This window comes from Sphingomonas sp. H160509, assembly GCF_024124765.2.
Classification (GTDB): domain Bacteria; phylum Pseudomonadota; class Alphaproteobacteria; order Sphingomonadales; family Sphingomonadaceae; genus Sphingomonas.
The window spans coordinates 1-115343 of record NZ_JAMXSR020000003.1 but is presented as its reverse complement, the minus strand read 5'-3'; the positions used below and the strand labels follow the sequence as shown (position 1 = coordinate 115343).

The window sequence follows — 115343 nt, the reverse complement described above, 5'->3', positions numbered from 1 at the left end:
TCACTGGGCTATGACGCTGGACTGCGCGTCAGCGAGCTGGTCGCCGTTACCGTCGCGCATATCGATCCGCACAGCGATGGCTCGGCGCTCCTGTTCATCCCGTCGTCCAAGACCGATCAAGAAGGGCAGGGGGCTTGGGGCTGGCTGTCAGCCGATACGATGCGCCGGGTCGGCGCCTGGCTGGTCGCGAGCGCCATCACCGAGGGGCCGGTCTTCCGCCGCGTCGGGGTCGATCGGCGCCGTCTGCGCGCCGCGGTTCCGCCGATGGCGTACGAAGCGATCCCGGGGCACACGCGGCACTGGCAGGAGAAGCTGAAGGGCAAGAAGGCCGAACCGGCGCGGACGGTCTATACCGTTGGTACGGCCTCACTGAGCCGGCAGGGCGTCAACGGGATCTATCGGCGGGTGGCGCTGAGTGCATTTGATCAGGGGGCTGGTCGAGATGCCGATCGCCAAAGTCGAGGAGGCCGCGCGCGCGTTGTCGAGCCATTCGCTGCGCGTTGGGCTGACGCAGGATCTGTTTGCCGCCGGCGAGGACGGCGTTGGCATTGCCCAGGCGCTCCGTTGGTCGTCGCCGTCGACGGCACTGCGCTATGGGCGGAAGCTTGCCGCCAGGAGCAATGTTGCGGCGCGTGTACTCTCTCGCATCAGGAGCTGAAGGCGAGGAACCGACGGCCGCATCGGCTTGGCAACGTAGTAACGCGATTGAACGCCTATGGTCGATTACGGCAGCAAGCGGTTTGAATATCGACTCTGTAATCAGCAATCGAGTTCTCGCCGGATTTTCCGATCGGATTCCGGAAACAGCATCCAAAACGGATGTTTTGATATACGGGTTTTATTTATGCTTTAAAGAATTATAAATCGGCGTTGTGATACGCTCTGTTTCCATGGGACTTTCTGAAACCGATCCATATCACGGAGGCGATGATACAGTAACCGTACTGCTTCATCTTCAGAACGTCATTCTGAAAATGATTGCCAAGGGCGCCGGACTCACACCAACGTGTACCACGCTGTGTGTAGAAGTAGAGCGGATCCTCCCTGACGTAATCTGTTCGGTTTTAACAGTCGATGTGGCAGGCCTGCTTCATCCGCTAGCTGGCCCGAGCCTTCCGGAAGTATACTCCCAAGCCTTGGATGGCTTGTCAGTCGGCCCATTAGCCGGCTCCTGCGGAACTGCTGCCTATCTAAAGACAGAAATTACCGTCGTTGATATCGAGACCGACGTCCGCTGGGCGCAGTTCAAACATCTCGCACTTCCCCACGGGCTCCGCGCCTGCTGGTCCAGTCCGATATGTGATACAGACGGTCGCGCGATCGCGACGTTTGCTTTTTATTATCGTAACCCCCGCGGACCGACGGCCTTCGAACGCGAGGTGGTGGCTAACTGCGTTAACCTCACGCAAATCGCTATCGAGCGACATGAGCGTGTCCTCGAGCACCAACGCCGCGCTTTTACCGACGCCTTGACCGGTTGCCCAAATCGGGCCGCTTACCATGCCGCACTATCCAAACTCGAAGGCGCTGCGGTGGGCAGTTGGGCGCTGTTCGTTCTGGATCTCGATAATCTCAAGGTCGTGAATGACACGTTCGGGCATCATGCGGGTGACGAGCTTCTTCAGATCGCCAGCGACAGGATCTCAGCAGCGGTGAGCCCCGGGCGAACGTTTCGCGTCGGGGGCGACGAGTTTGCAGTCATTCTCCAGGCTCCTGAAGCGCTTTGTAACCTGGCGAAAATCGCTAATGACGTTCTAGGCGCGCTTTCGGTTGCTGCCGACTGCGGCGGGCATAGCATCGTCCCTCGCGCTACCATCGGAGGTGCTACGTTTTCATCGGACGACGCGGGGGTTGGAAGTGTTCGGCAGAATGCCGACTTTGCCCTCTACCACGCCAAGGGAAACCGGTCGTGGTGGTTTTGTACGATACTGGGCAGGGCTCCGCTCGAACATGACGCGGCGCATGGGCGCAATCAGGGACCTCAGCGCGGCTTTGCGAGAGGACCGGATCGAGGCGCACTATCAGCCGATCTTCCGACTAGACACGCGCGAGATCGTAGGCCTGGAAGCGCTTTGCCGCATGCGCATCGGCGACAACCTGGTCTCGGCTGCCGCCTTTCATGAGGCGACTGCCGACGCCCAGGTTGCGACTTCGCTCACTGCCCGGATGATGGCGCTTGTCGCGGCTGACCTACGCCGATGGCTGGATTTGGGTATTCCGTTCCAACACGTCGGTATCAACGTCTCGTCTGCGGATTTAAGTGGCGGTGCCGTAGGACAGGTTCTCTCCGCAGCGCTCGAGCGCGAACAGGTCCCTCTCGATCACGTCATTCTCGAGGTAACCGAGACGGTGTACATGGGACGTGGCGACCAAGCGATCCAGCGCGCGATCAGGGCGTTACGCGCTGACGGTATACGTATCGCGCTGGACGATTTTGGAACGGGTTTCGCATCGCTGACGCACCTGCTCACCGTTCCCGTCGATGTCATCAAGATCGACAAACTGTTCGTTGACCACCTGGAACCCGACGGTGTCAGCGTAACCATCGTCGAAGGCCTTATCCGTACCGCGAAAAAGATGGGCATCAGGATCGTCGCCGAGGGGATAGAAACTGAAGAACAAGTCGAACAGCTTCGCGCAATCGGCTGTGCGTTAGGGCAGGGGTACATCTTCTCACCCGCAGCCAATCGCGATACTACGACCGCCCTTCTCCTTGAGCACGCGCAGGGCATCGCGCCCAAGGCGGTGAAAAACTAAGCGGCAGGGGATAGGATCCATCAGTCTAAGGTGCTGTACGTCACCGGCGACGGTGACGTTGAATGCCGGAAAGTATTGATTGTCGCAGCGGCGTATTGCCGCGGGTCAGCGGTTAATCCGATACGGCCGCGAACATTTCCTAGGCCAGGACTTTTGTGGTTGCCGCCCGTGATGCAAGAGGTTTCTGACCGTGTGGGTTAGTGATCGAATGCGGTCTTCTGTCAGGCCTTTTGAGACGGCATTCAAAGCCGCTGGCTGGTATGGCGATCCGCGAAGCAGATCCAAATTTCATTGGCGAGCTGTAGCACTCTGAGTCCTAAACTGGTTTTTCTAATCCAGATCTGTTCCATTGTTTTGCTCAATCGGGTCGTCGCCTTCTTACACTCCCGTTTATTCGGCCTCAGGCAGAACTTGCAGCATAACGTCATGCTGCTTCTGCCTATGCTGCAACTCGATAATCCTCATTTTTCGTCAGCATCGCCCACGACGTCCGTGCCATCTTGTTGGAAGGCGATCGCCACGAGCATTCGCAACTTCTGCGATATAATTCGTGCTCGGCTCGTCAAGCATTCCGGGATCTAGAAGAATTTGTATGTATCTAACGGAAGGCAATTAACTAACTCGAAAACCTTAACTGCGAAGCATGCTGGAACAAGGAGTTCCGGATGCGACCCGATGCAAAGGCACTATTATCAAGGTTGGGGCAGCGCGATTTTCAGTATCGCCAGTTTGCCGATCCAATTGCAGACGTTGAGCCGTGGCCGTTGTTCGCGGCATTGCTAGAGGACGAGCGTGTCGTCGGCCGAGCCGAACGCGCAAAGGAAGAAAGGGCATCTGCCGCAAATTTCCTGAGTGATTACGATGATATGTCGGGGCGCGGCGACCCTAGCCAACGTCAGGGCGGCAGCTTGCGCGCGTTCCTGTCCGGCCTTTCCGACGACAGTACGGAGCGCCGCTGATGCCGTTAATTCTGTGCCATTCACCCGTCGGCGGTGTTGGAACCACGTTCATGACCGCCCGTCTCGCGCTCGGCCTTGCAGCACGGGGGCACGACGTCTCCGCGATTGATTTTACACATGCCGACGCGTTGAAGCTGTTCTTCGGGATGCTCCCTGCGCAGGAAATCCCGGCGATGACCGATGCCACGACCGAAGGCATCGTCGTCGACGGCGTCGAATTGCTGTCGGGCTATGCCGCCGTCCAGAGCGGCGCGTTCGGGCGCCTGATGGCGCGGTCGGGCGCGTCGCCGTTCGATAGCGAGCGTATTGTGATCGCCGATGTCGCCTGTGCGGACCTCGCGCTGAAGACCAGCCTGTTGCCGCACGCCGCGCTGCACCTGTGCACGCTCGTGCCGCAACCGACATCGCTCGCGGCATTGGCGAAGGTCCAGCCGGGTACGCCGACGATCGACCTCGAACAGACCGTGTTCGTTCTCAACCAGGTCGACGACACGCGCAAATTGTCGCGCCATTCGCAGATATTCCTGCGCGCGTTGTTCGGCGATAATCTGATCGCGACTGTGCGCCGCGACGAGGCAGTGAACGAGGCGCTGGCATCGTTCCAGCCGATCGTGCGCTACGCCAAGCAGAGCGTGGTGCTGCCTGATCTCGAAGCCATGACCGACGCAATCCAGGCCCGTTGCGGCCTTACCGCCGTCTCGGAGCCGGCGGAATGACGCGCGGATCGGTCCGCAAGGCCTTTCGTGCCGATACGCTTGGCATCACAGTCGCCGCTCTGCTGACGCTGGTCGTCGTGACGGTGCCGCTGGATATGAAATCGCAGTGGATCTTTGCTAGCGTGTCGATCCTGGGCGCGATCGTGCTCGGGCGGTCGAAGTCGCGTCGTGGGACGCTGGTGCTCGCCCTGCTGTCGCTGGTCGTATCGACGCGTTATCTGTTCTGGCGGACCACCGCGACGCTCGAATTCGAAAGCGCGCTGGGCACGGTACTCGGCATGGGACTGTACCTCGCCGAACTTTATGCGTGGGTCATCCTCGCGCTCGGCGTGCTCCAGACTGCGTGGCCGCTCGATCGCCAGTCGGTCGAGCCGGAGGGCGAACCGCACGAATGGCCGACCGTCGACGTCTATATTCCGACCTACAATGAAAGCCTGGAGATCGTCCGGACGACCGTGCTCGCGGCGCTCGACATGGATTACCCGCGCGATCGCTATCACGTTTACCTGCTCGACGACGGTCGCCGGCCTGAATTCCGCGCGTTCGCGCGGTCTGTCGGCTGCGGCTACATCACGCGCGCCGATAACAACCATGCGAAGGCGGGCAATCTGAACGCCGCGATGTCGAACACCGAAGGCTCGCTGATCGCGATCTTCGACTGCGATCACGTCCCGACGCGCGCCTTCCTGCAGATGACGGTCGGCTGGTTCCAGCGCGACAAAAAACTCGCGCTCGTCCAGACGCCGCATCACTTCTATTCGCCCGATCCGGTCCAGCGTAACCTGGGCTCGGTCCGCGACCTGCCGGGCGAGGGCGACCTGTTCTACGGCGCGGTTCAGCGCGGCAACGATCTGTGGGACGCCGCTTTCTTCTGCGGGTCGTGCGCGATCATACGCCGCGCGGCGCTTGCCGACACCAATGGATTCGCGTTCGAGACCGTCACGGAGGATGCGCATACCGCGCTGCGCCTGCAACGCATGGGCTGGTCGACCGCGTATCTCGGCATCCGCCTGTCGGCCGGACTCGCGACCGAGCGGCTGGTGCTGCACATCGGGCAGCGTATCCGCTGGGCACGTGGGATGACGCAGATCCTGCGCATCGACAATCCGTTGTTCGGTCGTGGCCTGAGCTTGCAACAGCGGTTTTGCTACCTCAACGCGATGCTGCATTTCCAGTTTCCGCTGCCGCGCATCGCCTTTCTGACCAGCCCGCTCGCATATCTCATCCTCGGCGAGAACATCATTCATGCGTCTGCCGGGATGATCTTCGCCTATGCCGCAGCGCACCTCTATTGCGCGCAGGTATCGGGCGGTCGGTTGCAGGGCGGCGATCGCCGTCCGTTCTGGGGAGAAGTGTACGAGACTATCCTCGCGTTCCACCTCGTCAAGCCTACGCTGGTAACGCTGTTCCGCCCACATGGCGGCAAGTTCAATGTGACGGACAAGGGGTCGCTACTCGACAAGACGCATTTCGATACCGCCACCGCTAGACCTCACCTGATTTGCATCGGCCTGGTGCTGTTCGGCATCATGTTTGGCGTCGTCAAATACCTGTTCTTTGCGCATCTGTTCAACATCCAGGGCGATACGCTGGTGCTGAACACGGTATGGGCGGTCTTCAGCCTCGTCATCCTGCTTGCTGCCGTTTCGGTCGCACGCGAGACGCGGCAGGTCCGCGAGTACATCCGCATTCCCGTCCAGTTGCCGGCGACGCTCTATTTCAGCGACGGCCATGTCGTCGATGCGGAAACGATCGACCTTTCGATGGGCGGTCTTGCGATCACCGCGCCACCGGGCGTGACGCTCGCCGACCGCGAGGTCACCCACGTCGCGCTGCCGATGGGGGATGAAGTGCTCACCCTCCCAGTCGAAACGCAACTTATCGACAAGACCTTGGTCACCATGCGGTTTCTGGAACTCGACATGCTTCAATTACGTCAACTCGTACGCGCCGTCATGGGCCGCAACGATGCCTGGGAACCGGAAGCGCCACGGGCTCCGATCTCAACGCTGCGCTCGCTCCGCGACATTCTGGTCGTAGATCTCGTCACACTCAAACGCTTGCTCGGCCTAAACCGCGCAGAACGCCATCGCGAACGGATCCGGCTAAAGGCAGTAACCGCCGCGCTGGCCGCCGCCGCGTTGGTGATGAGCGTCGGCCTGCCGCAGCCGGTCGCCGCGCAGGCTCCAACCGTACCGGTGTCCGCACCCGAAGCACCGGGTGGTATCCGCCAGGAGCGCCTGACGCTACGCGACCTGCGTATCCGCAGCGCGATCCGGCTTGCCGGCACCCGCGGCGAGATCGCGATCCCGTTCGGGCTTCGCAGCAACGAGGTCGTCACGGCAGCCAACCTGACGCTCGCGCTCGCCTGGTCCCCTGCATTGCTGCCGGATCTGAGCCAGTTCGTCGTGATCCTGAACGGCGAGGTCGTCCGTACGGTTCGGCTCACCCCCCGACGGTGCCGGCGGTCAGCAGCTCACGATGGCGGTCAATCCCGCGCTGTTCCTGCCGGGCGACAACCAGCTCAACCTGCGCCTGATCGGTCACTACACCCGCGATTGCGAGGATCCGTTCCACAGCTCGCTCTGGGCGAACGTCAGCAATACGCGCTCGGCGCTCGACCTGACGATCCAGCGTCTCCCGCTCGGGCCGGATCTTGCACGGCTGCCGTCGCCATTCTTCGATCGCGCCGACAATCTGCCGCTCAACCTGCCGTTCGTGTTCGGTGCGGCGCCGTCGAATGGCGAACTTGAGGCCGCGGCCAGCGTCGCATCCTGGTTCGGACGGCTCGCCAGCTATCGCGGGTTCGCGTTCAAGCCGAGCTATGGCCGCATCCCGCGCGGCAACGCGATCGTCTTCCTGCGTCCCGGCATGCGCGTCGGCAGCTACGTTCCGACCATCGCCGGGCCATCGGCACAGGTGATCCGCAATCCGTTCGACGGTTTCGGCCAGCTGCTGCTGGTGATGGGCCGCGACGAACGCGAACTGAAGCTTGCCGCCGCCGCGCTCGCGACTGGGCGAGGCACGATCGGTGGCGCCGCGGCCTCGTTCGACGGCGTCCGCATCCCGACCTACGCGCGCTACGCCGCACCCCGCTGGCTCCGCTCGGACCGTGCCGTCAAACTGGGCGAGATCATGGACCCCCGCGCCCTGCAGGGCGTCGGCCTGCCACCGGGCCCGCTGACTGCCGCCTTCCGCACCGCACCCGACCTGTTCTTCTGGCCGCGGGGTGGCGCATCGCTCGACCTGCGCTATCGCTATCCGTCGGCGACGTGGCTCGACCGTCGGGCTTCGCGGCTCGATATCTCGATCAACAACCAGTATCTGCGGACGCTCCCGCTTGCCGGCGCGGCATGGTGGAAGGCGCTGATCGGCGGCCAGGACGGCGCATCGTCGAGCCAGGCTCGCGCAAAAGTCGAACTGCCGAACTATAATCTGTTCGGCCAGAACGAGCTGATCTTCGATTACAACCTGATCCTCGGCACCAAGAAGAAGTGCGAGGGCACGCTGCCCGAGAACGTCCATGTTGCGATTGACCCGGACAGCGCGATCGACCTGACGCACGCCTATCATGCGCAGCGGATGCCGAGCCTCGCGACGTTCGCGAACGCAGGCTATCCCTTCACGATCAGTCCCGACTTGGCCGAGACCGTCGTCGTCGTCCCCGCCTCGCCCGACCTTGGTATCGTCGAGGCGTTCCTGGCGATGATGGGCCGCTTCGGCGACTCGACCGGTGCCGCCACCACGGGGGTAACTGTCACGCAGGCAGCTGACGGCGACCGGCTTGAAGGGCATGACGTGCTGGTCATCGGTATCCCGCAGACCGCCGGCGCGTCCGCGTTGTTCGCCGGTGCGCCGGTGCGGATTGAGAACGGCAGACTGCGCGTGGTAGAACGCAATCCGATCGAGCGCGTCTTCGGGCTGATCTCTCCCTACGGTGATAGTGACGTGACCGAGACCAACGCGTTTCTTACGACCGCAGCGCGCTTCGAAGGTTTCGTCAGCTTCCGATCACCGTTTGATAGCGCACGTACGGTCGTTGCGATGCTCAGCACGGATCCAACCGACTTGCCAGAGCTTATCCAAGGTCTCGCAGAGCAGCGAATTAATGCGCAGGTGCAAGGCGATCTATCAGTAACCAATGGCGAGGGCATGCGCAGCTTTGCGGTCGGTCAGACTTACTGGTCCGGATCGCTGCCGGTATGGATGCGGATTGGCTGGTGGTTCAGCGAACGACCGCTGCTGATGGCGCTAAGCGGCTTGCTTATCGCGCTCCTGCTGGCAGGGCCTCTATATTTGCTGCTGTCGCGTCAGCAGCGGCGTCGCCTGGGTTCGGAGGACGCGGCATGATCCGCTTCACCACGCTAGCGCTATTAATGGCGGGCATAGCTTTGCCAGCGCTTGTCCAACCAGTGGCCGCGCAGGTCGCCGGTGTCGGTGCGCTCGTCCAGCAGGGACGGTATTGGCAATCGCGCGGTCGCATGGACTTGGCGCGGGTCGCCTATCGTCGTGCGCTCGCAATCGATCCGTCAAACGTTGAAGCTCGTCGTGCCTTGTCTGCATCAAGTGCCCCGGCCCCGGCACCTATTGCACGGCCCAGCAAGGGGCCAGCGCAGGTTCCGTCGAGCATGACCGGTGCCGAACCCGCGCCAGCAACTGCCTTGCGAGCGGTGCCGGCGACGGCCCCGGCACGCAGAGCAGTACCGACACCGTTGGACCGCGGTGGGGATTCACGCGCGGCGGGCTTCCGCTCGCTCGACCAAGGCAATCTCGTACAAGCGCAACGCCAATTCGAGGCGGCGCTTGCCAATAACCGTAACGATGCTGATGCGGCAGGGGGCCTTGGCATCGTCCGGTTGCGGCAGTCGCGCTTTGCTGAGTCGGCCAGCCTCCTGTTGCGCGCCTCGGCACGTGGCAATCGGTCGCGCTGGTCGGAGGCACTTGCGTCCGCGCAGTTCTATGCGGGGCTCGGCAACGCTCGCGCGCGTCTCGCAGGCGGTGATGTCGCCGGCGCACAGACCCAGGCCGAGGCGCTCGCGCGTACCGACGTCAAGGATCGCGGCCCTGCGCTGGCGCTGCTTGCTGACATCTATGAACGCCAAGGTCGCTACGCGGACTCGGCTGATCTTGCACGCCAGGCGGGTTCGGCAGGCGGCAGCGCGTCGCAGCTCGAAAGCCGCGTGGTACGCAACGACGCGTTGCAGGCAGCGACGCACGGCGATCCTGCAAAGGCAGATGCCCTGTTCCAGCGTGGGCTGCTGCTCGACCCAACGGACCCGTGGATCCGCTACGAATATGCGCGGTACATGATCGAGCAGGGCCGTGCCCCGGAAGCCGAGGCACTGATCCAGTCGATCCAGACAATCGGTACCGCCGACGCGTTGTATGCTGCAGCGATGCTCCACAACGAACGTAGTCGGCAGGTACAGGCAACGTCGTTGCTGTCGCGGTTGACCGAAGCGCAGAAGACGCCGGCGATACGTCGTTTCGAGGCGCAAATCGCGGTGGACTCTGCCGTTGCGCGGGCCAAGGCGATCGCGGCACAGGGCCGGGGCGGTGAGGCGATTACGACGTTGCGCCAGATCGGCTCGACCCCGACGTTAGGCGCTGCATCGCTCGCAGCGATTGCCGGAGGCCTGAATGATCTCGGCGATCAGGCTGGCGCCATTCCGCTAGCTGAGCGCGCGTTAGCCGCAAACCCTACAGCCGCAGCGGATTATGAGCCGATCGTTCGGGTGCTGGCGCAGACCGGGCAGGATGCTGCGGTTGCTAGCGTGATCGATCGTGCGCGGACGGCATCGGCTGGATCCGCTTCAGGTGCCCAGGCAATTGCGCGTCTCGAGGGAATCGCGGCATCATCGCAGGCGGACCGGATGCGTTTGACGGGCCAGAACGCACAGGCGTTCGACCTACTGCAACAGGCATGGACCGCGTCGCCGGGGAATGTCGATGTGCTGAGTGCGCTCGGCAGATTATACCAGTCGGGCAACATGTCCTCGCAGGCGGCGCAGACGTATCAGATGGTGCTCACGACAAATCCGCGGGACAAGGGCGCATTGATCGGCTTGATCGGCAGTGCTGGCGCCGGCGGCAATCACGACGTCGCCGCCGCCACCGTTAACCGCGCGCTTACTGCCTATCCAGACGATTACGAGATCTACGCGGCTGCCGGTCAGATGGAGCAAGCTCGCGGTGATCAGGGAGCGGCAAAACGCTATCTGCGTCGTGCCGAGGCAGCCTATGCCGCCCGCTCCGGCGCCGGTGCCGTGCTGAGCGGGACTAATCCGTTCGCCGCGGGCATGGGTTCGGGAAATCCCTTCCGCCAGGCGGAACAGGTGCCGGTCGTTGCGGCAAACCCGTTTGCATTGAGCGCTGGGCCGATCCCGACTTCCAAGCCCGGCCGCTCTTCGACGCCGATGGCCTTCACCGTGGCGCCCGGATACGGCGCAGGCTTGCCCGGTGTTTCGATACCAACTGGGTTTGCGCCAGGTAGCTATGCGTCCTCAAACAACGCGGTGCCGCAGGCCGGCGTTGCAGGCGGCGATGCCACGCTGATCCGCCTGCGCGACGATATCGCCCGGTTAAGCGACGACACCGGTCCGCGCGCGGAAATGAAGCTCGGCTTTCGCGAGCGCTCTGGCGAGACGGGCGTGAGCGAATTGCGTGAATTGTCGGGCACTGCAACGCTTTCCACGGGTGTCGCTGGTGGTCGCGTATCCGTGTCGGCGACACCGGTCGTGATCGATTCCGGCCGCCCAACCGGCTCCGCGCTTGCTCGGTTCGGCCGTAACGCCACGCCGGAGGCGCAAGGGATCGTCAACGCGTTACCTTCAGCTCTTGTCCAAGCCGATACCCAGCACGCCTCCGGCGTCGCTGTTTCGGCATCGTACGACAGCCCCGGCGTGCGGATCGAGGTCGGATCGACACCGATCGGGTTCCACAATACCGAAATGACGTGGGGCGTGACGGCTAAACCGAAAATTTCCCGGACGGTAACGGCGCAAGGCTGGGTGAAGCGCGAGCCAGTGACCGACAGCATTGTGTCCTACGCTAGCACGCGGGATCCCGTCACCGGCGCGCGCTGGGGTCAAGTCATGCGGACCGGAGGCGGAGCATCGCTCTCGTGGGACAGCGACGGGACGGGCGTCTATGCCGACGTGTCGGGTTATCGTTATGCCGGTGAAGCGGTTCGAAAGAACCGTGGTTACCAGGCGAATGCGGGTGGCTATCTGCCTGTTTACCGCGACGAGCGTTCGACGCTCACTGGCGGCCTCAACCTTAACTGGCAGGCGTTCGACAACAATCAGAACTACTTCACCTACGGTCATGGCGGCTATTTCAGCCCGCAGAGCTTCCTAAGCATGAGCGTACCGATCCGGTATGCGTACAATTCAAGGCGTTGGGAGGGGCGTTTCGGCGTTGCGCCAGGTTATCAAAGCTTCGAACAGGATCGAGCGCCAATCTATCCGACCGATCCTGACGCGCAGGCCGAACTTGACGCGTTGAAGGCGCGGAATTCTGATGTCCGCTCTTATTACGACAGCCTGAGCAACACCGGTTTTGCCTTCTCGGCGGACGGGTCATTGTTTTACCGTTTGAACCCGAACACCCGGATAGGCGCCTCGGCCAGTGCCAACACGTTCGGGACCTATGACGATTACCGATCGACTTTCGAATTGCGCCAGTCCTTGGGGGGCGCCAAATGAACGCAATGACTGAATGGTCCACCGACAACGCGACCGAAACCACTGCTGCATCCCTGTTGCTGGGCAACATCGTCGCCGAAGTCGGGGGCGGCGCCACCACCGCGCAGCGACGCGCGTTCTTCCGCGCGGTCGGCGCACGGATCGCAGGCGCGCATCCGGTCGGCGACGCGCAGGATATCGCTGCGCTCGCCGCCTCGATCAACCGGTTGTGGCGCGAGCACGACTGCGGCGAAGTACGGTTCGAACTGGCCGAGGACGGCCTGCTAATCACGCATACCGGCTTCGCCCGTCGGCTGGCACCGATTCTCGGCGGTGCAACCGAACAGACCCTGCGACCGTTGCTGGAGGGAGCGTATGACGCCTGGCTGCATACGCTCGGCAGTGGTGCCGATCTAACGACACGCACCCTGTGGTGGAGCGATACAGAGGTGCGACTGAAGCATGGACGTTGATCGTCGCCACGTCATGGTCGGGATGGCCGGTCTGGCCATCGCAGGGTGCAGTAACGCACGCACACTGGACGACCGAACACTTACCTCCGAGAACAGCTCAACGCAGAACCTCGCGGCAGTTGAGCCAACTACCCTACCGGCGACCGGCACAAACGGCGTGAGCTGGGCGACGTTCAAGCAGCGGTTCGTGGCGGACGACGGCCGGATCGTCGATAACGGCAATGGCGACGTCAGCCACAGCGAAGGCCAGAGCTATGGGCTGCTGTTGTCGCAGGCTGCCGGCGACCGCGTGGCGTTCGATAAGATCCTCGGCTGGACCGAAGCCAAGCTCGCCCGGCCGGATGTCCCGCTATACGTTTGGCGCTATGATCCGCGCTCGGCCAATCCTGTAGCCGATCGTAACAACGCGACCGATGGCGACCTGCTCATCGCCTATGCTTTGGCAGAAGCGACGAAACGATGGCACGAGCCACGCTATGCTGCGCGTTCCCGGGTGATCGTGGATGCGATTGCCACCCGCCTCGTGAAGACGGTCGGCGGCAGAATGATCTTGCTGCCAGGGTTGGACGGGTTCTCGACCGCCGCGCGAACGACGATTAACCCGTGCTATTATGTCTGGCCTGCGCTCGATCTATTCGTCAAGACAGGCAACGCGGCGGTCTGGCGACAGGTTATCACCGACGGCGAAGCCTTGATTGCGGCATCACAGTTCGGTGCGCACCGCTTGCCCACCGACTGGATCGACGTCTCGAACGTCGGAGCGGTCTCCCCGGCAGTAGATAAACCTCCGCGGTTCGGCTTCGACGCCATTCGCGTGCCGCTTTATGCCAACGTTTCAGGTCGCAATGCGCTGGTCGTGCCGATCAGAACCTTTTGGAGGCAGTTGCCGGTTGAACGAATACCCGCTTGGACCAACGTCATTACCGGCCAAGTTGCGGAATATCCATTGTCGACCGGCGGCCAAGCCGTCGTGAACCGCGTGCTTGGGACCCCATCAACGCATGTGCTTTCGACAGATTACTACGCTGCGGCACTGCAGTGCCTAGCTGAGGTTTTCGCTTGAGTGGTGGCGTCAATCGTATTTAACCCTACGGTTCCGGGTCCTCATCTTCCCCATCCTGCATCAGCTTTTGAGTTTAAGCTCGCGAACGATCCAGTTATTACGGGCTTGCCAATTGACCGAGAAATACACGTAAGCGAATTTGACGTTGAGGTGTGCGAATTAAACGCGGACTGCCCATTATTCAAATTTAACATGAGCTGTGGAGCACGAAAAGCAGGCCGGGGTATGACCGCGGTATCATAGCTTTATAAGCAGCAGGTTTCGAATCAGGCAGATACCGTCGGTAATTGCCTACTATTGTCGACACAGGCTGCACCTAACAATGGCCCGGCTTCCGTTTCAAGGAAGCCAGGCCCTTGGGTTATTCCGCTGCTGCTTCTTCCACCTCGCGCTTGCGCGGAGTCGGAGCGGACTTTGCGTCTGCCTGAGCTGCATTCGTCTGGCCAGGTTTGCGACCTAGGCCAATGCTCTTGGCCATCGTGCGACGCGCTTCTGAATAGGTAGGAGCAACCATGGGGTAATCAGCCTTCAGGCCATAACGCTCGCGATACTCCACTGGCGTCATGCCGTTAGTCGCGAGGTGACGGCGCAGCGTCTTGTACGGCTTGCCATCGATCATGCTGATGATGTGATCGGGGCTGGCGAGCGACTTACGAGCCGTCACCGCCGGAGTGTATTCTTGAGCAAGTGCCTCTGGCTCGGCAGCCGTCGCGTTTCCGCCAACCAGCACCGAAACAGTTTCGTACATTTTGTTCAGGAAGGCCGGAACGTAGTCAGCATTGGTACGCGTGTTGGGGTTGGCTAACCAAGCGATCGTTAATTCCGTGGCGAGTTCAACAGGGTTTAGGTCGAGGGCAGGATCGGACATAGAAGTCTCCATTTCTGGAAGCGCATCTAGGTAGTGGATTGGTATCTGGCAATCTCTGACGGCGTTTGAATGGCTCTTTGCGGCGCAGTGCCGTTTTCAACCGGATATGTATCGTATCACGTTGGCAGTTAGTGACGTGCTTCCCAATTTCAGGCCGCTGAAAATTCAGCTGTCGTATCCATATGCCCTTGGCGGGCGGTTCGTAAACTCGGCGAGTGCCAACCCGCCAACGCTGCTGTGCGGAGGCACGTTGTTTTCGTCCGTACGCCATGACTCGATGATCCCTTTGGCCGCAGCCTCGGGAACAGGTGCTCGTTGAGGCACTTGTCGCGCAAGCAGATGCTGCCGATCCTGGTCATGCTGGTGGCGGGCCATCTGACAGGCCGCTCGGGCGGGCAGCAAGGTGGCCTTGGCGGGATCCTTGGATCTGTACTCGGCAGCCTGGGTGGCGCTGGAGTCGCAGGCGCTGCGCCCGGGGGCGGTCTTGGCGGCGGACTGGGGAGCATTCTTGGTTCGGTCTTTGGCGAGCGACGATAGAGCCGTCTGGAGATAAGACCCTCCTGCTCGATCAAACCGGCGGATTTGAGGTCCACGAACATCTCGTCGCCACTGGGCTACGGCACGGCGATACCTTCGACGGTATGACTAGGGAGCGCATGTGATGCGGAGACGGGGAAACAAGCGAGCTGGTCCTGTGGCAATTGTCATCTTCGTGATGATCGTGGCACTCGTCGTCACGATCTGCTGGCTCGCCGCGCAGGGCTTTCAGAAGGAGCCGAATGGACCGCCGCGTGGTAGTCGAACGCTGCCAGCGCAAGCAGCGCGGCGGACCGTAACTTCGACGCCTCCCAACGCTACTCCTGCCCGATAACGGAGACGACGGTTAAATTGGCGGTCTGAGGTCGGGGGGGCGCCGCGTAGGGTGCGGTCCCCCCCAGATAGGCTGGTTTAGTTGCGCAGGCTGTCGGGAACGATACCGCCGTTATCGGCAAGCTTCTGCATCACTGCCTTATGAAGGGCGATGTTCTGCTCGGCCGAGCCGTCGGCTGCTGCATGGACGTTCAGTTCGCTAGCGAGTTCCTTGCGAGCCGTCAGACTGGAATCCAGGTCCAGCAGCTTCAGAAGATCGACGATCGAGCTCTGGTAGTTGCCCCCCGCCATCTTTCATCGATGCCATCTCGCTGAGGACCGCACCGACATCGACGGACTGCTGAGCCGCTGCTGGGGCGGGCTGGTCGGTAGCGGTCGGCGCGGCTTGCGGTGCAGCCTGCGGCGCCGCAGCAGGAGCCTGAGCCGGCGCAGCGGCTGGCGCGGCTTTGTGATGGAAAACCTTGTTCATGATCGTGCTGAAGATGCTCATAGCCGTGTCCCGATAAGGCCGGCAGCTGCGCCGGCAGACGGCTAGAACGAACGCGCTTCAGGATCGGTCCGGAGTTCGTTGCTCGTGCGGAACGGTCCTCAGGAGGCACGCGTTGAGCAGGCAGCGGTAATATGCGAGCAGATGGAGAGTATGATGAACTTTAAGACCCTGGCACTGGTGTCGGCAGCGGCCCTGTCATTGGCCGCATGCGGCAAGAAGGCCGACGATACGACTGCCGTCGATAACAGCACCTACGCCAACACGACCGCCACGGACGTGAATGCAGCCGGTTCCAATGATGCCATGGCAGCACCGGCCTCAGGTGGGCAGGCTTTCGTCAACATGGCGGCTGCAAGCGATGCGTTCGAGATCGAGACCTCGAAGCTGGCCGTAACCAACGGCGCATCTGCTGCGGTAAAGAAGTTCGCTGGCCAGATGATCACCGCACATGAGGGGTCGACTGCGAAGCTGAAGGCACTGACGGCAACGCTGTCGCCTGCTCTGACGCCCAACCCGGCGCTAAGTGCTGAGCAGCAGCAGAAGCTTGCCGATCTGAAGACCAAGCAAGGCACTGATTTCGACACCGCTTACGCGGCTGCCCAGGTCGCCGGGCATCAGCAGACGCTCGATACGCTCAAGGGATATGCTGCAACCGGCGACGTGCCCCAGCTGAAGACGTTTGCGTCGGGTCTGGCACCCACGGTCGCAGCGCATCTCAACATGGCGAAAGCGCTCAAGTCCTGAGGTAGCGTCCCAGACGATGAAGTATGAAGCCGAGAGGGACGCCAAGTGTGCCTCTCGGCTTTGCCCGTCCTGACGTCAGGAAGGATACAACGAAAAATGCTTCGTGCCGGGTCTCGACGTCACCGATACGCGAGCCCCGGCAGGAAGGTTTCCGCATGAGCAGCCCCGACAATATCGCCGGCTACAAGGATGTCGTGACCGGTAGCCGCGAAGCGCCCGCGGACAATCCAGGTGCGGCTCAGATCCGCTCGGCCTCGGCGCCGGAACTCAAGACGCTGGCCGGCGTGGCCGTTGGCACGCTCGTCATCGCCGCCCTGTATTTCGGTCAGGAGGTGCTCATCCCGATCACCCTGGCGGTGATGCTCTCCTTCGTTCTCTCACCGGTTGTCAACCTGCTGCAGCGTCTGCGTCTTTGGCGTGCACCTGCCGTGATCTTGACCGTCATCGCGGCTCTGGGTGTCTTGGGCCTGTTCGGCGCGCTCATCGGTAGTCAGGCGGCATCACTGACTGTGAACGCACCGCAATATGCCCGCACCATCGAAGCCAAGGTCCAAGGGGTTCAGGGGTTTGCGGTCGCACGCCTAGCCTCGATCACCAAGGAACTGGGGGGCTCGCGACCAACTACCCGGCCTCGTGCCGCGCCGGCAACGCTGGCAACACCGCCGGCTGTGACAGCGTCCGACCAGCGCCGACCTATTCCAGTGGAAGTCGTTCAAGGCAGCACGTCGCCGTTTGCGATAGCGCGTACGGTTCTCGAACCCATCCTGGGCCCGCTGGAAACAACGGTAATCGTTCTTATCGTGGCAATCTTCGTGCTGATGCAGAAGGAGGATCTGCGCGATCGCTTTATCCGAGTGTTCGGATCGAGCGACCTGCACCGCACGACGCGTGCTATCGATGACGCGGGTCAGCGCCTCAGCAAATATTTCCTTTCCCAGCTGGCTGTGAACACGTGCTTCGGCGTCGTTATAGGCCTTGGTCTATGGCTGATCGGCATACCATCGCCGGCCATGTGGGGCGTGATGGCGGGTCTGCTGCGCTTCGTACCCTATATCGGGCCGTTCCTGGCAGCAGTTGCTCCTGCGGCGCTCGGTGCGGCCGTGGATCCAGGCTGGGGCATGGCGCTGGAAGTCGTAGCGCTCTTCGTGATCATCGAGCCGCTCACAGGTTATGTGGTCGAACCACTGCTCTACGGCCACTCGACAGGCCTTTCGCCTGTATCCGTGATTGTATCAGCGATCTTCTGGACGTGGCTTTGGGGTCCGATCGGGCTGATCATGTCCACCCCGCTGACACTATGTCTGGTGGTCATGGGGCGTCACGTTAAGAGCCTGGAGTTCTTCGACGTACTGTTGGGCGACAGACCGGCGCTGACGCCTATCGAAAGCTTCTACCAGCGCATTCTGGCTCGGAACCCGGACGAGGCTTTGGCACAGGCTGAGATGCTTCTCGCTGACCGGTCTCTCACCGAATACTATGACGGGGTCGTGCTTGAAGGGTTGAAGCTGGCAGTCGAAGACGAAGCGCACGGGACAATCGACCGCGCTGGTGCGGCGCAGATGACCAAATCGATGATGTCCGTGATCGAGGACCTACAGCCAACGTCCGGGCCAACACCGTCTGACACCATGGCAAAGGCTCAAACGGTCGCCTGCGTTGCGGGGCACGGTCCGTTCGATGACGCTGTTACTGCTATGCTCACGCAGTTGCTGGGTCAGCAAGGGGTGCAAGCGACGCGTATTCCCAATACCGAAGTGTCCCGGGATGCGGTGCAGACGTTGGATCTAACCGGGATCGATGTGATCGCCATTTCTTATCTGGAGGTGACCGGTTCGCCAGCTCAGCTGCGTTACCTTGTCCGGCGCTTGCGTGCCCGAGCGCCAAACGCGCGCATTGTTGTCGGGCTATGGCCGCAGGGAGAAGCTACCCTTAGCGATACCGGGATCCAACAGGCCTTGGGTGCGGACCGTTATGTAAGCTCGTTGGCCGATGCGGTCACAGTGATAGTAGAACCAAGACCTTATCTAAAGGCAACCTGGTCGGCCTAACGGGGGCAAGGAACTTTATGCCCTGACCTCCAAAAGGATAGCTCACTCACGCGGGACGGCCAACGGTAAATCGAAGCACATGGTACCAAAGTGTGATTACGACCGAGGATCAGGTGTTACAAAGGTACGTAAAAAAGTATTGTGAACGATTAAGTTGATTTTGATAAAGCAAGATTACGATTGGAGCTCGCCAGAAAGTTTGTTTGAACTCCGGATCGTTCGGCTTTTATGAGAAAATCGGTATCTGTCAGGGTACGGTGATCGATCCACCACTTCGCGTCAGTTACAAGGGCACAGACCTGAAAGCCTTTTCCCTTTGTAACCGGCTCGGCAACGAATCTGCAAAGGCGGCTAGCTCGAAGGGTTGTTGCCCATGCGACTTGACGATCACTACCGGTTAGAAGGGGTAGGTTAAGGTGCGCTATGGCGGCGCCGTCACGAACCGCCGCTTCCGCCTGCTCGGTTTGTTTGGTTGCGGCGAAACAGGTGCGGCACTCGGTTGTCTCTAGCCAGCGCGCCTTTCGCTCCTGCTGGCTGGCGAAGCCAGAGAGATAATGAATCTGCTCATGCCCACAGGCATGCGTAATGATTTGTCCCATAACGGGATGATGCTCGGCAGACATTTTCAGGCAACCGGTATGAGTCAGGGTGAATCGGGCATGCGGCAAGCCGTTGGCCTATGGTACCTGCCAGTTGGTCGACCTCGGCGTTGCCACATTGTTTTGGCATCGCATGGTCGGGTTGCCGTCAAAGGCTGATATCCCGCCTCGCCATTTCAAGGAACGCCACATTGCCGATCGGCGTGCGAGGCTCGGCTTTGAAGATGTCGGCCAGATCAAGCAGGTCGTTGTCGGCAAGGCCTGTTATGGACGTCTCGATCTCGGCAAGGCGTTCAGCGGCGCGATCACCACGATTAGTGATCCGCTTCATTTTTGTCCTGAGCATGCACCCTCCTACCATGGGCATCCTGATGCGGGCACCCCCCAGGGAGATGGGACCGACTTGGCACCTACGCTTTTGCCGCATCGTCCGAGTAAAGGAACGAGACGAACAGATCGGTCGACGATCTCAAGTGCCGCGCGCTTGCCGCCAGGTCGCTGGCGCTGCCCCGTACCGACGCTGACAAGAGCGCGGCAGATCCCGCCGCTTCCGCCACGCCGTCGATCCGGGTGCCGATCTCGTCCGCCGCGCCGACCGCACGCGCTGCACCCGCATCTACCTCTTGTGCCGTGAAGCGCTGCTTGCCGACTGCGGTCGCGATCCCCGATGCCGCGACCGATACCTGGCCGATCGCGGTATTCACGCTGCGAAGCTTCTCGCCCGTATCCGCGACGCCCTCGCGAATCCCAGCGAGCAGCATGCTGATCCGGTCGCTCGCCCGCTTGGTGTCCGCCGACAGGACCTTCACTTCGCCCGCGACGACCGCGAACCCGCGTCCTGCGTCGCCCGCCCGCGCGGCCTCGATCGTTGCGTTCAGGGCGAGCAAATTGGTCTTGTTCGCCAGGTCACGGATATCGTCGAGAAAAACTTCGATCTGGACCGCATGATCCTCAAGCATCGCGACCGTCTGCACGCTGCGCTGCGCTTCTAGGCTCGCCACCACGGTCAACTCCGATTGCCGGTCGGCCGCGATCGCGATCGTCCGGATCGATCTCGGACAGGTCGCGGATCGACGACGAGACATGCGCAATGTCGCGTGCTGCTCGGCTTGCGCCCGATGCCGCTTCAACCGCATCTTGGGTCGCACCGCCGGTGACATCCTCGAGCCGCACTGCTGCATGCTCTAGTCGTTCGGTCGCCTGTCCGATGCTCTTCACCACAGACGTCACCGAATGGTCGAACTCGTTCGCCAGGACCACCAGCTCGCCGCGCCGCTCGCTTGCAATTCGCGCCGCCTGCTCCTCGCGCTGTTGGCGTTCGCGCGCCGCCACCGCCTCCGCGGCACGCGCCTGAAGCATTGCCTCCTCGGTCCGCCGCTGGCCGTCCTCCGCCACCTCGGTCAACTCGCGAGACCGCCGCAACGCCGCGCTCTGCGATTGGAACAGCCGCTCGAGCTGAATCGTCAGCACCGTCAATGCGCCGAATTGCAAGCCGACCGCCAAGACATGAAAGATCACCCGGCCTAGATTGCCCGTGCCGGTGAACACGAATTCCGGGGCCCACCATTCGAGGGCAAGATGATGGACCGCGGTCAGCGCCGTCGCCAGCGCAATCGGCCGCCAGTCCGCTAACATTACCAGCGCCGCCATGCCGACGAAGAAATACATGTGCGCATCCATCTGCCATGGATGTCCCTTAAGGAGAAAGACGAGCATCGCCGGTATCACCGCGGCAAGGGATCCCATCAGCGTCCGGACCTCGACATCGTAGCGCCCACGAAGCGCCATCGCGGTCGGACCTGCTGTGATGATGGTGCCGATGACCAGCAGCGGGACGCCTGCGCCCGCATCCAGTACGGCGTTACCTATCAGCAGCCCCACCAATGAGGTCCAGCCGATCAACGCCCACGCTTGGACAGCGCGACGCCGCAACCGGTCAAGCGGGTTGAGTCCGGGATCATCCCCGATTTTCCCAGTGGCCCCGAGCTTTCCTCCAAAATCCAACCAGGAGAATGTTGGCTTCAGCAGTGAAGTGGTTCGGTTCATGCGCGCTTTCCAGCACCGCTATCAACGCCGCACCCCGCTGGCGGAGCGGCCATGATGACGATATTCCACGCGACCCGGGGGCGATGCGGGCACGATCGCCAACGACGACCAGCGATCCTGGAAATGGCCCGGCTCCGAGCAATGCAGCACCGCCCGCCAGCGCACCCTGTACGGCTGCTCCGCCATCTTGACCAAGTGGCACCAACAGCATCGAACCCGATTCTGGCGGCCACACCGTCAACGCCACGAGCCCAAACGTTGCAGTAGCGATCTGCGCAGGGATCAACATCCGGCTTGGCAGGAATTTCATACGCTTACCTAGGCACCGCCTGGTTAATGCAAAGTAAGTTCGCCACCCATGATCGCCCCCCGATCTGGCTTCGACAAGATCCAAATTGGTGGCCCGAGCTGGGGGTATCGCGTAGTTTGATGATCACTGGACCAAGGATCTCGATCGATATTTTCCTGAGGGCATGGACACGCCCGGCATCGTCATGATCCCTGTGAGTGCAAAGGCGATCCGCTACTGGGATGGTAGCAACGAAAGCCCGCTCGCCGTCTGATTTGGCACTAAAAGTCGTACTACATCGGACTTCTGCGGCATTGTCGCGGAAGTTCTGAGTTTCGAATATTTCGAATGTCGCCACTGTTGCTACAGCGGCAGGTCACCACGCGGCGGACTGCGAGAGGCCTCTTTTGACGCGCTACGCCCGCTAAACATCTGCTAAAGAACGATCCTTTTGAGAAGACGGCCGGGAGCAATGTGCACAAAACAGCAACTTTCTAACCAAGCGGAGAGAAAATACAAAAGGCCGCCCCTTTCAGGACGGCCTTTCCATTGTCAGCCACTAATGGCCTGATCCTTAGAGCTGGACAGCCCCGCCAGCGGGGGTCGCACTCATCCGGTTTGCCGTTAGCGGCGTATAACAATGAGACATTCGACCACCTCCTTCCAGTTGTTGAACAGTGAAGCGGATATGGGTGCGCTCACCTAAGGTTCAAGGATCTCAGCAGGATAGCCTTTCGCTCGCGCCGGATTGTTGATGCGCGTTTGCGCAACGGTGCTCGCATCCGTGAAGCGCGTAGGGATTTTTGTTCGGTTGGGTTAGTGATCCCGCTCAACAGGAGCTAATTCAATGCGTTACGTAATTCGTAAAGACGGCGAGATGTCCACGCTGGGTGTTCACCGAAACAGCTTCGACGAGGCGCTCGCTACCGCCGCTGAAATAATCGCGATGCGCGATGACGAAAAGTCGATTGCCGTGGAAGACACGTGGGAAGATCGGACCATCGACGAAGCGGAAATAGCTTCTTTGATTGCCGCGAGATCGCCGGACGCGGCTGACAATGCGTAACGTAGTACATTCAAGCGCGGTCGTTGGGGGATACGAGTGAACGGTTACGTGGAATTTCACAGTCCTGAGGGCGATCCGATCGTCGTGAACGTCGATCGCGTGAACTTTGTACGCCGTTTCAGGGGCGGCAATGATGCAAGTGCCGTAAACTTTGAAAAGGGCAATTATGTCGTGGTCAAGGGGAACCTCGCGGCAGTGATGAAAATCCTACAGGATGGATAACTGTGTTCCTGGTAGGCTCTACCGTCACGGTTCATATGCCCAATCATGCCGCGTGAACCAGAATTGGGGTCAACCCTGCAGCTGACCATACTAGTATATCAAATATGCGGATTTCTACTCGGCATGCTGCTCACGCTCGTTGCTTGCAACAATCACAAGCGGCCCAATTCTTTCGACGCCAAGCCGGATGAGAACGTTTCCCCTCCCTACAATGGCGTGCCGCAGGCAGGGCAAAAAGAAATTACTGCCTGGGGTGGCCGGCCTTTAATTCTAAAGGCCGGCCTGAAATCACTCGGCGGTGTTGTCGGCTTTGCGCTTACGCGGTGCAGGCTTTGCCGCCTCTGCCTTGGCCTCATTCGTCTGACCGGGCTTGCGACCCAGCCCGATGCTCTTGGCCATGGTACGGCGCGCTTCCGAATAGGTAGGAGCGACCATGGGGTAATCAGCCTTCAGGCCATAACGCTCGCGATATTCCACTGGCGTCATGCCGTTAGTGGCGAGGTGACGACGCAGCGTCTTGTACGGCTTGCCATCGATCATGCTGATAATGTGATCGGGGCTGGCGAGGGACTTCCGGGCCGTTACCGCACCAACGTATTCCTTGGGCTCCTCCGCAGGGTTTTCTTCGGTCTGCGAACCGCCAACAAGCGACTGAACGCTGCTGTGCATCTGCGATAGAAATGCAGGAACGTCGTCGGCTGACGTACGGGTATTTGGATTGCTAAGCCAAGCGATCGTCAGCTCGGTAGCGAGTTCAACAGCGTTAGGCTGGTAGGTATCGTCAGACATTGAGTGCTCCATTTAACTGACAGACAAGTAGGATTCCCTTAATAATCGTACAACCTTTCAAAAAGTTATTCTGTGAGATCGCCTCATCAAATGAGACCGACTGCCTGACGATCAACAACGGCTGAGTGAACCCCCGATTCAGAAGTTACCGGAGATATACGCCAGAAAAGTGGTACCCTTTTAAATGTAATTGGATCCGGTTTGATCTCGTCAACTTCAACTCAACACCGATAGGCCCGTGGACTTCCCCGTCCTTTGCCGATCGCTATTCGTGCCTAACACACGTCGGCAATTGTTATCGGTTGGGCAACTTGGGTTCGGTGTGAACGCCCGTCTAGACCGCTTTTTTTAGGGGCTCCGGCAGCTTGCTATCGGGCAGGGTTCGCGGAGGTGGCCATGGATCATCTGCGCATTGAACGGCTTGGATACGAATGTGGCCTTTTCGGGCAAGTCACCCGCCTTCGGCCGGAGTTGGCCGCTGCCGATGACGATCTCCAGGGGTAATTCTCCGCGACGTGTGGGCAAGCGCGAACCCGTTAGTATCGCCCGGCATATCGACGTCTGAGAAGAGCAGGGTGATTGTGCGCGCGTACTCAGGGAGCATCGCGATCGCAGCATCGCCGTGATCCGCTTCATAGGTGTGAAAAACCCGCATCTTTAACAATGGCGCAAGCTAGCCGATCAGCAAATGCCAATCGCGACGGAGGCCGTATTGAACAGCAGGTGACTTTGTCTTTTAGAACTTCACCATGGAACATTAATGCTGATTGGCAACAATGAAAAAGGAAAGCGGACCAGCGGTTTTGGAGCTGATAACGTCAGATTTTGACCGTTACAGCCCGTCACTCGGACGAGCTTATTTGCCGTCTCACCAACGCAGCTGCTGTTGCATATTGAGCGGCTCTGCCTAAATGCAGTTTACGGTCTCTGTCATGAGTCGCTGCCGCAGCCTTAACTAATTCCTGCTCCGCCTGTACGTCGTATTTCGATGCCTCGCCATCGCTGACCATTGGTTTTCTCCCTAATACTGTAATTCGGGGAAATTAACCGCCCGCAGGTAGGCGGACATTGCCTGGTTGCCGTTATCACTAAGTGAGATTTCAATTCGGCGCCGGTCGACAGGATCCGCGACGCGGTTGATCAGGTTCAATTTATGAAGATGGTCAATCCAACGCTGCGACGTGGTCGCTGGAGCGTCCGAGAAGCTAACCAAGGTTTTGACGTTCATTGGCAGGCGCTCTTCTCGCGCGGCAAAGAGAGCTAGTAGCATATCCCAAGCCGGTTCCTGGAACAGCTCGGCTGGTAAAAAGTGGCGACGGATGCGTCGTTCGGTGAGTAGCGAATTTGCATACCTGGTAAGCGCCGTCTGACTGGGCTCCTCGTTCGACGCATCCGGCCGTCCCGCTCTAGAAACCCGATCATTGAACTCAGCTGCCACGGTTGATAGCGTCTCAGTCAAATCATTAATCAGACTCAATACGGTCTCATTTCTCATAGCCCCCCCTTCAGAGCATTCTATGAACGTCGAGTATTTAGCACGCTTTGTTATGCACATGTCGTGAACTTAAGCTACGATTTCAATACCGATTTTCAACGAAACACCTCACTTTGCCAGAGAAGCAAATCCGATAAACGATGCCTTAATGTGGCTGTCAGTTACGTTACGTACCTTTTCCTTTACATCCGCGAGTAGTTGCGGAACACTAAGGTTTGCCTGGAACCCGACACACGCCAAATCCCATCTTTTAAACGCCCGTTCATGAGTACAACCGTTAATCATGTAGACGATTTTGTCATGTCGACTATCCCGGGCGATGCGAGCCATGAGCAAAGTTACGGCAGAAGCCTCACCTTCGATCAGCTGAATGTATCTCACGCCATCAAATACCAGAAGGCCTGTAACACCCACAAGCTTGTTATGGGCAGCTGATGTTTGACAGAGCTGTTCTAATTGAACAAATGGGTCATTTGCCAGAGCACGGCTTGTGTATCCAATATGATGCATATCAATTTACGAAAAAATGCCTGAACAGGTCACTTCGAGATCCTCCTCGTTTCTTACCGTCATTGTCAGTGTTCAGGTTTAGAGAACTTGATTGACTTTATAAAAAAGGCAATTTTTTTTTTATTGATTCACCTCAAGTGATACGTAAGCAGTGTAGTCTTATTTGATTAATGTTGGTATTCTTGTAGCAGCAGCCGACCGGCCTCTAAGTTGAGAAAGCCGCCCGGACGGAAACGTATTGCTTAAGGGATACGCCGAGCAACTGACGGTAACGTGCCACTGGGGTGGGCAAGATGGGGTAAGGCGCTCATCCTCAAATTTAGCGCGCAGAACAGCCCCAAGTCACCAGAACGGCGCAAGAAGCTCTCGTGCAAACTGTCGGTCTGCTTTATCGGAATGGAAGGTCGAGTAGGAATCCCCAGATCAACGCCTTAAAAAGCACTGGCGTTGGATGCCGTTTTCTCAAATTCTGTTTCCAAATTTATTTTCTCAAAATAGCTTAAACGATACGGGAAAACGGGAATCCTTAGCCGATCGGTTTTGGCGACGGAACTATGTCCAATTACTAGGCCACGTGGACAAAGGTTGACGCGCGTCTGATCGGTTGATTCAAGGCTGTCTTTTGGAGGCGGCGTTGGGCGAGCGGATTGGGGTTTCGGATGATGAGTGGGCTCTGATTGGGCCCCTGCTGCCGTCGGGGCGAGGACGTGGCTGCCGACCCGCGGGAGACAACCGGCCCTATTTCGAAGGTATGGTGTGGATGGCGCGGACGGGCGCACAATGGCGGCATTTGCCGGATGAATATGGCAAGTGGAACAGTGTGTTCCGGCGGTATCGTCGCTGGGTCGTGACGGGCGTGTTCGGAGCCATGCTGGAGACCCTGGCCGCTGTCGTCGAGCGGGATGTCAGCGCCGACATGATCGACAGCGCCGTAGTCCGGGCGCACCACTGCGCCGTCGGGCTAAAAAAAGGGATCAAGAATTCGAAGGGCTCGGCCGTTCGCGAGGCGGCTTCACAACCAAGGCTCTCCTGAGCTCGTCGAAGGGCTGCACGCCCGCTGTGATGGTCAGGGGCGACCGCTATGTTTCGTCCTGACGCCGGGCCAGGCCCACGACGTGAAGGGCTTCCGACCCTCGTTCGGGATGCTGGCTGACCGGATCGAGGCCCTGCTTGCCGATAAGGGATATGACGCCGACGCCATCCGCGAGGAACTCGCCAAGGCGGATGTCGAGGCGGTCATTCCAACCAAAAGTAACCGCCGCATACCGATCCTGCATGATCGCGAGAAATACCGTTGGCGCAATCTCGTCAAGCGCTTGTTCAGCAAGCTCAAGAACTGGCGCCGTGTCGCAACGCGTTATGACAAGACAGCAGAGTCATATCTCGGCTTCGTCGCGCTTGCATCAGTTACGCTGTGGCTGCCCTTTGTCCACGTGGCCTAGCAGTTACGGGTTCACCTCGCCGACTTCATGGCAGCCTACAATTTTGCTCGTTGGTTCAAGACACTCGGTAGCCTTACGCCTTACGAATACATCGCCAAGATCTGGACGTCAGAGCCGGACAGGTTCATCGTCGATCCGATCCACCAAGTGCCGTGACTAAATACCTAGTGCGTCAAACAAGAACCACAGGTTCCTGCTGCTGCCGATGACGCTTTGAGGTTTATGATGGGTTGCCCACATGGACCTCTACGTCATGAGTTTCTGGGCTATCCCAATTGTGCTCTCGGTTCTCGCCTGGCGTCGGCGAGGTCGTGCACTGGGATAGTCGGTTCGGCGCCCCACGTTGCCCAAGTCTTCGCTTGCTGCGATTAATGTGGCCGGCATCCCGTCTTTCCTCAAATACGTCGCAACGGGCGGGCTGCGCCACGGCACGCGGTCCGCGTTGTAGACCATGCCCAGTACCTTCGCGCCGAGCGTCTTCGCCCCGCCCAAGATCGTACGGTTTTGTCGCGGGAGCTGCTTCAGGCTTGCCGAGTTTCTCCCGCGCACGGAAACCACGCTGACCCTAAGGCAATCGTCATGTCTGTTCCTTCCAATTTGAAGCTATATTCCATGTTGTACGTCTCTATAACGCCGGCAAAAGGAGCGCTTCGCTGCCGGTTGGCCCGCCTCGCGTTTGCTGTGGCGCTTGAGGCGGGCCGTTATTCTGATCTTAACTATATGCCGTCAGACCAGTCGTTGAGGCGTCGCCCTCACACCGGACGGTCCCTGCTCGCCGTAAAGCTCTCCACAGTCAGGGCGGGCAGGGGTTCGGGATCATCACGCGGGCCTTGAAGTTCGTTACTTGTCCGTCCACAGAACGTCTCGTTGGTCCCGTCGAATCGCACTCGATCCCAACCGGCCCGCTTTTGCCCCACGGTTTAGCGGGCCGTTATTCCGCTGGCTTGTCGGTCTCGACACGGAACACCGTACTGGCCTTCTGATGAAATGCTTAGCAATCTTGAAGGTGTCCTCGGTGAGCACTCTGAGGCCCGTACCGTATGTCGGAGCACTGAGCAGCTCAGCGTTGCAAGGTGATGATTGCTGCTGGCACTGCTACCGCCATGTCACTAACAGGTATGTCGAGGACCAGTGATGCTCTTGCCGAACAGACTGCACAGGCCCAATCAGAATCCCGGCGCAAAGCGGCTGGGCAGCACTGCGAACATGCCGGTCGCTTTGAACAGCTAGCTTAAGAGTGCCGGATCACCGGCCGCGACCTTGCGATCGTCGCGCACCTGGGATTTTTAAACGATTGGTGCGTCATACCTAGCGTTGTATCATGCATTCCACGGTTCAGTATTAAACCGTCTTTGAGCGCTCGGAACGGCGACAGGCGGGAGGGCGGCGAAGCGACACGGTTAGATGCCGCCTTAAACTTACCCATTAGTGTAAAACCTCGTGTTCTGAGAAGTAGCACTGGTCGGCATTGTAGCATCGACAACCCCGCTAATCCCGGGCCGGGGCGTCCTGTTTTTGAACAAAGGCATTGCAAAGCGAGCAACTTTTATCTCGACTTCGTCATCTGATTGCCTCAGATCGGTTCTATGTGATCGGTGTTTATCCGCATTAAAGGGACTGGTATGATTAATACTCTAGTTTTTTGCGTTGCCGTTATTTGGGGTGGATCATTAACGATTGCTGTCGCGCTATGGATTGTCGAGGCCATGCCCATCCGCATTGCTGATCCGAAGCGGCGGTCTAGTGACCGCGCACGATAGCTCGCAAATCTAACGCGGTTTGTTTAGCGTCCGCGATTAATGATCGCTACGCTCAAAGGAATGCGACTAGCTCCAGATGTCGTCGGTGATATGCAACACCAATTGCCTTGATCACATCGGCCGTCATGGGGTTGCAGACAGATGCCATGTCATCCTCAACTCTCGCACTCGCCGGTCACGATTGGCTATATGTTGGCCACATCTGCAGAACAAAATGTCTTGGAGATGGTCGAATACCTATGCCAAGAGTGTGATGTTGGTCGTGTAATCTTTCATGCGGTCTGGCTACCGCGGTTTACCGCTGAATCCGTTCCGCTGCGCCGACCCTCGTCTGTGTTCAGTAGGAGCAAGTGATGGCGGACGGTAATGACAAAAGATACGAAATGTTATGCTTATAGGCATTGCGATCTGACTTGTTTCATGGTCGCGCCGCTCGTCAAGTTCTACATCCGGGTGCAAGTCTGAAGTTGAGGAAAACCAAACCGGCCATCGACAGATTGGCAAGGATAAGCCAGTAATTTGGCAGAAGTGAACTGGAATTTTTTCTACGTCAATTACCTCGTAAGCAATGAATCCGGAACTTCAAGCTGTAGAATGGTTAACGACAGAGAGGCAGGGTTTGATAGGAAAACACATCTATTGTATATCGCGGATCCGTGTTAGGGGCGACTCGCCGGTAAACGTGGCGAACTAGTGTGGGTGTTCGAATTAGCCACGTTGTATGGAGGCCGCTTTGAGCGAGGCCCAGGACAACGCTGACGTCGACAAGATGCTGATGGAAGCGCTTTTCTTGCTTGAGCATCGGCAAGAACATCTAGCGGCCGCGCTTGTAGGCCAAGCGATCACATGGCTGCGATGGCAGGATGAGACAGGGCTAGAACTCAGACCTGACGGGAAACCGCATGCTTCACAATGAGCACACCTCGCTATACCGTTAGACTATTGCCACAGCATTCCTAATTAGGGATGGGGGGGCATACTACTGTGCTCATTGTCGTTAGCTTATGCGGGCTTAGGAGAATGTCGTACTTTATCGTTCCAAGCAGCCAGGGCCTATACCTGACCGGCCTGCGCTCTCAACGTATCGGTGACGATCCGATCAACTGTCGCTCCCGGTATGTCAGCGGGTACATGGGCGGTGCCGGACAAAAGGAGTCGTTTTAGGCCAGCGCGCTGACGCTGGCCCAAAAACGTTAGTTGCTGTCCGAGTTATCGTCGCCGTCGATCGCGAGATAAAGCGCACCGCCGACTGCGATTACTGCGGCTGCAACGATAATCAAACCGCCGTCAGCGACTTTGCTCTTTTTAGCGGTAGGTGTGCCTGTTCGAACTGCCTTCGATACCGAAAGGCTCGCTGCAAAGGGTGCGGGCGCAGCGCTCGCAGCAGCAGGTGCAGCGATCAGGGCCAAGCCGGCCGAGGCCATCGCGAGGGATTTGAGAAACATAAAATTCTCTAGTAGCTGCGACGTGGTTCGTCACACAGCCGGTTATGACATACCCGTTAATCAATCGTAAACGACCTAAAATCCGGATCTACGTTCCTGCTTATCCTCAATAGGATTGAGAGGGTGAGTTGGACGCCGACGAGCCAGGGCACGAAAAAGGCGACCGAAGCCGCCCAAGTGTACGATGCCGAAAAGGGGCTAACGACATGCGCGAATTAGGTTGGGTTGGCTGACCAATTTATTCAACCTAGCCATGGCCCGAACATAGAGGATTCTTTGTAACCGAGCGTTAATCGTTAGCAGGATGATCAACAAAAGTGGGTCGTACGAGATAAAGAGGAACGGCTTGCCGAACTTCGTGAGCAAGTCGAAAAGCTCCGTCCCCTCCAGATTAAGTCTTGAAGTCGCATCGCTTTGGAAGACGTAGGTCAACTGAGCACCTCCCGCAGATCGAGCTTCTAGCGCATCAGGGCAGCTGCCATTCGAATGCCGGAGCACTTTTCACTGGGCCTCCATTGCCCCGATAAGAATTGCAAGCCAATGGTGAGTTCATGCCCGCTTCTGACTTGGGTGTCCATGCGAACATCCCGGCAATTTTACCGCATCCGCCCACGCTTTGATTGTAATAATTCGACAGGCAAGGTCGTCCTAAACGCTAGACAGGTACAAATACTCCTTCTGTAGGACTCGCCCAAATCACTCATGCTTCCCACTTCGGCCTTTCCACATCAGGATCGAGCGCGTGGGAATCGTACACCGGTTGCGCCTGCCGGGGAGGCTCGCGCCGTGGAACGTCAGGGACCGGGTTGGGTAGGGTAGGGTAGGCAGCCCGACGCCGAACTGGCTTCAGATATGTGCAATTCCCGTGCATTGCTGAAAAACCGCTATCGCCTTGTCTTCCTTCCGCCACTTGTTGATCAGGAGCCCGCGCTCGGTTCTAGAGTAGCCCAGCTCCGTGCGGCGCGGTCGCTGAAGATTGCAACGCCGCTCTCGTTGAACAGGTTTCTGGCGTGAAGCGTAGGTCGGCGTCGTCACTCGGAGCGCAGAGCACGCCCTCTATGCGCCTGTTGTTCTTCGACTTATCCCCATTCGGAAGTCTAGGCCGGCAAGGGAGGTGGTCAGTTCGCACACGGCCCCTACATAGCCGTCTGCGATAGTTTGAAATTGGTAGGCTGAGTTTATGAGTGCGTTGAGCGAAGATTTACGCAACCGTGCAGCCGCTGACCGCGCAGCAGCGGAAGACGCGAAGCTGCCAAATAGGAAGGCTGCGCTTTTAGCGTCCGCCGCCAAACTTGATGAGCTCGCGGCTCACGCCGAGCGTGCAGAGCGCCTGAGTATCGGTCGTTCTTGATGACCGCATGGAACAGCGCATACCGCCTTAGTAGGCGTTGCAAGGAATTCTACTTCCTAAACGATCTACGAACTTGCAGGCCCTAAAGGAAGGCGTACGTTGCTCCAACGAGCCAATTACCTGACATCAGCGATGCCGTCGGCCGTTTAAAGCGTTCAGTTCAACTTGGAACAAAGGCGATTAGATTGACTAGGAAAACGGATTGGACGCGGACGGCATCGACACGGTCCTAAGCTTCGCGGCTGAATTACCGTGGAGCGACTGAGCGAGGCGAAGATGTCTGAACGTGAAGTATGGCTTAATGCCGGAGAAATCGTCAAGGCTCATGGTTATGCGGCTCCAAGAGCTGTGCTTTATTCTCTTGGCAATATACTTTCTGATCCCTGCGCCAGAAAAGACTAGCAACGTGTTGCAAAAGTTGTGAATCGGATCCTATTTGCTTGCCCGCGTAAGTCAGCTTTTTTATATACGATTTCGGGCTAAATTGTCGACCCTTAGCCGCGGCATTAAGATCGTCGGCTGGGAACCCCTGGAACCTCGCAAAAGAGAACAGTATCCTATCTATTGTCTCTTAACAACGAATGCATAAAGGGGAACCGTAGTCACCCGTATCTGACCTACCCGGGCGACTAGGTTGACGTGCCGCTACTCGCACTTAATGAGGCTTCCGAAGTCTGTGCGGACTGTAGAAGTGATGAGTTCGTGCATACGTGGTTTTGGTTTCCACGGTTCAACAACGCTAGCTTTAATGGCAGTAACTGGTATTTGGGGCGCACGCCGCCACCGGTTTCCTGGAATTGGGCAACGGATAGGGGCGGCGTACGAGCGTCAGGCGCGCGCCGTCCCGCTTTTCCTTGAAGATACGATTGCTCGAATCGGTTGATCGCGCATAAACCCTACGAATGGACGGGCCGACACTGAAGCCGAAGAGATAACAGACGCCGAATTGCTACGCGCCTATCAACAAACAACCGGACGAGCGAACGACATGATCGCCAACGCTCTGCCTGCTAAAATTGCGCGACGCGACCTTGACGTATGATAGGCAACCGCGACGTCTGGATGAATGCTAGGGCGTTTTTAGCTAAGCTTTACAACCTGACTGCAGTTTATATTATCGCGCGGCTGGCCGGCGATCCTCAGCGATGGTGTTGCGGTCGAGGATTGGCGCCGAATAGCTCAGGCGATCGACATGGTTATTGACGCCAAGCAACGGTGACGGCCCGCATCATCAAAAGTGTCGCGCTTGCTGCCAGGCTGTCGGAGGAGGCTCGGCTCGCTTTGCTGGCCGCGAAGTTCAATGGCTGCAGGTGGATGCTCTCGTCGCCTTCGTCCAAGGCTATCAATGAGCTACAGAGCCTAAAGCTAGCGCGGGAGTTCAGAGGTGAGGCACATGTCACCATATCAGGACTGAACGTTCGGGCGATCGTCATCCGATCAAGCTACCGTCAAAAGGCGGTGTCCCAATAGCTACCCGAGCGACGTAGCTGTTAAACGAGCGCTTTGAGCGATGCCGTTACGCTCTGGCTGCGGCCGATCTCTTTTCTGCGTCGCGTCTTCCAAGAACCTGATCAGCTGCCAGCGCTTGGGGCGACGCCCATAGGCAGCGAAGCGCCAAACGAATGGTGCCGACACGTCCAGCGCTGGTTTGATCAAGAGATGAGCACAGGATCTGTACCGCTAGATCAACGGTAATTGTAAGCGCGGTCTGAGGGGCCGCCTTGTAGGCGGAGCGTTCAACGGGTTGATGGCAGCTCTTTGAACGGGGCCGTGATGTCGGACGAGACTATCGAACCAGCTGCAGATGTAGCGAGTAGTCATACGACCGGTCGTATGAGTGGTCGTATCGAGATTGTCGGGCGGGTGTCGGGCCGGCGCCGCTGGACGGTCGAGGAGAAGCTGGCGATCCTGCGGGATGCGTTTGGGCCGGATGGGTCGGTCCGGGCGGCGGTCGAGCGTCACGAGGTCGGCAGCGGCGCGATCTACACCTGGCGGCGCCAGGCGATGTCGGGTGCACTGAGCGGAGTGCCGGCCCGGCCTCAGACCGCATTTGCCGAAGTCCAAATCAGCGAGCCGCCCATGATGCTGCCGGCGCCGCCCGTCGAGGCGCCAGCGGACGTCCGGACCGCGGGGCAGATCGGCATCGAGCTGCCTTCGGGTGTGCGACTGACCGTCGACGGCACGGTCGACGCCGAGGCGCTGTCGCGCGTGATCGGCGTGCTGACCCGATGATCCCGCAGCCGACATCGACGCGGATATTCCTGGCGTGCGGCGTCACCGACATGCGCAAGGGCTTCGATGGCCTGGCGGTATTGGTGCAGCAGGTGCTCCGGGAGAAACCATATTCCGGTGCGCTGTTCGCGTTCCGTGGCAAGCGCGGCGACCTGATCAAATTGCTGTGGTTCGACGGTCAGGGACTCTGCCTGTTTTCGAAGCGGATGGACCGGGGGCGTTTCGTCTGGCCGGTGACCGCGACAGGCACAGTGGCGCTGACATCGGCGCAGGTGTCGATGCTTCTGGAGGGCATCGACTGGCGCCGTCCAGAGCGGACATGGGCACCAACATTGGCCGGCTGAAAACATAGCTTTTCCGCCATTTTTGCTCGTGTGAGAGTGCGCGAACTGCTATGAAAATGAGGTGTCGCAAGCATCTCTTGCCCCATCTGATGCCGAGGCGCGGATCGCCGTGCTGGAGGCCTCGCTCGCCCGAGCCAATGCAGCACTTGCCGCCCGCGACCTGCTCATCGAGACACTGCGTGGACAGATCGCTCGGCTGCGGCGGATGCAGTTTGGCGCATCCTCCGAGAAGTTGACGCGCGAGATCGCCCAGCTCGAACTCACACTTGAGGAACTGGAAACCGAGAGCGCAGTCCCGGAGACCGGCGCGGTCTTGTCAGACACGCCCGTGCGGCCGGCACCAGTCCGTGCGTTGCCCGACCACCTGCCACGCGCGGAGGCCGTCCACGAACCCGCCTCCGGCGCCTGCACATGCCCGGACTGTGGCGGTGCGCTACGCCGTCTCGGGCAGGACGCCCATGAGATGCTCGACGTCCTGCCGGTGCACTGGCGCGTGGTGCGGAACGTCCGACCGAAATACAGCTGCCGGACGTGTGAGAAGATCGTCCAGGCAGCTGCCCCGGTGAAGGCAGTCGCACGCGGAAAGGCGACATTCGCAACGCTGGCCCATGTCGTCGTCTCGAAGTTCGAACATCACCTGCCGCTTTATCGGCAGTCCGAGATGATGGCGGCCCAAGGCTTGGACATCGACCGCTCGACGCTGGCGGGCTGGGTCGGTCATGCAGCCACGCTGCTTGACCCCATCGTCAGTCGCATCCGCGAGGAAGTGCTGAAAGGCGACAAGATCCACGCGGACGACACGCCAGTTCCGGTGCTCGACCCAGGCCGCGGACGCACCGCGACCGGGCGACTATGGGTCTATGCAGTCGATGACCGCGCCTCCGGTAACACGGCTCCGCCAGCGACATGGTATCGCTTCACGACCGACCGTACCGGTGCACATCCGCAAGCCCATCTCGCCGGATTTCGAGGCTTCCTCCAGGCCGACGCCTATGCCGGTTACGACGGGCTCTATCGAAGCGGCGTCACAGAAGTCGCGTGCTGGGCCCATTTCAGGCGCAAGGTGTTCGACCTGCACGAGCGGGTTGCCACGCCGCTGACCACCGAGATTCTTGAACGCATCGGTGCCTTGTACAGCATAGAGGCCGAGGTCCGCGGCAGGCCGCCTGACGTGCGGCTGGCGGCGCGGCAGAACCGGACGAAGCCGCTAGTCGATGCGCTGCGCGAGGCACTGGACGCAGCACTGCGCCGCCTGTCGCCAAAGTCCGACATGGCCAAGGCTATCGCCTATGGCACGAAGCGATGGCTCGCACTGTGTCGCTTCCTCGATGACGGGCGCCTGGAGATCGACAACAACATCGCCGCACGCGCGTTGCGCGGCGTTGCCGTCGGACGGCGAAACTGGCTGTTCGCTGGTTCGAAAACGGGCGGCGAGCGCGCCGCGGCGATCTACACCGTCATCCAGACCTGCAAGGCCAACGGCGTCGACCCGCAGGCCTACATCGCCGACGTCACTGGGAAGATCGCAGCTGATTGGCCAGCAGCGCGATGGGACGAGCTCATGCCCTGGAACTGGTCCGCGCAAACCGCAGAGCCGGTGGCGCAAGCCGCGTAATCTGCGGCCTGCCGGCCACGCTTACCGGTAATTCGCCTTTGCCGCTGTTTCCTTATCTGGAACGAAACGTGGACAAAATTACGATGATTCGCCATGGTTGTACGATGCCGGCTCTGTACGAGCGACGATGAGGGTGCGGTGACCGAGCACGTTGTACCGTACATGTGATAAAGTCGCATGGAATGGGTTGAGGGCCGGACGCTTTGAAATCAGGTAGGGACTACGTGTATGAACGCTTTTCGCGAAATGACGGTCGCGGGTTAGCAAGCTCTGCAAAGCGAGTGAGTCTCTTACAATAGTAATTTAAGTTTATGCCGAATCGGAAGGGATGACGTTCAATAGCGTCGTGATGGACCGTAGCCTGAGCGCGGCCGCTCGGTCATACTTCCTCGCTCTCCGTTTTGCTTTTGCGCCGCACCTCGAAGAGCGAGGAATTTCTTATTTCACAACTTGATAGCGTAAGCCATCAACGTGGCGAGTAACCGTGTTCGCTTTCAGACCAAGCGTCCTAACCCCCTTCAACCCCAGCGTGATCAGGCCATACTTCGAGCCGTCCGATAGCGATCGGTCGGCATGTTTGATTTGGGCGGTCGTAGCGGACACTGGGTAAGGCGGGTATTGGAGATGAATTACGACGTTGGTTGTAAAGGCACCGATGCGTTGTGCCTGATCAGAACTGCAGGTTGGCTACGCCTGCGGTGCTGCCCAGCGCCAAGTAAATGTAGTAGGTGTTTCCGCCATGCTCGACTTGACCATCGAACCTTTGGTGTTTGATCCCACGGTTTGATGGTGCGATCCTTTCGTTAGACTGGAAGGAAGCCGTATGGGACAGGTACGTCACGGGAGCGCCACGACCACGCACGCCGCCCGAGCAGCAATACAGCGATCGGAAGCTTCGCCCTCGACGCTAAGCCGGGAGCTTGGGATCAACCCGAAGACGGTGGCGAAGTGGCGTAAGCGAACGACGGTCCAGGACTTGAAGACCGGGCCGAAGGCCCCTCGCTCTACGACCTTGACCGAAGCCGAGGAGGCAGCGGTCGTCGCATTCCGGCGCCACACACTCCTGCCGCTCGACGATTGCCTCTATGCGTTGCAGCCGTCGTTGCCGCATCTGACACGCTCAGCGCTGCACCGCTGCCTGCAGCGTCATGGCATATCCCGTCTGCCGGACATTGAGGGGGACAAGCCGAAGCGACAGCGCTGCAAGCGCTACCCTATCGGTTTCTTCCACGTGGACATCGCTGAGGGGCAGGCCGCCGAGGGCAAGGCTTTCCTGAGCTCGTCGAAGGGCTCTACCTGTTCGTCGGCATCGACCGCATCAGCAAGTTCGCGGTCACTCAACTCGTCGACAAGGCTGATCGACGGACAGCGTGGGAGTTCCTGGAACACCTGCTGAAAGCCGTGCCCTACCGCATTCACACGATCCTGACCGACAACGGCATCCAGTTCGCCAAGCAACCATGCAACCGCAACATCGCCTGGTCGCCGCAGATGCGCTTTGACATGATCTGCGAAGCCAATGACATTGAGCACCGGCTTACCAAGCCGAACCATCCTTAGACCAACGGTCAGGTAAAGCGGATGAACCGCACGATTAATGAAGTGACCGTCAAACGCTTTCACTACGAAAGCCACGAGCAGTTACGGGTGCACCTCGCCGACTTCATGGCGACCTACAATTTCGCCCGTCCGCTCAAAACGCTCAGCGGCCTCACGCCTTACGAATACATCGCCAAAATCTGGACGGCAGAGCCGGATAGGTTCATCGTCGATCCGATCCACCAGATGCCGGGACTAAACACCTAAGCGCTTCTGGGACGTCGGTATCGACACGAAGGCCACCACGACGATGACAGGAACTGTCACGGTTGAGGACAGCCGAGTAAGTCTCAAGGTATGGGGGGCGCTGGTCGGCGATACGCTGGTGAGCCGCAACGCACGTGATGGCGACGTAGCGGCTTTGCAGTCGCCGGTGGCGACCGGTAACATCCATCTTCGGAAGCTGATTGTCTGGAACGAAGACCCTAACGGGCTGCTTGTTGGGTTCCAGGGTGACGGTGGCATTGTGCGGATTGATGACTGCGAGCTGCATGTTCCGCCGACCTATCGCGTCTCGTGGATCAAGCCGGGGGCGAAGAACACGAAGCTGATCCTGGGGCCGTCATGCGTGCAGCGCGGCAAGGTGGTGGTCGCGCCGGTAAAGGCTATTGCTCCGGCCGGGCGGCTCGTCGACGCCGGCCAACTGCTGCCGGACGGTTCAAAGTATGGCCTGATCACACTCGGCGCAAAATGGGCCGCAAAGATTAAGCTAAAGGCTAATACTGTCGTCCGTCACTTGGATGGGTTTCGATATGAAGTGGTGCGCTAACGATTAGGTTTTTACAAAATTCGTCATTGTCCCGATTCTGAACAAAGTCGGAAGCTGAAAATTACCACTTTCCGCATCGGCTGTATAAGGCTGCGTACGGGGGGATGTTATGCGCATAGTCAATACGCCAATGCCAAGGTTTCCGATAATCGCTGAGCTGGACGGCGTCAGGGCAATTGCAGTCCTGATCGTTTTCGTCAGCCATCTTGGACCACTTCATAACCTTGTTCCTGGTGGTCTTGGCGTAACAGTATTCTTTTTCCTTAGCGGTTACCTCATCACGTCGCTACTTCGAGTAGAGGCCGGAAATACCGGTAAGATTGACCTGATAGCCTTCTACGTGCGTCGTTCGTTCCGTATATTTCCGCCCCTGTACATAACCTTAGCATTGAGCGGTCTGCTTTTGTCGCTCGGGTTACTGACGGTCCAACGCCTGGATATTGGCAGCGTGCTGTCGCAAATCGGGTTTCTATCGAACTATGAGCGCCTCTGGGGGCCGCATGCCGGCCTCCCAGGTCCTCCACTCTGGTCGTTAGCAGTCGAAGAACACTTCTACCTAATATTCCCTTTCGTGTTCGGTCTTGCGCTAATGCGCCTGACCTCGCGCACTGCGGCAATCGCCTGTGCGGCTGCGTGCCTCATCCCCTTGTTGGCTCGCATTGGGCATTTGGCGGTCGGGCACGACATCACACTGAACTACTTTTTCAGCCATACGCGCGCTGACTCGATACTAGCCGGCTGCGCACTGGCATTATTTAAGAACCCTGCCCTCGACGTAAATGGCTGGCGACCCTCCATCTGGCAGTTTGGCTTGGGCATAGCGCTTATTCTCGGCGCTGCGCTGGTCCGAAATCCTATATTCGCCGAGGTGTTCCGGTACACCGCCCAAGGCGTTGGACTTTATATCGTGTTCGCCTTTATCCTGACGCCAAACCGCATCACGTCGCCGCTTTTGCTGATGCCTTGGCTTCGGTGGATTGGTCGGGTTTCCTACAGCGTATACCTGTTTCAGATCATCGCTATCAAACTTGCTGAAAGGTTTCTTCCCTAACCACAATTTTATTGGTATAGCGATCGTCGCTGCAGGCTTAACGCTGGCGTATGCTTGGATAATGAATGTTCGAGTAGAGAAGCCGCTATACAAGTTTAGGAAATCCCGCGAAACAACTAACGAAGGCAGTTTGGTGACGGCCGAGTTAGCCGGTGATCATCCGCTTCGCTAGGTGTTTAGTCCCGGCATCTGGTGGATCGGATTGACGATGAACCTATCCGGCTCTGACGTCCAGATTTTGGCGATGTATTCGTAGGGTGTGAGTCCGCTGAGCGTCTTGAGCCGGCGGGCAAAGTTATAGGCAGCCATGAAGTCAGCGAGGTGCGTCCGTAGCTGGTCATGGCTCTCGTAGTGGAAGCGTTTGACGGTCGCCTCCTTGATGGTGCGGTTCATCCGCTCGACCTGACCATTGGTCCAAGGGTGGTTCGGCTTGGTGAGCCGGTGCTCGATGTCGTTCGCTTCGCAGATCATATCGAAGCGCATCTGACGCGACCAGGCGGTGTTACGGTTGCGCGGCTGGTCGGCGAACTGGATGCCATTGTCGGTCAGGATCGTATGGATACGGTAAGGTACAGCTTTCAGCAGGTGTTCCAGGAACTCCCACGCCGTTCGCCGATCAGCCTTGTCGACCAACTGGGTGACGGCGAACTTGCTGGTGCGGTCGATGCCGACGAACAGGTAGAGCTTGCCTTCGGCGGTCTGCACCTCTGCAATATCCACGTGGAAGAAGCCGATCGGGTAGCGCTTGAAGCGCTGTCGCTTCGGCTTGTCCCCCTCGATGTCTGGCAGACGGGATATGCCATGACGCTGGAGGCAGCGGTGCAGCGCTGAGCGCGTCAGCTGCGGGATCGAGGGCTGCAACGCGTAGAGGCAATCGTCGAGCGGCAGTAATGTGTGACGCCGGAACGCGACGACGGCCGCCTCCTCAGCTTGGGTCAGGGTCGTTGAATGAGGGGCCTTCGGCCCGGTCTTTTGATCCTCGACCGTCGCCCGCTTACGCCACTTCGCTACCGTCTTAGGGTTGATCCCAAGCTCTCGGCTCAGCGCCGAGAGCGAAGCTTCCGATCGCTGTATTGCTGCTCTGACGGCGTGCGTGGTCGTGGCGCTCCCGTGACGTACCTGTCCCATACGGCTTCCTTCCATTCTAACGAAAGGATCGCACCATCAAACCGTGGGATCAAACACCTCAGACCCCGACTCATAATTCGAGTTTAGCGATACGGCGGGTCATTCGTCTTATGGACGAGACGAGCATCCAGGCTTCGGACGATGCGATGGAGGCTTCCCAATCCTTGGCGAGACGCCGGCATCGACTGAGCCACGCCAGGGTGCGTTCCACGCCCCGGCGCCGGGGCAGAACGACAAAGCCCGTCAGGTCGGATCGTCTGATGATTTCGATAGTCAGCCGATCAATGTGCGCGACCGCTGTTTCAAGCTTCTGGCCGGCATAGCCGCCATCGGCATACAGTCTGGTGAGCGTGGGATACGCGTCGCAGGATCGCTCAATCAGGTCGGGCGCCCCGTCGCGGTCCTGAACATCGGCCCCGTGCACCACGCCTTCGAGCATGTTGCCAAGCGTGTCGGTCACGATGTGGCGCTTGCGCCCCTTTAACTTCTTGCCGGCGTCGTATCCGCGAGGCCCACCCGCCTCGGTGGTCTTCACTGACTGGCTATCGATGATGCCTACGGTCGGCGCCGGCGTGCAACCCTCCGAAACTCGCGCCCACGCTACCAGCACCGCGTTGATGACATCGAGCAGGCCGCTGTCGCGCATGCGGTAGAAATGATACTGCACCGTCGTGAAGGGCGGGAAGTCCTTGGGCAGTTGCGCCCATTGGCACCCTGTCGTGGCGATATACTGGATCGCGTTCCACAGGGTCCGCGCCTTGTGCTTGCGCGGGCGTCCCACCCTGGAGGTTCGCCTCAATAATGGCCGGATAACTGCCCATTCCTCATCGGTGCAGTCGCTTGCATAGCGCAGCCCGCTTCCGTCATGCTCGCGCCGAGCGATTTCAGTCCAGCCCATGTGATCCTCGTGGTCTTCGCAACCCCCCGGTGAATCACAAGCTACTCAAATCGCTCAACTCAATTTTCAGTCGGGCTCCAAGACCTGTTGGAACGGCCCGTCGACGGACGGACAAGGGCGCCAGCGCGACGGTGACGGGGCGGATCTTCCGCAATAAAGCGATCTGTCAGGTTCGTGCTTTGACTCCAAGAACCCTGCCGCGTTCACGCTTTCAGTACGATTACGCCGCGTTTGTTGGGGTATCGCCTGTCCCAAAGCGGGGTACACCTTCGGTTGAAACCCGAAGAAAAGCGCCATTGCGGCGGAGGGAGTCTCCGCCGCAACGATGCAAAACACCTCAATTTTGGGAAGTGAGCCCGGTCAGTATTAACTTGCCGTGGTCCCATTCCAGTCTTGATCGGACAACAGGCGACTGGTTTCCTACGGCGCTGGCTTTGAGTCCGTTCTCCGTGCTTGCTGCTGTTGAAAATTTCGTAGGAAGCTGAACACAGTATTCGCCAACTAATCGGTAAAGAGTAGTCCGGCCAATACCTAATTGGGCCGCGGCAGCTTTTATATTATACCGGCTGTTTTCGAGTGCAATGATCAGCGCATTGCGCTTTGCGTTGGCGAGCGTGCCAGCGCGCCTCCACGATTGGTTCACATTATGTTTTGCTGAAGGATCACGCGATCCGTTTTGACCACCTTCACCCAACGTAGCGTAGATACCCGCCTTATCTAGATGAGCACAGCGGCGGTCGATATTGGTAGACAAAGCTGCGGCACCAAGTTCCGCAACTGTAAGCAGCTCATAGTATGCCGTTGGCTGTATATCACCCATATCGATTTATCCCCACTATGGCGACATAAGAGGTGAATGTATTAAGTAGATGGACCGCACAATTGCCTGACGCCGGACGGTTCACATCGAGTCGCCGTAAATACAAGTCAACTTTTAAGCCGAGTTTGCTCGGTATGCACTCAGTTTGGACACAATATCTTGAATTGTAAGAAATAAACTTTGGATGCTCATACTCGTCGCAAATAGGGTGAGAATTTTGCTCCGTCACCTGCTTAATGCTCTGCGTAGCGATAATTCATAGCTCGCCTTCCGAAGCCCGTCGAAAACGTCATCAGGACTTTGTAAGAAATTGCTTACCACTACCGCGGTAAGAAACACGCTCAAAGGCGGATCAACTCTGCTCTGGACCCAGGAAAGCCTAGAGCGGCGAAGGGGTTCTGCCCCTCCGTGACGTCAATACGGTCACCCTTCCCGCAGAGAAGAGTGACCGTATCGTCCAGCCAAGTCTTACGACCGTTATTGCCCTATTGGCTGAAAGCCAACATTGAGCGCGATCGCACGACTTGAGTCACTGAACCAAGCGTTTCGGCGGATGGCTTCTTTGCGCATCTTAGCCATGAGATCGACGGACTCGGCGTATGACTCCGCGAACAAAATGTTAGCCTCATATTGCTGATCAGATTTCAGATTGAGCGGCATTGGATGAAGAGTTCTTATTTGACTCACTGCTCGCGTAGCGGCGACGTCGAGCGATCGTTCACCCGACTTACGGTAAACCACGACATCAGTTGGAGCGCCAGTATCGCTACAGTGAAACCTTACCGACACTATTCCCGAAACCGATCTGCCAGAACCCATACGCGAGGGATAATGCAGGCCGTCCTCAATTTTTGCAGTGATGTTCTTGGACCATGCCGCAAGAGTAAGGGGGCTTCGCCACGACGGTAATATCCCGATCCCGTGCGTCTGCAGAAACGCCAATCAAGAGAAACGCTGTAAATGTAGCTAAATTTAGGATTTTTAACATCATGACCTCCTTTTGCAGGACGATCGGCCAAGTGTATTCCGCGCAGAATCTGCGGTTTTCGGCAGTAAGCATCATGGTCGAAGGAGAAACTGAAAGCTCTGCGGGGCTTCAATTTCTACAACTCGACTCTGCCTCAATGTGAAAAGAGTCAATAAGCCAAGTTAAGAAAATTTACGATTGTAAGTTTGTACCTAAATAAACGTTTTTTGGAAGGTACGACGCTAGGGTCAGTATCCATTGATGTTGAAGGCGCGATCTGATTCAGGCTCCGTGAGGAAACTGAGGATGAGCAATCTGTACTGGCTGACGAAGGAGCAGATGGCGCGCCTGCGGCCATATTTCCCAAAGAGCCATGGCAAGCCGCGAGTTGACGGCCGGCGGGTGTTGAGCGGCATCGTTTTCGTAAACCGCAATGGGCTGCGCTGGCGTGGTGCGCCCAGCGACTACGGCCCGCACAAGCCTGTCCTGAGCCTGCCGAAGGGACGCTTTACAATCGCTGGAAACGGTGGGGTGAGATGGGTGTGTTCCTCCGCATGATGGAGGGCTTGGCTGCCGCTGATGCCGACCCAAAGACCGTCATGATCGACGCGACGTATCTAAAGGCACGCCGCATGGCATCGAGCCTGCGGGTAAAAAGGGGATCTCGGGCGCCTGATTGGTCGCACCAAAGGCGGCATGAATACGAAGCTCCACGCCGTGACCGACGCAAACGGCCGTCCGCTCAGCTTCTCTATGGCCGCCGGACAGGTCAGCGACTACACCGGTGCGGCCGCATTGCTCGATGATCCGCCCAAGGCGCAATGGCTGCTCGGCGACCGCGGTTACGACGCCGATTGGTTCAGGGATGCTTTGCAGGTTAAGGGCATCCAGCCATGCATCCCAGGTCGGAGGTCTGGGCTTGAGCCCATCAAATACGACAAACGCCGCTACAGGCGCCGTAGCCGTATCGAGATCATGTTCGGACGGCTGAAGGACTGACGCCGCGTTGCGACCCGCTACGATAGGTGTCCGGCGGTCTTCTTGTCCGGCATCGCCCTCGCTGCCACCGTCATCTTCTTGCTTTGATCAAGGAGTCCTGACCCTAGCGGGGCGTAGCTTGGATTACAAACTGTGTTGTCCATCTGTCTGAAATGGATCATTCTTTTGAGCGGTAGGGTATCTCTGCTGGAGACGGCGCAGGTTACCCAGATGGCGGTCGCAGCAGCGCATTTTTCCGGCCCCACCATGGCTGCCTAGGGAGTACAGTTCCGCACTGGTGTGCAATTTTCCATGGGTTACTGAAGTCAAATGGTACCGATGAACCATCCCTCGGTTGGTGATTTTGAGCCGACCTTCGACCTCAATGACGGCCTTCACTTTTGTAAGCTCCTCAACAATGTCTGTTGCGGTTGAACAACTTGCCCAGCAGACGCCGTTAAATTCTGCGGCGAGCAAATAATCTTTTGCTCGTTGGGAAAGCTTGCCAGCTTCAACGGCTATCAGTGTAGGTAGCCTAGACAAAGTCTGTTCCCCGAGCCAACCGATTGGAAGTGCGTGAACGTTTTATGCGCCTAGTTTTTTCTAATAAGAAATGATCATTGAGGCGCAGTGGCGTGACACATCGGATTGTAAAGAAGTTTCGCCTTTGCAGATCGGGGTCTTTGACCGCCTCCAAAACTGGTAATTTTCAGAAATTCGTTTCAGGACTACGACGATGACGGCGCGGTGTGCGGTATCGCGTATACAGAGTAGGGGTATCGATACCGCTCTACCCTGCGGAAAGCCGCGGGGCGCGGCGGAGGATGTTTCCACCGCGACCGCCTCAGCTTAGACGCAATGTCCGCCGGCAGGGCTGTTGCGCTTTGCCGGTTAAGAAGCCGTAGATCCAAGCGCCTCTGAGGTTCGGGGCCAACTGGTCATCGTAAGGGCATTGCGCCACGCTGCCGTCAGCCGTCCGACTGGCATTCAGTCCGTCCTCAAAGCTGCGCTCCATCATCCGATCGATGCCCTTTGAGGTGAAGCGCACCCCGATTGTTCGTTCGCTGCTCATGATGGGCAAACCGATAAAGCAACCAACCTTAACAATTGTAAACCTGCATCATCGGAGGCCTAAAATGCTGACGAACGCTGCGGTGAAAGCCGTGCGGCCGCGTACAAGCTGTTCGACCAGGGCGGCCTGCACCTCTACGTGGCACCGACTGGCCGGAAGTCTTTCCGGATCAAGTTCCGCTTCGGCGGGAAGGAACTGCTGCTGACCATCGGCGCTGTTCCCGAAGTGTCGCTCGATGCTGCCCGGGCCCGGTGCGACCAGGTGCGCGTGCAGCTCGGCCGCGGCGAGGATCCTCGGACTTGTGAAATTGTACAAACCGGAAAGGCATGTCCTTTCGAGAACGTCGCGCGCCAGTGGCACGCGCACAGTGAATCGCCGTCCTCACCAACCGGTTCGATGAGTGAGACCCAGCTCAATATGAAGCTGCCGTCGTTGTGCCCCACGACGCTGACCTCGAAACCAGCATCCGACGGCGACGTGTTCACAGTGAACTCCGAACCTGCCAATATAGTCATCGCCGTCCCCCTGCGATCACAGGTCCGCGCCTATTTAAATATTAACTGGACGTATCGTGGTTAATTGTGCACTCGTATTGCGTAATTTTACAATCCGTTGCGTTGATAGCACTTTGCGTTGGGAGATGGCCGGCGTTAGGTGGAAGACAACGTATCGTGAGATGGATGTCGCGGCCCATCCAAGCTTGGCGCTCCGATGGTAGATTAATCGAAAATGACCGGTATGTTGCTCCTGATTAACAACGACAGGCGTATTGACGTTCTGTGATGGACCGGCGCCCGAGCCCGGCCGCTCGGTCATACTTCCTCGCTCTCTGTTTTGCTTGCGCCGCACCTCAGAGAGCGAGGACCTTTCTACTGCGCCACCTCTTAACGGAAGGCATCCAGAAGGCGGGCACCGTTCCTCGGTTTGATTAAGCGGGGCCACCCAGTTTGATACGAGGGTAGATAGGCCGTTTGCCTTGTCATCCGTCAGCAGTCGACCAGCGCTGACAACCCGCGCGTCACGGCTGGTGGCTCATTTCCGTGACGCAATAATGACCTTGCCATCCTTCGCACACGTCGTTCAAGGTCCAGATTGGTATTCGATCCCGCCTGACCTACGATACGTCATACGTTGCCGGTTCGCATAGGCTGTTCGCCGCCTGCTGCTTCACGCGTGCCGTATTTCGCCCGCGCAGCGAGAACCACGCTGGCTCTGATGCTGTCGCCATGTCTATTCCTTCCTATGGTGGGCCGAATTAAAGGCTGAACAGTTCAGGCCATGCTCTGAGCTCTTCAGCAGGTAAGGAGCCGGCCCGCCTTGCGTTTACACGGCGCTTGAGGCGGGCCGTTACCCCTTGAGATGACCCAAACGTGAAGGCACTTAAGAGACGTCGAGCGCGCCGCTAACGCGTTCGGTCGGCCCGCCTTTTGTACCCCGGGGGCGGGCCGTTATACTTGATCTAATCATGCACAATCAGACAGGTCCGTGAGGCGTCGCCCTCACACCGAGCGACGTCCTCTGCTCTCCGTAACGATACCCACAATGTGGGCGGGCAGGGGTTGGGTTTATTGAACCGGATCTTGATGCCCGTCACTTGTCCGTTCGCAAATGCAAGGTTGGTCCCGTCGAACCGCACTCAATCCCACCCGGCCCGCCCTTCCATCCGTTGGGGCGGGCCGTTACCTATGAGCTTGCGTGCGGAGCCAGGAGAACAAAACGGTTGATGCTGGCTCCCGCCCGAGTCATATTGGTGTCTCACGGAACAGGCGGGACGCTTTACTGTCTGTTAGGAAGGCGTCGCTATAGTGGTAATCGGGGCCCTTGCTTCCAGTGTGAGTACCTCAGCGCCCTGCCTGCTTCAGTCACACGGACAAGCGGGGCGCTTATCACCTTATCGGGGCCCTATCGCCGCCGAAGCCTGCCGTGCCGCTCTCGCCATTGTCAGATCATTGTACCAGCAATTCATGGGTCACTGCCCCTTCGGGCCATAGGTCGCGGTGGAAGAACAATTCAGGTTCTTCCATCGGTAACAAACCCACTATCTGTCCAGCAGCAGCCCAGCCCGTACCCTTAAGCAACGCGACCGCAGCGGCATTGTGCGCTCCCGTGGAAATAAAGATACGTCCTGCCAGCACGGTGTTCAGTGCGCCAATCAATCCTTGGGCGATCCCACGGCGCCGGTATCCGTCAGCAACAACGAGCTTATTGACGTAATCCTTACTTATACAGCCTCCGTGCTGCCAAGCCACATAGGCGACAACCATATCACCTATCTCAGCCACCAGCATCCGGCGCTCAACGATCTCAGCGATTCGATCACCGGGAAACGAGTCGAATGTCATGATCCGTGACAGATCATACGGTTCCGCAATCCGAGTGGTAATCATCGCTGCCCCTTGAGTGGATTGACGTGTCACCCCACCACATCAAATATAAGTAAGGCGCCGATTACTCGACTGGCGTTTTACGACCCCTTTAGACGTACCCATCGTAAGACAACGTGGACCGCCAGCGCAAGGAAGCCCGTAATGACATTTCGCACTTTCAAGCTTGCCCCCCGGATGGACGGGAAAGGAACAGCGCGCTGCTGTCCGCATCGTGGTGGACTGGGAGGCATCGGTCGCTGTTGCAAAATTTGGCACGTGTGCGGTAAAAGTCACGGATTGCACTGTGCGGGGTTGCCGTATCGAAACGAACTTAAGCGTTACAGTTGGCACATTCGTTCGGATAGCTATACCGAATTTCACGGATATTCAGGGTTGGGTAGCTTGGAGCAGCCCAGCGGCAATTGGCATCGACTTCGCGCATCCTTTGCCCAGCAAGGTTCTCGAGTATCTAATTGAGCAGAACGATCCGTTTTGAACGCTATAATAGTTAGGTCGCTATAATGAGCTGGCGTATCGCCTGTTCGTGCGATTACCGTTTCGTTTATCTCAACCATTTCGGGGTAGTACAGCGTGGAGACGTAGATATCGAGTATGCGTAAAGAGAGGGGGGCCACGCCCCACCCAAATCCGCCCACCCCGTGTGGGGCGTACAACTTATCCGATCTGAGAATCCTCCACCGACATGAATTATCTGAAGTCCGTCGCGTCCGGCTTTTAAATCATGCCGGTTTCACGAGCCTTTCGACAGTTTCAGCGTCAAGTCGGACGATGCTGATCGAACCACAGACGGCGTCGGCAAAGGGAAGGCTACTTGGGGGACGAATATGATAGCGCGGACCAATCTGCCGAGCGCAACCTTAAGAACCGTGACGGTGCCCGTGACGCCGGTACCGACGAAGCTGAGAACGGCCGCGATACCCGCCCGAAGCTGGCAGGCAAGCTTACATCGATAACAAAACCGGTGAAGTCCACGGCAGCAGATTGAATGCTGGCGGTGGCAGTTCCTGCGAGGCCATCGATCTTAATACGTCGCGGCGCGGCCCGGACGAATGACGAGGACAAACCCATAAAATTGTACGAACTGATAAAACTGATCAAAACCGCGCTATAAACATGGTTTAAGTTATGTTTTGGACGGTTGGTAGGGAGTCCACGATCGATTCTAGATCGGCCGGGTCGCTACCTAGTTGAACGCCCATGCTCCGTCAGCGCGATCGACCGATGAGTCCGAGGCGACCCTGTCTGTGGTAAAAGCTTATTGGTCATAGCCGGAAGCTTACGGTAGCAGCCAATCAAGTGGACGAGATCGCCTTTTTTAACCCGCAAGCTGGATGCCGCGCGGTGCGCCTTCAAATATGGCGCGTCGATTATGTTTGTCCTAGCCTCGGCATCATGGAAGACGGCTTATCGTTCATATCAGGGAAGGCACCCCGCTCGACCCTACTCTTCCTCCGGTAGTACAGCGTACTGTGTGGACCGTAAAGGCTCGGCCTGTTATGCTACCGCACTTCATTGGGTGGCGAAGACGATACCACTTAACGATTGTCCACCATACAGTTGGGATCTGCCGTGGTTCGGGAAAGAGCGGTTGCAGACGCGCCGTCACCTACCCTAAGCCAGTACAGGTTGCTCATCCTAGGTATCATTAAGTCGCCTGAATCAGATCGAGCCTGTCGTGCCAATGGCTCTTGACGTTTGCGTGACCTTTAAGAAGCGCTTGCGAAAATAGACAATTCATTGTATCTACCAAGCGTGGATAAGTTCTGGATCAAAAAGGTACATCAAGAGGCTAAGCCTCTTCGTGGAATTGCCATAAGCTTCGCGTACGTTTTACCTTTTTGGATCTTTATCGGATATCTCGTAATGCGGTTGGTTATCAATTGATAATCACATGTTCATTTCTTGATAAGTAAATCTTAACATTGTAACTCCTGACAGTCTTGGGGACTGGTGCGAATCGCTTCTGGGATTCCCACAACTGCTGGTCTGCGATTTATCTTATAGAGGTATGCGCATCGACCAGATGACTGGGGCTAATAGGTTTCAATCCGCCAGTTGAGCTAGTGCGACGATTGTGTGAATCAATAAAGGCTTAGCTGGTTGAGGGTTCGCAAAGGCCGTCAATCGAACCGGCACGGGGATGCGGTCGCATTGCGAAAGTCGCTAATTAGTTCAGCATCGGGCAGCGGTGGTCATCTGCATGTCGGACACTGGGCGATGGCATCGCGGTCAGGTGTGGGCGAGTGATGCTGACCACCTTTGCGACCGTACTCACCGTCAATCCCGCGGCAAGGAGATCGAGCGCAACAGGAGTCTTTTCAACGTGCGGCTCGGGACGCGGAACCTAAAATGGTGTCACTGACGCCACGTGTTGGCCCATATCAAATTTAAGATGCTCAACTTTTTACGATTGGCTGCCATGCCGTTGCCCATCCACATTCTTAAACGCCTCCGTGGCTTGTGAACCATCGAAGCCAAAGTCCGCTGTAGGATGCTCGACGCGCGCAGGAGGCGCGACAGGACCTGACAAGGTCGATCTCATGCGAGACGCGAGACGCGAGACACGGCACCGGTTGTGGTCGAAGTCTGGCATAGAAGAAATCTTGCCAATACCACGTTGGGTTAGCCGGTATTGTGTTGCTAGATCAGTGCGAGGTATCTGGAGATCAATAACACATCGCCGAACGTGCGTTGCGCAGTATCGTCGCTAGATAGCGGAACTGGCTGCTCGCAGATTAGAAGACGAGTGGTTCGCTAAGGTCATTGGAAAGATCACATCGGATTAAGCATCTGCGATAAGATCGCCTCATGCTGCGAAACTCATCTGTGCAAACCACAAAGCAAGCCTAATAAGCGACATAGTCCGCAGCCTGCCCGCCGTAATCAACAAAAAAACACTCTGGCAACAAAAAGTATAATTGATTGTCATAAATTATAAAGATTAGCAGTTGATTTCTAATCTATAGATTAACTATATCGGAAAAACATAGAAAATAACAGGTACAAGATACATCTATAGGCAGACATTGTAAAGAGTTAATTTCAAATTAAACATAGGGTAAACGAAAGTAGCGCCTACTATATTCCCCTGCGTCCATAAGAGCTTCTATACTTGGTACGCTTATAACTCGACCTAAATGCCCTATCAGGTTATCCGTTTGTAAGGCTTTAAGCATACGATTAACATGAACTGCAGTCATCCCGGTCGCATCGCCGATTTGCTCTTGGGTTAACCGTAACTCGTACCTCCCGTCGGCTGGATGCCGCTGCAAATTTATGCGGTCCAGGTATTCACAAAGAAAGTGCGCCAGTCTCGTTCGAGCACTACGTCGTCCTAAATTGAGCATCCATTCGCGAGCAGTTGAGGCCTCGATAAAAGCGCCTACTAATAGCGAATGGGCTACTGCAGGGCGCTCAGCCGCCAAACTTCTAATTGCCGACGCATCAAAAATGAAACTGAGCACTCCTCTACGGAACGTAGATCGTAATCAGAAAACTCAAGAAAAGCATTCTGAAAATTTAATACGTCGCCAGGACCGTGGAGCGATACGATTTGGCGATCACCTTGGCTCGTCAGTTTCTGCCGGACTGCGAAACCTTGAGTGAGTATCGCGCATCTGGAAACTGATTTACCTTCCCTCCCTAAAAAATCGCGCGGCGCAAAAGATCGTGAAATCATAGGAATTGATAAAATTGCGCGTTGATCATCCAGTGAAAGTTCACCTTGAGCGCTCAGCTGAAAAATCAAGGCTTCATGACTGTTTAGCAAATTAAGACCATCCGACGGAAAGGCTGCGGTTATGCGACAGTGTAGGCTCTAACATACATCAATATGAATCCGCAAACTAACTAATTGTTACTCTCGATTTTGCATCCGGCGACCATACCCTGGGAAACTGCCGAGCCAAGTGAACCGTACGGGAAAGGTGGCATTATACTCTACGTGCTACCGGAATAATAAAATATCGGTAATACTATTCGCTAGACTAAAATATGTGATACAGTTACACTGGTTAACAAGATCAGACCATATTGCGCTCGCGAGCATGAGGCTCGCATGAAGGCGGCGTAGTATGCCGAAAGCTTTCGGTAAGCGAAACAAACTCTACTGGGAGAAACCGAGCTGGTCTGAGATCGCTACGTTGCAGTAGGGAATCGGTGCCTAATCCCGGCTTCTCAAAACGTCCAGTCTTGAGGCTGATCACGCTGCAAATTGGTTGGCATGGCAATATGTACCGCTCCACATGCAAACGGCGTTGTTCGCGCGCAGATGTTTGGGACTGCCAACCAGCGCCGTTGGTTCGACTATCGATGGTTGGAGATCCCGATCAGCGTGAGCGCGAAGGCATCAACCTGGGGAAGGTGTGTCAATTGTACCGCAATGATCGGCTAGCAAAGCGCAGTCGCGAAGACCGCGAGCGCGCTGACGGCGCGAGTGCGCATGGCGATCCCTTAGCAACTAACCGGTGATGGTCGGCCTGACAACGCGCTCGGACTTATTGGCCTGCAGCTAGAGGTTCTATGGGCTGAATGAGCAATGCCCAATGTGTATCGTTGACACCTCGCTATCAAGCCAACTCGTTATCCACGAGCTAACGCCTTATCGCCCCCAGCTTGGGCATTTGAGTCAATGCTAAGACATGGACGGTCTAAAAATCCAGGCAGATCAACTGGTTATGGGAATACCCTGTTTTCCCAATTGGTCGCCAACTGATTAAATAGGGCACATTTTTGCCGGATTCCATGTGCAACATCACTCTGCGTTGGGTTGGCAGTGGTCGTGTAGGCCGATAGTAGAGTTATGATCTACAGGAGATAACATGACGATAAAACCGCTGCGCAAGGCCGTATTTCCGGTCGCTGGACTGGGTACGCGCTTTCTTCCGGCGACCAAGGCCATGCCGAAGGAAATGCTCACTGTCGTCGACAAGCCCCTGATTCAGTACGCCGTCGAGGAAGCGCTTGAGGCGGGGATCGAACAGATCATCTTTGTGACGGGCCGCAACAAGGGCGCGCTGGAGGATCATTTCGACATCTCGTACGAGCTCGAGGATACGATGCGGTCGCGCGGCAAGTCGCTGGATGCGATCAGCAATATCCGGATGAAGCCCGGTTCGCCGGTCTATGTCCGTCAGCAGGAGCCGCTTGGCTTGGGCCACGCGGTCTGGTGTGCCCGTGAAATCGTCGGCGACGAACCTTTCGCCGTCCTGCTCCCCGACGAGCTGATGGTTGGTAAGCCCGGCTTCATGAAGCAGATGGTCGAAGCGTATAATCAGGTCGGCGGTAACGTAATCGGCGCGCTCGAAGTGCCCGATTCGGAAACTGACAAATACGGCATCATCTCGCCAGGCGCGATCGACGGTCGGCTGACCGAAGTGACCGCGCTCATCGAAAAGCCCAAGCGTGGCACTGCGCCGTCGAACCTAATGATCCCGGGGCGCTACATCCTTCAGCCGGAAGTGATGCGGATCCTGGAAACTCAGCAAAAGGGTGCTGGTGGCGAAATCCAGCTGACCGACGCGATGGCGCAGCTGATCGGCAACCAGTCGTTTCACGGCTTCACCTTCGACGGCCAGCGCTATGACTGCGGCGACAAGGCTGGCTACATTCAGGCGAATCTTGCGATTGCGCTGGCGCGTGGTGATATCGGACCGGCAATAAGAGAGTTCGCTACCAGGTTGCTGCACGCCTGACTAATAGCTCAGCACTATGCGCTCTTTCCAGAACTTAAACATAGTCAGCCTCCTTGTCCGAGACAGGCTCGACGATCGTTAGGTGAGGGGGCGGCAAATGCCATTGTTCTAGTTGTTGGGCAAGGCGTGGTTACGACACCTCTATTGATGTGGCGTTACCAAAGTCGCATGCTGGACCCGTCTAAGTCGCAAGGTGTTCCACCTGGCCAAGTGGGTTCCGCCCTTCTCAAAGTGCGAGGCCCGTACACCGGACGTCGCGCCGGGTTACATCGGACTTGGGGTTAAGGAACATTAAGGACGGGGTAAGGCTGGATGGGAATTCAATCTAACGGGACTATAATACTAAAGGCTTAGACCATTATTCAGCTGCCTTAATAAAGCTAAATTTTATTATAGATATGTTCGCTTAGAGTTGAGTATAAAAATCTAGGAGGATTAGGTGCCAGATTTTGCCGCTCAGTGCGAACAGGCGTCAGCCGAGGGGACTGAAGCTGGTAACAAGAAAAGCGGTAGTTTGGACTGTTGTCCATATACCGAGGAGCGCGATCAAGTACTGCGGGCGTTATGGTAAAATGCTTTTGTTACTGACCGTGTCTAAGATATAACGTAAATATACGACGCGTCATAGCGCACTAAGGGTACCTATAGGCAGCCAAGTAGTCGACTTCAGCTTTGCTGCTGTTAGTAATTTATGGTGCTTTAGGGGGGGGCACTATCACTTACGTGATTTTCTCCCTTCACAGATTTATCCAGATGCCGACCTCGTTCCGGAACAGAGATACTAGCAACTTGTTTCTGCGAACTGGAGGGTGTCGCTCGATCTGAAACTGTTGGCCAACACCAATTTTATCTAAATTAAGCCGAGACATACGTACGACTAGGTGAGTCATCGCCTATTTCTTTGAAAATTCCTGCAGTTTAGAAAAGGCGAGCAAGCTACAAGCTCCGTTTCCGTGCATCTCCTAAGAAGACCACGGCTGCCTCGTCTTCCGTCAACGGAAGGCTTATCAGGCGCGCTTTCGGGGATGACGCTGCCCAGCTGCATACCGCGCTCGGGCTATATAGTAATTGCGTTCCTATCGTGCTGATTCTTCATCTTAGCTCGTAGCACGAATATCACGTTAAAGGGGCGCAGCATACCCTATGATTCTAATGCTCTTCGACTTATCATTATCAGGTAAAACGACGCGGAGCGCCAATTCCGTCAGGTTCCGATGTCAGCGTATCCGAGCTAAGGCTTCTTTTTTGTTCGAAATTCGGTAACGCGTCGAACGAGCGTTCCTTGGTAAGCCGCAAGGCCATTTACACCGGCGATCCGATACCTTGCATCCGCCTGCAACATCGCCGTAGCTTCATTGAATACTTTAGATGTCGCCGTGAGCGTCATGATAAAGTCCGGGGCATCTTTCCGCGTGAAAGTTAGCACTGCCTTGCTGCCAGCGATGAGGTACGTGCCTACTGCGTCCACCCTGCCGTTTGACGTTATACGACCGTCTTGCAACGTGAAAAACGAAGTAGCCGCTGGATCCAAGAGCTGCTCCTGTGCAAGGTAGAACCAGTCACTCTGCAACGCCGTTTCGGTTATGATCGCCATCGTGAATCCCTTTGGCGGACGATCTATAAACTAGCGAGTGAAAACGGAAGGCGTAGATTCGAGCAATCGACCAAGCATCTGAATTCAACGATGATGTTGCAGACCTGAACGTGTTCAGGTTCATTTGGAATACTCGCAATTTGCTCGACCAAGCTACTGGTTCCCCTCTAGGGTCTGCATTCCAAAAAGCGTATTGAAGAGCCTGCTATGAGCCGCTGGGTTGCCTCGTTATCGGTTGCGTTGCTAGTTCTAGCGCCGCCGACGGTTGCATCGGCAGCTAGTTTGCTCCGTTATGTTGGGGAGTGCGTCCCCTTCGCGCGCGCAGCGTCTGGCATAGAAATTTATGGCGACGCTTGGACTTGGTGGGAGAAGGCGGACGGTCGGTACCAACGCGGCCATGTCCCGCGTCAAGGTGCGGTAATTGTGTTCCCGAGAATAGCAAAGTTACCATTAGGGCACGTAGCGGTAGTCAGTCGAGTAGTAGAAAAACGAGTATTAATGTTGACCCATGCCAATTGGTCGCGGCAGAATGGAAAACGTGGACACACGGAGCAAGACGTAACGTTGTTCGACGTCTCTGACGAAAATAACTGGAGTAAAGTCAAGGTTTGGTATCGGGACGCCAATGGGCTTGGTGGTGGTATATACCCAGTGGCTGGTTTTATCTATGCGCGAAGGCCAGTCACAGGGCTTAGCGGCCCGCATCCGGACTACGTTGGTGCGCTCATCGACGCATATGTACCACTAGCACGGTGACGCGGATCGTTCCATATCGTTGGTCGGCTTAGTCTATTCAGGAAATATTTGCCGGACGATGGAGTTAACGAGTCCGTCTATACCGCGTCGTAAGCGTTAGCTATTAAACCAAGTAAACTATGGCAACAATACTTTTTTTTTCGCGTCCTAAGCGGCACCACTTTCATAATTCGCAGTATAGTGATGGGCCCACGGCATGAGGCACGCACTGCTCCGGCTTATGACGCAGACTGATTTGCGTCCAACTTTGTCATTTGCGCGTAGGCTCCGCGAATGTCTCCAACACTATGCCTCAGCGTGAGCAGGTTCGTTAATGATTGAAGTTTCTGGCGCGTAAGCAGACAGATCGACGCTGGAAAACTTCGTTAGCAATCTGCTGTTGGCAAAAAGCGTGCTACTCACCTTGATATACGATGAGGGACCGCGACTTCTGGGCGGTGAGAGACCGTTGCTGAGCATGGCCGGCTGAGCGCGGACTATCTATATTGATTATCCTATCAGTGCTCTCAGCGATCGTATTGCGGTTGAGTGCTGCGTCGTTACCGCTACGGTTGACGCGATAACTCTCGCCTAGCCTTAGTAGTAGTATAATGGATATCATTCAGTTCGAGAAAATGTATCCGACCCCATCGCATGCAGCGGAGGCTGAGCGATTTGAGCGGTTACCAGAGGCCGATCGAGCACGCTTCAAATATTTGATGCGCAGTCGAAGGCGCTCGGTAGACGCGTTGGCAAGCGCGACGAAATGGATTGACCAGGATTATCTTCAAGAAACCATAGACATGATTGATCGCATGTTGGGGGCCTTGGAACGCAGCACGAGCATATCCGGTAGGGCAGTCTACGCTGTCTAAACGTGTTCAGAATGTGCCCCCATTGCTGGAGCCGACGTACGACCCTGTTGAACGACGGCGTCACGCTCGTTGGCTGCGTCTGATCTCGTTATCTGCTGCGACCCGTCCCGAACTTACGAACGGCGATGGCTTCAGGCAGGGGGCTGGGCCTTCGCAGGCCAAGCGCACCACCTGTGGTCCGCGGTATTCGTCTGGCGCTGAACCAAGACGAGCACATCGTGCATTGGCGCGGGGCTGGCGATACGTATCGAGGACGTGTTCTTGCTTAATCGGTTGCGAATGTATGAAATGACCGCCTCATAAATTGCCGTGTCTTTCGGTCGGTTGCAAACGATCAGATATGCTAGGAGGGAATGCTCCAAAAATCACCCTTCGGCATCAGAATTATCCGAACTGCCATTCTTACTTATCACCAGTCGTGTTAGCTTGGTATCGCCGTCTGGTCAGTCCCGGGGGTGAGGCGTCGTAACCTCAGGTCATTGCAGCCGGTCGACAACGGATGTCGGCCGGGTGGCCGTCACGCATGTCCAAGGCTCGCCTAAAGGTGGCGGCGCCTTGTGCAATGCAGGGTTACGAACACCCGGCTCCACAGGCCGGGAACCGCCTCCAGACGACAGGAGGAGGTGCGTATGGTCTCAGTTTCTGCAGCCACGATCACAATGATCGTCACAGCTTTGCTAATCACGTCGCCCGGCGATGTGACGTCGGGGCCTGCAATCGCCGACTTCCTGACCATCATCGGCGGGAACACCGCAATGAAGACCAGCGGGTCGATGCCCTCCGATCCGTCTCCGCAGATTCATCCGCTGGTACGCGACGAGAGCGAGATCATCGGCTATCGTTTCTTTGCCGAGAAGCTTACCGCCAACGGCTCCGCCACTGCCGAACGGGTCAGGGGAGTGTTCGCGCGAGAATGCATCGCCAAGGGCGGTCGCATCGAGCCGGAGGACGGCGAGGTAGCTCGCAGCGTGCTGGACCGCAGACTGCCGCCACGGGGCAGTTTCAAGCATTTCTGGTCCGGAGTGTCGGCAGTGTGTGTCCGCAGCCCCTCCGAGGTCATGGGCGGCTTTGTTGCCATCACCTTCGACAATACCGAGCTGGCGACCAGGGGCGATATCGGTGCACGGTTGTTCAGCCGGAACTCGCTCATGCCCACCCGCACCGCCGTCTATGCCTATCGACCGGACCGCATTCGGTCGCCCGCGTCGTTCCAGGCGCAACAGGCCGCCCGGCGTGCCGATAATGTCGCTGAGCAGCGGACTCAAGAAGCGTTCCGCCGCGACCTTGCCGTCGGCACAGAAACCAACTGTGGCACCGTGATCCAGATCCGCGGACCGATGGTCGAGATCGCCGTGCCGCCGGTCCGGCTGACACCCAATGGCCAGTCAACCTTCTGATCGAAGCGCACCGTTCTGTCACTGCCCGGGATAGCCTCCTGCACCTACGGTCTTTGATTCCGCCCAATATCGCGTCGTCCCTATCATTTAAGGAGAAGCTTATGTCGCTGCCTGTACCCCCAACACGCCGGTTAGAATTGACCCTGCCGATCTGCCCTACCCATCCGCCGACCCCACAACTGATTATCGCCTATGGATGATCGGCAGCGACTGGAATGGACCGACGTCAGGTTATCCGATGCGTACGACCTCGGGAGAATGGATGATTCCGGTCATCGTCGATCTACCTTATGCAATGCTCGCCAGCCTTGAAGCGGAAGCGCAATCCCGGAAAATTGGCAACATCGTCCGGGCAGCATTGGTGAAGGCCGGACACGGTACAGCGGATGGCATTATCGGCATCAAATCCGACCGATATACGACTCACGAGGAGCAAAGAGAGCTCATCGCAGCGGCGCAATCGCGTTAGCGCAGGCCGCAATGATTTCGATCGGGATTGCGTCGAGCCAGGGCGTCATTTGAACGAGCCACGAACCAGTGAAACTGCTCCACTATATCGCCGTCCGTAGTGACCTCTTCAGCTGGCAGTGGCCGTGCCTTGGCCTATGGCAGCGGGCAGCGGGCAGCGGCATTTTCGATCGCCCTGATCGATGATCAGCCACGATTGGTTATATTGCTCGCGGTATCAGTGCTCGCGTTGGTGATGTTGATGATGGCATGGTTCGCGCTGGTAATCGCCCACCGGTTATGGTGCGATCGGCATCCCTACCGCTCGCAGCCGTCTAGGGCGAGAGTAGGCCAGCTGAACCCATGACCGACGACCTGCAGGACAGAACGCCGCAACCACCGGCAGCTGATGACGAACCTTCTTGTCGACGGTCCGGCGGGATCCTCGACGCCCTGAATATGGCAGGCGTCGAGGACGTTGAGATCGCGTTCGAGCGACTAGTCAGACACCCGCGGCCAGCGTCATTCGATTGATCGATTTTCGCTAACCCGAAGCCAGCAAACTGAAACCCCAATCGGCCGTCCTAGCAGCCGTATTTTAGGACCGTTTACACTTTAAACAGAACTGCAGCATGAGGATGTGCGATCCACGTCGCAGATCGCTCCATCGCACTGTACCGCGCTCTACAATGACGTGGCTATTCGGTCGGTGCCGGAAACTTCGTCGGCGGACCGAACGGCGCTGCTCATGTACGCCAACGGCATCGAGTTTTCGAACGACCGAGCCAGCTTCGACGGACCGTCCGATGCCATTCTTATCCCGCGATCATGTCGGGCAAACCATCTCGTGCGCTGCCGATCGGTGATGGTTTTAAGGCAGCCATAGCGTCAGATTGTTCGCTTGACCAAGCGGGTGTTGGCCAGTCGAATCGTACTCACGCCAGTGACAATAAATAGCTGGCAATTCCCTGCAATACTGCCGCCGCAGCCAGCTGGTTCTGGAGGTCGTCGTACCAACTGAAATTGCTCATCTGCTGGCCGGCTCTCACGCCGGCCGCAGCCCTACCGAAATCCTAAACGATATCGAGGTCACCCAAATAGACCACAGCCGACATCAGAATCTGCAAAGGGTGAGGCACACACCACGCTATGGATAGCAGGTTTGTGAAACATAAAAGATCAATATAAAACAACGGTGTATCAGCGTAGCGCCATGGCTACGGGGCCTCCTGAAGCTTGCATGGGACGTGCTACGGTGCCGCTACGCTACTACAATGGCTTTCCCGGGTCATTGCCGACGGTATCTGTCCGGGGTGTCGCACGCCCGGTATCGATTAGGTCGATACCTGCGTGCGAAGGTGCGATCCCGATGATGGTCGATGTCCACTTCGCCCCGCCCCTAGCGCAGCGACAACTTTGTTCAGACATTGCATTTTTGCCCGGAGGGCTGCGTCTGTTATAACCCTGGAGGCAGGGTAACCCACAGGCGCTTGCTGAACAGAAAGGCGAGCAGGGCGATACCGGACGCCGTTGCCGGACCATAACAGGCGAGGGGCGTCAGTGCCGGTGCGAACCACAGATCCACCGCAAGCCCAGCGATAGCCAGCAGGACGGTCGAGAGCGTCAGGCCGGCCACCACGTGCCGATTGCGCTGTCGCCTGGTCACGATACGGGATGTGGCTCTCAATCGTGCGTCCCATGCCTTGTTCTGTCGCTTCATCACGCCTTGCCTCTGGCTATCAAAAGAAGGGTCCGTCGCAGCCGCTTGCTGTTAGCGTCAAAGTCGGCCGGCTCGTCATCGAACAGGTCGCGGACGAACCCGGTAATCACCTTGTCTTCATACTCTATTCCGACTTGCACGCAGGCTGCGTTAACATCATCCACGATGCGGTCGAACCTAGCCCAGTCGGTCAGTCTGAACCGGGATCGCGGTACCAGATCCTCACCCCGGATAATCCATTCCGGATCGACGTCGTACAGGTCCCGCAGCTTGGGCAGGATTCCGATCGGAGGTTCGGCCGCGTTCTGCTCCCAGTTGATAAGCGCGCGCCGCGAACAGCCGAGCGCCTCGGCTAGGCGGTCAAGTGATAACCCGGCCTGCTGCCTAACAGCGCGGATGCGCTGTCCGATGGTAGAAGGTTCTTGCAACTTTTTGCTCTCTCTGTGCATAGTAATGCACTGTATGTGCCCGGACCAGATTATGCGGCCGCGGCGCGAGGTGCAATCCGGTGGCGGTATGTCCCCGGCGAGGGAACATATCGATGGGGCAAATAACCGCACGTATATCGGACGAACTGGAAACCGCGTTGAACCGCTGGGCAGCTGATGACGGACTGCAGCGTGCCGATCTTATCCGGAACATCCTGACCGAGGCAGCAGATGCGCGCCGCGAACGCAGGGCCATGTTCGACCGCCCCGCGCTTCCCACCCCGGCGGACCTACAGCACCTGACCGCGGAGGTTCGCAATCTGCTGGTCGAGCTCAACCGGGTGCTGCGCCAGAACGGCAAGCGTGACGCCGAGCTTGCTCAATCGGCGAAGGAGGATGCGATCGGGGTTAGCGAAGCCCGCACTGCCATCATCGTGCAGCTGACGGCTGAGATGCGCAGGCTCACCGACCTGCTTCTGGCCAGGATCGCGGACCTGCCCGCCGGGCAGGTCGCCGCGCTCACCGCGTCGCCGGTGATGACCGGGATCATAGCTGCGCTGAATCGCATCGAGGGAGTATCCTGGGCTCAAGGAGATCCGTACCCTGCAGGAGGCGCATACGATCGCGCTGCGCACGCTGAACGCGACCATCAAACAGTCTGTCGAAACCCCGAGAACTATCGTCCGGTTCCTGGTCTGGGACCGGGACTGGTCGCCACGCAAGGTCCTGGCCGGGCTGCTGCTGTTCTGGGCGGTCTGCGTGGCCAGCTATCACGGTGTGGCCCGAATGCTGCCGGTTTCCTGGCTGGCGGTCCGCTCCTCGGACCTGCAAACCGGTACCAGCAGCAAGGCAACCTGCGCCCTGCTTCGATATCGCTTCTCTACTAATGATTGCGATACCCGTTTCGATGGCGGTACGATGCGGGTTACGGTGGGGCAAAACATGCGCGCGGAGGCGCGGCGATGATCTCGATTGGTTCGGTCAGATCGCCGGGGGATGCCGCAAGCTACTACGCTCGCGACAACTATTACACTGCGGATCAGGCAGAAGGTGCCAGCGCTTGGGCAGGCGAGGGGGCAGCCGAGCTTGGTCTGTCGGGTCAGGTCGATGCAGAGCAGTTTGCAAAGGTGCTCGCCGGTGAACTGCCCAACGGCGTTATTCTCAACGCCAAGCGCGGCGAGCATCGGGCGGGTTGGGACGTCACTATGTCCGTGCCCAAGTCGGTGTCCATCCTGGCGCTGGTGGGGGGCGACCAGCGTCTGGTGGTCGCGGTGCGACAGGCAGCCGCAGCGACGCTCGCCTGGGCGGAAGCCAACATCGCAGAAGGAAGAGTCTGGAACAGCAAGGGACAGATGCCCGAGACGACTGGCCGCTTCGTCGCCGCCACCTTTCTCCACGACGTAAACCGGGTCGGTGAGCCGCAGCTCCACGTCCACAACGTCATCGCCAACGTGACCCGCACTGCAGACGGCAAATGGCGGGCGCTGCACGCGGACCAGCTGTACGAGCGACAGCACGTCATGGACGCGGTGTTCCTGTCCATGTTGCGCGGAAGGGTCGAGACGCTCGGCTTCGTCACCATCCCACGGCACGATGGCCGCAACGGCGCCTTTGAGATCGCCGGCGTATCACGCGAGGTGGTGGAAGCATTCTCCGTCCGCTCGGCCCAGATCGATGCATACATCAAGGAACGCGGGCTGGAGAACACGCCCCGGACGCGCCAATATGCGGCGCTGGCGACCCGCGATCCCAAATCACCCGATCTCGCGCCGGAGCAGCGCGCGGAAGGATGGCAGAGGCTGGCTGCGGAGAAGGGGGCTGGATCCGGCAGCGTTGGTGAAGGACGCACTGGCGGAGGCAGGGCGGGGGCATAATGTGTGGACGCGCGCGGTGCGCGGCGTGCGCGGGGTCGGGGAGCGAGGACTTGCCATCGCCGGCCGCATGGGGCTGACCCCGCGCGACGGCGATCCGCTGGTAACCGAGCGGTTGGGCCGGCTTGAGCCGCGGGCCTATGCCGCAGCGCAGGCGGTCGCGTCTGCGGTGCGTGATTTGGGCGAGCGCGAGGCGGCGTTCGAACAGCTGGAGCTTGTCCGCGAAAGTTTGTCGCGGGGTGGGCCGGTAATGGTCGGCGATGTCGAGGCCCGGCTAGCGCTGCTGCAGGAGAAAGGCCTGTTGCTGGGCAATCGCGTTCGCATGGTGACGACCCAGGGTGCGGTGCGGCTCGAACAGGCCTACCTTGCCACCGTCGAGGCAGGGAAGGAGCAGTCCGCGCCGATCGTCCCGCTTACCGATGCTGCTGTCCGCGCGCAGGAGGCGGCACGCGAGTTGGGGCTGCATCGGCTCAATCCGGGTCAAGAAACCGCGGCTGTGCTGATGCTTTCGTCCTCTGACCGGGTAGTGAACGTGCAGGGCGGGTCTGGCCGCGGCAAGTCCACCGCGATGGCACCGGTGACGGCGGTAGCAAAGGCGGAGGGCCGGGCGGTGATCGGGCTCGCCATCGCCAGCGTGAAGGCAAGCGAGTTCGGCCGCGACACAGGGGCGGAGGTGAGCACGGTCGCCCGCTTCTTGGCGCGCCATGCGCGCGTGATCGATGGCACGGCCCGACCGGAACAGCTCGCTCGTGTGAAAGCGGAGCTGACAGGCGCGATCATCATGGTCGAGGAAGCCGGACAGCTTGGCACGCGCGACATGGAGCGGATCGTGCGGCTCGCCAACATCGTCGATGCCGCGCGCGTCGTGCAGACCGGCGACACCCGTCAGCTGACCGCGATCGCAGCCGGCAAGCCGTTCGAGGCGAGCCAGCGCGCTGGTGTCGCCACGGCCCACATCACCGAGAACCTGCGCTCTAGGTCCGACCAGATGAAGGCGGTCACGGCCGCGCTCGACCGTCGTGACACCGCCGACGCGTTCGAGGTACTTCGGCCCGGCACGACCGAAGTACCAAGCAGCGAGGTAGCAGCCGTCGCCGCAGCGCGCTGGGCGGTACTGCCGAGGCAAGAGCGCGACGCTACGCTGTTGCTGACTGCGGGCCGCGCCATGCGGAGTGAGGCGAACCAGGCGGTGCAGGCCGAGCTGAAGGCGAGCGGCGAGATAGCCCCCACAGGCATGCCGTTCACCGTACTCGATCGGGTAAACGCCACCAGGGAAGGTGCGCGGTTGATGCGCGCCTACCGGCCCGGCCACGTGGTTGAGGTCCGCACCAACCTGCCGAGCCAAGGTCTGGTCCGCGGCGAGCGTGGGGTCGTTACCGGCGTGGAGGGCGACCAGATCCGGCTCACCATGGCTGACGGTGCCGAAAAGCTGTTCCGGCCCGCCCGGCTTGCGAAGAACCTCGACCGCGATGCAGTGTCAATCTTTGCGTCGAAGGAGGTCGAGCTGCACGCCGGCGACCGCATCCGCTGGAGCGACAACGAACGGACCCGCGGGCTCGACAACGGCGCGATGGCGCGGGTGGAGGAGGTAAGCCGGGGCAGGTTAGTGGTGTCCTCGCTCATCGACGGCACCGTGCACGAGATCGCGTCCGGCGATTGCATGGCTGAACGGCTGGATCTTGCCTACGCGATCAACGTTCATGTCGCGCAGGGGGTCACCACCGAACACGGTATTGTGGCGATGCGCTCGTCGGAGCGGAAGCTGCTGACCGAGCGGTCGTTTCTGGTCGCGCTCACTCGCGTAGCGGACAAGGTGGCTCTGGTGCTCGACGACGGGCGGAAGGTCGAGCGGCACGTCACCCGCAACACAGGCGACAAGACCTCGGCGCTCGATGTGGCCAAACCCGATGTGGTCAAACCGGTGCCGGAGAAACATCTTTCGCTTGACGCGCCGTCGGGCGGAAAGGAGCGGTCACGCGACTTCGGTCTGGATATGTAGGTGTAATTCGCCTTTCGCCGAACCGGGCCGTTCCGGCATTCCTTGCGCATGCACAGCCGGAGTTACCCACGCCGGCGCTCTGGACGTTCGTCATGACGGGAGATCGTTTGCCTCGTTTCTCACCCGAAGCGATCATGAGATGTTCCCGGCAGCCGTGTCCATCCCCTTCAGGTCGGCGAAAGCGATGTCCGCCGGGCAAGGTGCGGATGACACTTGATTGGAATTAAACCGGCTCAGGAGAGTAAAGGTCTACCTTTCTGCCAGCCTCGCAGATTGGGCATAACGGCCGCAGCATGTTGGCCTAGCAAGGCAACGTTGCCGATCAGGAAGGGCTGGGCATGTTTGAGTGCTTCGATTTAGGTGTCATCCCCCCCATGTCGGCATCTAGGGTCAGGAACGATAGAGGGACAACCGCTCGTCCCAAACTTTCCCAATGCGGGAATTTTATTGTTTCCCGTAACGGGAAATGCTAATCAATGAGTATGAGGATCATCGCCAGGAACAAGCTGATCGCGTTCTGGTCGAAGCACCCCACAACGGAAGCCTCTTTGAGGCACTGGCATGAGGTTGCCGGGGCGGCTGGTTGGCAAAGCTCCCTGGACGTCGTTGCCGATTTCTCGAAAGCAAAATCGCTTAACGGCGAACGGGTCCGGTTCGAGGTGGCTGGTGGTGATTATCGTATGGTGGTGGCGTTCGACTGGAAACGGTCGATTGCTTTCATCAAGTTCGTTGGGACGCATGCCGAGTACGATAAGATCGATGCCTTGACGGTGAGCCTGTTTTGACGATGCCTATTGGAGCTGGTGCGATGCACATTCGTCCTATCCGGACCGACGAAGACCATGAAACGGCGCTGCGAGAGATCGAGGCGCTGTGGGGAGCAGAGGAAGGCACCGATGCCGGCGATCGGCTCGACGTGCTCGCCACGTTGGTCGAAACCTATGAAAGCCGTCGCTGGCCTATCGAGCCACTTGATCCGGTGCGCGCGATTGAGGCGGCAATGGAGATGAACGGCTATACTCGTGCCGAACTGGCTACCCTGATTGGGCAGTCACGAGCGACCGAGATATTGAGCCGTCATCGTGCCCTCACACTCCCCATGATCCGTAAAATCGCCGGAGCATGGCATGTGCCGGAGAAGGTGCTGGTTCAAGACTATGCGCTAGCCAAGGCCTAAACCGGGACGGTTGGAGAAGACCCTATCTCGCCAAGGACTGGGAAGCCTCCATCGCATCGTCCGAAGCCTGGATGCTCGTCTCGTCCATAAGACGAATGACCCGCCGTATTGCTAAACTCGAATTATGAGTCGGGCTCTAAGTGATTTGCCCTTCGGACTGCCCGTTTGACCAAGAGGTGACGATGGCCGCCCGAACCGCGGCGACGTCGCGTGCAATTCCATTGGCGAAAGGCGCTACCAGGCTGCCTCGGCCACGTTCGATCCAGGGAACGAAATCCCGAGGAGGTCTACGACTGGCGCGCGGATCAACCTGAGCTGAGAGACGTGCCGGTCACAAATGAGTCCGCTTCCGTAACGCAATCGTCGGGCTTGTCGCGCGAGGATTCATTAAAGCGGCGACGGAGATCGCAGCATGACCGAGAACCTATGTGCCTTGGTGAGGGGGCAATCGAGGAAGCGATCTTACGCATGTTAGAAATGCTGATCAGCCGACCGCCGACTTCACGAAGACGGTCTGGGCGGAATCATCGTCATCGCTTAAGTCTCAGCATTTCTCGAGTTTTCAAACTTCGTGAACAACCACAAGGATAGCCCGACAATAAGTGATCCGCCCCAGATGGCCGCGATGAGATATAGAGCTGCTTTAAACATAATTGATGTCCTCTCCCTAGCGGGGGTAGGATAGCCAAAATCGCCATCACCTGAATGCGATAGCCATCGAGCGTTAATCAATTGAGGTAGGTCCATCGTGTAGGCTTGATTGTAAGAATCGAAGACGAGCCATTCTGAAAACTGATGCATGCCGGAACTGCCAGCGCCATCCATCGTCTCGATCTGGTGCTCAGCGGGGGGTTTTCGCCGGCATTGGTGCTGCCATGGCCGATTATTGGGGCAGCGTGGCCCGCGACGAGATAGGGCTCGCCGCATGATTATCGACATCCTCTGATCCAAGCGGGTGGGCGGACGGTATCAGCCGCTTTTGCCAAGCCCGGCGACTCCGCCCCCCTTGTTCTAATCGTTGAAGCTCACGCTCGACAGCCTCTCTCAACACATCGGCTTTTTTCTTGGTGCCGCGAACCGCATCCAGACGTCCGCTTGTTCCCTCCCTCACAAGGAACGCCAATTGTTCTTTGAATTCTTTCGACCGGGTCACGCGGGTCGATCTGGCCACTCCGGCACCGTTAGTCGAACTATGACCGGAAGCGTTGGATTCACCTCGACCAGATGGTCAGGGAGGAAAACGGAGTCGTAGAGGCGTTGTGGGCGGCCCCGAAGGACAGTCTGACCGCGTTACATGGTGAAGGATTAGCGGAGGTCTACGCTACTGATGCGGAGACCAACGCTAGGCATAATTATAATCTCGGCCAGCGTCGCTCACATCAAATAACAACGCGGAAAACATAGCCAAAAGACCGCCAATCGCAAGGTAAAATATCACCGCCAGTTTAGTATACTTACATATAGAAAGTTGAACTAATATTACATATAGTTGCCAAATTGCGCAGTGTGGTGCTTTTGGGCTATCGTGCTTCTCTGGTAACCAGATCAGTTATTATAAAACGTGTCGCCTTGTAGCTATTTTTGTCGTTATACCTATATTAAACTATAATCTAAACTTAGGAAATATCGAACATTTCAGCAAAAAACGTTCTGACCGATCGGGTGCTGTATTGTCGTTTCATTTCATGGCGAACCTCCTATTGCCCTGCGGCTGTGCCGTACCGTGGCGTCGAGCAAGCTACGGAAGCAGGTAGGGAAATCATGGCCTGATTCTGAAGGTTCGCCGATTGTGAGGATTACGCATCGAACTCCGGCCCTTCATCAGGATAGAGCGATTAGACCGAGTTTGGCGGATGTCGCGAAACCGACTGTTGTTGCCCCCAAAGGCCTGACAGGGCCTCGCAGGTTTGCGCGATGAACTCGCGGGGTGATCGATAGCGCAAAGCGCGGTGCGGATGCACCTCGTTATAGTGGGCGAACCAGCCAGGCAGTTGGTCGATGACGCTCTGCGCATTTGGCCTGGGGTTCACGCGGACATAATCGCGCTTGAGGGTGCGAACGAACGCCTCAGCCATGCCATTCGATTGAGGACTGCTGACCGGGGTCGTGCGCGGTATCAGCCCAATGCCCCGGGCGAACGTACGTGTGTTGCGAGCGGTGTAGCAGCTGCCGTTATCGGTGAGCCACTCGATCGGTTCGGGCACGCGGTTCACCTGGCCGTAGCGATGCTCGACCGTGGCGACCATCAGGTCCTGGACGTCCTCGGCGGTGATGCCGCCCGTCGTCGCCACATGTCCCATGGCTTCACGGTCGCAGCAGTCGAGCGCGAATGCGACACGCACCTTCTCGCCATTGTCGCAGGTGATCTCCAACCCGTCGGAACACCAGCGGGTGTTGCGGAGGTCGACGGCGACCCGGCCGTCGTGACGCCGTTCCTCGCGGTGTTCGCCGCCTCGCTGTAGGAGTAGCCCGTGCACCTTCATGACGCGGTAGACGCGTTTCCGGATTGGGCGCTTCGCGCCCGGTCTTCTCGGCCTCCCGGCGCAGCAGAGCATGAACGCGGCGATAGCCATAGGTTGGCAGATCGGCGACGAGCGCGCGGATGTCGTGGACCAGCTCAGCATCCGGCAGTGGTGGTCGTCCGCGTCGCCGGGGCGCTGGGCGATGGCGCATTGCGGACAGGTGTGGGCGAGCAATGCCGACCGCCTCGGCGACCGCGCTCACCGTCCATCCCGTGGCAACGAGGTCGAGCGCAACAGCAGTTTTTTTGGGCCTGCGGCCCGGGACACGGCCTCGCGGAGCAGCTCGTTCTCCATGGCCTTCTTGCCGAGCAGCCGGTGTAGTTCGCGCACCTGCGCCTCGAGCGCACGGTACTCGGACGCCGGCACCACTTCCTCGCCAGCTGCCGCGGCGGTCAGCGCACCCTGCGCCATCAGGCGCCGCCAGGTGAAGATCTGATTGCCGCCAATGCCGTGCCGGCGGGCGACGAGCGACACGCTCATCCCCGGTAGATACGTCTCCTCGACGATCCGGACCTTTTCCTCCGGTGTCCACCGCCTCCGGCGCTGAACACCGGAGAGAACCTCGCCATCGTTGTAACGCCTGGTCGTACCGTCAGTCATATGCCTCACTCTTATCTAAGAGCGAGGCCCTGTCAGGTCATTTAGGGGGCCACCTCACCGACTGACTTAGCCCCTAGGTCCGCACTAAACAGCGGCATGCGCCGTCTTTCCATAGCCGTTCTTTTGTTCGCAATCATCGGTTCGCTAGAAGCTTGCGATCGGAATCCAAAGGCGCCGGCATCCAAAAACGCTGCAGCCGTAGACCCTGTGGCGGTCGACCTGGATCGTTTGGAGGCGGGAATCCGGATGGCGGCAGCAAATAAGCGTATCGACGATCTCGAGCGCAAAGTCGGGGCCTTGGAGGCGACGCCTGAAACAATCAACCTCGACCTCCTGACACAGAGGGTGACGGCACTTGAGGTGAAGTCAGCCGGTGCTGAGGCGGTGGCGTCTCAGGCTGCGCCGGTTGCGAAGGCTGATCAGGCCGTTAGTGGTACGCCAAGACCGGGGAGCGAACCAAGCCGGTCACCAGCCGGAAAAGTTAAGTTGACCCTGCCCGAGTTGGAAAATCACCTGCGCCTTGCAACCCCTGCGGAAACGAAGGCATTCTTCGGACAGAAGTAAAACTTTGTTCGTAGTTCCAGACCCTCCCCATCAGGATAGAATGCGCGGGATCGCCCTGCCTTGACTAGAGAAACCTAGTTGCGCCCTGCGGTGCCGCGCGAGTTCCGCAACCGCTCGGCGTTGGCGGCGTTTGCCGCATCGATTGCCGTCCATTCCTCCCTGGAGTGGCATGTCCGCGTAGGGAACATAGAGCCCGTCGTGTCTTCGCTACGGCAGATCGTCTTGGGCGGTTTCACTTTGATCGGCGCTACGGCAGCACTCGTCTTATTTGAAGGTTCGTTTGTTTGAGCAAAGGCGGCGCTGAAAGAGATAAATAACGCGGCAAACATCAATGCTTTCATCGTAACTAACCTCTCATTGCTGCGTCAATGATACTGTCCTTACGGTGCCACACAAGCGGTGAAATCACGCGCCGAAATTGGGGCTTTCCGCGTATCTGATCGATCATGATGTCGACCTGGACGCGCAGTCGCTCCTGTTCGGCGCGTTCAAGACTTATCAGCGATCAGTCCTCGCGATAGAAGGCCTGACGAACCTCGACTTTGGGTCGTTGCGGGAGTTCGACGGATTCTCGAACGAGGAGAAGGCGACCGGCGACGCTGTCCGGGTGCTGATTACCGAGGCCGAAAATATTAGGTTGTAACGGCCGCAAATAGCGCTGTCCTACAAAGAACATATATGGAACATCGACGGTCGGATCAACAAGGAGAGTCGGACAATGACCGACATGATCGACGGCCCCATGCTTGTAGGTATCGCAGCGCTCATCACCAGCGTCGTCAACATCATCACCGCTGTCCGCGCGCGTGATCGGCGAGCAGACCGTTCGCGTGTGCGGACGATCCCGCGGCGTAGAGAGAGAAGAGAGAATCGCAGTTTAGGCGCATGATGCCCGAAAGCCCGAAGGAGACCGTTATGCGCTGCCGCGTCATTTCCCTTCTGCCTGTCCTAACAGGCCTGCCTCTTCTGGTGGGATGTGCGACAAACGCAATTCAGCTCAAAACCGCTGGGACGGTCCAGGCCCGAGGCCGGGAGGCAGTCCTCGCCACGACGGCCTATTTCGACGCGATAGAGCTGCGCCGTCGGGAGGCTGCTGCAGCGCTGGTCGCGAGTGATCCAAGCTGCCTGCCGGCCACCCCGCTCCGCATCCAGGTGCCTACGGCACCGACCGCACCGCCGGCACCTCTATGCCTTGCGAACGAGGCACCCGCCCCTGGCTATACGGCGTTCGAAATCGACATCGGGAGCAGTCCACGAGCGGTACTGGAACCACGTGTCGCACTGCTGGCCGCAATTGGTGGATACGCTGACGCGCTAGCGGCCATTCTCGACGCCCCCAAGACCGACGTATCGGCCGAAATCTCGGCGTTCGCCGATCAGGCCGACCGGCTGGCCCGGTTCACGAACTTTGTCGTCGGCACTGACCTGCCAAACGTCAACGCCGCTGTCGCCAGCGAACAAGGGCAGAGCGTCGTTGCGCTAATCACGTTTGCCAACGACCTCGCGCGTGAAGCGCGGCAAACCCGCAACGTGCGCGCATTGGTTGGCGAACGCGGCGCCGTCGTCGATCGCGCACTGGCATCGCTGTCTGTTCAGGTCACGGCCTGGGGCAGGGGGCGGCGCGCAACGCCGACGATCTCTACGGCAACGCGCTGTTCCGAACCTACCTTCGCAATCGCACCAGTCTGACGGCCGAACAGCGCGAGCAGCTTGCCGGCCGTGTTTTTGCCGCCCGCGAGGCCGCGAAGCAGGGACCCGTACGGGCGGCCGAGGTGGCAGACGCGATTGATCTCACGGCAAAAGCCCAGGCCGGGCTGCGGGATGCCTTGGCAGGTCGCTTATCGCCGCAGCAGCGCCGCGCAGCGGCTCGACTGAACATCGATCGTATCACGCGCGCGCTCGGACTCATCGCGTCGATCGCCAACCCTTCCTGAGGAGGATCCAATGACCACCTTTACCCAGGCTGTGGAGGCTGCAGACGCGCTCATCGATCAGCTTCAGGCATTGACCGAGAACCCCCGCTATCTCCCGCGCTTCTTCGATACGATATTCGGTCTACGCACGGCGCTCGGTAACGAACGCGATCGGTTCGCTTCGATGCAAAGCTCCGAGGCCCTGGACCGACCGGCATTCGCCACGATCCTGGATCGCTGCGAACAGGCGACGATGATCGGCGTCGCGCTTACACCCAGCGATGCGGAGGTGTCGCGGTACGCGGCAGCCGTACAGCGGGCGATCGCGGCATTTGCCAATGACGGCGTGGCGTCCTCGCGGTCAGCCCTGCGCGGCACGCTGCGGCTTCGACGATCATCAACGCCGTTGGTAAGACCTGGGCGCCGGCCTGACCCAACGCCCGAGCCATATTACACCAGCCTAGTGAAGCTATTCCCGGTTGAGGCAGTAACGCTTTACCCCCCTCGCCATTGGGATTGCTGGCACCGACATCGTCATCCGCTTGATCCTGATCGCCATCATCACGCTGTTCGTCATCGCGCTGCGCTGGTTCGGAACCCAGGAGGAAAGTGGGGGAGATGCCGATGTGCTGGCGATCGGCGTATCGGTCATTTCGTTCGAACTCTACGCCGCCTCGCTAGGCGGCTTTGGTTACCTCCCGGGCGGCCCGGCGCAGACCAGCCAGTTTCTCGCTTTCATCACCATCATGTGGGTCGCGCTCGTACCCTTCGCGCTTCGCCACTCCCGCCGCTAATCGATAAGGAGACACGATCATGTGCATGTCCACCCATCGGCATTCGCTTCACTGCATCCTGCCGCCCTACATCCTCTCCAAGATTGCCGAGAACGGCTCACCTGCTCTGCGCGCCATGGCAATGCACAGCCTGATGATCGACCCGACCATCCGGATCGTCCGGGCTAGCACGGCGGGGCCCGTCACCGGAGATCTCGCCCGACGGCGGTCGGCTGCGGGCAACCTCCTTGTGCCCAGTCCACTTCGAACGATCCGAGACGCTGGCGGCGAACCTGAAGCGCCTGGTTCTGTGGTCGTGCGGCATGAAGGGGGAGGGGCCGACCGGCGATATCGCGGTCGACGAGGCGTATGACGGTCTCGGTGCAACATTTGCGCTGTTCTGGGAGGCCTATCAGCGCAACTCGATCGACGATGCCGGGCTGCCGCTCGACGCCACGGTCCATTACGATCAGGACTACGACAACGCCTTCTGGGACGGCACGCAGATGGTGTTTGGCGATGGCGATGGCGAGCTTTTCAACCGCTTCACGATCGCGCTCGATGTCATTGGTCACGAGCTCACCCACGGCGTCACCGAGAAGGAGGCAGGGCTCGCCTACTTCAACCAGTCGGGCGCGCTTAACGAAAGCATCTCTGACGTGTTCGGCAGCTTGGTGAAGCAGAAGCTTCTCGGCCAGACCGCCGACCAGGCGGACTGGCTCATTGGTGCCGGACTGCTGACTTCGGCGGTCAAAGGCGTCGCGCTGCGGTCGATGAAGGAGCCCGGAACGGCCTATGACGATCCAGTCCTCGGCAAGGACCCACAGCCGGGCCACATGGACGATTTTGTCCGCACCAATCAGGACAATGGTGGGGTTCACATCAACTCCGGTATCCCGAACCGGGCCTTCTACCTGGCCGCGACGACGATCGGTGGAAACGCATGGGACCGCGCCGGTCGGATATGGTACAATGCGCTGCTGGACCCCAATACGCGGGCCAACACGGACTTCGCCGGCTTTGCCCGCGTCACCATCGACGTCGCGGGACGTTTGCACGGTACGGACAGTGCCGAGACGACAGCCGTCGCCGAAGCATGGACAACGGTTGGAGTGATCTGATGCAGATGGGCAAGGCTTGCGACGAGACCGTGACGGGCGAAGCCCGGGTACGGATCGAGGGAGGCCTCGCCCATTTTCCGGGGCTTGCGAAGGAACAGACCGTTTCGTTCGGCGACCTTGCAACGCCCGAGCGTCAGGAACTCACCAGCCTTGCCGATCAGGCTGACTTCTTCGGTTGCGAGCCTTCCACCGATATCGCGAAGCCCGATGCGCGCACGTATACGGTTGGCCTGACGATCGATGGACGAAGCCGGGAGATGCGGCTCGCCGAGCCGATCCGTGACCCCGCCATGGCGAAGCTTGTCTCTGTTGTCCGCCGCCTGAGCAAGCAGCACGCACCCACACGGTGACGGTCTAACCAAACCCTGAGGCTTACTGATCCTTTTCGGCGCGTTTGCGATCGGCCTTGCGCGCCAAGCTAACAGCCGCTTTTACTTGCGGTGCCGTATAAATGATCCCGTGGTGGACGGTTGTCGGCGATTGACGGTAGGCGATTGTCTAACAAGACGCCTTATCCCTAATCCCCGCTGGCTTAGCGATAGTCGCGGTACCCCTTGGATCGATGTTTAAGCACGGGTAATTTACTGGGGGCAGGGTAATCCACTATCAACGCCGCAACAGGCGGTCACGTGCCAGTCGCGGATCCTCGTACAGATCGCGTATGGCGCGAAGACGAAAGACGTTCCACCAGCGCTGCCAGCGATGTTCGACGGCGTCGTTGATCATGTGGCAGCGCTGACAGAGCGCCTGTAGATTGGTTGGTAGACTGTTGGTTGGGTCATGGTCGAGATGTGCGCAGGCTAGCACCACATAGGTTGTGCGAACTGAAGAGAGGTTGACGTTACTTTTCATCGATATTCGTTTGCCCTGATCCGATCGCCAGCATGATGTGGTGGCATCCCACCAGCGACCATCCCCTAAATGTGCAATCCGCTTCAGATGCGGTCGCGCGCACCGCTCACATCGCGCGCCAGCCCGCTTGAAGCGGATCGTGCCCGACAACTGTTCCCAGTCGATTGGGTATAGCCAACGGTTTTCATGTCGGATCGGCATGAAGATTCTATGATTCATTGGTTTTGAAAACGAAAGTAAATTCGTCCTGCTCTGTTCATGTCTTGTTGCACGCCCGTTCCGTCCGCTTGATTGTAGACCGGCGTCGAACGGGCTTGTATTCGACATTTTCGGCATTCGGTTTCCCCCGCCACCCATCCTCTATCGAAGGCTTGAATACGCCGAACAAAGTATGACGAGATAACCCACCGTGTTTGTCGATCCGGGGAAGATCAAATCAGAACCGCAACCTTGCACCTGTCGAGATGCTCTCCCGGTGATCGTCGCGGCCGGTCTGCGCCTCGACCGTTGAGAACAGTTCGACGCCAGTCGGCAGGCAATACGCGACTCCAGCCGACGCAGTACCGGCCAACTGAGCGCGTGGTGCACCCAGAGCGGTTAGCGTCAGCGGCGCGCCAACATAGCCAGCGATTGCATCTGCTCGCTTGCCATTGATCCGGGTCCGGGCGCCAAACCCAATATACGGTCGGAACACGGCATCGGACGTTTCGCTGCGTGCGAACGTTACGCCAGCATCGGTAAAGCCCGTTACATGACGATTACGGGCGACGGTCAGCGCGAACGGTCCGCCTGCCTCGCTCACCCGGTCGCGCGTGGTGCGGACGTAGGTGACGCCGACCTTGGGCGTCAGCGTCCAGTCGTTCGCCATTGCCAGCGCATAGCCGACCGACACGTCGCTCGCCCAGTTGTGCAGACCATAGCGCTCGGTCGCGCTGCTTGCCCCCGGCAGCGCGCGCGTTGTGCGCGCGTCGCTGCCATCATAAAGGGATCGATGCGCCAATTCGGATGTTGCTTGCGGCATAGCGGCCATGCACGCCGGCGACGACGCCGTCGATGCTAGTTGCTGCCCCAAGCGAGGCGATCCGCTGGCGGCTGTCGAGATAGCCAGCGAACGCACCGACCGACCAGTCGCGGTTGCCGATGCCGATCCCGCCGAGGAAGCCGTAGCCGCTGGTACGCGCCTTGGCGGTGCCTTCGTCGCGATCGGCGCCGAGCGTGTGCCACTGCGCGATCCCTTGCGCGAAGGTAAACACGCCGACGTCCTCGCGGTCAGAGGTCGCAAAGCCCGGCCCGCGTGCGACGTCGGTCAGGCTAAGCGTCTGGTCGACGCCCATCTGCGTCGCCGACGCATAGGCCTCAGGAGTCAGCTGCGCGAACGCCAACGGGTTCGACGCACCGCTGGCGGTCAGCAGCGACGGCAGTGCAGCGAACAGTGTGCTAGTCGCTGGCTGCACCTGGATCGCGGCATTGGTGTAAGCGACGCTGCGCGTGATCTGCGGGCTGAATGCCGGATCGCCAAGGAACTGGCTGAGCAGCTGAATGCGGTCGGCACGCTGCACGACGAAGCCGAACAGCGACGCGGTCTTATCGATCGTCGTATAGCTGCCGCTGATCCCGCCACTCGCGACGATCAGGTCGTACGAGGTCCCCGGCCGGATCGCACCGTCCGCGACGATGCGCAGCGTGGCGCCCGACGCGATCGAAAGCCCGCCGTCGATCACCAGCTTGTCGGCGATGGTCGGCGTAATCTCAAACAGCGACACCGATCCGCTCGCGAGCGAAACGTTGCCGGTTACCGTCATCGTGCCCGGCGATGCACCGGGGCTGAGCGTGCCGGCAACCGCGATGTTGCCGATCACCGAACCGGCCGACCCGAAGGTCGCACCCGAGCGCACCGCGATCTGCGCCGCACGGATCGTTGATCCAGCCAAGCCGACAAGTCGACCGCCCGACATGTCGACATTGCTTAGCGACGCATTGCCGGCGATCGTCGCATAGCCTGCGGTCATGCCGAACGCCTCGACGTTCGCGATGGAGCTGAATGCGACGGGTGCCGCGGCGCTGCCGCCCGATACCAGTATCGTGTCGGTGCCGTTTCCGCCGTCGACCGACCCCGCGAAAGCGCCCGCGATCGTAAAGCGGTTGTCGCCCGCCCCGAACTCGACCGGCGCCATCAGCGACGCACCAGAACCGACCGTCAGGTTGGCCGCAGCATTCACGTGCTCATAGCTCTGAGCGCCCGTCAACGTTAGCGTCCCGTTGCCCTCGCTGTTCAGGATCTCGAAGTCGCGCAGCATGTCGGTGCCGAGCGTGCGGTCGCCCGCCAGCTCGAGCGTTGCGGTGTCGGTCCCGGCCCCACCCGAGACGGTGCCGAGGAGCGTGCCGCCTGCCGCCAGGCGGAAGCCGTCATTGCCCGCCCCGAGATCGATCGCGCCGACGAGCGTACCCCCCGTAGCCACGGTGACGCTCTGCGCGGCATCGTCAAAGGTCAGCGCAGTGCCGGTGGTGCCGAGCGTTCCCGCCACGGTCAGCGCGCCGCCTGCAAGCGCGACGCGCTCGAAGCCCGTCGCGGTGCCCGCCAGCGTCACCGGTGCGTTCGCGGTGAAGCGCAACAGGTCGGTTCCTGCCCCACCCATGTAAAGCCCATTCGCGCGCATCGTACCGAGCGCCAGTTCGTCGTTGCCGGCATCGAGCGAGATCGTCGCGATATCGCCGTCGACCGCCAGCGTCTCGGCTGCGTCCGACCCGGTCACTGCGCCGACCGTAAAGCCAGCAAGCGCCAGATTGAGGCCGGTGCCCACGAGTGCGATCGACTGGAAGCCCTGGTCGAGCGTCAGCTCCAACGTGCCGTTGCCCTCGATACTCAGTCGCTCGAAATTGCTGCGCTGGCCGATGCTGCTCCGGTTGCTGGCGAGCATGACGGTATACAGGTCGTCGCCCACGCCGCCATCGACGCCACCCATGACAGAACTCCCGGCGCCCTCGACGAAAGCGGTCGTTGCCCGCACCCAGCAGGACGGCGCCGCGGATCGAACCGGTGTTGACGACGCGGTCGTCGCCCGCGCCCATATCGACGCTGCCGGTGATCGTGCCCGCGTTGGTCACGGTTTCGGCGCCCGCCACGCCGGTGATCGTTACCGCGCCGACGCTGCTCAGCACCTGCCCGGCCGCGACCGTCACGTTGCCGCCAGAAACTCCAATCGTGTCGAAGCGGAAGGTCCCCGAATAGGCGACATTGCCGCTGCCGACCTGCGTGAAGCGCTCGAAATTGACGAACTGGTCGCCATTCACTGCACCGCCTACGGTTGCATCGACGATCAGGCCGTCAGTGCCTTCGCCCGCATCAACGGTGCCGACCAGCACTGCATCGGCGTGCTGGAGAAAGCTGTCGTCGCCCGCGCCCAGCATGACATTACCTTCGATCCGGCCGCGGTTCTCGATTGCATCGTTGCCGCGACCGAGATCGACCGAACCGAAGATCGAACCGAAAAGATCGAACCGGTGTTGACGATGCGATCGTTCCCGCTGCCGATCGTCTGGATCGCGCCGGCCAGCATCGTGCCGCCAATATCGTTGGCCAGGAGGTCATCGGTCGCCAGCACGGTGCCGGTGCCGCCCCGGATCGTACCACTATTGGTAAGGTCGAGCCCGGTGCCCGAGACCAGCAGCGCGACCGCGGCCGTGCCGGTCGCCTCGATCGTGCCGCTGTTGACGATCGTCCCAGTCACGGCGTTGCCGGCATAGACCGACAGGCCCACGGCGGGATCGGTGTAGGTGATGTTCGTGCCGTACCAATATGGATAGGTACGGATGGTGCCGTCGCCGGTTGCTGCGATCGTGCCTATATTGGTGATCGCGTAGGTCGAGGCCGTCGGGCTGGCATTGTCCTGCATGGACAGCACGACCGCAGCACCGGACGTGCTGCCAGCGGTGATAGTGCCGCTGTTGGTTAGCGTGACCACGCTTGCGCCGCTCGGAGCATAATAGGGATAAGAGGATCGGTCGTTGACGTATATCGCCAGTGTCGGCCCATCGGTTGCGGTGATCATGCCGCTGTTGGCAATCACGAGCTTGGCGGGCGCAGCCTGCTCGATGAACGATGCCGAAACCGCTAGCCCGCCGATAATCGTGCCGCTGTTGGTGGCGGTGAGACCGTCTAGGCCATACCCGTCCAAGCTTGCGGCGAAAGAGCCGCTCGACGAGGCGATCGTACCGCTGTTGTCGAACGACAGCGTCCCCGACGAAATGCCCTGATACACCGCGTTGAACTGGAGCGATTCTGCACCGATCATGCCGTTGTTGGTGAAGGCGTACAGCGTGCCGTTCACGCCGCCCGAGATCGTACCCCCGGTTGACGAAGGCGGCTAGCCCGTTGGTCTGGGCCAGTCCGGCCGTCCCAAACGGAAGATAGGTCTTTGCGGCGCCGTCGACCGTCGCTTCGTTGACGATCGTGCCGTCACCTCTGAGATAGAGATCGTTCGTGACCCGATCCGCTGCGGTTAACGTCACGCGGGTGTCGGTGCCGAGCGCCTCGATATAACTGGCTTCGAAATTGACCGATACCTGCTGGCCCAGCGCAATGCTGTCGCTGGCCTTGCGCGACCAGCCGAAGATATCGAACCCATCACCGCCGTCGATCGTCCCGCTTACCCCCTGTCGCGGTGCCGGTTTGCAGGAACAGGTCGGAGTACGTCCCGAACGTCACGTTGCCGGCAACGGTGCCGCCATCGGCGACATAGACCGCGCTGCCATATGCATAGGGTAGCGTCCCCACATTGCCGACGATCGTGCCACGATTGATGATCGTTCCGCCGCTCGTCAGGTCGACCGCGGTCATCCCCTGAATCGTGCCGGACGCTTCGTTAGTTAATACGCTGCCATAGCCCAGCGTGACGGCGCTCGCCTTGCGGCTCTCAATCACGCCGCTGTTGATGATCTGCATGGCGCTGTAATAATAGCTGCCCTGCACGGCGGTGCCGTCCACCCGGATCGTGCCGCTGTTCGTCAGCGTGGTGAAGCCCGTCACGCCCGTTGCGTTCGCGTCGGCTGCGCTGGAGCCGGCCACATCGGTGATTGTACCGGCATTGACGACGGTGCGGGCGCCGCTGATCGCGGTGCCGCCTCCGCTCAGGGTGATCGCAAACTTGCTGATGCAGTCGATGCCGGCGAAGAGGTAGAGCCCTTTGACGAGCTCAGGAGAGCCTTGCCTTCGGCTGTCTGAATCTCGGCGATATCCATGTGAAGAAGCCGATCTGGTAGCGCTTTAAGCGCTGGCGCTTAAGCTTATCGCCCTCGATGTCCGGCAGACGGGAGATGCCGTGCCGCTGCAGGCAGCGGTGCAGCGCTGACGGTGTCAGATGCAGGATCGAGGGCTGCAACGCATAGAGGCAATCGTCGAGCGGCAGGAGTGTGTGGCGCCGGAATGCGGCGACCGCTGTCTCCTCGGCTTCGGTCAAGGTCGTGGAATGAGGGGCCTTCGGCCCGGTCTTCAAATCCTTAACCGTCGCTCGCTTACGCCACTTCGCCACCGTCTCCGGGTTGATTCCGAGCTCCTGGCTGAGCGTCGATAGCGAAGCTGCGATCGCTGTATTGCTGCTCTGACGGCGTGCGTGGTCGTGGCGCTCCCGTGACGTACCTGTCCCATATGGCTTCCTTCCATTCTAACGAAAGGATCGCACCATCAAACCGTGGGATCAAACACCTAGACAGATGTAAGGTCGAAAAATAATTATTAAAAATAGACAGTTCGATTTATAGATAATTAGTTTCCATTTACTGCATTCAATATAGCGCGTCCGTAATTAGTCTTTTTTAAATCGCTCTCCGGCATCTCGAGCCTCATCTTTCGTGATAAAGCCTTGGTAATATGCAATTTCTTCCAAGCAGGCGACCTGAATTCCTTGGCGATGCTGGATGGTGCGAACGAACTCAGACGCCTCGAGCAGGCTGTCGTGGGTACCGGTGTCGAGCCACGCATAGCCGCGGCCCATCTGTTCGACGAACAGGTCGCCGGCGTCCATGTAGAGGCGATTAAGATCGGTGATCTCGAGTTCGCCCCGCGTCGACGGCTTCAGGTCGCGGGCGAGCTGGACGACGCGGTTGTCGTAGAAATACAGACCGGTGACGGCGTGGTTTGACTTGGGTTTCTCGGGCTTTTCTTCGAGGCTGATGGCCTTGCCGCCTTCGCCGAACTCGACCACGCCGTAGCGCTCGGGATCCTCGACGCGGTAGCTGAACACCGTCGCGCCGCTCTTGCGCGCGACCGCGCTCGCCAGCAAGTCGGTCAGATGGGCGCCGAAGAAGATGTTGTCGCCGAGCACCAGCGCGACATTGTCGTCACCGATGAAGTCCGCGCCGATCGTGAACGCCTGCGCCAAACCCTCAGGGCGCGGTTGTTCAGCGTAAGAGATCGCCAGGCCGAATGCCGAACCGTCCTCGAACAGGCGACGGTAATTGTCGATATATTCGGGGCTGGAGATGATCAGGATGTCGCGGATGCCGGCGAGCATCAGCACCGACAGCGGATAATAGATCATCGGCTTGTCGTAGACCGGCAGCAGTTGCTTGTTCACAGCGAGCGTAGCCGGATGGAGCCGCGTGCCCGAGCCGCCTGCGAGAATGATGCCCTTCATTGGGAGATGTCCTTCTTGGAGGCCCCGAGCAGTTCGTCGAGGATGTTGCCGAGCGCGGTCTGCCACGCTGGCGGATGGATGCCGTAGTCGCGCGTGATCGCGTCATGGCTTAGGAGCGAATTGGCTGGGCGCGTCGCCGGTGTCGGATATTCGGCGGCGGTGATGCCCTGCACTTCGGCGCTGGCGCCGCCACGTGCAGCGCTCTGCGCGAAGATCTCGCGGGCAAAGCCTGCCCAGGTGACCGCGCCTGCGTTGCTGAAATGATAGGTGCCGGTGGGGGGCGGCGGGATCCTCGACGAGACGCATCGTGATCGTCGCGAGCGCGGCGGCGAGATCAGCTGCCGAGGTCGGGCTGCCATGCTGGTCGTCGACCACGCGCAAGCTCGGGTTGGTCGCGCCGACGCGCAGCATCGTCTTGATGAAGTTGTTGCCGTGCGCGCTGACCACCCAGGCGGTCCGGACGATCGCGTGGCGTGCGCCCGAGGTGCGGACGGCGAGCTCGCCCCCGAGCTTGGATGCGCCATAGACGCCGAGCGGTGCAACCGGATCGTTTACGTCCCAGGCGCCATCGCGCGCGCCGTCGAAGACGTAGTCTGTCGAGACCTGGACGATCGGGATACTGGCCTTCGCGCAAGCCTCCGCAAACGCCGCGGGGGCCATTGCGTTCACCGCCCAGGCGGTGACGATGTCGCTCTCGGCCTTGTCGACCGCGGTATAGGCGCCGGCCGAGATCACCGCGGCCCAGGACTTGGACGCGACCATTGCCGCGATCGCTGCAGTGTCGCGCAGATCGAGCTCGTCGATGTCGATCGCGGTGACCGCCCAGCCTTCTGGCCAGGCATAGCGCTTCAGCTCTGTGCCGAGCTGGCCGTTCCCGCCGGTGACGAGAATCTGTTTTACGTCGCTCATACCGAAAGCCCGCGGCGCTGATCGGCCTTGTGCTCGGCGACGATGGCCTGCCACCAGTCCTGGTTGTCGAGATACCAGGCGACGGTCTTCTCGATGCCGGTCTCGAACGTCTCGGCGGGCTCCCAGCCGAGCTCGTCCTTGATCCGGCTTGCGTCGATCGCATAGCGTTTGTCGTGGCCGGGCCGGTCGGCGACATAGGTGATCTGCGTCGCGTAGGATTGGCCATCGGCGCGCGGGCGCAACCGATCGAGGATCGTGCATACGGTCTTCACGACCTCGAGGTTCTGCTTCTCGTTGTTCCCGCCGACATTATAGGTCCGGCCGGGCTCGCCCTTTTCGAACACCGCATGCAGCGCGCGGACGTGATCCTCGACGAACAGCCAGTCGCGGACTTGATCACCCCTTGCCGTAGACTGGCAGGTCGGCGCCAGCGAGCGCCCTGACGATCATCAGCGGGATCAGCTTTTCCGGGAAGTGATACGGCCCGTAATTGTTCGAGCAGTTGGTGATCAGCACCGGCAGCCCGAACGTATGCCCCCACGCGCTGACGAGATGGTCCGAGCCCGCCTTCGACGCCGAATAGGGCGAGCGCGGATCGTACGGCGTGTCTTCGGTGAACAGCCCGGTATCGCCGAGCGAGCCATAGACTTCGTCGGTCGAAATATGATGGAAGCGGAACGCCGCCTTCGCGTCGTCGTCGAGCCCGAGCCAATAGGCGCGCGCTTCGCTCAGCATCGTGAAGGTGCCGACGACGTTGGTCTGCACGAACGCACCCGGGCCATCGATCGAGCGATCGACATGGCTCTCAGCCGCGAGATGCGTGACGATCTCGGGCTTGAACTCGGCGATCGCGGCCTTGACGACCTCCGCGTCGCAGATATCGCCCTGAACGAAGCGGTAGCGGTTCGAGCTCGCGACGCGTTCGACCGTCGACAGCGTGCCGGCATAGGTCAGCTTGTCGAAGTTGAGGACCTCATGCTGGGTGTTCTCGATCAGGTAACGGACCAGCGCCGAACCGATGAAACCGGCTCCGCCGGTAACGAAAATACGCATGGGTCTGTCCTTCAGACGAGCGGGCCGAGCGGGCGGCCGTCATAGGGGAATGGGCTGTCGAAATCGGCGAGCAGCGGCTGGACCGCATCCTTGGCCGACAGCTCGGGGACGGTGCCGGGCGGCATCGGCCAGTCGATGCCGCCCGTGCTGAAAGCGGGATCATCCCAGCGGATGCCGCCATCGCAATCGGGCGCATAGGTGTCGGAGCATTTGTACGTGACTTCGCAATCGGGCTCGAGCGTCAGGAAGCCGTGCGCGAAACCGATCGGGATGAAGAGCTGGTGGCCGTTCTCTGCGGAAAGCTCCGCGCTGACCCACCGCCCGTAGGTGGGCGAGCCCTTGCGCACGTCGACCGCAACGTCCCAGATGCGGCCGCGGATGCAGCGCACGAGCTTGTCCTGCCCGCGTGGCGGCGTCTGGAAGTGCAGCCCGCGCAAGGTGAACGCTGGCACCGAGAGCGAGTGATTGTCTTGAACGAATCGGCAGGTAATGCCGAGCTTCGCGAACGCCGGCTCGGAATGGACTTCGGTGAACCAGCCCCGGGCATCGCCGAAGCGGCGCGGGCGGATGAGTTGGACGGGCATCCCGGCTTCCTAGCGTGCCGGCCATTGATGAGCAACGATGGCGCTACTGCGTTACCTGAACGGCTTCGTTGCGGGGGGAGTGAAAGATATTTGTTCGCCATTGGCATTGTGTTAGCGAAAGCTCTCAATCTCACTCGATCTATAAGGCTATGTACATGCGGAACGATTGTCCATTCTGCCGAGTGCCAGCGCAATGGAAAACCCACATAGCACGTGAGATGATGTTCGGGTCGCGAAAGCAATTTGAGTATCGAGAATGCGATGCCTGCGCATCGGTCTGGCTTGCTCAAGATCTTACGTCAGAAGAACTGAGTGAATATTACGGAGAAGGATACTACTCTTATGAAAAGAAGAGTGACAGTGGTCTCCATCAGTGGATTTTGAACCGACGGGATCGAGCCGAACTGGGCGAATGGTCTCCGATCGGGAGGGTCATGGCCGCTCGCCGGCCGAACACGACGATCCGTATGATTGGCACTCTCGGCTTGTCGAAGAAAGCGCGCATCCTCGATGTCGGTTGCGGCGGGGGGCGTCTGCTGGATCGTTTGAAAGGGATCGGTTTCGCCCACCTCATGGGCGTCGATCCCTTCGTCGATGCGCATCAGACGTCGTTGGCTGGCGTTCCCATTAAGAAGGGCTATCTGGCCGATCTTCCCGACCAATTCGACCTCATCATGTTCCATCACGCATTGGAACATACGATTAATCCGATCGACGATCTGATCGCAGCGCGGAAGCATCTGGCGCCCGGTGGCAAGTGCTTGGTGCGGATCCCGACAGTGTCTTCGCATGCTTGGGAGCGTTACGGGGTCGATTGGGTGCAGTTGGATGCGCCGCGTCATACCGCTATCCCGTCACGCGCAGGCATGGCCAAGGCCGTCGCACTTGCCGGCTTCCGGCTGGCCGACACGATTGATGATTCGACGCCGTTCCAGTTCGAAGGCAGCGAGCGTTATCGTGCCGACGTACCGTTACTAAAGCATGATTTCCCAATCAGTCCGGAAGACCGGGCACGCTTTGTACGTGACAGCGCCAGCCTCAATGCGCAGGAGCGTGGTGATCAAGTAGGGTTTGTGCTAGCGTTATGATTGAAACAAAACAGTCGCGTGGCGGATATGGGGGGCGGTAAGATCCGGCCGAATAATGCACCCACCGGCATCGATCGCCAGGCAACCAGATTCTGGCTGCTGGTGGCGTTTCTGGTTTTCGTCTCGCTGACTGGCGGTGGATCGCGACCCGACATATCATCGTTGGTGATCCTGCGGCCGGTTGCGATCCTGCTTTGCGCCGGAGCGGGCTGGATGATCACGGCAGACGAGCTGCGGCAGCACCGGTTCGTGCTGGGCATGATAGCGGTGATCGTCGGCCTCACCGCTTTTCATCTCATACCCCTGCCACCGGCATTGTGGCATCTGCTGCCAGGCCGTGAGATCGTCACACAGATCGATCTGCACGCGGGACTGGGCCAGCCCTGGCGCCCGATCAGCCTGGCGCCGTCCGATACCCGCAATGCGTTGTTCAGCCTGTTCGTGCCGCTCGCGGCGCTGCTTGTGGGCGTTGGGCTCAGGCGGGTGCAGCTAGAGGGGCTCCTGTTGATCTTCATCGCGTTGGGGTGCATTTCGGGATTGCTCGGCCTGTTGCAGCTGCTGGGTCCCCAGCCGGGCCGCTATATCTTTACACGCACACTAATTACGGCGTCGCCACCGGGCTGTTCGCCAATCGAAACCATCAGGCGCTGTTCCTGGCAACGCTGTTTCCGATGCTGGCAACTTGGGTGACGATGCGCGCGGCAACGCCGCACGCGACCCGCGATGGCTATGCAGCCGTCGCCGTCGGGATCTTTCTGCTTCCGCTGCTACTGATCACGGGATCGCGCGCGGGGATGCTGGCGGGAGCAGTCGGGTTCCTGTCGATCCCGTTTCTGCTGCGCCTAGAACCCGGTCGGCAGCGCGGTCGCGATCAAGGTGGCAAGAGCATTGCGGTTCGCCGCGGACGATGGTCAATGCCGTCGCGGCGGGTGCTGCTCGCCGCTGGCCTGGCGGGCGCGATCGGGCTGGTGGCGCTGACGATCGGATTGTCGCGCGCTGCGGCGGTGAGCCGCTTGCTCGATATCGGGGCAGAGGATGAATTGCGCTTCAAAGTGTGGCCGGTAATATTTAAGACTATTCCGACCTATTTCCCGATTGGATCGGGCATTGGTTCGTTTGTGCCGGTGTTCCAGATTGTTGAGCCCGATCGGATCCTGCGCCCGACTTTCCTTAATCACGCACATAACGAATTGCTCGAGATCCTGCTGACCGCCGGGTTGCCGGGGGAGCGCTCGTTCTTGCCGGCGTGGTAGCCTGGCTCGTCGCTGCGCGACGTTGCATTTGCCGTGTCGATCAATGAATCGGGCGCGTTGTACGCGCGGCTCGGCGTGGTCGTGACCGGCCTGCTGGCGATAGGCAGCATCGGCGACTATCCCTTGCGCACGCCGTTTCTTGCTGCCCTGTTCGCGATTGCAGCACTTTGGGCTAGTAGCTTGAGACCTCGATCGGCTAGATAGCCGACCCAAGCGACAGTTACGATATCAGGTCTGCGCGACCAAAAACTATCTAAGGATTGGCGTTTTGAAACGGTTGGTACTAGCTTTGTGCATCGCGTTGGTTGGATGCGCAGGGAAGACAGAGCTCGGGGAGCAGCGCCGTCACGGTGGTGCCGGGAACAACGATGCCGACGCCGCTGCGCGCCGATTTGGTCAATGGTGAGCGCCCTTATTTCGTGGGACCGTTTGACAAATTGACGATCAGCGTCTTCGGCATAGAGGAGCTCAGCGCGAAGGAGGTCGAGGTTGATGCCAGCGGTCGCCTGTCCTTCCCGCTCGTCGGCGTGATTCAAGCCGGAGGCCGCACGCCTGACGAAGTGGCCGAGCTCATCAGCCAGCGGCTGCGCGGCCGGTACGTCCGCGATCCGCAGGTGACGGTCAATTTGCAGGAAACGGTGAGCCAGATGATCACCGTCGACGGCGAAGTCCGCGAACCTGGGCTCTATCCGGTCGTCGGCCGGATGACGTTGATGCGCGCGGTCGCCCGCGCCAAGGGACTAAGCGAGTTCGCCAAGATCGACGACGTTGTAGTCTTTCGTACGGTAGCGGGGCAGAAGTACGCGGCGCTCTACGATCTCAAGGAAGTTCGCCGTGGGGCCTATGACGATCCCGAACTCTTCGCCAACGACATCGTGGTGGTCGGCAATTCGTCTTCACGGCGCTTGCTGCGTGATCTGGCGTCGATCGCGCCGATCATCAGCGCGCCGTTAATTGTGGCGCTTCAGAATTAAGTAAGGCCGGCGCTTGCCGGGATGGTGATACAGACTATGCTTCAGCCGAACATGCTGGCGATGCGCGCCGGACCGACAGACGCCGCAGGCGGCAGCGTGACGACCACGCCGCTGCTCGTGCAGTATTGGCATATCGTCCAGCGGTTCAAATGGGTGATCATCGGCGTCATTTTCGGGACGCTCGTTCTCGGGCTGGTGGTGACGCTGCTGATGACGCCCCGCTATACCTCGACCACGCGGATCGAAATCAGTCGCGATCAGAAGAACATCACCAAGGTCGGTGGGCTCGAATCCCCCGGAATCGGGGCGCGATTTGGAGTTTTACCAGACGCAATATTCGCTTCTCCAGGCGCGATCGCTTAGCGAGCGTGTCGTCAAGCAACTCCGGCTCGACCGGGATGAAGCATTTTTCGCGGCTCATGGCGTCAATCCCGCCAGGCTGGGGGCGGATGCCGATTCGGGGGCGATCCGAGCGACGGCACGGACATCAGCCCGCCAGCGGGCGGCGGTCGACCTGTTGCTCGAGCATATCGCGATCGCGCCGATCCGGGGTTCGGCGCTAGTAGACATCAAGTACACCAGCAACGATCCCGCCATGTCTGCCAAAATCGCCAATGCCTGGGCACAGCAGTTTATGGCAGGCAGCATCGATCGCCGCTTTGCCTCGACGGTCGACGCCCGACGCTTTCTCGAAGGAAGGCTCAACGATCTTCGGACGCGACTGGAGCAGTCCGAGCGCGCCGCCGTCACTTACGCAAACAACAGCGGTATCGTGACTCTCAGTACCAGTCGGGGCGAGGACGGCCGTACCTCCACTGAGCGGACGCTCGCCGCGGCTGATCTAGAGGCGCTCAACACGGCGCTAACCCAAGCTACGGCGGATCGCATCGCCGCCGAGAGTCGTGCGAGCGGCGCGCCTGACAATTCTCCGAGCAGCCCTGCCCTTGCCCAACTTCGCCAGAAGCGTTCGGACATCGCGAGCGATTATGCCCGGCTAATGGTCCAGTTCGAGCCGGGTTATCCGTCCGCACGTGCTTTGGCGGCGCAGCTCAAGGTACTAGACGCTAGCATTGCGCGCGAGGAGGGCCGCGGCCTGAGCGGCCGGACGACCGAATATCGCGAGGCGCGGAGCAGGGAGGAGGCGTTGACGGAGCGGGTCAACGCGCTCAAGACGCAGCTCAGCCGGCAGCAGTCGGCCAGCATCCAATACAACATTTATCAGCGTGAGGCGGACACGAACCGCCAACTTTACGATGCGCTGCTGCAGCGCTATAAGGAAATCGGCGTCGCTGGCGTAGGCGCAAATAATATCGCAATCGTCGATCCCGCACGTCCGTCCGAACGGCCGTCGGCGCCAAACTTGCCGATGAACATGGTCATCGCGCTGTTAGGCGGAATCGTCCTCGCCAGTCTCGTTACCTTTTCGCTCAATCAGATCGACGAGGGCTTCCGCGATCCCGCCCAGGTGGGGCGCATGCTTGATGTGCCGTTCCTTGGCAGTGTCCCCGAAGTTGAGGGTGGCGATGCCCTCAAAGCTCTGTTGGACTTCAAGTCGGCGGTGTCGGAGGCGTATCTCAGCATCCGCTCCAATTTGGCTTTCTCCACTGACCATGGTGTACCACGTTCGCTTATGGTGACGAGTACGCGCCCGGGTGAAGGCAAGAGCACCACCAGCTTTGCGCTGGCGACCGTGCTCGCGCGGACTGGTCAGCGGGTGCTGCTGATTGATGCAGACATGCGCAACCCGTCGGGTCACCATTATGCGGGCGTATCGAACCATGCAGGACTCAGTAACCTGCTGGCGGGCGAGAATGATTGGGAAAAACTAATTGTTCATCCGGAAGGCTTTGCCTTCAGCGTCATGCCTGCCGGCCCGCAGCCGCCCAATGCGGCGGAGCTGCTCAGCAGCGATCGGATGAAGAACCTGATCAATCAGATGCTAGAGCATTTCACCAATATCGTGGTGGATTCGCCGCCGATCCTTGGTCTGGCCGATGCGCCGTTGCTTGCCCGCAGCGTGGAAGGCAGCATTATGGTGATCGAGGCCGAGGGAGTGGCCGCACGTGGCGTCAAGTCGGCACTGACCCGCCTGCAGGCGGTTCATGCGCATATTTTCGGTGTCGTAATGACCAAGCTGGAGGATCGTCACGCTGACGCCGGCTATGGCTATGGCTACGGCTACAGCTACGGCAACAAGCCGAGCGATTGACGTGACAGGAGTGGTAGGCCGAAGGCAGACGGGCGGTCGATCCCCGAGCCCGCGCGTTTGCGCACGATGATCCGGGGGTTTTCTGGAACATGATCGGTATGGTTGCCGTGGCGTTAACCATGCTGATCACGATCCCGTTGTTCCTCCGCTATTTCGGCGCGGAGCGTTACGGCATTTTGGCGACGATCTGGGTGTTCTTCGGCTATTTCTCGGTCTTGGATTTCGGAATGGGACCGGCATTGGTGAATTTCCTATCGCAGCCCGACCGCCAGGAAAGCGAAGCAGCGTCCAAGGTTTTTTGGACCGCGTTAATCGTCAATGCGGTGATCGGCGTGGCGGTTTCGGTTGTGCTGATCGTGGCGCTGCTGGCGTCCCAGGCGCTGGGCGCCTTCGCGCCGGGCGCGATCCGTGACGAACTGTTTCGCGCGTTGCCGTGGCTGCTGCTGATGTTGCCGGTATCGCTCGTCTATCCCATCCTCGTGGGGGCACTTGATGCACGCCGCCTATTTGGTATTGCCAATGCCAATCAGGTACTTGGTACTGTGATAGGGCAGGCGCTGCCGTTGCTTGCCATTTTGGTAGTTAAGCCGACGTTGACTGTTGCGATCGCGGGAACCGTGCTGGGGCGCGCGTTCTCGGCGACCGGCCTGCTATTCGTGTGCGTGCGCAAGCTGGAACTGACTCGCCCCTGCTTCGAGCGGCCGATCGTCACGACGTTGATGTCATTCGGCGGGTGGGTCGCGCTCAGCTCGGGGATCGGTCTGATACTGGATACGGCCGACCGGCTTGTTATCGCGGCGATGCTCGGAGGACCGTCTGCCGCTTGGTACACCATCTCCTACAATGTCGTGACGCGCGCTCGGGTGCTACCGCAAGCGATCGCGCGCACGTTGTATCCACAGGTGTCCGCCGATCCGGCGGGCGGCGCCAAGACGCTGACTGCGAGCGCCCGCATCATGGCGCTGCTGCTGATTCCGGTGCTGACGGCGGGCATGGTGCTGATTGATCCCTTGTGCGTGTTGTGGATCGGCGCCGAAGCTGCCGCGTCGGTCGTGCCTGTCGCGCGCATCATGATGCTCGGCATCTACGCCAATTGCATTGCCTACATTCCGCTGGTGCTGATGCAGGCGAGCGGCACCCCGAAACGGGTTGCCAAGATTCATTTGTGGGAAACGCCGGTATTTTTGGTCGTCATGTATCTGGCCGCACTGCATTTCGGCATCATCGGCGCGGCGCTGGCGTGGAGTGCGCGGCTGATGGCCGATACGATCATCCTTCTTTGGATGACTAAACTTCGCCGCATCCTGTTTCTGAATGTGCTGCTGCAGCCTCTGGTGATGATGGCGGGGCTGGCGATAGCGGTTCTGTTGCCGGGCGGATGGCCCATGAAGGCATCGGCCGTCGCGCTGCTGCTTATTGGATGGGCGGTGATCGACACGCTGATAGCGCGGCGCGCGGTGGCGGGGGTGTCATTGCTGACGATCGCCACCTGGGTGCACGCGCGCATGGGTGCGGGCCGGCCTCGGACTGCATCATGAGCAAGCTGGAAGGCCCCGCCGCGTCACGCCGCGCCATGCTCCATAGCCTAGCGGGCACGGCTGCCTCTCTCGCTGCGGCGCAGGCGATCGCCAGGCCCACGACTGGGAAAGTGGCTGGAGACGGAGCAGGTGCGTCAACACCGCGGCGCATTGTGTACCTCGATGAATTCCTCGATGAGGCGCAGCGGGCCGCAGCCGTCACAGATACGCCGCGGGATTGTACGGCAGCGTTTGAGCGTGCACTCGCCACCGGTTGCCCGGTCGAGATCGGAGCGGGGCATTATGCCGTTCATGCGCTCCGCTTACCCAACGGGTGCAGCCTGACGGGGCACCCCGGCGCAGTTATCCACCAGGCGCTGCCGGATCAGCCTGCCGTTCACTGCGTATCGGATGAACGCAGCGGCCAGCTTGCCGACATCCGCCTGTCGGGAATCACGTTCGTCGGACATCCTGCCGCACGCGCCGTAACGGTGCTGCTGGAAGCGCGGCGCGGCTACGCTATCTGGCGTTCTCGCTTCTCCTTCTTTGCGCGGAATTCGTTCCGCGCCCTCGAAGTGCAGGCGATCGACAATAACAACGTCTTCGAATGCGAGATCGACGTCGTTAGCGAAGGTAGCAGTGGCACTGCCGTGCTGGTGAACGGCGGTACATACAATCGCTATCATCTATTCCTGACCCGGACCCGTAGTTGGGCACTGGACGATTTATCTAACAATTCGATGATCCGCGTCGTTTCGGAAAACTGCGTCGTCTTCCGCGGCCAGATGAACCAGATTCAAGCGCATATCGAAGCGATCTCTGCAGACCGCGGTGCGGGCGAAACGGCGATCTCCGATCGCGGGTTCGGCAACAGCTTCATCGCGGCCACTGTCAACATGCCGGCGGGCGATCGCGGTAAGCTACGCTATGCTTTCGGGGCATTCCAGCGCAGCGTCTTCATCAATCCGCAGATCATCGGTGCGGGCGCGCCGGCGCATCCCTTCGCCCCGACGTCCAATTTTCCGTTTACGGTGATTGGGGGGCGTAGCCTGGCAGCGAACAAGATCGAGGCGACGTTTGACGGTGCCGATCCCGATCACGACCTACGTAATGTCACTTTCGTCGGGGATGTAAGCGACTTTACGACACAGGCAACGCACCCTTCCACAACGGTCGTCCAGCGCTTCGCGCCGGGCAATGACGAGACAATCCGTATCGCGGCCACGACACGAACGGTCATCATCGATGCAGCGCGGGTCTTGCCAGTGCTCACGATCGCCTTCCCCACCACGCTCAAGCCGCGCGATGGCTGGCGGCTGGTAATCGCGACTTCACATGCCATCACCGAGGTGAGGTGGCCGGCCGGCCCGCGCTTCTCGCGATTGCCGTCCGCACTGTCAGCCGAGGCGCGGATTGACATGACGTATCAGGGCGACGTTGACCGGTGGTTCGTTACCTGATGTCCCGCAAGGTTGCGCACTAGACGACGGGCAGCGCGCGTCGGTCCACGACCCTTGGTCCCTTGACCAGTTCGTTAGGGCCTACGTCCCGGTCGACGGCCGTGCCGGCGCCGACGACGGAACTTTCCCCCACGCTTGCGCAGATCAGTGATGCGCCAGCGCCAAGCCAGCTGCCGAAGCCGATGCGAACGGGCTTGGGGATGGTGGCACCGGTTCCCCGCCGGTTGCGGCCGGGCAGGATTTCGTGCGTGCCAGTGATGACATGGCAGAACGGCCCAACCGTCACTTCGTCGCCGATCTCGATCGGGGCAGATCCGTCCAGGAAACAATGCATCCCGATCATCGCGCCGGCACCAATTCGCACCAACGGCGAGCCGATGAAGACACCCTGCGCAATCACCGTGCCGTTGCCGATCTCGATGCTCAGGCGACGCAGCATCGCGACGCGCAGCCGCGACGTCCAGATCGACCACGATGTGACGTTCATAGCCAGTCGCCAGATGTGGAGCTTAATACTCATCAACCTATCTCTCCTGCATCGTCAGCAGGCGTTGAGTTACACCGCGGCGACGCCCATTGCCGTATAATATTGCCGGCCCACCGTGTCCCAAGTGTAGCACCGACGCGCGATCTCGCGCATCCGCGCGCCCTGCTGCGTATAATCGACCGAATCGAAACCTTCGAGGATCGTCGCTAGCTGGTCGGCCGTGGCGAAATAGGTGGCGAAATCCTGCGTGGTGTAGCGATTGTACGTGCAGTCGAAGGCGGCGACCGGCGTTCCGAAATGCATCATCTCCACCAATGCGGGATTGGTCCCCCGGCAGAATGACCATGAACGTAGAGCGCCGCTCCGGCGCGTAGATCGGAAAGAGCGTCTCGGTCGAACACCGGATCGGTGATCCGGATGCTCGGATGCCCAAGGTACCGGTCGCGCAGCGCGCGGCCGTAATTGGATCCGACCCAATTGCCGACGGCCACTAGATCGACCGTGCCGCTGCGATCGAACGCCTCGAGGATCATGTGGATATGGTTCTCGGGCTCGATCCGGCAGAGCATCAGCGCATAGGGGGCAGACTTGTTCTCCGCGGCGGTAGTACCTGATGCGTTATCGTCGGTGAGCAGCGCCACGGCATGGTCGCCGCCATAAGGAATCTCCGCCGCCTCGCGCCCATAGGTCGTGCGGACATGATCGACGATGCCGCGATTGTCGGCGACTACGACGTGCGCCGTGCGCACCGCCAGCCATTCGGAAAAGCGCAGGAAGCGCGCCGCGGCCCGCGACCATTTGGGCCGCTTCCATTCGAGCCCATCGATATTGACGATCAGACGCGCCCGCGAAATCAGGCGGACGAGCGGCAGGATGATCGCTCCGGATACGCCGAGCACCAAAATCACCTGTTCGCGCCGGCGGACCGCGTCGAGAATCGACAGGGCATCGTACAGGATACTGGATACACCGTTTGCGTCGAGCGGAACGTAGCGCAGCCGTGCGCCACCATAGTGATCCGGCTGCTCGCGATAGGTCTTCCCACTGCAATAGATGGTAAGGTCGCACGGCAGATCATGCGTGTCGCGATATGCCACCAGATTGGCAGCAAGCGTCTCGAAGCCGCCATAGCGCGCCGGCAGGCCCACGCAGCCGACGATCGAGGCGGCGATCCGGCCGGGTTGCAGCTTCGTCATGCCCGATCCTTTCCACGGGCGTCGGGTAGGGCGAGAAACAAGGCGTTCTCTTCGTAGAGCCGACGTTGCGCAACGCCGACTAGCCACGCAACCATCAGCGTCAGCCCATTGAGTTCGGTCTTGTTGTACAGCCCCGTGATGACGGCGGTCGCAAGCAGAATGGAGATAATCGTCCCACGCAACATGCGGTCTCCCGCTGCCATATTATCGTAAGAGGACTTGCCCAGCAGCCCGAACCTGACGACGGTGACGACATAGACCAGCGCACCGATCATGCCGTATTTGATCATCAGATAGTAAAAGCCGTTGTGGAGGATTGGCAGGGAATCGAATCGGCCCATCCTCGAAGGGAATTTCCTGGCCAAGGTCGATCGTCGCACCAAGGCCATACCCGAAGATCTTGCGTAGGATCGTGGCCTGATCGATCATCAGCTGGGCGTTATAGGCCTCGAACCCGCGCCAGTTGAGGATCATTTCGGTCGGATCGACGCTGTCGGTCAGCAGCATCTCGTCCAACGAGCGGCGCAGCTTGATCGCGACGGTAAGCTCGCCGCCATTGTATTCGGGCAGGAATTGCCAGAGCAGAGCGAGGATGGCGAGCACGACGGCACCACCGATGAGTGCCCTTCGCGTACGCGAAAACAGCCCGGCCCAAGCCAGAAACATCACGCCCAAAGTGATGATTGTGATCCGCGAATTGCTGGCCAAAACTGCGAGCACAATTAGCGCCAGGAGTACGATTGCCTGGCCGCGCGCGACGCCGGTCTGCGATCGCAGCCGATCGAGCAGCGGGACTACGGCAACCGTCGCGACCAGAGGGAGACGGGTGGCATCCTCGGAATCGAGCTCGCCCAGAGTGGCTCCGCTACGAAGCCACAATGCGATCGTGACCACCGCCATGATGCCGGCCAGCGAAATCAGGCCATCCATGGCGGGACGATCATCCACCGTGCGGATGCCTATTAAAAAGCCAAGCATCAGGCACAGGCACAGCTTGCCGGCATACCAGGCGTCCTTACCGATGATGTAGGTATCGTTGCCCTGCGACATCGCGATGCCCCAGACAAGCATGACTGCAAACGGTAGCGCGAGACGCAGTGCCGCACCATTCGCCACGCCCGGCGACACCAGCAGGAATACAACTAGAAGAGCGCCGAACAAGGCTGTCAGCGGTCCCGCTGGCAACACCCAGGTAATCGCGAGGACGAGCAGAAAGATCGTGGTGGGGCCAAGGCCGATCGCAGCCCTGTCGAACGGCGATTGCGGTAGATAGTGCGTCGCCATCAGCTGCGCTTTCCCAACTGGCGTACGGGCATCCCGCCCAGAATGCGTAGCGAGCCATGGTCACCGGGCGTCACCACGGCACCGGCCGCCACAATGTTGCTGGCGCCGATGACGCTGCCGTCAAGTACGGTCGCCTTGGCGCCGAACCAATTGTCGGCGCCGATAGCAATTCCCTTGCCGGCGACACCCTGCTGACGGATCGGTCGATCGAGATCGGCGACGACATGGGTTTCGGGGTGGATCGACACATAGGGGCCGAAGATGTTTTCATCGCCGATGACAAGCCCAAAACCGCCGCCGATGTTGCAGAAAGGGCCAAAGCTTACGTCGGTGCCGATCGTCACGCCAGGGCAGATGAACAGCGGGGAGCCCGAGCAGCGCATCACTGAATGATCACCCAGCGAAAAACGCGGGCCAAGCACTACGCGGTCGCAATAGCGCGCATCGAGCAGAGCGTTGGCGCCGATCTTCGTCCAGCCGCGGAATTCAATGTTGCCGATGCCGCGGATGCGCGCGCCGCGATCCATGACCACGCGGCGCGGCAGCCGCAGACGCAGCAGGAAATAGATCACGCCCCGCAGCAGCATGATCGCGATGCCGGCATAATAGCCGATCGGCATCTTTTGGTGCGTGGTCATCGCGATGTTCCATGGACGGCGATCGCGCGATCGTAAATGTCGCGCCAGAAGACGGTACGGCGTTCCCAGCCGTGGTCGATCGCGCAGAGGCGCGCACCGTCTGACAGACGCGTGAGGGCGGCGCGATCGTCGATCAGCCGGCCGATCGCGCTGGCGAACAATGCGCTCATCGCCTCGATGCCTTCCAGCGGGATCCGGATGCCGCACGCATCGCAGATGCTGTCATGCATTCCGCAATGATCGATCGCCATCGTCGGCACGCTGGCGCCCATGGCCTCCCACAACACGGTGGTGTTCGCTTCGGCAAGGCTGGTGAGCACGTGTAAATGAGCGTGGCCCAGCAGTGCCACCGCCTTGTCCCGCGGGACCTTGCCGTGCCAACGGATCGAACTATCGACACCGAGTGCCGCTGCCTCTTCCCGCGAACGCGTCATAAGCGGGCCGTCGCCGATGACGTCGAGCGTCCAGCGTGTGGGTGCGTTGAGGCGCGCGAGTGCCCGGAGCAGAATAGTGATTGCCTTGCGCGTTTCCAGTGTGCCGATCCACACTAGGCGCAGCGGCTCGTGCGATACTGCCTTCGGATCAGGCAGGGCCCGGTTGATCATAGGGGCGGAGTCGATGGCGTTTTCCGGCACGACGATGGCCTTGCGACCATAGATGCGCTCGATCGCTTGGGCGTTCTCGCTTGTGGCTGCTAGTAGCACGTCGGCCTTGAGAATGCCTTTGCGGACACGCGGGGCGCGGAATTGAACTTCGTTCACCGCGTTGCGCACGATGGTGCGAAGGCGCTCGCCGAGGCCAAGATCACCGAAGGCGATTACGGGCCGAGCCGCGATGCCCCCGATCGGGCCCCAGATATAAGGTTTGCCGAGTTTCCAGAGGTAGCCTGGCTCGCGAAAGCCGATCGGGCACAGGTAATGGACGACGTCGATTTGGCGTTCGGTGATGATTCGTCGCGCCGCGGCGAGCACGCCGAGATGCCAGTAGCGATAGGCCACGTAGAAGCTGAAGGGGACGTGCCCAGTGCGATTGAGATGGTTGGCGATACGCGCGCGCCGGTCGGGCATGACCGGGACAAAGGTAACACGGCCGCCAAAGGCATCGGCGGGAACCGCAGCCATTTCCCTCCACATCGCCCATGTGGTTTCCTGCCAGCCCGTACAGGACCACCAGATCATGATCGCGTGACATATGGCGCACGTAGTTCCAGCCCACCGCATATTCGGACCCGCGAACGGGCGAGATGCTGTAGGCCAGCACAAGGATCGTGCGGCGCGGTTTGTTATCCATCATATAGTTTACTCTGCGCGTCGCGCTGCCCGCAACTCGTCGATCAGCAGGACCACCCGTCGGCGTGCCCCGGCGGAGATCGGCGACAGCAGCAACTGGGTAAGTGCGCGGGTAACGAGAATGCCACGTTGGCCGGTGATCTGGGCATAGGTTAGCAGCCCGCGGGTTTCTTCGCGCAAGGTGGAATCGCGGCTGGTTTCCGAACCGAATGCCTCATGCAGGACGTGGATGCCCTCGAATAGCGTCGGCGTACCCGCGATGCGATGCAGGCGACGCGACAGCTCGGCTTCTTCGTGATACATGAAGAAGCGTTCGTCGAAGCCGCCCGCCGCGTCGAACAGGCCCTTGGCGACCACGAAGAACGAACCTACTGGATAGAGCCGATCGCACCATACGGCATTTGCCGGGCCAAAGGAACGATAGCGGCGTCGCAACTCGCCCCCACACAGTCTTGTGTTCGGGAAGTACGTCGAACGCATAAGATCCGCCGGTGCCGTCCTGCTGCATCACCGTGCCCCAGGTTCGCGCATCGGCCTGGCGATCGATGGCATCGAGCGGATCGACGAAAGCAAGGTCAGGATTGGCGAAAATCAACGTCTCCCCCGCTTGCACGTGCAGCGCCGGCATTGCACCCCGCCCCGAAGCCGCGGTTCTCCGCCTGAACGAAGACGACGGGAAATCCGGCGTTGCGCAGCGGATCGAGCAGCCCGTTCGTCTCGGGCTGGCCAGAATTTTCCACCACCACGAATTCGATCCGCGCGTCACCACGACCCGATCCGGACGCAAGGAAGCTTTCTACATACCGTTTGAGGTGACGTTCAGAGCAATGGCTGACGGTAACGATGGACAGCGTCATGCCAGCACACCGCGTTTCCTGAGAATGCCTATGAAGGACCGGGCGACTTCGGGCCAGCGATAGGCCGCCCGCGTCTCAGGCATCCGGATGGCCGCCTCTTCCCGCAAGGCTGGAAGGCGCGTTACCGCATCCTCCACCGCACCGACGAACGCCGCGCATGTTAGTCCTTCGAAGGCCACGCCGGCATAGCGCCCCCTCAATTCGGCGACAGCTGTGTTCGCCGCGACGACGCAGGGAACGCCGTGGGCGGCCGCCTCGATGACGGGAATGCCGAAGCCTTCGCATTCCGACGGGAACAGGAACAGATCCGTACCGGCGAACAAACTGTTGAGATCGGCGTTCGAGACATGGCTCAGGATTCTGATGTCAGTGCCGGGTACGAGATCCGTCGCGATCGTGGCGCGCACACTGTCGGCATAGGCACCGCGAGCGTCGCCGACGAAGATCAGCTCGACCGGGCGGCCACTGGCGGCAAGTGCATTGGCGGCTGCTACGCACCAATGCTGGCGCTTGCGCGTCTCGAAGCGCGAGACATACAGAAGGCGGATCGGCGTAGTGGCGTCGGGCGCGGGCCGTGCAGGCGCCGGGCCGGTCACCTCGACCGCATTCGGCAAAACGTCGATCCGATCGGTTGCGATGCCGAAATGATGGGCGATCCGGTTGCGCGAATAATCGGATACGGTAATTACGATGTCGCTGTGGCGTGCGGCCCAGCCGAACAGCAGCCGCCGGACCATACGGTAGCGCCACCCGAACAACGTCGGGAAATCCAGAAATAACACGTCATGGATGATCGAAACTGTCGGTACATGCGATCGGAAAGGGCGGACGTACTGGCTGACGACGGCATGGATGCCAGGTTCCTTCGTCAGTCGCGGAATGGCGCCGAAATTGCGTGCGAAGAAACCGCCCGACATCGCGCGAAACTGATGCTGAACGTCGACGAAGCGGGCGATGCTGGCCGGATCATGCGCGGCGCAAACGAGGTCCGCACGGTCGGGCTCCACGGTGCACGGAAGCGCATTAAGCAACCCCGCCAGGAACGTACTGGTTCCCTGTGGGCCGACATCAAAGGTGTGGCAATCAAACAGTAGCTTCATACGCGGCAGCCTTGTTCGATCAGCGTACAGGTGACAACGCCAGGTCGTGCAGTAGCACGCCGGCGTCGCTGCTGCCGTTGACGTTGTCGATTGCAAAACTTAGCCGAACGGCCCCGCAAATTGCCGGTACGGTCACCCGTGTGGCGCTGACGGCCTGCTGCGGGTTGACGGGAATTTCGGCGAGGGACGGGCTTGGCCGACCGGAGGAAGGCAGGCAGACGACACTCCAGTGCCCACCTGTCGCGGCGATGTCCTGCGGCGCGGCAGCGCCTGCAGTGAACCGATAGGTGCCTGGGGCGAGCACCAGCACGCGGAAGATCGCCAGCCCTGATCGTCCCGGTAGGATCGAGACCGCCACCTGGTTGTCTGCGGTCAGCTGAGCCTCGACACTGTCGTCTTCGGTCGTGCTCCATGTTAGCGGTTGCGCGGGTGTCCCCCCAGGTCGCGGGGGCGAAACCGGGCCGATCGATCCAGGCCGCATCGCCACCCGCCTCGCGCATCGCAACACGCCGCGCGAGGGCATAGCGGCCATTGTCAACCAGCCGCTTGGCAAGCGCCGCTTCATGCGCGCGCGCGCTGCCTAGTGCGCCCGGCCCATGATCCAGCGCGCCGAGCGTGGCGGCGAGGGCGTCGGGTACGTTGGAAGACTGCACGGCAAAGGCGAAGAACGAGTCGATCCATGGCCGCTGGCGCCGTGCAAGCGCCACGACCCCGTGCTGGATCGCCGGCTCCCCGAGGCCATTGGCGAGCAGGGGAAAGAGGACCGTACGCATGTCGGGGTAGATCGACAGCAAATGGTCGTAATGCAGCAGAGCCACATCGACTTGGCCGGCGTTGACGGCGATTTCGATCAGGGCCAGCTGCGTTAGCGCGTCGCGCCGGGACAGACGTTCGGCGAGCTGCAATGTCTCTTGAGACTGTTTTTGTGCGGAATCGGCTGATACCATGCGCACCATTGCAACACTCAGGGGGCGCGGCCAGAAGGGCAGCGCGCGCGCGCGCTGCCCAGCGATCCAGTGGCATTGGCGCTTTTGGCTGTGCCGCCAGAAGCGCCCGGAAATCCGCATTCAGCGCCGTGGCATTGGTGCCGTCGAGCCCAAGCGCTAAGTCCGGCCGTGTCCGGGCGACGCTTTGCACCAAGGCGTCACGCGTTGCATAGCCGGCGAGGATCAGGCCTACCAAGCCAATGGCGATGCGACGCACCCAGCCTGTCTTGCCAGCGGAAAGAAGGGTCACTTGGCGCCAAATCCTGTCATGACGATCAGCACGGTTCGCAGGATGATCTGGATATCCAGCCACAGCGAAAAATATTTAATGTAGTAGAAATCAAGATAAAGCTTGTCGCGAACGTCGGATATCTCCGCAACATGGCCTTGGTTGACCTGCGCCCATCCGGTCAGACCGGGTTTGATGATATGGCGATAGTGGTAGAAAGGAATTTCCTTCTCATACCATTTGGTAAGCAAATTTGCTTCTGGCCGGGGCCCGATGAAGCTCATGTTGCCCAACAGGATATTTAACAGCTGGGGGAGTTCGTCGATGCGATAGCGCCGCAACACCCGGCCAAGCCGAGTAATACGAGGATCGTCGTCCACCGTGATCGCCTTGCGGTGCAAGGTGGGTTCACCCGAAGGCGGCATGAGCTCCTCGGGGATCATCGTGCGAAGCTTGAATATCCGGAACGGACCGCCGCGCTGGCCGATCCGAATTTGGGTGAAGAAGATCGGACCCGGCGAGTCCAGTTTGATAGCGATCGCGACCACGGCCAGCAAGGGGGACAAGATTATAAGGCAGACCAATGCCGCGATTTGGTCGGCGAAGGATTTCAGGCGCAGATACAGATCGTTGGGGTTGAGCGAGCCCAACGTGTTTTCCGACAGATGATGGACTTCAACGCGTCCGGTGAGCAGCTCGTAGGCATCCGAGGTGTGATGGACTGGAACGCCCGCCAGTGCGAACTCCGCGATTCCGGCCGACCATGCGGCACTGTGATCGTGCCGCAGATCGACGACCACGCCGTTTACGTCCGACAAGTCGTCGTCCGGCGTTTCGAGCCTTTTCCAGACGACATGGCGCACAGCCGGTGCTCGCTCGGAGCGTCCACCGGGAACCAGGCCGAGGCGCAGTCGCTGCCGATCGACCACAACAATCTGGAACAGGGTGAAAAAGATCAAGGCGACGCCATAGCTCGTGGTCAGCTGGGGGCGGCTATAATCCAGTCGCAACATCAGCATGCCGACTGCCAGTGCGCCGTATGCGAACGTCAGGCTCATCGAAATATAACCGGAATAAGATCCTGGAAACAAATGTAGCTTGCGAAAGCCCACAAATCCCGCCGTAATGGCAGTGGCGCAACCAAGACCAGTAAGCAGCTGGATGTCGGCAACACGTCCACCATTGAGAAAAAACGCAAATCCCAACATTGGCGCTACCGCAGCAATAAGTATTCCCAATAAATACTGCGGAAATACGAATGTGCGGCGCGCCACATGCGGGAGCGTGTTATGAAAAACAATTGATGACATGCTAAATTCTATAATCCATTATGACGTTACTAAACGCTGTCACAATTGAATTTGTACTTACTGGTCATGATCTTGCGAAGCACTATAAACTGCCCTAAAATAACAAATTCTAAAGCGGGATTGATAAATCGATGATAATGGATTTTATCAATGGCTATTACACTGGTGCGCTTGGAATGCAACGGCGGATGGCAGCACATTCGAACCGTGCCCACCTGCTGGCCCAGATGTGCGATAGGCCCTCCGAAGGCAGTGAGGCCAAGTTTGAGAAACGCGGCGAACACTTCGCCGACGTTGCCGCGATCTGCGGAAGGGATGCTTTGCTCGCTTGTCATCGGGTGCGGTATAGCGGTCATGTTCCAGCGCATCACCCGCAGCACTGCCAGCCCGTGGACAATTTTGATCCGGTTGGCCGTCGGACTGGTTGTGTTCTTTCCTAAGGGCATTCAGAAACCGATCTTTTCTGACATTCTGGGGGCGGGGCGCTCTGCAAAGATCGGTTATCCCCTACTCGGAGCTGATGGGATCGTTCCTCGGCGTGGTGGAACTCGTATGCGGCGCGCTCATCATCGTCGGGCTGTTCACCTGGCTCGCTACCATTCCGCTGATCGTGACTATGATCGTAGCACTGATAGCGACCAAGCTCCTTATCCTACTGTGGCACGGGTTTGGCCCGTTCAGTCTCCCCGACTTCAAGCGCTACGGCTTTTGGAGCGCGCAGCTGAGAGCCGTGCCGACCTCGCCATGTTGCTCAGGCGCCTCTATCTATCCATTATCGGAAGTGGCCGTTGGTCGATCGATCGGCTGCTCGTCAAAGACGCAGCAGATGATCAGCAGGCAGATGGTCGTCGAGCCGATCCCGCTCGTGATCGAAATTCGTCCTCACCGCTCGCTCGCGGACTTCGGGCGCAAACTTGTTCGCTGTCTTGCTCGACATGGCTCCACCTTCTCAGGAGTTGGAGCCTACAACAAACCCGGGCGGTTCACTGCCGTTCCGTATGCGCTGCGAGTCCAGCGTGGTGCGATTTAGAGGCTTCTGAAATCATTAAGGCGGAAAAGAGGGGGTGGGTCTACCCTGATTGTTAGGGTCAGGACCCATTGATCTGAGCGGCTTGATCTGATTCAGGCTCCGTGAGGAGACCGAGGATGAGCGACCTGTACTGGCTGACCGACGAGCAGATGGCGCGGCTCGAACCGTATTTTCCCAAGAGCCACGGCAAGCCACGGGTTGATGACCGGCGAGTGTTGAGCGGCATCGTTTTCGTCAACCGCAACGGGCTACGATGGTGCGATGCCCCTCGGGAGTATGGCCCACACAAGACGCTCTACAACCGGTGGAAGCGATGGGGCGAAAGGGGCGTCTTCCTCCGCATAATGGAAGGACTGGCGGCCGCGAGCGCCACGCCGAAGACGATCATGATCGACGCGACCTATCTGAAGGCGCACCGCACGGCGTCCAGCCTGCGGGTAAAAAGGGGGCCTTGGGCGCCTCATCGGTCGCACCAAAGGCGGTATGAATACGAAGCTGCACGCCGTCACCGATGCAGAAGGCAGACCGCTCAGCTTCTTCATGACCGCGGGCCAGGTCAGCGACTACACCGGCGCTGCCGCGCTGCTTGATGATCTACCCAAGGCGCAGTGGATGCTGGGCGACCGCGGCTATGACGCAGACTGGTACAGGGACGCCCTTCAGGCAAAGGGCATAACGCCCTGCATTCCGGGGCGAAAATCCCGGATCATCCCCATCAAATATGACAAGCGCCGCTACCGAAGCCGGAGCCGTATCGAGATTATGTTCGGTCGTCTGAAGGACTGGCGCCGCATCGCTACCCGCTACGATCGATGCCCGACCGTCTTCTTTTCCGCTATCGCGCTCGCCGCCACCGTCATCTTCTGGCTCTAATCAATGAGTCGTGACCCTAAGTTGGCTAACTCAATTTAATGGTAAGTTTATGTATATAACACGGGTATTCGATCAATGTTGTTCATCTTCTTCGGTAGATAGGCTTTTAATCCTAACGCCTGGTACTCCAACGTATAAGCCGTTCTCCACTGTAGGCCTTGTTACTAACGTCGATGCACCAATTACGCATCCTTGGGCAACTGTCACTCCAGGTAGGACAGAGGCACCCATACCAATCCAACAACCCGATTCTATCGTAACACGCAGTCCGATAGTTCCGTCTTCGCTGATTCTTCTAATTTTAGAATTTCTATATTTATGCGTTCCCGTAAGTATGCGAACATAAGGACCAAGCCTGCAATAATCTTTTGATATGTATCTCGCCAGAGCCATCAAGAAAGCATCCAATATTAATTACAACATTCTCACCAATAGTAATCTTATTACTTCCAAAAAAACCATGGGGGCTACCATGGCGGTAGGAGCAATTCTAATACCCATTTTGCGTAGTAAAAAGCGCCGAAGTCTACTTCCTACCAACTGACTTTCTTGTAAGGAATTTATTATTTTGAATATTTTGTTATTCATAAGGTCGCCATATGTTAGTCCGAGAGAATGACAATTGCGTAATCGTTCGTCATAATACAAACTGAAAATCAAATAGGCAGTGGAAATTGCGTCGATTTAACCTGTATCTATTCACTTTTGGTAATCGGTCGGGTCATGGTCTCGGTCATAGAAGCAGAGCGGCCTTTGCGCGAAGTTTCGAACATCGCTATGTCCGATAAGTATCATTCTCGGACATAAGGGGTGGTGCGTTGAAATGCGACGTGGCAGACGATTCACGTGAACACCATCAAACTCCCAGGTCAGACCACCCTGAGTACAAATCATCATGTCGACATGAAGACAGGTATGCCTGTGCACGTCGATCAGCCGTCGCTACCCACAATTCTCAATGATAAAATTGAACGTGCGACAGCTTATGCAAAAGCCGCTCGTTCAAGTGCGACGCGACGCGCCTACGGGTCCGATTGGGCAATTTTCAAAGATTGGTGCGCGACGCATGGTTTAGCCTGGCTGCCGGCAAGTCCTGAGATCGTCGCTGTCTTTGCAAGCGACCAGGCGACCGCGGGTTTAAATCCGTCAACCATACATCGCCGTGTCGCGGCGATTGGCTATTATCATCGCGCCGGTGGGCATCCAGCGCCGACAGCGCTTCCGACGGCTGGACGTCTGGCCGAGGTCCTCGCCGGGATCCGTGCGGAACATGGCGGTGCCAAACGTCAGAAGCGGCCAGCGGATGCAACGGCGCTGCGTAACATGCTGATGACTGTAGAAGGCGAGGGACTGCGTGCTATTCGAGACCGTGCCATACTTGCAATCGGGATGGCAGCAGCCTTGCGGCGGTCTGAGATTGTTGCCCTCAGTGTCGAACATGTCGGCCTCGTGCCAGAGGGGCTGCGGCTTACGATTGCACATTCAAAAACAGATCAGGCGCGTCATGGCGCGGTTATTGCTATTCCCGAAGGGTCGCGAATCCGACCCAAGGCGCTGCTACTCGCTTGGATGGCGGCAGCAGGCCATAGCGACGGCTTTCTGTTCCGTCGGCTGTCACGATCAGATGCGCTGACCCCGAACGCTATGTCGGATCGGGCCATTGCGCGGCTTGTGCAGCACTATGCCGCCGCAGCGGGCTACGATCCGACGCAGTTCGCCGGCCATTCGCTGCGTGCCGGCTTCCTTACTGAAGGTGCAGCGCAAGGCGCAACGATTTTCAAGTTACAGGAAGTCAGTCGACATAGATCAGTCCAGGTTCTCTCCGACTATGTCCGCAATGCCGAGCTGTTCAAAAATCACGCAGGCGACCGATTCTTGTGAATATGGCTCTAACAATGTTGTGGTTACACTTAAGTTTCAATTAACACATCGTACTGAAATCAGCTCACGTGTGGAGACGAGCCATAGATATAATATTCAGCACCGTTCGATCCGATTTCCGTTGCAAGGAGGTACAGTCCTCCAATTCCCGGTAGTGAAACCTGTCCGCCATGGCCAGCTCCGACATCGCCAACGCTGCTGGGCAATTCACCCGAAAGGTCCAATAGCTTGTTCTTGCCGAAATTGATCCGGTCCGACGGATCGGCGTCTTGGCCGTTGTAAATCTCTGACGTCGTGACAAGTCTGTCGTCTGCGCCGAAATGCGAAATAGTGTCACCCCCGAGATTTAAGCCAAGGGCGGTATCGAACAGAAAAACATAGCTGCCTTTGGCTGCGTTGAATTTCTCGTTTGAGACTTTGCTGTCTACGATCTTGGCGGACGAGAACATTGTGCTCAGCTGGCGCACGGTGGCAGCGTCGGCGTAGACGAACATGTCGTCACCAGTTTTGCTGCCGAGAAAGCGAAGCTCACTGCTTGCCAAGTCAGGAAGCGCGGCAGACTTCCCCCGTGAGGAGATTTCGTTATAACGATCTAGATCAATTGTTATGTTTGATCCAAAAGTCTCAAAGCCTTCGAACAACTTGGTGTGGCTGATCAGCGTACTGCGCGATCCAAAATTCAGAAAGACGTCGTTACCCGTATTATTCGCACCAATAACAATCTGGTTGGCCCGTCCCTCCGCCAGATCGTAGCTGTCATTCGTGCCATTATTGTCCACATCAACTCGGTTACCTGACGTAAACAGAGTGCTGTTGTTCGCAAATCCCATATCACCCGCCTTTTACGTTGGCGAACAGGTCAGACGTATCTTTCGCTGCTTCCCGGTCGCTTTTCCAGCCTTGAAGGAGGCCGGCAGCGGAAGATACATTTATCTATCAAAGAGTGAAGAGATATTTAACCATTGTTGCCGCAGTTTATGGGAACCGGTTTGCCAGGCGAACAGAACTAGTATCGTCAGTCCCGTGCCGCGCGGGTGTGCTTCCAGAGCTTCCACCACGGATTGGGCGCCCAGAGATCAACGCCCCGTTCCGTCGCGGCGCGGGTCAGATCGCGCGTTAAGGACCGCAATTGACGATCATTGAGTGCAAGGTGAACCCGCATGAAGATACCGCGGTTGTAGTGCTCAGTATCGCCGGCCACCTGAAGCGTTAATATGATACCGTCCTTCGATGCGCAACGCTTCCAGCCGGCCAGTGCGCCTAGCATCTCTCGTGACATCTTTCCTCTCCATTCCTCAGATCCCTGACACCGATCCGGTCATCATGATTGTGTTGGATGGGGACGGTCACAAGTTATTATGAATAGGCGTATAATCACGCTTCGTAAACCGGCGTGCTACGTCGGTGCCGGGACTGGGGTCTAGCGGTTGGGTCCCCGGCGATCGAGGGTTGTGCCAGATAGTCGATTGACTGCACCGACGATCGATACTTAGCCTGTTTTATTATCATTGCCGACGCAGCGAGCGGACTGCATCTACGCCGTCTTGGCGTGCGCGCCGTACGGACGAAGATGTCGCCTTTTTGTGATGTCGGCAGCGGCGGCGCATTTGCCACGCGTGTTGCTGCGAGTTCGACCTTTAAGTGGTCGCCGGGATTAGCAACCGGCGCCAATGACGGCTCTGCAGGTACAGTTGGTGCAAGAGCCGTATCGCTCGGCACCGGGGCCGTTGTGACCGCGAACGCCCTCGGTATTGCCGGGTGCGACGGCATGGTTTTCCGCACCCGCAGCGCCTTGCGCGCGACGTCCGGAACTCTCGACAATGTCGTCGTCACCGAGTCCGTGTCCGTTGGGCCAGATGAAAGTATGGATGTGGTAGCCAATCGAGCTGGCGCTGGTCCGTCGATTGGTGCCACCGGCACCGGTAGCGTATGTCTGACGATCCGGGTGGGCCGCTCGATATGTTTCGAAGCTTGCAAGGCTGGCTGGCTCTGTCGCTCGGTCCGTGTCGCGGTGAACGCAACGAGAATAAGCACTGTCGTAATCGCTGCGAAAGCGGGAGCGAACCTCTTAAGCGATCGCGCTGCCTCGGGGCTAGTCCGACGCCCAGATATGTCGTTACCGGACAGGGCAAGAATAGCTGCCAAATCGGCGTCCAGACGCCTATCGCCAAAAGCAGCTACGATCGACATTAAATCGTTCCGGCCGCTGTTTGATCGCTTCCTGGCTTGCAAGCCAAGCCACGCTTATAATAGGTTTCGAACGCGGCATCGTCGGCTGCCGAAGTTGCCTTGGTAGTCGCCATCGTATTGAGCGTCCATGTTTCACCATTTTCGATGCCAAGCGCTGTCAACCGGCCGGTGCGATAGGCACCCGTGTCAATACCGATGCGGTTTGCGTGTATGACGGGGCCACTTTCGTTAATGGAATGGCCGTGAACGACGGTCATTCCATGCGATTCACGCGATGTCAGGAAATCGTCAGTGATCCACAGCAGATCGTCTTGTCGCTGTTTGCGCAGCGACACACCGGGTCTAATCCCAGCATGGACTAACAAATAGCCGCCATGCCGGTGATGTAAGGGTAATTCGTCCAGCCAATCGATTACTTCTACTCCAACGACGTCAGCCGAAATCCGTAAATTGTCCATCGTCGCAGGCCCTTCCACCACTGCCGGGTCTACGCCCCAGCTTCGCAAAGTTTCCCGCCCCCGAACGCAAGCCAGTTAGCATAAACGGTCAAATCGCCGCGCAACGCTTTGACCATCATCTCTTCATGATTGCCTTTCAGCACCACGAAGCGTCGGGTCGAGGCGGTCAGATTCATGCAGCCGCGCACCATCCGCGCCGAGTCCGGACCACGATCGATGATGTCGCCCAACAGAACCACCTGAGTCGTAACCGGCAGCCTTACGGCCTGATCGTGCTCAACAATGCTCATTAGTCTGCTGAACAGGTCCAACCGGCCATGAATATCTCCCACCGCGTAGATTCGCTGTACTGTCTTTTCGGGTTTCTTGTAAAAACGCACGATTGTTTCCCCTGTTCGCCGGACACTACCGTCCGACCCGATCCCCCAACCCGACCGACAGGGCCAATCCGGCAGATAGGCCGGCCGCACCGTTCGACAAGCCAGCGGTAGCAAAGCCTGTAAGTCGCAGCGGCATCGAGGGGACACGCGTCGATACGCCACCAAACAGTTCGTGCGAGTCCTGAACCAAGCGCGTCGCAGCCCGGGCGTAATGATAGGAAGCAACAAAAACGCTGTCACGTCCGAATGCGTACGAGGCTCCCGCAGATGCGGCTGGCCCGTTGCGCAGGCGATACAAAGTCGTGTCGCCAAGGAAGCGATACGTAAACGATGCAAATGGCGTGACCCGTCCGATCGGCAGTGAGACATCAGTACCCAGCGCGTAGTCATTTTCACCGCTCGACAGGCCACTTCCCTTCGTGGCGGTGTTGATCTTGGCGCGGCCCGACATCTGAACCTCAATTGGCGATGCAGCCGGTGCGATCGTGTAGGCAGCGCCAAGCGTTAGATCGCCGAAGCCATTCATCGTCCGTTTCTGTGCCGCTGTGTTTGGTGCTACCAAAACCGGTGTCGAATCGATCCCGGTGAAAATTGTCGAACGGCTGCGGATGCGCATCCACGGCAGCGATGCCGACAGCGTCCAGTCACCGGAACGCAAACGCGCGCCCAGGGCGGAACTCCAGATGGTTGTATCGGATCGGGTACCAAATTTTCCTCCGGCGTAGCTCGTGCCGAGCGACAGGTTGAAGACAGTGTCGCCATCCATCCGTTCCATCGCCTGCGGGACGCTGCTGGGCGATACTGTTGTTGTGGCACTGGAAGGTGAAATACTGCTGGCGGGATCGTAACTGACGGACTGCTTTGCGACGGGTAAATCCGGTTTTTCCTGGGCAACGGCCTGGCTTGCCATGCCAGCAGCAATCGTTGCACCGCATAACGTCGCCATCATTTCTTTCATACAACTCTCCTTATCGCAGGCTTTTTATGAAACACGGCAAATTACCTTATCTACGATAAGACCCGTTTGCCTTGGTCTTGCGACCTCAACCGCAATTGGCTGAAATCGTTGCGAACGCACTGGGCGTGTTGAATGATCATGAGCGGAGCCTGCTGAGTCGTGAGACCGATTTTTCGACTCGATCCACCACGATCGACAAAATCGGTTTAGAACGAAACATAAAAATTCCGTCATCACGCCGATAGATTACCGTCATGATGTTGACATGGGCGAGGATGGTGTCAGCATCGTTAACCATAAGCTAGGAGCAGCAGATACGTGCTGGGTTCGGTTATGATGTCCGGGTTGGTAATCGCCATATCTTCGGCAGGCGCGATGGCGCAAGCCATGCCGTCACCACTCTGGCGTGGTGTGTCGCGGATCGTCCTCAGCTGCTCGACCGGATTAGATGCCCGGTTGTGCGATGCCATTGTCAATGCCGCGCGCGTACATACAGCGATCCCGGTAGAACTTGCCTCCGGTGCAGCGCCAACCGATCGCGCTACCGTCATTCTTGCTATCACACCTGCCGATAACGGTCGCACCCTGGTCGCTTTGGCGCGCCGGGCGGTCGAGATCGACGAGGCCGAAGGACCCGCCCGCTACGCCGTCGCCTGGGACCCTACCGCACCCAGCGCGGCCTTGGACGATCTTCTAACCCGTATTCTGCCGCATCGGTCCGTAGGAGGCTGGCGGCTGAAATAAGATCTGCTCGAGCGTGGCGGCTGTAAATCCGCAGCGCTGGGTGAGGTACCATGACAACAGGGAGAATAAGCATGGACGGATCTTTCGACGCTGTAGGCACGTATGGCTGTGCTTGCGGATCGTGCGCGGCTGGTTTGACCCATCATCAAGACGATAACGGTCCTAACCCGGTTGCGGCATCGCTCGATCCCAAGGCGGGCAGCACGTTCGCCGACAAGCCGATCTGGAGCGCGACGCAAGTCGGGGAATATCTCAATAGAAGCGGTTATGATTGGTATACTAACAATTACGGTGAACTGAACGATGGCGTGCTCAACTATGGCTTTTGGCTAAACAAGGACGAGCTCGGCAATAGCTATTATGTCAATATTGCTGGTACTTCAGCATATAGTGAATATTTTGACTTCACTGCCTTCAATGCCGGCCAGACCGATCTTGCCCAGCGTTCCATAGGGCTGTGGGATGACCTCGTCGCGATTTCGTTCCAGCAGACTAAGTCGGGTTCGGCGGATATCACCTTCGGCAATACCGCGACCGGCGGTGCACAAGCATATGCCTATCTGCCGTTCGGCAATATCTACGATGCTGAAAGCCTGGCGGATGGATATGAAGATACCGGCCGATTGGGTGGTGACGTTTGGATCGATGGCGGCGTTGCGTCGAATTTCTCGCCACTGGTCGCTAGCTACTATGCGCAAACAACGATGGTGCACGAGATCGGTCATGCGATAGGCCTCAGCCATCCCGGCGATTATGATGCGCTCGACGACAATGACGGTGACGGCGAGCCCGATCCGATCACCTACGCCAACGATGCGTTCTATGCCCAGGATTCACGTCAATACAGCATCATGAGCTATTTCGACGCCTATGAGACGGGCGCGCAGCATATTGATTTCTCTCTGCTCAATTTTGCTTATGCGGCGACACCGCTGATCCACGATATCGTCGCGATTCAGAAGATCTATGGCGCGGATCAGACGACTCGGACCGGCAACACGGTTTATGGGTTCAACGCTACGGCCGGCAACGCGGTCTACGACTTTGCGGTCAACACGCGCCCAATCGTCGCGATCTGGGATGCTGGTGGCAATGATACGCTCGACTTCTCGGGCTGGAACACGCCCTCGGTTATCGATCTCAATCAAGGCGCCTTCTCGTCGGGTGGCGGGATTGAAGAATTCTTGACGCTAGAGCAAGTTAACGCAAACCGTGCTGCGCTGGGCTTCGCCCCCCGTACCGAAGCGACCTATGCGTTCTATGAAGACCTTAAGGACCAGCTCGGACTAAAGAACGGCCTGTTTACCGATAATATCTCGATTGCTTATGGTGCAACAATCGAAAACGCGATCGGTGGGGGGCGGCAGCGACCGCATCATCGGCAACGATGTCGCCAACGTGCTGACAGGCGGAGCGGGGCGCGACGTGTTCGAGTTGCATACCGGGGGAAGTCTGGATCAGACCGTGTCACCGACTGGCAGCGCGGCGACGTGCTCGCCACGACCAAGGCGATCGCTGACGGTAACGGTGATGGTATCATCACTTGGAGCGGATCGACGCTGTCGCTGGACACCAGCGATGGCGATCGTGTGCAACTCTCTGGTGCGCAGGGTAGCAGCGGACTGCGGTTGATGGGCAACGTTGACGGCGTCTTCTATTATGAGGATGCCCGCGTTCGTCCGATCGCATCGAGCGGCCAGAAGGTCTACGAAAGCGGCTTTGGCAACGACGTGTTGCGCGGTCGTTCGACTGCCAGCGCCACGGACGTGTTCTTCTTCGACACCGCCAACCCGGTCGCTGGCCTTGGCCGTGACACCGTCACGTTCACGCGTAACGATGTGCTCGTTACGACGACGAAACTGGCCGACCTCGACAATGACGGTAAGATCACGTTCGGTTCCGACAGCCGTCTGGATCTGACAGGTGCCGGCGGCAGCGTCGGGCTGACCGGTATCAACGCGTTGGAATATGATGGCGCCGTGACCAACAACGGTATCGAATATTACGTCTACAGCAATGTCGGCTCAGCGGTCGGTACGGGCGCAGTGCACTTCTGATGATCGTGATCAGGGCAGGGATTGAAGCCCCTGCCCTGATGTTTCGATCTATCTATTCTACCGGCGGCTTAGCTGCCGTAATAGCCCCGATACCAGTCTGCAAAACGCATCAGCCCCTCATCCAGCATCACTTTCGGCTGGTAACCCGTCAACGCACGCAGCTTTGACACGTCAGCATAGGTCGCCGTAACATCGCCTTGCTGCATCGGGCGCATGACCTTTTCCGCGGTACGGCCAAGCGCACGTTCCAGCGAATCGATCATCTCCATCAGGCCGACCGGATGGCTGTCCCCAATGTTGAGAACGCGATGCGCCCCCCCTCAGGAGGATGATCGAGCGAGGCGACGATCCCTTCGACTATATCGTCAATATAGGTGAAGTCGCGGGCCATCTTGCCTTCGCCGTAAACCTCAATCGCCTCGCCTCGCATGATCTTCTGCGTGAACGAGAAATAGGCCATGTCGGGACGGCCCCAGGGGCCATAGACAGTGAAGAATCGCAAGCCCGTCTGCGGCAGAGCGTAGAGCGTTGCATAAGACTGGCTCATTAACTCGCACGACCGCTTGGTGGCGGCGTAGAGCGACACAGGGCTGGTAGCCGGCTCATCCTCAGTAAATCCCGCCCCGCCCATCGGCTTGTCGCCATAAACTGAGCTGGACGACGCATAGACGAGGTGCTCGAACCCCGGCGCGTGGCGGCAGGCTTCCATCACCGATAGATGCCCGGCCAGATTGGAATGCTGATAGGCAAACGGATTTTCAATGCTGTAGCGCACCCCCGCCTGCGCAGCGAGATGCACGACGCGGACCACACCTTCCGCCTTGATCAACGCAGCGACCGCGGTGTTGTCGGCGATGTCCATCTTTTCGAAGCGAAAATTTGCCACGTCGTCGAACGTCGCGAGGCGAGCCGCTTTCAATGCCGGATCGTAGTAATCGTTGACGATGTCGATGCCGATCACCCGCTCGCCGCGGGCGAGCAGATGATGGGCGGTCGCATGGCCGACGAACCCTGCCACACCGGTGACGAGGACGGGGTCTGATCTGCTCATCGTCCGATACCCGTGTAGTTAAAGCCAGCGGCTTCGATATCCTTGGGGTTATAGACATTGCGCAGGTCGATCATGATCGGCGCGCTGAGCAACGATTTGACGCGGGCGAGGTCGAGTGCGCGATAGGCGTTCCATTCGGTCAGGATCGCGACCGCATCGGCGCCTTCGATCGCCTCATAAGGGCCATCGCGATAGTCAACGTTCTGAAGCACCAGCTTGGCCTGCTCAACGCCTTCGGGATCGTGCGCCTGCACCTTAGCGCCGGCATCCTGCAACGCCTGGATGACCGCAATCGCCGGGCTGTCGCGCATGTCGTCCGTGTTGGGCTTGAAAGTAAGACCGAGCACCGCGACCGTCTTGCCGCGCACGTCGCCCCCCATAGCCGCAATGATCTTGCGACCCATCGCGCGCTTGCGGTTGTCGTTGACTGCGACCACCGCTTCTACGATCCGCTGCGGCGCGTCGTAATCCTGGCTGGTCTTGAGCAACGCCAGAGTGTCTTTCGGGAAGCACGAGCCGCCATAGCCAGGACCGGCGTGGAGGAATTTTTTGCCGATCCGGTTGTCGAGGCCGATGCCGCGCGCGACGTCTTGCACGTCTGCACCGACTTTTTCGCAAAGATCCGCGATTTCGTTGATGAAGGTGATCTTGGTCGCGAGGAAGGCGTTGCCGGCATATTTGATCAACTCGGCGGTGCGACGGCCGGTCACGAGGATCGGTGCGGCATTGATCGAGAGTGGCCGATAGACCTGGCGCATTACCTCAGTCGCGCGCTCGTCCTCTGAACCGATGACAATGCGGTCGGGCCGCTTGAAATCGTCGATCGCGGCGCCTTCGCGCAGGAACTCGGGATTGGAAACGACGCCGAATTCGGCACCCGGATTGGCGGCGCGGATGATGCGCTCGACTTCGTCACCGGTGCCAACAGGCACAGTCGATTTCGTGACGACTACGGTATAGCCGTCGATTGCCCGGCCAATCTCCTCGGCTGCGGCATAGACGTAGGTAAGGTCGGCATGGCCATCGCCACGCCGCGACGGCGTACCGACGCCGATAAAGATTGCATCAGCGTTCTTGACGCCGTCGGTCAGGTCGGTGCCGAAGGTCAGCCGCCCTTCCCTGACGTTACGTGCAACCAAGTCGTCGAGGCCCGGCTCAAAGATTGGCATCTTGCCCTGATGCAACGCATCGATCTTGCGCTGGTCCTTGTCGATGCAAACGACTTCATGGCCAAAGTCGGCGAAACAGGCGCCCGATACTAGGCCGACATAGCCCGATCCGATCATGGTAATGCGCAAGATTGGTATCTCCTGAAAATAGCGACGTACCGTTTCGACGGTACCTAGATGAACCTGCCTCGCGATAATAGGACATTTGCCAATGCACGCACCAAGCGAGAACGGTGGTGTTAGAGATTTGGCTCCCGCCGCCTGAATGACGTTGATCGCATGGATGCTAGGAGAAAGGCAGGCTGCGAAGAGCGGTTGCGAACACAAGCCAGCCCATCAAGCTGGCGAGCGCTAATAGTGCTATTCGAGTCACGAACGGAAGTTGCGGCTGCGATATCTCGCCATCGTCGGCAATCGCTGATGCCCGCAGCGAGCGTAGTAACGGTATCGCTGGGCGATCGGGTAAAGGCGTCCTCGATTTGGGCCGAGGTTAAGCCTGGTTCAAAGATGCATCCATAAACCGTGTCGGCTCGCCGAACTATTCGCGCAGTGGCCCGCCCGGCGCCGGCAAGTCCGACATGGACGATCGTGTCGATTGGTATTGGAACGGTGCTTGAGAAGGCGAATCCGTTAGGAGAAAGATCCTCCACTCTCACATCATGCGGTGCGTCCGAAATGCGTAAGGTGCTAGGTTGCAGGATCGGGGGCGCGATCGTCTTCGCGTCGACAGGGAACGGCGTCCTGCGCCGATGCAGAATGCTGCATCGGTGGCTTAGGCAATCCACGCAACGGTACAGGCAAGGGCTATTATGAACAACACAGGTCCGGCAGCAGCCGAAACAAGGTGCATCCCCTGTCCCATTCGCGTTGGCTGCTCCGGCGGTAGAAGCCAAGCATCGAAGTCGATGCGGTCGCCAGGAAGGGCGTTACCATCCGGCGGCGGTGGATCCGGTAATCGGACAAGAGTTGAAGGGCGTGCCATAACGATTCCTATGCAGGAAGATCGTTAAATCACTGTGCCGCCTATTAGTTAAAATGGCATACACCCTATCACGATAGGGCATTACAAAGCTTATTCCTAAAAGGCGTTGCGGTGCACGACAACGCGAACGGTAGAAATGAGGATAGCAAAATCGCGTAATACCGACCAGCCAATAATATATTCGAGGTCGGCCTGAAGCCGCCGAGTGAGGTCACTCCGTTCGTGCGTCGCGCCACGGAAGCCGCGCACCTGAGCAAGACCTGTAATACCCGGCTTGAGAGCGTGACGGTGCCAATAACGCTCGTCAACTTCCCAAAAGAGCTGTTGCCCTGCAAGCGACCCAAGGGCGTGGGGTCGTGGCCCGACGATGCTCATCGATCCAAATAGAACATTGAGAAGCTGAGGAAGTTCATCGATGCTAGTCGCCCGGATGACGCGACCAACCCGCGTGATCCGAACATCGTCCCGTGATGCGGAAACTGTGCCGGATGCATCTGACTGCTCAACGCGCATTGAGCGGAATTTAAACACCTCGAATAGCGCGTTGCCGCGACCGACACGCTGTTGGCGGAAGAAGATCGGGCCACGACTGTCGCATTTTATAACAAGCGCCGTCAGCACGAAAATCGGTAGAAGGACCAAGAGGGGCCGGTATCGCGAACGCGAGATCAAAGCAGCGCTTGATAA

At 59.0% G+C, this 115343-nt stretch carries 101 protein-coding genes and 15 pseudogenes (1 of these 116 running past the window's edge); 60 read left to right on the top strand and 56 right to left on the bottom strand.

All coding sequences use genetic code 11. From position 1 onward, the window contains the following. From NHF48_RS22640 to NHF48_RS22600, 9 genes and pseudogenes are all read left to right on the top strand, one after another. Positions 1–658 (top strand): annotated as a pseudogene (locus NHF48_RS22640) (integrase) (it extends 579 nt beyond the left edge of the window). A 232-nt stretch (positions 659–890) separates the two neighbouring features. Next, a pseudogene (locus tag NHF48_RS22635) lies at positions 891–1844 on the top strand (diguanylate cyclase domain-containing protein); the annotation flags it as partial. Between the two features lie 106 nt (positions 1845–1950). After that, positions 1951–2757 (top strand): EAL domain-containing protein, encoded by an 807-nt coding sequence (locus NHF48_RS22630; RefSeq protein WP_253072700.1) that lies wholly within the window; start codon positions 1951–1953, stop codon positions 2755–2757. A gap of 665 nt (positions 2758–3422) precedes the next feature. Next, a complete protein-coding gene (locus tag NHF48_RS22625) occupies positions 3423–3716 on the top strand; it encodes a hypothetical protein (protein WP_253072699.1) in 294 nt (97 codons plus the stop codon). Then, complete coding sequence (locus tag NHF48_RS22620; RefSeq protein ID WP_056484269.1) at positions 3716–4432, top strand: cellulose synthase operon protein YhjQ/BcsQ; 717 nt, start codon at positions 3716–3718, stop codon at positions 4430–4432. Before NHF48_RS22625 ends, NHF48_RS22620 begins: the two co-directional genes overlap by 1 nt. After that, positions 4429–8782, top strand: a pseudogene (bcsA, locus tag NHF48_RS22615) (UDP-forming cellulose synthase catalytic subunit). The gene NHF48_RS22620 and the pseudogene bcsA overlap by 4 nt, the downstream one beginning before the upstream one ends. After that, the gene (locus NHF48_RS22610) at positions 8779–12138 is read left to right on the top strand and encodes a cellulose biosynthesis protein BcsC (protein ID WP_253072698.1); all 3360 of its coding nucleotides are present in this window, start codon (positions 8779–8781) and stop codon (positions 12136–12138) included. Before bcsA ends, NHF48_RS22610 begins: the two are co-directional and overlap by 4 nt. Positions 12139–12143: 5 nt before the next feature. Next, positions 12144–12590, top strand: a complete 447-nt coding sequence (gene bcsD / locus NHF48_RS22605) for a cellulose biosynthesis protein BcsD (RefSeq protein ID WP_263817083.1) — start codon at positions 12144–12146, stop codon at positions 12588–12590. A 22-nt stretch (positions 12591–12612) separates the two neighbouring features. After that, entirely contained in the window at positions 12613–13653 is a 1041-nt protein-coding gene (locus NHF48_RS22600) for a glycosyl hydrolase family 8 (protein ID WP_263817082.1), read from the top strand. Positions 13654–14014: 361 nt separating this feature from the next. On the opposite strand, the gene NHF48_RS22595 is transcribed toward NHF48_RS22600, so the two are convergent. Then, positions 14015–14521 carry a MucR family transcriptional regulator gene (locus NHF48_RS22595; RefSeq protein WP_253072695.1) on the bottom strand — a complete coding sequence of 169 codons (507 nt, stop codon included), beginning with the start codon at positions 14519–14521 and terminating at the stop codon, positions 14015–14017. Positions 14522–14845: 324 nt separating this feature from the next. On the opposite strand from NHF48_RS22595, the gene NHF48_RS22590 reads away from it, so the two are divergent. After that, entirely contained in the window at positions 14846–15058 is a 213-nt protein-coding gene (locus NHF48_RS22590; protein WP_263817081.1) for a hypothetical protein, read from the top strand. A 411-nt stretch (positions 15059–15469) separates the two neighbouring features. On the opposite strand, the pseudogene NHF48_RS22585 reads toward NHF48_RS22590, so the two are convergent. Further along, positions 15470–15881 (bottom strand): annotated as a pseudogene (locus NHF48_RS22585) (DUF3597 domain-containing protein). Between the two features lie 153 nt (positions 15882–16034). Between NHF48_RS22585 and NHF48_RS22580 the strand changes: the two are divergent. Both NHF48_RS22580 and NHF48_RS22575 read left to right on the top strand, forming a co-directional pair. Next, entirely contained in the window at positions 16035–16625 is a 591-nt protein-coding gene (locus tag NHF48_RS22580) for a DUF4142 domain-containing protein (RefSeq protein ID WP_253072692.1), read from the top strand. 155 nt (positions 16626–16780) lie between these two features. Beyond that, entirely contained in the window at positions 16781–18673 is a 1893-nt protein-coding gene (locus NHF48_RS22575; RefSeq protein ID WP_253072691.1) for an AI-2E family transporter, read from the top strand. Between the two features lie 149 nt (positions 18674–18822). On the opposite strand, the gene NHF48_RS22570 is transcribed toward NHF48_RS22575, so the two are convergent. The 4 genes from NHF48_RS22570 to NHF48_RS22555 form a co-directional block, all read right to left on the bottom strand. Further along, positions 18823–19296 carry a hypothetical protein gene (locus tag NHF48_RS22570; protein WP_253072690.1) on the bottom strand — a complete coding sequence of 158 codons (474 nt, stop codon included), beginning with the start codon at positions 19294–19296 and terminating at the stop codon, positions 18823–18825. A gap of 124 nt (positions 19297–19420) precedes the next feature. Beyond that, complete coding sequence (locus NHF48_RS22565; protein ID WP_263817080.1) at positions 19421–19603, bottom strand: hypothetical protein; 183 nt, start codon at positions 19601–19603, stop codon at positions 19421–19423. Positions 19604–19682: 79 nt separating this feature from the next. Continuing rightward, on the bottom strand, positions 19683–20273 hold the full coding sequence (locus NHF48_RS22560) for a methyl-accepting chemotaxis protein (RefSeq protein WP_263817079.1): 591 nt from the start codon (positions 20271–20273) through the stop codon (positions 19683–19685). After that, complete coding sequence (locus NHF48_RS22555) at positions 20224–21153, bottom strand: hypothetical protein (protein WP_253072687.1); 930 nt, start codon at positions 21151–21153, stop codon at positions 20224–20226. The genes NHF48_RS22560 and NHF48_RS22555 overlap by 50 nt, the downstream gene beginning before the upstream one ends. Before the next feature lie 605 nt (positions 21154–21758). On the opposite strand from NHF48_RS22555, the pseudogene NHF48_RS22550 reads away from it, so the two are divergent. From NHF48_RS22550 to NHF48_RS22540, 3 genes and pseudogenes are all read left to right on the top strand, one after another. Beyond that, a pseudogene (locus NHF48_RS22550) lies at positions 21759–21881 on the top strand (pyridoxamine 5'-phosphate oxidase family protein); the annotation flags it as partial. A gap of 573 nt (positions 21882–22454) precedes the next feature. Next, positions 22455–22673, top strand: a complete 219-nt coding sequence (locus NHF48_RS22545) for a hypothetical protein (protein ID WP_253072686.1) — start codon at positions 22455–22457, stop codon at positions 22671–22673. A gap of 36 nt (positions 22674–22709) precedes the next feature. After that, the gene (locus tag NHF48_RS22540; protein WP_253072685.1) at positions 22710–22895 is read left to right on the top strand and encodes a hypothetical protein; all 186 of its coding nucleotides are present in this window, start codon (positions 22710–22712) and stop codon (positions 22893–22895) included. A gap of 288 nt (positions 22896–23183) precedes the next feature. Here the strand turns inward: NHF48_RS22540 and NHF48_RS22535 are convergent, their stop codons facing one another. From NHF48_RS22535 to NHF48_RS22525, 3 genes are all read right to left on the bottom strand, one after another. Continuing rightward, positions 23184–23684 (bottom strand): MucR family transcriptional regulator, encoded by a 501-nt coding sequence (locus tag NHF48_RS22535; protein WP_253072684.1) that lies wholly within the window; start codon positions 23682–23684, stop codon positions 23184–23186. Between the two features lie 1021 nt (positions 23685–24705). Then, complete coding sequence (locus tag NHF48_RS22530; RefSeq protein ID WP_253072683.1) at positions 24706–25179, bottom strand: hypothetical protein; 474 nt, start codon at positions 25177–25179, stop codon at positions 24706–24708. A 108-nt stretch (positions 25180–25287) separates the two neighbouring features. Then, positions 25288–25689: a BLUF domain-containing protein gene (locus NHF48_RS22525; RefSeq protein WP_253072682.1), complete on the bottom strand. Its 402-nt coding sequence runs from the start codon at positions 25687–25689 to the stop codon at positions 25288–25290. Between the two features lie 604 nt (positions 25690–26293). Between NHF48_RS22525 and NHF48_RS22520 the strand changes: the two genes are divergently transcribed. From NHF48_RS22520 to NHF48_RS22510, 3 genes and pseudogenes are all read left to right on the top strand, one after another. Further along, positions 26294–26722 (top strand): IS5 family transposase, encoded by a 429-nt coding sequence (locus tag NHF48_RS22520; protein WP_342454779.1) that lies wholly within the window; start codon positions 26294–26296, stop codon positions 26720–26722. Continuing rightward, positions 26670–27131, top strand: a complete 462-nt coding sequence (locus NHF48_RS22515; RefSeq protein ID WP_342454783.1) for an IS5 family transposase — start codon at positions 26670–26672, stop codon at positions 27129–27131. Before NHF48_RS22520 ends, NHF48_RS22515 begins: the two co-directional genes overlap by 53 nt. Continuing rightward, positions 27132–27287: pseudogene (locus tag NHF48_RS22510) on the top strand (IS481 family transposase); the annotation flags it as partial. It lies immediately after the preceding gene. A 2797-nt stretch (positions 27288–30084) separates the two neighbouring features. Here the strand turns inward: NHF48_RS22510 and NHF48_RS22505 are convergent. Beyond that, entirely contained in the window at positions 30085–30336 is a 252-nt protein-coding gene (locus NHF48_RS22505; protein ID WP_263817078.1) for a hypothetical protein, read from the bottom strand. Positions 30337–33520: 3184 nt separating this feature from the next. On the opposite strand from NHF48_RS22505, the gene tnpA reads away from it, so the two are divergent. The 6 genes and pseudogenes from tnpA (at position 33521) to NHF48_RS22475 (ending at position 39297) form a co-directional block, all read left to right on the top strand. Continuing rightward, positions 33521–33919, top strand: a complete 399-nt coding sequence (gene tnpA / locus NHF48_RS22500; RefSeq protein ID WP_253072679.1) for an IS66-like element accessory protein TnpA — start codon at positions 33521–33523, stop codon at positions 33917–33919. Then, complete coding sequence (tnpB, locus tag NHF48_RS22495) at positions 33916–34263, top strand: IS66 family insertion sequence element accessory protein TnpB (RefSeq protein ID WP_253072678.1); 348 nt, start codon at positions 33916–33918, stop codon at positions 34261–34263. The genes tnpA and tnpB overlap by 4 nt, the downstream gene beginning before the upstream one ends. Before the next feature lie 61 nt (positions 34264–34324). Further along, on the top strand, positions 34325–35878 hold the full coding sequence (gene tnpC / locus NHF48_RS22490) for an IS66 family transposase (RefSeq protein WP_253072677.1): 1554 nt from the start codon (positions 34325–34327) through the stop codon (positions 35876–35878). 823 nt (positions 35879–36701) lie between these two features. Beyond that, positions 36702–37684 (top strand): annotated as a pseudogene (locus NHF48_RS22485) (IS481 family transposase). Between the two features lie 43 nt (positions 37685–37727). Beyond that, positions 37728–38246, top strand: coding sequence for a hypothetical protein (locus tag NHF48_RS22480; protein ID WP_253072676.1), 519 nt, complete (start codon positions 37728–37730; stop codon positions 38244–38246). Positions 38247–38355: 109 nt separating this feature from the next. After that, positions 38356–39297, top strand: a complete 942-nt coding sequence (locus NHF48_RS22475; RefSeq protein ID WP_253072675.1) for an acyltransferase family protein — start codon at positions 38356–38358, stop codon at positions 39295–39297. 168 nt (positions 39298–39465) lie between these two features. Here NHF48_RS22475 and NHF48_RS22470 read toward each other — a convergent pair whose 3' ends face one another. The 4 genes from NHF48_RS22470 to NHF48_RS26285 form a co-directional block, all read right to left on the bottom strand. Beyond that, complete coding sequence (locus NHF48_RS22470; RefSeq protein ID WP_253072674.1) at positions 39466–40425, bottom strand: IS481 family transposase; 960 nt, start codon at positions 40423–40425, stop codon at positions 39466–39468. Positions 40426–40495: 70 nt separating this feature from the next. Next, on the bottom strand, positions 40496–41323 hold the full coding sequence (locus tag NHF48_RS22465) for an IS5 family transposase (RefSeq protein WP_253072673.1): 828 nt from the start codon (positions 41321–41323) through the stop codon (positions 40496–40498). A 337-nt stretch (positions 41324–41660) separates the two neighbouring features. Next, positions 41661–42143 (bottom strand): helix-turn-helix domain-containing protein, encoded by a 483-nt coding sequence (locus NHF48_RS22460; protein WP_253072672.1) that lies wholly within the window; start codon positions 42141–42143, stop codon positions 41661–41663. Between the two features lie 477 nt (positions 42144–42620). Beyond that, complete coding sequence (locus NHF48_RS26285) at positions 42621–43085, bottom strand: TonB family protein (protein WP_446741229.1); 465 nt, start codon at positions 43083–43085, stop codon at positions 42621–42623. A gap of 331 nt (positions 43086–43416) precedes the next feature. On the opposite strand from NHF48_RS26285, the pseudogene NHF48_RS22455 reads away from it, so the two are divergent. Both NHF48_RS22455 and NHF48_RS22450 read left to right on the top strand, forming a co-directional pair. Then, positions 43417–44196 (top strand): annotated as a pseudogene (locus NHF48_RS22455) (IS5 family transposase). A 1072-nt stretch (positions 44197–45268) separates the two neighbouring features. Beyond that, positions 45269–45739: an Arm DNA-binding domain-containing protein gene (locus NHF48_RS22450; protein WP_446741239.1), complete on the top strand. Its 471-nt coding sequence runs from the start codon at positions 45269–45271 to the stop codon at positions 45737–45739. Positions 45740–47106: 1367 nt separating this feature from the next. Here the strand turns inward: NHF48_RS22450 and NHF48_RS22445 are convergent. The 3 genes from NHF48_RS22445 to NHF48_RS22435 form a co-directional block, all read right to left on the bottom strand. After that, positions 47107–47502, bottom strand: a complete 396-nt coding sequence (locus NHF48_RS22445) for a GNAT family N-acetyltransferase (protein ID WP_253072670.1) — start codon at positions 47500–47502, stop codon at positions 47107–47109. 3092 nt (positions 47503–50594) lie between these two features. Beyond that, entirely contained in the window at positions 50595–50894 is a 300-nt protein-coding gene (locus NHF48_RS26280; RefSeq protein ID WP_446741238.1) for a Crp/Fnr family transcriptional regulator, read from the bottom strand. A gap of 53 nt (positions 50895–50947) precedes the next feature. Continuing rightward, the gene (locus NHF48_RS22435; RefSeq protein WP_253072668.1) at positions 50948–51295 is read right to left on the bottom strand and encodes a cyclic nucleotide-binding domain-containing protein; all 348 of its coding nucleotides are present in this window, start codon (positions 51293–51295) and stop codon (positions 50948–50950) included. Between the two features lie 1072 nt (positions 51296–52367). On the opposite strand from NHF48_RS22435, the gene galU reads away from it, so the two are divergent. Continuing rightward, positions 52368–53240, top strand: a complete 873-nt coding sequence (galU, locus tag NHF48_RS22430; protein ID WP_253072667.1) for a UTP--glucose-1-phosphate uridylyltransferase GalU — start codon at positions 52368–52370, stop codon at positions 53238–53240. Positions 53241–54471: 1231 nt separating this feature from the next. Here galU and NHF48_RS22425 read toward each other — a convergent pair. Next, the gene (locus NHF48_RS22425; RefSeq protein WP_253072666.1) at positions 54472–54834 is read right to left on the bottom strand and encodes a hypothetical protein; all 363 of its coding nucleotides are present in this window, start codon (positions 54832–54834) and stop codon (positions 54472–54474) included. Positions 54835–55041: 207 nt separating this feature from the next. On the opposite strand from NHF48_RS22425, the gene NHF48_RS22420 reads away from it, so the two are divergent. The 3 genes from NHF48_RS22420 (at position 55042) to NHF48_RS22410 (ending at position 58310) form a co-directional block, all read left to right on the top strand. After that, entirely contained in the window at positions 55042–55590 is a 549-nt protein-coding gene (locus NHF48_RS22420; protein ID WP_253072665.1) for a CHAP domain-containing protein, read from the top strand. Between the two features lie 1609 nt (positions 55591–57199). Further along, complete coding sequence (locus tag NHF48_RS22415; RefSeq protein WP_263817075.1) at positions 57200–57841, top strand: hypothetical protein; 642 nt, start codon at positions 57200–57202, stop codon at positions 57839–57841. Positions 57842–58037: 196 nt separating this feature from the next. After that, positions 58038–58310 carry a hypothetical protein gene (locus tag NHF48_RS22410; RefSeq protein WP_253072663.1) on the top strand — a complete coding sequence of 91 codons (273 nt, stop codon included), beginning with the start codon at positions 58038–58040 and terminating at the stop codon, positions 58308–58310. A gap of 1434 nt (positions 58311–59744) precedes the next feature. Here NHF48_RS22410 and NHF48_RS22405 read toward each other — a convergent pair. Further along, a complete protein-coding gene (locus NHF48_RS22405; protein WP_263817074.1) occupies positions 59745–60008 on the bottom strand; it encodes a hypothetical protein in 264 nt (87 codons plus the stop codon). Then, positions 60008–60457 carry a helix-turn-helix domain-containing protein gene (locus tag NHF48_RS22400; protein WP_253072661.1) on the bottom strand — a complete coding sequence of 150 codons (450 nt, stop codon included), beginning with the start codon at positions 60455–60457 and terminating at the stop codon, positions 60008–60010. Before NHF48_RS22400 ends, NHF48_RS22405 begins: the two co-directional genes overlap by 1 nt. A gap of 137 nt (positions 60458–60594) precedes the next feature. Between NHF48_RS22400 and NHF48_RS22395 the strand changes: the two genes are divergently transcribed. The 6 genes and pseudogenes from NHF48_RS22395 to NHF48_RS22370 all read left to right on the top strand — a co-directional run. Then, a complete protein-coding gene (locus tag NHF48_RS22395) occupies positions 60595–61323 on the top strand; it encodes a hypothetical protein (protein ID WP_253072660.1) in 729 nt (242 codons plus the stop codon). Between the two features lie 75 nt (positions 61324–61398). Continuing rightward, positions 61399–62310 carry a MobF family relaxase gene (gene mobF / locus NHF48_RS22390; RefSeq protein ID WP_253072659.1) on the top strand — a complete coding sequence of 304 codons (912 nt, stop codon included), beginning with the start codon at positions 61399–61401 and terminating at the stop codon, positions 62308–62310. A gap of 1 nt (position 62311) precedes the next feature. Continuing rightward, positions 62312–64306: an AAA family ATPase gene (locus NHF48_RS22385; RefSeq protein WP_263817073.1), complete on the top strand. Its 1995-nt coding sequence runs from the start codon at positions 62312–62314 to the stop codon at positions 64304–64306. Between the two features lie 482 nt (positions 64307–64788). Further along, the gene (locus NHF48_RS22380) at positions 64789–65091 is read left to right on the top strand and encodes a type II toxin-antitoxin system HigB family toxin (RefSeq protein WP_253072658.1); all 303 of its coding nucleotides are present in this window, start codon (positions 64789–64791) and stop codon (positions 65089–65091) included. Between the two features lie 23 nt (positions 65092–65114). Continuing rightward, positions 65115–65483 (top strand): helix-turn-helix domain-containing protein, encoded by a 369-nt coding sequence (locus tag NHF48_RS22375; RefSeq protein WP_253072657.1) that lies wholly within the window; start codon positions 65115–65117, stop codon positions 65481–65483. Between the two features lie 26 nt (positions 65484–65509). Continuing rightward, positions 65510–65611: pseudogene (locus tag NHF48_RS22370) on the top strand (IS5/IS1182 family transposase); the annotation flags it as partial. Between the two features lie 1707 nt (positions 65612–67318). On the opposite strand, the pseudogene NHF48_RS22365 reads toward NHF48_RS22370, so the two are convergent. Beyond that, positions 67319–68605: pseudogene (locus tag NHF48_RS22365) on the bottom strand (IS3 family transposase). Between the two features lie 96 nt (positions 68606–68701). On the opposite strand from NHF48_RS22365, the gene NHF48_RS22360 reads away from it, so the two are divergent. Continuing rightward, positions 68702–69169, top strand: a complete 468-nt coding sequence (locus NHF48_RS22360) for a hypothetical protein (protein ID WP_253072656.1) — start codon at positions 68702–68704, stop codon at positions 69167–69169. A 74-nt stretch (positions 69170–69243) separates the two neighbouring features. On the opposite strand, the gene NHF48_RS22355 is transcribed toward NHF48_RS22360, so the two are convergent. Continuing rightward, positions 69244–69510 carry a hypothetical protein gene (locus NHF48_RS22355; RefSeq protein WP_253072655.1) on the bottom strand — a complete coding sequence of 89 codons (267 nt, stop codon included), beginning with the start codon at positions 69508–69510 and terminating at the stop codon, positions 69244–69246. Positions 69511–69587: 77 nt separating this feature from the next. On the opposite strand from NHF48_RS22355, the gene NHF48_RS22350 reads away from it, so the two are divergent. The 8 genes from NHF48_RS22350 to NHF48_RS22315 all read left to right on the top strand — a co-directional run bounded on the left by NHF48_RS22350 (position 69588) and on the right by NHF48_RS22315 (position 73326). Further along, positions 69588–69812 carry a hypothetical protein gene (locus NHF48_RS22350; protein ID WP_253072654.1) on the top strand — a complete coding sequence of 75 codons (225 nt, stop codon included), beginning with the start codon at positions 69588–69590 and terminating at the stop codon, positions 69810–69812. 75 nt (positions 69813–69887) lie between these two features. After that, on the top strand, positions 69888–70058 hold the full coding sequence (locus NHF48_RS22345) for a hypothetical protein (RefSeq protein ID WP_253072653.1): 171 nt from the start codon (positions 69888–69890) through the stop codon (positions 70056–70058). Between the two features lie 80 nt (positions 70059–70138). Beyond that, a complete protein-coding gene (locus NHF48_RS22340; protein ID WP_253072652.1) occupies positions 70139–70858 on the top strand; it encodes a hypothetical protein in 720 nt (239 codons plus the stop codon). 83 nt (positions 70859–70941) lie between these two features. Beyond that, complete coding sequence (locus NHF48_RS22335; RefSeq protein ID WP_253072651.1) at positions 70942–71103, top strand: hypothetical protein; 162 nt, start codon at positions 70942–70944, stop codon at positions 71101–71103. Positions 71104–71624: 521 nt separating this feature from the next. Next, positions 71625–71876, top strand: a complete 252-nt coding sequence (locus NHF48_RS22330; RefSeq protein WP_253072650.1) for a hypothetical protein — start codon at positions 71625–71627, stop codon at positions 71874–71876. Positions 71877–71895: 19 nt separating this feature from the next. Then, positions 71896–72228, top strand: a complete 333-nt coding sequence (locus tag NHF48_RS22325) for a hypothetical protein (RefSeq protein WP_263817071.1) — start codon at positions 71896–71898, stop codon at positions 72226–72228. Further along, the gene (locus tag NHF48_RS22320; protein WP_263817070.1) at positions 72179–72976 is read left to right on the top strand and encodes a M4 family metallopeptidase; all 798 of its coding nucleotides are present in this window, start codon (positions 72179–72181) and stop codon (positions 72974–72976) included. The genes NHF48_RS22325 and NHF48_RS22320 overlap by 50 nt, the downstream gene beginning before the upstream one ends. Further along, positions 72976–73326 (top strand): protealysin inhibitor emfourin, encoded by a 351-nt coding sequence (locus NHF48_RS22315; RefSeq protein ID WP_253072649.1) that lies wholly within the window; start codon positions 72976–72978, stop codon positions 73324–73326. The genes NHF48_RS22320 and NHF48_RS22315 overlap by 1 nt, the downstream gene beginning before the upstream one ends. A 938-nt stretch (positions 73327–74264) precedes the next feature. Here the strand turns inward: NHF48_RS22315 and NHF48_RS22310 are convergent. Next, positions 74265–74828 (bottom strand): autotransporter outer membrane beta-barrel domain-containing protein, encoded by a 564-nt coding sequence (locus NHF48_RS22310; protein ID WP_253072648.1) that lies wholly within the window; start codon positions 74826–74828, stop codon positions 74265–74267. Continuing rightward, complete coding sequence (locus tag NHF48_RS22305) at positions 74806–76791, bottom strand: hypothetical protein (RefSeq protein WP_253072647.1); 1986 nt, start codon at positions 76789–76791, stop codon at positions 74806–74808. Before NHF48_RS22305 ends, NHF48_RS22310 begins: the two co-directional genes overlap by 23 nt. Positions 76792–76865: 74 nt before the next feature. Between NHF48_RS22305 and NHF48_RS22300 the strand changes: the two genes are divergently transcribed. Then, complete coding sequence (locus NHF48_RS22300; protein ID WP_263817069.1) at positions 76866–77057, top strand: hypothetical protein; 192 nt, start codon at positions 76866–76868, stop codon at positions 77055–77057. A gap of 88 nt (positions 77058–77145) precedes the next feature. Here the strand turns inward: NHF48_RS22300 and NHF48_RS22295 are convergent, their stop codons facing one another. The 8 genes and pseudogenes from NHF48_RS22295 to rfbC all read right to left on the bottom strand — a co-directional run bounded on the left by NHF48_RS22295 (position 77146) and on the right by rfbC (position 83006). Further along, entirely contained in the window at positions 77146–78156 is a 1011-nt protein-coding gene (locus NHF48_RS22295) for a hypothetical protein (RefSeq protein WP_253072645.1), read from the bottom strand. 296 nt (positions 78157–78452) lie between these two features. Further along, the gene (locus NHF48_RS22290) at positions 78453–78893 is read right to left on the bottom strand and encodes a hypothetical protein (RefSeq protein ID WP_253072644.1); all 441 of its coding nucleotides are present in this window, start codon (positions 78891–78893) and stop codon (positions 78453–78455) included. A 104-nt stretch (positions 78894–78997) separates the two neighbouring features. After that, positions 78998–79472, bottom strand: a pseudogene (locus NHF48_RS22285) (IS481 family transposase); the annotation flags it as partial. Between the two features lie 157 nt (positions 79473–79629). Then, positions 79630–80460, bottom strand: a complete 831-nt coding sequence (rfbA, locus tag NHF48_RS22280) for a glucose-1-phosphate thymidylyltransferase RfbA (protein ID WP_446741228.1) — start codon at positions 80458–80460, stop codon at positions 79630–79632. After that, positions 80457–80819, bottom strand: coding sequence for an NAD(P)-dependent oxidoreductase (locus tag NHF48_RS22275; RefSeq protein WP_263817068.1), 363 nt, complete (start codon positions 80817–80819; stop codon positions 80457–80459). The genes rfbA and NHF48_RS22275 overlap by 4 nt, the downstream gene beginning before the upstream one ends. Further along, positions 80806–81369 (bottom strand): annotated as a pseudogene (locus NHF48_RS22270) (SDR family oxidoreductase); the annotation flags it as partial. The pseudogene NHF48_RS22270 and the gene NHF48_RS22275, both read right to left, overlap by 14 nt. Continuing rightward, a pseudogene (gene rfbB / locus NHF48_RS22265) lies at positions 81366–82422 on the bottom strand (dTDP-glucose 4,6-dehydratase). The pseudogenes rfbB and NHF48_RS22270, both read right to left, overlap by 4 nt. A gap of 11 nt (positions 82423–82433) precedes the next feature. Next, positions 82434–83006 (bottom strand): dTDP-4-dehydrorhamnose 3,5-epimerase, encoded by a 573-nt coding sequence (rfbC, locus tag NHF48_RS22260; RefSeq protein WP_253072643.1) that lies wholly within the window; start codon positions 83004–83006, stop codon positions 82434–82436. 221 nt (positions 83007–83227) lie between these two features. On the opposite strand from rfbC, the gene NHF48_RS22255 reads away from it, so the two are divergent. From NHF48_RS22255 to NHF48_RS22220, 8 genes and pseudogenes are all read left to right on the top strand, one after another. Beyond that, positions 83228–84094 (top strand): class I SAM-dependent methyltransferase, encoded by an 867-nt coding sequence (locus tag NHF48_RS22255; protein ID WP_263817066.1) that lies wholly within the window; start codon positions 83228–83230, stop codon positions 84092–84094. An 18-nt stretch (positions 84095–84112) separates the two neighbouring features. After that, the gene (locus tag NHF48_RS22250; protein ID WP_253072641.1) at positions 84113–84784 is read left to right on the top strand and encodes a hypothetical protein; all 672 of its coding nucleotides are present in this window, start codon (positions 84113–84115) and stop codon (positions 84782–84784) included. Further along, positions 84766–85347, top strand: coding sequence for an O-antigen ligase family protein (locus tag NHF48_RS22245; protein ID WP_253072640.1), 582 nt, complete (start codon positions 84766–84768; stop codon positions 85345–85347). The genes NHF48_RS22250 and NHF48_RS22245 overlap by 19 nt, the downstream gene beginning before the upstream one ends. A 368-nt stretch (positions 85348–85715) precedes the next feature. Next, the gene (locus tag NHF48_RS22240; RefSeq protein WP_253072638.1) at positions 85716–86321 is read left to right on the top strand and encodes a polysaccharide biosynthesis/export family protein; all 606 of its coding nucleotides are present in this window, start codon (positions 85716–85718) and stop codon (positions 86319–86321) included. Positions 86322–86342: 21 nt separating this feature from the next. Then, on the top strand, positions 86343–86684 hold the full coding sequence (locus NHF48_RS22235) for a Wzz/FepE/Etk N-terminal domain-containing protein (RefSeq protein WP_253072637.1): 342 nt from the start codon (positions 86343–86345) through the stop codon (positions 86682–86684). Beyond that, complete coding sequence (locus NHF48_RS22230) at positions 86635–88530, top strand: GumC family protein (protein WP_253072636.1); 1896 nt, start codon at positions 86635–86637, stop codon at positions 88528–88530. Before NHF48_RS22235 ends, NHF48_RS22230 begins: the two co-directional genes overlap by 50 nt. 86 nt (positions 88531–88616) lie before the next feature. After that, positions 88617–90068, top strand: a pseudogene (locus tag NHF48_RS22225) (oligosaccharide flippase family protein); the annotation flags it as partial. Between the two features lie 152 nt (positions 90069–90220). Further along, positions 90221–91507, top strand: coding sequence for a hypothetical protein (locus NHF48_RS22220; protein ID WP_263817064.1), 1287 nt, complete (start codon positions 90221–90223; stop codon positions 91505–91507). 19 nt (positions 91508–91526) lie between these two features. On the opposite strand, the gene NHF48_RS22215 is transcribed toward NHF48_RS22220, so the two are convergent. The 11 genes from NHF48_RS22215 to NHF48_RS22165 all read right to left on the bottom strand — a co-directional run bounded on the left by NHF48_RS22215 (position 91527) and on the right by NHF48_RS22165 (position 98890). Further along, positions 91527–92027 (bottom strand): acyltransferase, encoded by a 501-nt coding sequence (locus NHF48_RS22215; RefSeq protein WP_253072703.1) that lies wholly within the window; start codon positions 92025–92027, stop codon positions 91527–91529. A gap of 36 nt (positions 92028–92063) precedes the next feature. Then, positions 92064–92297 (bottom strand): glycosyltransferase, encoded by a 234-nt coding sequence (locus NHF48_RS22210; protein WP_253072633.1) that lies wholly within the window; start codon positions 92295–92297, stop codon positions 92064–92066. Further along, positions 92297–93190 carry a DUF1972 domain-containing protein gene (locus NHF48_RS22205; protein ID WP_253072632.1) on the bottom strand — a complete coding sequence of 298 codons (894 nt, stop codon included), beginning with the start codon at positions 93188–93190 and terminating at the stop codon, positions 92297–92299. Before NHF48_RS22205 ends, NHF48_RS22210 begins: the two co-directional genes overlap by 1 nt. Continuing rightward, the gene (locus NHF48_RS22200) at positions 93187–93372 is read right to left on the bottom strand and encodes a hypothetical protein (protein ID WP_263817063.1); all 186 of its coding nucleotides are present in this window, start codon (positions 93370–93372) and stop codon (positions 93187–93189) included. Before NHF48_RS22200 ends, NHF48_RS22205 begins: the two co-directional genes overlap by 4 nt. A gap of 22 nt (positions 93373–93394) precedes the next feature. After that, positions 93395–94474, bottom strand: coding sequence for an O-antigen ligase family protein (locus NHF48_RS22195; protein ID WP_253072630.1), 1080 nt, complete (start codon positions 94472–94474; stop codon positions 93395–93397). Continuing rightward, positions 94474–95112: an acyltransferase gene (locus NHF48_RS22190; protein ID WP_263817061.1), complete on the bottom strand. Its 639-nt coding sequence runs from the start codon at positions 95110–95112 to the stop codon at positions 94474–94476. Before NHF48_RS22190 ends, NHF48_RS22195 begins: the two co-directional genes overlap by 1 nt. Then, positions 95109–96290: a glycosyltransferase family 4 protein gene (locus NHF48_RS22185; protein WP_253072628.1), complete on the bottom strand. Its 1182-nt coding sequence runs from the start codon at positions 96288–96290 to the stop codon at positions 95109–95111. The genes NHF48_RS22190 and NHF48_RS22185 overlap by 4 nt, the downstream gene beginning before the upstream one ends. Positions 96291–96410: 120 nt before the next feature. Further along, a complete protein-coding gene (locus NHF48_RS22180; RefSeq protein ID WP_263817060.1) occupies positions 96411–96758 on the bottom strand; it encodes a hypothetical protein in 348 nt (115 codons plus the stop codon). Between the two features lie 218 nt (positions 96759–96976). After that, a complete protein-coding gene (locus NHF48_RS22175; RefSeq protein WP_253072626.1) occupies positions 96977–97258 on the bottom strand; it encodes a glycosyltransferase family 2 protein in 282 nt (93 codons plus the stop codon). Next, complete coding sequence (locus tag NHF48_RS22170; RefSeq protein WP_253072625.1) at positions 97255–98358, bottom strand: glycosyltransferase family 4 protein; 1104 nt, start codon at positions 98356–98358, stop codon at positions 97255–97257. The genes NHF48_RS22175 and NHF48_RS22170 overlap by 4 nt, the downstream gene beginning before the upstream one ends. 19 nt (positions 98359–98377) lie before the next feature. Continuing rightward, on the bottom strand, positions 98378–98890 hold the full coding sequence (locus NHF48_RS22165) for a hypothetical protein (protein ID WP_263817059.1): 513 nt from the start codon (positions 98888–98890) through the stop codon (positions 98378–98380). 64 nt (positions 98891–98954) lie between these two features. Between NHF48_RS22165 and NHF48_RS22160 the strand changes: the two genes are divergently transcribed. Beyond that, positions 98955–99227, top strand: a complete 273-nt coding sequence (locus NHF48_RS22160; protein ID WP_253072622.1) for a hypothetical protein — start codon at positions 98955–98957, stop codon at positions 99225–99227. Positions 99228–99590: 363 nt separating this feature from the next. Here NHF48_RS22160 and NHF48_RS22155 read toward each other — a convergent pair whose 3' ends face one another. After that, a complete protein-coding gene (locus NHF48_RS22155) occupies positions 99591–100883 on the bottom strand; it encodes a sugar transferase (protein WP_253072621.1) in 1293 nt (430 codons plus the stop codon). Positions 100884–100912: 29 nt separating this feature from the next. Then, complete coding sequence (locus tag NHF48_RS22150; protein WP_253072715.1) at positions 100913–101329, bottom strand: hypothetical protein; 417 nt, start codon at positions 101327–101329, stop codon at positions 100913–100915. Positions 101330–101403: 74 nt separating this feature from the next. Here NHF48_RS22150 and NHF48_RS22145 point away from each other — a divergent pair, with 74 nt between their 5' ends. Both NHF48_RS22145 and NHF48_RS22140 read left to right on the top strand, forming a co-directional pair. Continuing rightward, positions 101404–101913, top strand: coding sequence for a DoxX family protein (locus tag NHF48_RS22145; protein ID WP_263817057.1), 510 nt, complete (start codon positions 101404–101406; stop codon positions 101911–101913). Positions 101914–102029: 116 nt separating this feature from the next. Next, positions 102030–102786 (top strand): IS5 family transposase gene (locus NHF48_RS22140; RefSeq protein WP_253072620.1). Its coding sequence is split into 2 segments (ribosomal slippage): positions 102030–102355 and positions 102354–102786, totalling 759 coding nucleotides; the frame shifts between segments, so codons are not numbered across the junction. Between the two features lie 72 nt (positions 102787–102858). On the opposite strand, the gene NHF48_RS26275 is transcribed toward NHF48_RS22140, so the two are convergent. Then, positions 102859–103179: an acyltransferase gene (locus NHF48_RS26275; RefSeq protein ID WP_446741227.1), complete on the bottom strand. Its 321-nt coding sequence runs from the start codon at positions 103177–103179 to the stop codon at positions 102859–102861. A 453-nt stretch (positions 103180–103632) separates the two neighbouring features. Between NHF48_RS26275 and NHF48_RS22135 the strand changes: the two genes are divergently transcribed. Then, positions 103633–104667: a site-specific integrase gene (locus NHF48_RS22135; RefSeq protein WP_253072619.1), complete on the top strand. Its 1035-nt coding sequence runs from the start codon at positions 103633–103635 to the stop codon at positions 104665–104667. A 59-nt stretch (positions 104668–104726) separates the two neighbouring features. On the opposite strand, the gene NHF48_RS22130 is transcribed toward NHF48_RS22135, so the two are convergent. The 5 genes from NHF48_RS22130 to NHF48_RS22110 form a co-directional block, all read right to left on the bottom strand. Next, positions 104727–105497 (bottom strand): hypothetical protein, encoded by a 771-nt coding sequence (locus tag NHF48_RS22130; protein ID WP_253072618.1) that lies wholly within the window; start codon positions 105495–105497, stop codon positions 104727–104729. Between the two features lie 185 nt (positions 105498–105682). Next, on the bottom strand, positions 105683–105946 hold the full coding sequence (locus NHF48_RS22125) for a hypothetical protein (RefSeq protein ID WP_056490811.1): 264 nt from the start codon (positions 105944–105946) through the stop codon (positions 105683–105685). 910 nt (positions 105947–106856) lie between these two features. Then, a complete protein-coding gene (locus tag NHF48_RS22120) occupies positions 106857–107315 on the bottom strand; it encodes a hypothetical protein (protein WP_253072617.1) in 459 nt (152 codons plus the stop codon). Positions 107316–107344: 29 nt separating this feature from the next. After that, positions 107345–107695 (bottom strand): metallophosphoesterase, encoded by a 351-nt coding sequence (locus NHF48_RS22115; protein ID WP_253072616.1) that lies wholly within the window; start codon positions 107693–107695, stop codon positions 107345–107347. A 25-nt stretch (positions 107696–107720) separates the two neighbouring features. Then, positions 107721–108653 (bottom strand): hypothetical protein, encoded by a 933-nt coding sequence (locus NHF48_RS22110; RefSeq protein ID WP_253072615.1) that lies wholly within the window; start codon positions 108651–108653, stop codon positions 107721–107723. A 318-nt stretch (positions 108654–108971) separates the two neighbouring features. Here NHF48_RS22110 and NHF48_RS22105 point away from each other — a divergent pair, with 318 nt between their 5' ends. Both NHF48_RS22105 and NHF48_RS24395 read left to right on the top strand, forming a co-directional pair. After that, on the top strand, positions 108972–109397 hold the full coding sequence (locus tag NHF48_RS22105) for a hypothetical protein (RefSeq protein WP_253072614.1): 426 nt from the start codon (positions 108972–108974) through the stop codon (positions 109395–109397). A gap of 71 nt (positions 109398–109468) precedes the next feature. Beyond that, a complete protein-coding gene (locus NHF48_RS24395) occupies positions 109469–111454 on the top strand; it encodes a M10 family metallopeptidase C-terminal domain-containing protein (RefSeq protein WP_274705438.1) in 1986 nt (661 codons plus the stop codon). A gap of 68 nt (positions 111455–111522) precedes the next feature. Here NHF48_RS24395 and NHF48_RS25560 read toward each other — a convergent pair whose 3' ends face one another. From NHF48_RS25560 to NHF48_RS22075, 5 genes and pseudogenes are all read right to left on the bottom strand, one after another. Then, a complete protein-coding gene (locus NHF48_RS25560) occupies positions 111523–111717 on the bottom strand; it encodes a hypothetical protein (protein ID WP_342454778.1) in 195 nt (64 codons plus the stop codon). A gap of 5 nt (positions 111718–111722) precedes the next feature. Continuing rightward, the gene (locus NHF48_RS22085) at positions 111723–112472 is read right to left on the bottom strand and encodes an NAD-dependent epimerase/dehydratase family protein (protein ID WP_342454777.1); all 750 of its coding nucleotides are present in this window, start codon (positions 112470–112472) and stop codon (positions 111723–111725) included. Between the two features lie 29 nt (positions 112473–112501). After that, the gene (locus tag NHF48_RS22080; RefSeq protein ID WP_056490793.1) at positions 112502–113803 is read right to left on the bottom strand and encodes a UDP-glucose dehydrogenase family protein; all 1302 of its coding nucleotides are present in this window, start codon (positions 113801–113803) and stop codon (positions 112502–112504) included. Between the two features lie 110 nt (positions 113804–113913). Further along, positions 113914–114459 (bottom strand): PilZ domain-containing protein, encoded by a 546-nt coding sequence (locus NHF48_RS26270; protein ID WP_446741237.1) that lies wholly within the window; start codon positions 114457–114459, stop codon positions 113914–113916. Between the two features lie 293 nt (positions 114460–114752). Further along, positions 114753–115343 (bottom strand): annotated as a pseudogene (locus NHF48_RS22075) (sugar transferase); the annotation flags it as partial.

What these genes read in the sequence shown, in the direction of transcription:
- galU (WP_253072667.1), top strand. Translation starts at nt 52,368, where the DNA reads ATGACGATAAAACCGCTGCGCAAGGCCGTATTTCCGGTCGCTGGACTG.
- NHF48_RS22525 (WP_253072682.1), bottom strand. Translation starts at nt 25,689, where the DNA reads ATGCATCATATTGGATACACAAGCCGTGCTCTGGCAAATGACCCATTT.
- NHF48_RS22235 (WP_253072637.1), top strand. Translation starts at nt 86,343, where the DNA reads ATGGTGATACAGACTATGCTTCAGCCGAACATGCTGGCGATGCGCGCC.
- bcsD (WP_263817083.1), top strand. Translation starts at nt 12,144, where the DNA reads ATGACTGAATGGTCCACCGACAACGCGACCGAAACCACTGCTGCATCC.
- NHF48_RS22595 (WP_253072695.1), bottom strand. Translation starts at nt 14,521, where the DNA reads ATGTCCGATCCTGCCCTCGACCTAAACCCTGTTGAACTCGCCACGGAA.
- NHF48_RS22125 (WP_056490811.1), bottom strand. Translation starts at nt 105,946, where the DNA reads ATGTCACGAGAGATGCTAGGCGCACTGGCCGGCTGGAAGCGTTGCGCA.
- NHF48_RS22420 (WP_253072665.1), top strand. Translation starts at nt 55,042, where the DNA reads ATGAGCCGCTGGGTTGCCTCGTTATCGGTTGCGTTGCTAGTTCTAGCG.
- NHF48_RS22445 (WP_253072670.1), bottom strand. Translation starts at nt 47,502, where the DNA reads ATGACATTCGACTCGTTTCCCGGTGATCGAATCGCTGAGATCGTTGAG.
- NHF48_RS22275 (WP_263817068.1), bottom strand. Translation starts at nt 80,819, where the DNA reads ATGGCAGCCCGACCTCGGCAGCTGATCTCGCCGCCGCGCTCGCGACGA.
- NHF48_RS22405 (WP_263817074.1), bottom strand. Translation starts at nt 60,008, where the DNA reads ATGAAGCGACAGAACAAGGCATGGGACGCACGATTGAGAGCCACATCC.
- NHF48_RS22110 (WP_253072615.1), bottom strand. Translation starts at nt 108,653, where the DNA reads ATGAAAGAAATGATGGCGACGTTATGCGGTGCAACGATTGCTGCTGGC.
- NHF48_RS22145 (WP_263817057.1), top strand. Translation starts at nt 101,404, where the DNA reads ATGGGATCGTTCCTCGGCGTGGTGGAACTCGTATGCGGCGCGCTCATC.
- NHF48_RS22120 (WP_253072617.1), bottom strand. Translation starts at nt 107,315, where the DNA reads ATGGACAATTTACGGATTTCGGCTGACGTCGTTGGAGTAGAAGTAATC.
- NHF48_RS22610 (WP_253072698.1), top strand. Translation starts at nt 8,779, where the DNA reads ATGATCCGCTTCACCACGCTAGCGCTATTAATGGCGGGCATAGCTTTG.
- mobF (WP_253072659.1), top strand. Translation starts at nt 61,399, where the DNA reads ATGATCTCGATTGGTTCGGTCAGATCGCCGGGGGATGCCGCAAGCTAC.
- NHF48_RS22150 (WP_253072715.1), bottom strand. Translation starts at nt 101,329, where the DNA reads ATGCCCTTAGGAAAGAACACAACCAGTCCGACGGCCAACCGGATCAAA.
- NHF48_RS22170 (WP_253072625.1), bottom strand. Translation starts at nt 98,358, where the DNA reads ATGAAGCTACTGTTTGATTGCCACACCTTTGATGTCGGCCCACAGGGA.
- NHF48_RS22545 (WP_253072686.1), top strand. Translation starts at nt 22,455, where the DNA reads ATGCGTTACGTAATTCGTAAAGACGGCGAGATGTCCACGCTGGGTGTT.
- tnpB (WP_253072678.1), top strand. Translation starts at nt 33,916, where the DNA reads ATGATCCCGCAGCCGACATCGACGCGGATATTCCTGGCGTGCGGCGTC.
- NHF48_RS22155 (WP_253072621.1), bottom strand. Translation starts at nt 100,883, where the DNA reads ATGTCATCAATTGTTTTTCATAACACGCTCCCGCATGTGGCGCGCCGC.
- NHF48_RS22190 (WP_263817061.1), bottom strand. Translation starts at nt 95,112, where the DNA reads ATGACCACGCACCAAAAGATGCCGATCGGCTATTATGCCGGCATCGCG.
- NHF48_RS22410 (WP_253072663.1), top strand. Translation starts at nt 58,038, where the DNA reads ATGATCGGCAGCGACTGGAATGGACCGACGTCAGGTTATCCGATGCGT.
- NHF48_RS22470 (WP_253072674.1), bottom strand. Translation starts at nt 40,425, where the DNA reads ATGGGACAGGTACGTCACGGGAGCGCCACGACCACGCACGCCGTCAGA.
- NHF48_RS22325 (WP_263817071.1), top strand. Translation starts at nt 71,896, where the DNA reads ATGTGCATGTCCACCCATCGGCATTCGCTTCACTGCATCCTGCCGCCC.
- NHF48_RS25560 (WP_342454778.1), bottom strand. Translation starts at nt 111,717, where the DNA reads ATGATCGATTCGCTGGAACGTGCGCTTGGCCGTACCGCGGAAAAGGTC.
- NHF48_RS22505 (WP_263817078.1), bottom strand. Translation starts at nt 30,336, where the DNA reads ATGTTTCTCAAATCCCTCGCGATGGCCTCGGCCGGCTTGGCCCTGATC.
- NHF48_RS22320 (WP_263817070.1), top strand. Translation starts at nt 72,179, where the DNA reads ATGAAGGGGGAGGGGCCGACCGGCGATATCGCGGTCGACGAGGCGTAT.
- NHF48_RS24395 (WP_274705438.1), top strand. Translation starts at nt 109,469, where the DNA reads ATGGACGGATCTTTCGACGCTGTAGGCACGTATGGCTGTGCTTGCGGA.
- NHF48_RS22195 (WP_253072630.1), bottom strand. Translation starts at nt 94,474, where the DNA reads ATGGCGACGCACTATCTACCGCAATCGCCGTTCGACAGGGCTGCGATC.
- tnpA (WP_253072679.1), top strand. Translation starts at nt 33,521, where the DNA reads ATGAGTGGTCGTATCGAGATTGTCGGGCGGGTGTCGGGCCGGCGCCGC.
- NHF48_RS22160 (WP_253072622.1), top strand. Translation starts at nt 98,955, where the DNA reads ATGATCCAGCGCGCCGAGCGTGGCGGCGAGGGCGTCGGGTACGTTGGA.
- NHF48_RS22580 (WP_253072692.1), top strand. Translation starts at nt 16,035, where the DNA reads ATGAACTTTAAGACCCTGGCACTGGTGTCGGCAGCGGCCCTGTCATTG.
- NHF48_RS22245 (WP_253072640.1), top strand. Translation starts at nt 84,766, where the DNA reads ATGCTGGCAACTTGGGTGACGATGCGCGCGGCAACGCCGCACGCGACC.
- NHF48_RS22345 (WP_253072653.1), top strand. Translation starts at nt 69,888, where the DNA reads ATGACCGACATGATCGACGGCCCCATGCTTGTAGGTATCGCAGCGCTC.
- NHF48_RS22600 (WP_263817082.1), top strand. Translation starts at nt 12,613, where the DNA reads ATGGCCGGTCTGGCCATCGCAGGGTGCAGTAACGCACGCACACTGGAC.
- NHF48_RS22575 (WP_253072691.1), top strand. Translation starts at nt 16,781, where the DNA reads ATGAGCAGCCCCGACAATATCGCCGGCTACAAGGATGTCGTGACCGGT.
- rfbC (WP_253072643.1), bottom strand. Translation starts at nt 83,006, where the DNA reads ATGCCCGTCCAACTCATCCGCCCGCGCCGCTTCGGCGATGCCCGGGGC.
- NHF48_RS22480 (WP_253072676.1), top strand. Translation starts at nt 37,728, where the DNA reads ATGACAGGAACTGTCACGGTTGAGGACAGCCGAGTAAGTCTCAAGGTA.
- NHF48_RS22185 (WP_253072628.1), bottom strand. Translation starts at nt 96,290, where the DNA reads ATGATCTGGTGGTCCTGTACGGGCTGGCAGGAAACCACATGGGCGATG.
- NHF48_RS22205 (WP_253072632.1), bottom strand. Translation starts at nt 93,190, where the DNA reads ATGACGAAGCTGCAACCCGGCCGGATCGCCGCCTCGATCGTCGGCTGC.
- NHF48_RS22355 (WP_253072655.1), bottom strand. Translation starts at nt 69,510, where the DNA reads ATGAAAGCATTGATGTTTGCCGCGTTATTTATCTCTTTCAGCGCCGCC.
- NHF48_RS22375 (WP_253072657.1), top strand. Translation starts at nt 65,115, where the DNA reads ATGCACATTCGTCCTATCCGGACCGACGAAGACCATGAAACGGCGCTG.
- NHF48_RS22425 (WP_253072666.1), bottom strand. Translation starts at nt 54,834, where the DNA reads ATGGCGATCATAACCGAAACGGCGTTGCAGAGTGACTGGTTCTACCTT.
- NHF48_RS22530 (WP_253072683.1), bottom strand. Translation starts at nt 25,179, where the DNA reads ATGAGAAATGAGACCGTATTGAGTCTGATTAATGATTTGACTGAGACG.
- NHF48_RS22175 (WP_253072626.1), bottom strand. Translation starts at nt 97,258, where the DNA reads ATGACGCTGTCCATCGTTACCGTCAGCCATTGCTCTGAACGTCACCTC.
- NHF48_RS22360 (WP_253072656.1), top strand. Translation starts at nt 68,702, where the DNA reads ATGCGCCGTCTTTCCATAGCCGTTCTTTTGTTCGCAATCATCGGTTCG.
- NHF48_RS22625 (WP_253072699.1), top strand. Translation starts at nt 3,423, where the DNA reads ATGCGACCCGATGCAAAGGCACTATTATCAAGGTTGGGGCAGCGCGAT.
- NHF48_RS22400 (WP_253072661.1), bottom strand. Translation starts at nt 60,457, where the DNA reads ATGCACAGAGAGAGCAAAAAGTTGCAAGAACCTTCTACCATCGGACAG.
- NHF48_RS22570 (WP_253072690.1), bottom strand. Translation starts at nt 19,296, where the DNA reads ATGTCTGCCGAGCATCATCCCGTTATGGGACAAATCATTACGCATGCC.
- NHF48_RS26280 (WP_446741238.1), bottom strand. Translation starts at nt 50,894, where the DNA reads ATGCTCAATTTAGGACGACGTAGTGCTCGAACGAGACTGGCGCACTTT.
- NHF48_RS22415 (WP_263817075.1), top strand. Translation starts at nt 57,200, where the DNA reads ATGAAGACCAGCGGGTCGATGCCCTCCGATCCGTCTCCGCAGATTCAT.
- rfbA (WP_446741228.1), bottom strand. Translation starts at nt 80,460, where the DNA reads ATGAAGGGCATCATTCTCGCAGGCGGCTCGGGCACGCGGCTCCATCCG.
- NHF48_RS22215 (WP_253072703.1), bottom strand. Translation starts at nt 92,027, where the DNA reads ATGAGTATTAAGCTCCACATCTGGCGACTGGCTATGAACGTCACATCG.
- NHF48_RS26275 (WP_446741227.1), bottom strand. Translation starts at nt 103,179, where the DNA reads ATGGCTCTGGCGAGATACATATCAAAAGATTATTGCAGGCTTGGTCCT.
- NHF48_RS22165 (WP_263817059.1), bottom strand. Translation starts at nt 98,890, where the DNA reads ATGGCCGCTATGCCCTCGCGCGGCGTGTTGCGATGCGCGAGGCGGGTG.
- NHF48_RS22315 (WP_253072649.1), top strand. Translation starts at nt 72,976, where the DNA reads ATGCAGATGGGCAAGGCTTGCGACGAGACCGTGACGGGCGAAGCCCGG.
- NHF48_RS22240 (WP_253072638.1), top strand. Translation starts at nt 85,716, where the DNA reads ATGCCGACGCCGCTGCGCGCCGATTTGGTCAATGGTGAGCGCCCTTAT.
- NHF48_RS22630 (WP_253072700.1), top strand. Translation starts at nt 1,951, where the DNA reads ATGACGCGGCGCATGGGCGCAATCAGGGACCTCAGCGCGGCTTTGCGA.
- NHF48_RS22305 (WP_253072647.1), bottom strand. Translation starts at nt 76,791, where the DNA reads ATGGGTGGCGTCGATGGCGGCGTGGGCGACGACCTGTATACCGTCATG.
- NHF48_RS22255 (WP_263817066.1), top strand. Translation starts at nt 83,228, where the DNA reads ATGTTCGGGTCGCGAAAGCAATTTGAGTATCGAGAATGCGATGCCTGC.
- NHF48_RS22565 (WP_263817080.1), bottom strand. Translation starts at nt 19,603, where the DNA reads ATGAAGCGGATCACTAATCGTGGTGATCGCGCCGCTGAACGCCTTGCC.
- NHF48_RS22380 (WP_253072658.1), top strand. Translation starts at nt 64,789, where the DNA reads ATGAGGATCATCGCCAGGAACAAGCTGATCGCGTTCTGGTCGAAGCAC.
- NHF48_RS22620 (WP_056484269.1), top strand. Translation starts at nt 3,716, where the DNA reads ATGCCGTTAATTCTGTGCCATTCACCCGTCGGCGGTGTTGGAACCACG.
- NHF48_RS22465 (WP_253072673.1), bottom strand. Translation starts at nt 41,323, where the DNA reads ATGGGCTGGACTGAAATCGCTCGGCGCGAGCATGACGGAAGCGGGCTG.
- NHF48_RS22130 (WP_253072618.1), bottom strand. Translation starts at nt 105,497, where the DNA reads ATGGGATTTGCGAACAACAGCACTCTGTTTACGTCAGGTAACCGAGTT.
- NHF48_RS22460 (WP_253072672.1), bottom strand. Translation starts at nt 42,143, where the DNA reads ATGGGTGATATACAGCCAACGGCATACTATGAGCTGCTTACAGTTGCG.
- NHF48_RS22475 (WP_253072675.1), top strand. Translation starts at nt 38,356, where the DNA reads ATGCGCATAGTCAATACGCCAATGCCAAGGTTTCCGATAATCGCTGAG.
- NHF48_RS22535 (WP_253072684.1), bottom strand. Translation starts at nt 23,684, where the DNA reads ATGTCTGACGATACCTACCAGCCTAACGCTGTTGAACTCGCTACCGAG.
- NHF48_RS22210 (WP_253072633.1), bottom strand. Translation starts at nt 92,297, where the DNA reads ATGCATTTCGGAACGCCGGTCGCCGCCTTCGACTGCACGTACAATCGC.